At 45.8% G+C, this 115343-nt stretch carries 104 protein-coding genes, 1 pseudogene and 1 riboswitch (2 of these 106 running past the window's edge); of the genes and pseudogenes, 13 read left to right on the top strand and 92 right to left on the bottom strand.

Annotation, left to right across the window (positions count from 1 at the left end; genetic code table 11):
- The 3 genes from PUW25_RS10710 to PUW25_RS10700 form a co-directional block, all read left to right on the top strand.
- On the top strand, positions 1–1613 hold the 3' portion of the coding sequence (locus PUW25_RS10710; protein ID WP_274337001.1) for a DUF7507 domain-containing protein. Its footprint begins 5098 nt before the window's first position; 1613 of the gene's 6711 nt are visible here — the last part of the coding sequence; the start codon falls outside the window, past its left edge; the stop codon is at positions 1611–1613.
- Complete coding sequence (locus tag PUW25_RS10705; protein WP_274337000.1) at positions 1610–3304, top strand: DUF11 domain-containing protein; 1695 nt, start codon at positions 1610–1612, stop codon at positions 3302–3304. The genes PUW25_RS10710 and PUW25_RS10705 overlap by 4 nt, the downstream gene beginning before the upstream one ends.
- 340 nt (positions 3305–3644) lie before the next feature.
- Positions 3645–3782: riboswitch (cyclic di-AMP (ydaO/yuaA leader) on the top strand.
- Between the two features lie 6 nt (positions 3783–3788).
- Complete coding sequence (locus PUW25_RS10700; protein WP_047909527.1) at positions 3789–4250, top strand: C40 family peptidase; 462 nt, start codon at positions 3789–3791, stop codon at positions 4248–4250.
- A gap of 125 nt (positions 4251–4375) precedes the next feature.
- Here the strand turns inward: PUW25_RS10700 and glgD are convergent, their stop codons facing one another.
- Positions 4376–5476 (bottom strand): glucose-1-phosphate adenylyltransferase subunit GlgD, encoded by a 1101-nt coding sequence (glgD, locus tag PUW25_RS10695; protein WP_274336999.1) that lies wholly within the window; start codon positions 5474–5476, stop codon positions 4376–4378.
- Positions 5477–5501: 25 nt separating this feature from the next.
- Complete coding sequence (locus PUW25_RS10690) at positions 5502–6650, bottom strand: glucose-1-phosphate adenylyltransferase (protein WP_274336998.1); 1149 nt, start codon at positions 6648–6650, stop codon at positions 5502–5504.
- A 479-nt stretch (positions 6651–7129) separates the two neighbouring features.
- Here PUW25_RS10690 and PUW25_RS10685 point away from each other — a divergent pair, with 479 nt between their 5' ends.
- Positions 7130–7348, top strand: coding sequence for a cation:proton antiporter regulatory subunit (locus tag PUW25_RS10685; RefSeq protein ID WP_047910171.1), 219 nt, complete (start codon positions 7130–7132; stop codon positions 7346–7348).
- 110 nt (positions 7349–7458) lie between these two features.
- Here PUW25_RS10685 and PUW25_RS10680 read toward each other — a convergent pair whose 3' ends face one another.
- Positions 7459–8193, bottom strand: coding sequence for a DUF1836 domain-containing protein (locus tag PUW25_RS10680; RefSeq protein WP_274336997.1), 735 nt, complete (start codon positions 8191–8193; stop codon positions 7459–7461).
- A gap of 245 nt (positions 8194–8438) precedes the next feature.
- Here PUW25_RS10680 and PUW25_RS10675 point away from each other — a divergent pair, with 245 nt between their 5' ends.
- Positions 8439–9767, top strand: a complete 1329-nt coding sequence (locus PUW25_RS10675; RefSeq protein ID WP_274336996.1) for a hemolysin family protein — start codon at positions 8439–8441, stop codon at positions 9765–9767.
- 62 nt (positions 9768–9829) lie between these two features.
- Here PUW25_RS10675 and PUW25_RS10670 read toward each other — a convergent pair whose 3' ends face one another.
- A complete protein-coding gene (locus tag PUW25_RS10670; protein WP_476641289.1) occupies positions 9830–10642 on the bottom strand; it encodes a formylglycine-generating enzyme family protein in 813 nt (270 codons plus the stop codon).
- 334 nt (positions 10643–10976) lie between these two features.
- Between PUW25_RS10670 and PUW25_RS10665 the strand changes: the two genes are divergently transcribed.
- Entirely contained in the window at positions 10977–12176 is a 1200-nt protein-coding gene (locus PUW25_RS10665; RefSeq protein ID WP_274336994.1) for an ROK family transcriptional regulator, read from the top strand.
- 92 nt (positions 12177–12268) lie between these two features.
- Here the strand turns inward: PUW25_RS10665 and PUW25_RS10660 are convergent, their stop codons facing one another.
- The 18 genes from PUW25_RS10660 to PUW25_RS10575 all read right to left on the bottom strand — a co-directional run bounded on the left by PUW25_RS10660 (position 12269) and on the right by PUW25_RS10575 (position 36274).
- Positions 12269–13195 carry a manganese-dependent inorganic pyrophosphatase gene (locus PUW25_RS10660; RefSeq protein ID WP_047909533.1) on the bottom strand — a complete coding sequence of 309 codons (927 nt, stop codon included), beginning with the start codon at positions 13193–13195 and terminating at the stop codon, positions 12269–12271.
- A 132-nt stretch (positions 13196–13327) separates the two neighbouring features.
- Positions 13328–13798, bottom strand: a complete 471-nt coding sequence (gene infC / locus PUW25_RS10655; protein WP_274336993.1) for a translation initiation factor IF-3 — start codon at positions 13796–13798, stop codon at positions 13328–13330.
- 1 nt (position 13799) lies between these two features.
- Positions 13800–14810, bottom strand: a complete 1011-nt coding sequence (locus tag PUW25_RS10650) for an LLM class flavin-dependent oxidoreductase (RefSeq protein ID WP_274338287.1) — start codon at positions 14808–14810, stop codon at positions 13800–13802.
- Between the two features lie 92 nt (positions 14811–14902).
- A complete protein-coding gene (locus tag PUW25_RS10645; protein ID WP_337999934.1) occupies positions 14903–16792 on the bottom strand; it encodes an LTA synthase family protein in 1890 nt (629 codons plus the stop codon).
- A gap of 198 nt (positions 16793–16990) precedes the next feature.
- Positions 16991–17755 (bottom strand): DUF3891 family protein, encoded by a 765-nt coding sequence (locus PUW25_RS10640; protein WP_274336992.1) that lies wholly within the window; start codon positions 17753–17755, stop codon positions 16991–16993.
- Between the two features lie 190 nt (positions 17756–17945).
- Complete coding sequence (locus PUW25_RS10635) at positions 17946–18734, bottom strand: pyruvate, water dikinase regulatory protein (protein ID WP_047909537.1); 789 nt, start codon at positions 18732–18734, stop codon at positions 17946–17948.
- Between the two features lie 30 nt (positions 18735–18764).
- On the bottom strand, positions 18765–19400 hold the full coding sequence (locus PUW25_RS10630) for a helix-turn-helix transcriptional regulator (RefSeq protein WP_274336991.1): 636 nt from the start codon (positions 19398–19400) through the stop codon (positions 18765–18767).
- A gap of 70 nt (positions 19401–19470) precedes the next feature.
- A complete protein-coding gene (gene ppdK / locus PUW25_RS10625; RefSeq protein WP_274338605.1) occupies positions 19471–22164 on the bottom strand; it encodes a pyruvate, phosphate dikinase in 2694 nt (897 codons plus the stop codon).
- Between the two features lie 229 nt (positions 22165–22393).
- Positions 22394–22843, bottom strand: a complete 450-nt coding sequence (locus PUW25_RS10620) for a hypothetical protein (protein WP_274336990.1) — start codon at positions 22841–22843, stop codon at positions 22394–22396.
- 83 nt (positions 22844–22926) lie between these two features.
- Positions 22927–23904, bottom strand: a complete 978-nt coding sequence (locus tag PUW25_RS10615) for an aldo/keto reductase (RefSeq protein WP_274336989.1) — start codon at positions 23902–23904, stop codon at positions 22927–22929.
- Positions 23905–24049: 145 nt separating this feature from the next.
- Complete coding sequence (locus PUW25_RS10610) at positions 24050–27223, bottom strand: bifunctional cytochrome P450/NADPH--P450 reductase (RefSeq protein WP_274336988.1); 3174 nt, start codon at positions 27221–27223, stop codon at positions 24050–24052.
- Between the two features lie 382 nt (positions 27224–27605).
- Positions 27606–28328, bottom strand: a complete 723-nt coding sequence (locus PUW25_RS10605) for a LutC/YkgG family protein (RefSeq protein WP_274338604.1) — start codon at positions 28326–28328, stop codon at positions 27606–27608.
- Complete coding sequence (locus tag PUW25_RS10600) at positions 28325–29845, bottom strand: LutB/LldF family L-lactate oxidation iron-sulfur protein (RefSeq protein ID WP_274336987.1); 1521 nt, start codon at positions 29843–29845, stop codon at positions 28325–28327. The genes PUW25_RS10605 and PUW25_RS10600 overlap by 4 nt, the downstream gene beginning before the upstream one ends.
- Positions 29842–30570, bottom strand: a complete 729-nt coding sequence (locus PUW25_RS10595; protein WP_274336986.1) for a (Fe-S)-binding protein — start codon at positions 30568–30570, stop codon at positions 29842–29844. Before PUW25_RS10595 ends, PUW25_RS10600 begins: the two co-directional genes overlap by 4 nt.
- A 28-nt stretch (positions 30571–30598) precedes the next feature.
- On the bottom strand, positions 30599–31363 hold the full coding sequence (locus tag PUW25_RS10590) for a DeoR/GlpR family DNA-binding transcription regulator (protein ID WP_047909546.1): 765 nt from the start codon (positions 31361–31363) through the stop codon (positions 30599–30601).
- Positions 31364–31378: 15 nt separating this feature from the next.
- Complete coding sequence (locus tag PUW25_RS10585) at positions 31379–32857, bottom strand: rhamnulokinase (protein WP_047909547.1); 1479 nt, start codon at positions 32855–32857, stop codon at positions 31379–31381.
- Entirely contained in the window at positions 32854–34074 is a 1221-nt protein-coding gene (gene rhaI, locus PUW25_RS10580; RefSeq protein WP_047909548.1) for an L-rhamnose isomerase, read from the bottom strand. The genes PUW25_RS10585 and rhaI overlap by 4 nt, the downstream gene beginning before the upstream one ends.
- A 130-nt stretch (positions 34075–34204) precedes the next feature.
- Positions 34205–36274 carry a bifunctional aldolase/short-chain dehydrogenase gene (locus PUW25_RS10575; protein ID WP_274336985.1) on the bottom strand — a complete coding sequence of 690 codons (2070 nt, stop codon included), beginning with the start codon at positions 36272–36274 and terminating at the stop codon, positions 34205–34207.
- A 313-nt stretch (positions 36275–36587) separates the two neighbouring features.
- Here PUW25_RS10575 and PUW25_RS10570 point away from each other — a divergent pair, with 313 nt between their 5' ends.
- Both PUW25_RS10570 and PUW25_RS10565 read left to right on the top strand, forming a co-directional pair.
- Positions 36588–37412 carry an alpha/beta fold hydrolase gene (locus PUW25_RS10570; protein WP_047909550.1) on the top strand — a complete coding sequence of 275 codons (825 nt, stop codon included), beginning with the start codon at positions 36588–36590 and terminating at the stop codon, positions 37410–37412.
- A gap of 89 nt (positions 37413–37501) precedes the next feature.
- A complete protein-coding gene (locus PUW25_RS10565) occupies positions 37502–38362 on the top strand; it encodes an alpha/beta hydrolase family protein (RefSeq protein WP_047909551.1) in 861 nt (286 codons plus the stop codon).
- Between the two features lie 104 nt (positions 38363–38466).
- Here the strand turns inward: PUW25_RS10565 and PUW25_RS10560 are convergent, their stop codons facing one another.
- The 5 genes from PUW25_RS10560 to hxlA all read right to left on the bottom strand — a co-directional run bounded on the left by PUW25_RS10560 (position 38467) and on the right by hxlA (position 42611).
- Complete coding sequence (locus tag PUW25_RS10560) at positions 38467–38895, bottom strand: DUF2500 domain-containing protein (protein WP_081872126.1); 429 nt, start codon at positions 38893–38895, stop codon at positions 38467–38469.
- Positions 38896–38961: 66 nt separating this feature from the next.
- Positions 38962–40761, bottom strand: coding sequence for an oligoendopeptidase F (gene pepF, locus PUW25_RS10555; RefSeq protein WP_047909552.1), 1800 nt, complete (start codon positions 40759–40761; stop codon positions 38962–38964).
- A gap of 225 nt (positions 40762–40986) precedes the next feature.
- Positions 40987–41355, bottom strand: a complete 369-nt coding sequence (locus tag PUW25_RS10550; RefSeq protein ID WP_047909553.1) for a winged helix-turn-helix transcriptional regulator — start codon at positions 41353–41355, stop codon at positions 40987–40989.
- A 68-nt stretch (positions 41356–41423) separates the two neighbouring features.
- Positions 41424–41972: a 6-phospho-3-hexuloisomerase gene (gene hxlB, locus PUW25_RS10545; protein WP_047909554.1), complete on the bottom strand. Its 549-nt coding sequence runs from the start codon at positions 41970–41972 to the stop codon at positions 41424–41426.
- Between the two features lie 6 nt (positions 41973–41978).
- A complete protein-coding gene (hxlA, locus tag PUW25_RS10540) occupies positions 41979–42611 on the bottom strand; it encodes a 3-hexulose-6-phosphate synthase (protein ID WP_047909555.1) in 633 nt (210 codons plus the stop codon).
- Positions 42612–43049: 438 nt separating this feature from the next.
- Here hxlA and PUW25_RS10535 point away from each other — a divergent pair, with 438 nt between their 5' ends.
- Complete coding sequence (locus PUW25_RS10535) at positions 43050–44849, top strand: LTA synthase family protein (RefSeq protein ID WP_238546274.1); 1800 nt, start codon at positions 43050–43052, stop codon at positions 44847–44849.
- Between the two features lie 123 nt (positions 44850–44972).
- Here the strand turns inward: PUW25_RS10535 and PUW25_RS10530 are convergent, their stop codons facing one another.
- The 4 genes from PUW25_RS10530 to PUW25_RS10515 all read right to left on the bottom strand — a co-directional run bounded on the left by PUW25_RS10530 (position 44973) and on the right by PUW25_RS10515 (position 48763).
- Positions 44973–46052, bottom strand: coding sequence for a lactonase family protein (locus PUW25_RS10530; protein ID WP_047909556.1), 1080 nt, complete (start codon positions 46050–46052; stop codon positions 44973–44975).
- Between the two features lie 15 nt (positions 46053–46067).
- Positions 46068–46517 carry an OsmC family protein gene (locus PUW25_RS10525; RefSeq protein WP_047909557.1) on the bottom strand — a complete coding sequence of 150 codons (450 nt, stop codon included), beginning with the start codon at positions 46515–46517 and terminating at the stop codon, positions 46068–46070.
- A 147-nt stretch (positions 46518–46664) separates the two neighbouring features.
- Positions 46665–47792, bottom strand: a complete 1128-nt coding sequence (locus PUW25_RS10520) for an NADH-dependent flavin oxidoreductase (protein WP_047909558.1) — start codon at positions 47790–47792, stop codon at positions 46665–46667.
- Between the two features lie 296 nt (positions 47793–48088).
- Complete coding sequence (locus tag PUW25_RS10515) at positions 48089–48763, bottom strand: SOS response-associated peptidase (RefSeq protein WP_047909559.1); 675 nt, start codon at positions 48761–48763, stop codon at positions 48089–48091.
- A gap of 212 nt (positions 48764–48975) precedes the next feature.
- On the opposite strand from PUW25_RS10515, the gene PUW25_RS10510 reads away from it, so the two are divergent.
- Positions 48976–49641, top strand: a complete 666-nt coding sequence (locus tag PUW25_RS10510) for a hypothetical protein (RefSeq protein WP_047909560.1) — start codon at positions 48976–48978, stop codon at positions 49639–49641.
- A 125-nt stretch (positions 49642–49766) separates the two neighbouring features.
- Here PUW25_RS10510 and PUW25_RS10505 read toward each other — a convergent pair whose 3' ends face one another.
- The 7 genes from PUW25_RS10505 to PUW25_RS10475 form a co-directional block, all read right to left on the bottom strand.
- A complete protein-coding gene (locus PUW25_RS10505; RefSeq protein WP_047909561.1) occupies positions 49767–50231 on the bottom strand; it encodes a hypothetical protein in 465 nt (154 codons plus the stop codon).
- Between the two features lie 60 nt (positions 50232–50291).
- Positions 50292–50762, bottom strand: a complete 471-nt coding sequence (locus PUW25_RS10500) for a hypothetical protein (protein ID WP_047909562.1) — start codon at positions 50760–50762, stop codon at positions 50292–50294.
- Between the two features lie 164 nt (positions 50763–50926).
- Positions 50927–51364, bottom strand: coding sequence for a GNAT family N-acetyltransferase (locus PUW25_RS10495; protein WP_047909563.1), 438 nt, complete (start codon positions 51362–51364; stop codon positions 50927–50929).
- A 30-nt stretch (positions 51365–51394) separates the two neighbouring features.
- A complete protein-coding gene (locus PUW25_RS10490; protein ID WP_238546249.1) occupies positions 51395–51838 on the bottom strand; it encodes a GNAT family N-acetyltransferase in 444 nt (147 codons plus the stop codon).
- A gap of 155 nt (positions 51839–51993) precedes the next feature.
- Complete coding sequence (locus PUW25_RS10485) at positions 51994–52590, bottom strand: GNAT family N-acetyltransferase (RefSeq protein ID WP_047909564.1); 597 nt, start codon at positions 52588–52590, stop codon at positions 51994–51996.
- Positions 52591–52752: 162 nt separating this feature from the next.
- A complete protein-coding gene (gene pruA / locus PUW25_RS10480) occupies positions 52753–54321 on the bottom strand; it encodes an L-glutamate gamma-semialdehyde dehydrogenase (protein WP_047909565.1) in 1569 nt (522 codons plus the stop codon).
- A 144-nt stretch (positions 54322–54465) separates the two neighbouring features.
- Positions 54466–55785: an MFS transporter gene (locus PUW25_RS10475; protein WP_081872127.1), complete on the bottom strand. Its 1320-nt coding sequence runs from the start codon at positions 55783–55785 to the stop codon at positions 54466–54468.
- A gap of 153 nt (positions 55786–55938) precedes the next feature.
- Between PUW25_RS10475 and PUW25_RS10470 the strand changes: the two genes are divergently transcribed.
- The gene (locus PUW25_RS10470; protein WP_274336981.1) at positions 55939–57681 is read left to right on the top strand and encodes a sigma-54 interaction domain-containing protein; all 1743 of its coding nucleotides are present in this window, start codon (positions 55939–55941) and stop codon (positions 57679–57681) included.
- A gap of 137 nt (positions 57682–57818) precedes the next feature.
- Here the strand turns inward: PUW25_RS10470 and PUW25_RS10465 are convergent, their stop codons facing one another.
- The 34 genes and pseudogenes from PUW25_RS10465 to PUW25_RS10300 form a co-directional block, all read right to left on the bottom strand.
- Complete coding sequence (locus PUW25_RS10465; protein WP_047909567.1) at positions 57819–58733, bottom strand: proline dehydrogenase family protein; 915 nt, start codon at positions 58731–58733, stop codon at positions 57819–57821.
- 212 nt (positions 58734–58945) lie between these two features.
- On the bottom strand, positions 58946–60871 hold the full coding sequence (locus PUW25_RS10460) for a PTS fructose transporter subunit IIABC (protein WP_047909568.1): 1926 nt from the start codon (positions 60869–60871) through the stop codon (positions 58946–58948).
- Between the two features lie 64 nt (positions 60872–60935).
- On the bottom strand, positions 60936–61847 hold the full coding sequence (gene pfkB / locus PUW25_RS10455) for a 1-phosphofructokinase (protein WP_047909569.1): 912 nt from the start codon (positions 61845–61847) through the stop codon (positions 60936–60938).
- Complete coding sequence (locus tag PUW25_RS10450) at positions 61844–62596, bottom strand: DeoR/GlpR family DNA-binding transcription regulator (protein WP_047909570.1); 753 nt, start codon at positions 62594–62596, stop codon at positions 61844–61846. The genes pfkB and PUW25_RS10450 overlap by 4 nt, the downstream gene beginning before the upstream one ends.
- A gap of 179 nt (positions 62597–62775) precedes the next feature.
- Positions 62776–63141, bottom strand: coding sequence for an MmcQ/YjbR family DNA-binding protein (locus tag PUW25_RS10445; protein ID WP_047909571.1), 366 nt, complete (start codon positions 63139–63141; stop codon positions 62776–62778).
- A 98-nt stretch (positions 63142–63239) separates the two neighbouring features.
- Positions 63240–63830, bottom strand: a complete 591-nt coding sequence (locus PUW25_RS10440) for a histidine phosphatase family protein (RefSeq protein ID WP_238546250.1) — start codon at positions 63828–63830, stop codon at positions 63240–63242.
- Between the two features lie 46 nt (positions 63831–63876).
- On the bottom strand, positions 63877–64032 hold the full coding sequence (locus tag PUW25_RS10435) for a hypothetical protein (protein ID WP_193745963.1): 156 nt from the start codon (positions 64030–64032) through the stop codon (positions 63877–63879).
- A gap of 38 nt (positions 64033–64070) precedes the next feature.
- Positions 64071–64187, bottom strand: a pseudogene (locus PUW25_RS10430) (GNAT family N-acetyltransferase); the annotation flags it as partial.
- 18 nt (positions 64188–64205) lie between these two features.
- Positions 64206–64961, bottom strand: coding sequence for a class I SAM-dependent methyltransferase (locus tag PUW25_RS10425; RefSeq protein WP_274336980.1), 756 nt, complete (start codon positions 64959–64961; stop codon positions 64206–64208).
- A gap of 110 nt (positions 64962–65071) precedes the next feature.
- Positions 65072–65581, bottom strand: a complete 510-nt coding sequence (locus tag PUW25_RS10420; RefSeq protein ID WP_047909572.1) for a GNAT family N-acetyltransferase — start codon at positions 65579–65581, stop codon at positions 65072–65074.
- Positions 65582–65596: 15 nt separating this feature from the next.
- Entirely contained in the window at positions 65597–66313 is a 717-nt protein-coding gene (locus PUW25_RS10415) for an AAA family ATPase (RefSeq protein ID WP_047909573.1), read from the bottom strand.
- 128 nt (positions 66314–66441) lie between these two features.
- A complete protein-coding gene (locus PUW25_RS10410; RefSeq protein WP_047909574.1) occupies positions 66442–66972 on the bottom strand; it encodes a GNAT family N-acetyltransferase in 531 nt (176 codons plus the stop codon).
- Between the two features lie 130 nt (positions 66973–67102).
- Complete coding sequence (locus PUW25_RS10405) at positions 67103–67624, bottom strand: DEAD/DEAH box helicase family protein (protein ID WP_047909575.1); 522 nt, start codon at positions 67622–67624, stop codon at positions 67103–67105.
- Between the two features lie 184 nt (positions 67625–67808).
- Positions 67809–69236, bottom strand: a complete 1428-nt coding sequence (locus PUW25_RS10400; RefSeq protein ID WP_052511623.1) for a glycosyl hydrolase — start codon at positions 69234–69236, stop codon at positions 67809–67811.
- A gap of 150 nt (positions 69237–69386) precedes the next feature.
- Positions 69387–69842 (bottom strand): hypothetical protein, encoded by a 456-nt coding sequence (locus PUW25_RS10395; RefSeq protein ID WP_047909576.1) that lies wholly within the window; start codon positions 69840–69842, stop codon positions 69387–69389.
- 87 nt (positions 69843–69929) lie between these two features.
- Entirely contained in the window at positions 69930–71555 is a 1626-nt protein-coding gene (locus PUW25_RS10390; protein WP_047909577.1) for a glycoside hydrolase family 9 protein, read from the bottom strand.
- A gap of 118 nt (positions 71556–71673) precedes the next feature.
- Positions 71674–74241, bottom strand: a complete 2568-nt coding sequence (locus tag PUW25_RS10385; protein ID WP_047909578.1) for a beta-mannosidase — start codon at positions 74239–74241, stop codon at positions 71674–71676.
- Between the two features lie 255 nt (positions 74242–74496).
- On the bottom strand, positions 74497–75498 hold the full coding sequence (locus PUW25_RS10380; protein WP_047909579.1) for a carbohydrate ABC transporter permease: 1002 nt from the start codon (positions 75496–75498) through the stop codon (positions 74497–74499).
- A 28-nt stretch (positions 75499–75526) separates the two neighbouring features.
- On the bottom strand, positions 75527–76426 hold the full coding sequence (locus tag PUW25_RS10375; protein ID WP_047909580.1) for a carbohydrate ABC transporter permease: 900 nt from the start codon (positions 76424–76426) through the stop codon (positions 75527–75529).
- Positions 76423–78996, bottom strand: a complete 2574-nt coding sequence (locus tag PUW25_RS10370; protein WP_152557572.1) for a DUF5696 domain-containing protein — start codon at positions 78994–78996, stop codon at positions 76423–76425. Before PUW25_RS10370 ends, PUW25_RS10375 begins: the two co-directional genes overlap by 4 nt.
- Before the next feature lie 15 nt (positions 78997–79011).
- Positions 79012–79632, bottom strand: coding sequence for a Yip1 family protein (locus PUW25_RS10365; RefSeq protein ID WP_047909581.1), 621 nt, complete (start codon positions 79630–79632; stop codon positions 79012–79014).
- The gene (locus PUW25_RS10360; protein WP_274336979.1) at positions 79613–81094 is read right to left on the bottom strand and encodes an NHL repeat-containing protein; all 1482 of its coding nucleotides are present in this window, start codon (positions 81092–81094) and stop codon (positions 79613–79615) included. Before PUW25_RS10360 ends, PUW25_RS10365 begins: the two co-directional genes overlap by 20 nt.
- A 14-nt stretch (positions 81095–81108) precedes the next feature.
- Positions 81109–81987 (bottom strand): carbohydrate ABC transporter permease, encoded by an 879-nt coding sequence (locus PUW25_RS10355; protein WP_076312497.1) that lies wholly within the window; start codon positions 81985–81987, stop codon positions 81109–81111.
- A gap of 5 nt (positions 81988–81992) precedes the next feature.
- Positions 81993–82961, bottom strand: a complete 969-nt coding sequence (locus PUW25_RS10350; protein ID WP_205053294.1) for a carbohydrate ABC transporter permease — start codon at positions 82959–82961, stop codon at positions 81993–81995.
- Positions 82962–82978: 17 nt separating this feature from the next.
- Positions 82979–85921: an extracellular solute-binding protein gene (locus tag PUW25_RS10345; RefSeq protein ID WP_274336978.1), complete on the bottom strand. Its 2943-nt coding sequence runs from the start codon at positions 85919–85921 to the stop codon at positions 82979–82981.
- A gap of 137 nt (positions 85922–86058) precedes the next feature.
- Entirely contained in the window at positions 86059–87483 is a 1425-nt protein-coding gene (locus PUW25_RS10340) for an ABC transporter substrate-binding protein (protein WP_047909583.1), read from the bottom strand.
- Positions 87484–87859: 376 nt separating this feature from the next.
- Complete coding sequence (locus tag PUW25_RS10335) at positions 87860–88930, bottom strand: LacI family DNA-binding transcriptional regulator (RefSeq protein WP_205053296.1); 1071 nt, start codon at positions 88928–88930, stop codon at positions 87860–87862.
- 196 nt (positions 88931–89126) lie between these two features.
- Positions 89127–90167, bottom strand: a complete 1041-nt coding sequence (locus PUW25_RS10330) for a LacI family DNA-binding transcriptional regulator (protein ID WP_205053297.1) — start codon at positions 90165–90167, stop codon at positions 89127–89129.
- Positions 90168–90234: 67 nt separating this feature from the next.
- Complete coding sequence (locus PUW25_RS10325; protein ID WP_377782853.1) at positions 90235–90960, bottom strand: GntR family transcriptional regulator; 726 nt, start codon at positions 90958–90960, stop codon at positions 90235–90237.
- Entirely contained in the window at positions 90960–91982 is a 1023-nt protein-coding gene (locus tag PUW25_RS10320) for a sugar kinase (protein ID WP_274336977.1), read from the bottom strand. The genes PUW25_RS10325 and PUW25_RS10320 overlap by 1 nt, the downstream gene beginning before the upstream one ends.
- Positions 91969–92730: a 2-dehydro-3-deoxy-phosphogluconate aldolase gene (gene dagF / locus PUW25_RS10315; protein ID WP_274336976.1), complete on the bottom strand. Its 762-nt coding sequence runs from the start codon at positions 92728–92730 to the stop codon at positions 91969–91971. The genes PUW25_RS10320 and dagF overlap by 14 nt, the downstream gene beginning before the upstream one ends.
- A gap of 6 nt (positions 92731–92736) precedes the next feature.
- Entirely contained in the window at positions 92737–93840 is a 1104-nt protein-coding gene (locus PUW25_RS10310; protein WP_420799945.1) for a DgaE family pyridoxal phosphate-dependent ammonia lyase, read from the bottom strand.
- On the bottom strand, positions 93818–94921 hold the full coding sequence (locus tag PUW25_RS10305) for an amidohydrolase/deacetylase family metallohydrolase (RefSeq protein ID WP_274336975.1): 1104 nt from the start codon (positions 94919–94921) through the stop codon (positions 93818–93820). The genes PUW25_RS10310 and PUW25_RS10305 overlap by 23 nt, the downstream gene beginning before the upstream one ends.
- Before the next feature lie 235 nt (positions 94922–95156).
- On the bottom strand, positions 95157–96056 hold the full coding sequence (locus PUW25_RS10300; protein ID WP_274336974.1) for a DMT family transporter: 900 nt from the start codon (positions 96054–96056) through the stop codon (positions 95157–95159).
- A gap of 153 nt (positions 96057–96209) precedes the next feature.
- Here PUW25_RS10300 and PUW25_RS10295 point away from each other — a divergent pair, with 153 nt between their 5' ends.
- On the top strand, positions 96210–97121 hold the full coding sequence (locus tag PUW25_RS10295) for a LysR family transcriptional regulator (RefSeq protein WP_047909592.1): 912 nt from the start codon (positions 96210–96212) through the stop codon (positions 97119–97121).
- A gap of 262 nt (positions 97122–97383) precedes the next feature.
- Here PUW25_RS10295 and PUW25_RS10290 read toward each other — a convergent pair whose 3' ends face one another.
- From PUW25_RS10290 to PUW25_RS10220, 15 genes are all read right to left on the bottom strand, one after another.
- A complete protein-coding gene (locus PUW25_RS10290) occupies positions 97384–98280 on the bottom strand; it encodes an NAD(P)/FAD-dependent oxidoreductase (RefSeq protein ID WP_047909593.1) in 897 nt (298 codons plus the stop codon).
- A gap of 104 nt (positions 98281–98384) precedes the next feature.
- Positions 98385–98927 carry a hypothetical protein gene (locus tag PUW25_RS10285; RefSeq protein ID WP_052511626.1) on the bottom strand — a complete coding sequence of 181 codons (543 nt, stop codon included), beginning with the start codon at positions 98925–98927 and terminating at the stop codon, positions 98385–98387.
- Positions 98928–99123: 196 nt separating this feature from the next.
- Positions 99124–99462, bottom strand: a complete 339-nt coding sequence (locus PUW25_RS10280; RefSeq protein ID WP_047909594.1) for a DUF3243 domain-containing protein — start codon at positions 99460–99462, stop codon at positions 99124–99126.
- 101 nt (positions 99463–99563) lie between these two features.
- Positions 99564–100475: an NAD(P)/FAD-dependent oxidoreductase gene (locus PUW25_RS10275; protein ID WP_047909595.1), complete on the bottom strand. Its 912-nt coding sequence runs from the start codon at positions 100473–100475 to the stop codon at positions 99564–99566.
- 120 nt (positions 100476–100595) lie between these two features.
- On the bottom strand, positions 100596–102209 hold the full coding sequence (locus PUW25_RS10270; RefSeq protein WP_052511629.1) for an S-layer homology domain-containing protein: 1614 nt from the start codon (positions 102207–102209) through the stop codon (positions 100596–100598).
- 205 nt (positions 102210–102414) lie between these two features.
- On the bottom strand, positions 102415–103017 hold the full coding sequence (locus PUW25_RS10265) for a nitroreductase family protein (protein WP_047909596.1): 603 nt from the start codon (positions 103015–103017) through the stop codon (positions 102415–102417).
- Between the two features lie 175 nt (positions 103018–103192).
- The gene (locus tag PUW25_RS10260; RefSeq protein WP_047909597.1) at positions 103193–103420 is read right to left on the bottom strand and encodes a hypothetical protein; all 228 of its coding nucleotides are present in this window, start codon (positions 103418–103420) and stop codon (positions 103193–103195) included.
- Between the two features lie 155 nt (positions 103421–103575).
- Positions 103576–104322: an acyl-[acyl-carrier-protein] thioesterase gene (locus PUW25_RS10255; RefSeq protein WP_052511632.1), complete on the bottom strand. Its 747-nt coding sequence runs from the start codon at positions 104320–104322 to the stop codon at positions 103576–103578.
- A 94-nt stretch (positions 104323–104416) separates the two neighbouring features.
- Positions 104417–104887: a DUF6376 family protein gene (locus tag PUW25_RS10250; protein ID WP_052511635.1), complete on the bottom strand. Its 471-nt coding sequence runs from the start codon at positions 104885–104887 to the stop codon at positions 104417–104419.
- A gap of 69 nt (positions 104888–104956) precedes the next feature.
- Positions 104957–105823, bottom strand: coding sequence for an AraC family transcriptional regulator (locus PUW25_RS10245; protein ID WP_274336973.1), 867 nt, complete (start codon positions 105821–105823; stop codon positions 104957–104959).
- Between the two features lie 92 nt (positions 105824–105915).
- Positions 105916–107007, bottom strand: coding sequence for a Gfo/Idh/MocA family protein (locus PUW25_RS10240; RefSeq protein ID WP_047909598.1), 1092 nt, complete (start codon positions 107005–107007; stop codon positions 105916–105918).
- A gap of 40 nt (positions 107008–107047) precedes the next feature.
- Positions 107048–108220, bottom strand: a complete 1173-nt coding sequence (locus tag PUW25_RS10235) for a Gfo/Idh/MocA family protein (RefSeq protein ID WP_047909599.1) — start codon at positions 108218–108220, stop codon at positions 107048–107050.
- Complete coding sequence (locus PUW25_RS10230) at positions 108217–109098, bottom strand: sugar phosphate isomerase/epimerase family protein (RefSeq protein WP_047909600.1); 882 nt, start codon at positions 109096–109098, stop codon at positions 108217–108219. The genes PUW25_RS10235 and PUW25_RS10230 overlap by 4 nt, the downstream gene beginning before the upstream one ends.
- 255 nt (positions 109099–109353) lie before the next feature.
- Positions 109354–109851: a metallophosphoesterase family protein gene (locus PUW25_RS10225; protein WP_370510302.1), complete on the bottom strand. Its 498-nt coding sequence runs from the start codon at positions 109849–109851 to the stop codon at positions 109354–109356.
- Between the two features lie 32 nt (positions 109852–109883).
- On the bottom strand, positions 109884–110261 hold the full coding sequence (locus tag PUW25_RS10220; protein ID WP_047909601.1) for a DivIVA domain-containing protein: 378 nt from the start codon (positions 110259–110261) through the stop codon (positions 109884–109886).
- Between the two features lie 226 nt (positions 110262–110487).
- Between PUW25_RS10220 and PUW25_RS10215 the strand changes: the two genes are divergently transcribed.
- On the top strand, positions 110488–111069 hold the full coding sequence (locus PUW25_RS10215) for a TraR/DksA C4-type zinc finger protein (protein ID WP_047909602.1): 582 nt from the start codon (positions 110488–110490) through the stop codon (positions 111067–111069).
- A 77-nt stretch (positions 111070–111146) separates the two neighbouring features.
- Here the strand turns inward: PUW25_RS10215 and PUW25_RS10210 are convergent, their stop codons facing one another.
- The 5 genes from PUW25_RS10210 to hrpB all read right to left on the bottom strand — a co-directional run.
- Positions 111147–111713, bottom strand: coding sequence for an ArsR/SmtB family transcription factor (locus PUW25_RS10210; protein ID WP_047909603.1), 567 nt, complete (start codon positions 111711–111713; stop codon positions 111147–111149).
- A gap of 171 nt (positions 111714–111884) precedes the next feature.
- Complete coding sequence (locus PUW25_RS10205; protein WP_047909604.1) at positions 111885–112889, bottom strand: Gfo/Idh/MocA family protein; 1005 nt, start codon at positions 112887–112889, stop codon at positions 111885–111887.
- A 45-nt stretch (positions 112890–112934) separates the two neighbouring features.
- Positions 112935–113297, bottom strand: a complete 363-nt coding sequence (locus PUW25_RS10200) for a replication termination protein (protein ID WP_047909605.1) — start codon at positions 113295–113297, stop codon at positions 112935–112937.
- A gap of 471 nt (positions 113298–113768) precedes the next feature.
- Positions 113769–114374 (bottom strand): general stress protein, encoded by a 606-nt coding sequence (locus PUW25_RS10195; protein ID WP_047909606.1) that lies wholly within the window; start codon positions 114372–114374, stop codon positions 113769–113771.
- Between the two features lie 86 nt (positions 114375–114460).
- Positions 114461–115343 carry the 3' portion of an ATP-dependent helicase HrpB gene (hrpB, locus tag PUW25_RS10190; protein WP_047909607.1) on the bottom strand. Its footprint extends 1625 nt past the window's final position, so the window shows 883 of its 2508 coding nt (coding positions 1626–2508); its start codon lies off the right edge, out of view; it ends in the stop codon at positions 114461–114463.

The raw sequence follows: 115343 nt of genomic DNA, 5'->3' as shown, positions 1-115343 counted from the left end.
ACATTGGAAGCATTCCGCCGGGTGCCAGTGTCAATGTAACTTTTCAGGTGCAGGTGAACGCTCTGCCTCCGACAACACCTGCAGAGCTTACTAACCGAACGACTGTTACCTTTACTTCCGGTACCTTCTCCGGCAGTGCCTTCTCCAACACCGTGACGACTCCTGTATTCCAACCGATCCTAACAGCTGTAAAGTCCGCCAATACGGCTAATGCTACCGTCGGAGATACCGTCGTTTACAGCATCGTCTACTCCAATGCAGGTAACTATGGAGCCAATGTCATCCTAACGGATAACATTCCGGCCGGTACAACACTGGTTCCAAACAGTGTCATTGTGAATGGAGCTCCGATCGCAGGTGCTAATCCGGCAGCAGGCATTGACCTCGGGGTCATCTCGACAACAGCCACTGTTCTCTTCTCAGTAACGGTAGACAGCCTGCCTGTAAGCCAGCAGCTATCCAACCAGGCCAATTCAACCTTTACCTATACATTGCCAGACGGTCGTACGTTAAACGGATCCTTTGCTTCCAATCTGCTGCAGATTCCGGTCTCTTCACCGAACGTTACCTTAGTCAAGAGCGTCTCGGTTCCTACGGCAGTGGTAGGAGACACCATTACTTACAGCATAGTAATTACCAATAACGGGATTACGAACGTCACTAACGCGGTTCTATCTGATGTACTTCCGTCCCAGAGCAGCTTCGTTCCCGGCAGTGTGACAATCAATGGCGTTACTCAGCCGAATGCAAATCCTGCAGGAGGAATCAGCATCGGTACGCTTGCACCCGGGGCATCAGCAACCGTTACTTTTGCTGTCAGTATCAATGCGTTGCCCCCAGCGCCTTATACGATTGAGAACCAATCATCGATCAGCTTTACAACCGGAACCTTTACGGGAGCTTCCTATTCGAATACGGTTTCAACTGCGATCTATCAGCCAATCTTTAATCTCGTCAAAACGGCAAGCTCGTCTAACGCAACCGTTGGCGATACGATTGTATATTTCCTAAGCTTGACGAACAACGGCAACCTGCCGGGAGATATGGTCTTGTTTGATGACCTGCCAACAGGTACCGTGCTCGTTCCGAACAGCGTACTTATTAATGGAGTTCCTCAACCGGGAGCTAATCCGGGCACTGGCATCCCTGTCGGGCTGGTTCAGCCTGGAAGCAGTGTAGCCATTACCGTTACACTTCAAGTTGTCGTTGATACGCTGCCGAATCCTCAGCAGTTAGTCAATCAAGCAACCGGTAATTATACGTACTCACCGCCAGATGGACGTGTAATATACGGTACCGTCAGCTCCAATGTGCTGGTTATTCCCGTATCATCGCCAGATGTATCTGTAGTGAAGAGCTCCCCTGCAATTGATGCTGTCGTCGGAGATGTCATCACGTATACAGTCGTTATTACCAACAACGGAATCACTGAAGTGAACAATGTCATCATGGTTGACCCTGTACCGGTTGGCACGGTTTTTGTCACCGGCAGTGTTACCGTAGACGGAGTACCAAGACCTTCAGCCAATCCGAATTCGGGCATTAATGTTGGAACGATTGAAGAAGGTACCTCTGTCACGGTTACTTTCCAAGTGCAGGTTGTCATGATATGAGCCTTGATCCGAACCAGGGGCGCCGTCTTCAGAACCAAACGTCGGTTACCTTTATATCGGGAGCTTCAGATGGGGTAGCATATTCCAATCTGGTGAGCATTCCCTTAACAGGCCCGGTAATTACGCTTCAGAAATCAGCTTCCGTTACACAAGCAGCACTAGGCAGCATCATCACTTACGAGCTGAACATCGCTAACACGGGAAACGCCGATGCAGAGATAACTGTGAGAGATGCAATTCCGGAAGGGATGCAATTTATAGCTAATAGTGTGATTCGTAATGGGCAGCCTCTTCCGGGTGTAGACGTAACTTCCCCTCTAAATATAGGTATCGTTGCCAGCAGCTCAGGGGTAAATATCAGTTTTCAAGCCATTGTCACCAGCATTCCTCCTTCTAACGAGCTCTACAACGTGGCGAGCGCAGCATATACTTTTCAAACTTTAGATGGTCGAACCATCACGAGGGAGGTTACTTCTAACGGTGTACGAATCGCACTTGCGAATGCCCAGCTCACCATATCTCAGCGTGCAAACACATTGCAAACCTTTGTTGGAGATGTGATTACTTTTACAGTAACGATTCAAAATACAGGCTCCGTACCCGTGATCAATGCGAGATTGAGCGTAATGCTCTCTGCAGGATTGAGCTTTGTACCGGGGAGTGTGATACTTAACGGTATTATCTCCCCGGGTCTTGATCCTGTTCAAGGCTTTATACTTCCCGTCATTAATCCTGGGGAGGTTGTACAGCTGACATACCAAGTTCGTGTGCTCAGCGTTAGTCGTCCCTTATCCAGTGAAGTATTCGTCACTTACTCCTCTGACGGGCTGCCTGTTCAAACCGGTTCCAATGAGGTCATACTCTCCCCGGTTGAGCCCGTCGTGAACATGGTCGTAACGGTCATGCCGGAGCAAGTCACCTATGGAGGCGCTGTTCAGTTTACCGCTGAAATAAGGAATGAGGGAGATCTCCCGATTGAGGCCGTTTACTATATGAATTTTCCACAAGGTTTGATCTTCGAGGATTATTCGGTTCAAATTAACGGGGTCGAGGTTCACAATGCAAATCCAGTGCTAGGTATAAGACTGGGTACTTTGTTTCCTCGATCCAGAACGGTTATTTCGTACCGAGCCCTTGTATCCTTCACCCCCTATTCTCGAATTACGCAGATGAATCTGATCAATCAAGCAGCTCTCCAGTTTACGTATCGACTGACCGATAGCAGAACGGTCTCGCTTCGTGAGGAGACAGAGGTCCAGGTATTATTTCTTGCACCTGTTATTCAGGCGGAGCTCACTTCACAGCCTGTCCGGGTTGAGCGGGGTGATGATGTCACCATACGAATCTTGGTTCGCAATACGGGAAATCTTGCAGCAGCTCTATCGCTGCGAGGTCTCATTCCACCGGGTACAGCGCTTATGAGGGGAATCTTGCACTTCCAGGATGGGACCATAAAGCCCTTCTCAATACAAGATTTGATAGACGGGATACTCATCATAGGGGTTCTTGAGCCGGGACAATATGCAGAGATTGAATATATCGTTCGTGTGAATATCGAAGGACTTCTGCCATCCGATTTGTTAAAAGGGTACGTTACTGTATTATTTACTTATTTGTTTGAGAACAAGGAATATACGCTGGAAGTTCATACGAACGAATATATCATTGTAATCGAGCAGCATGATGAATAGAAATATCATATTCAATATATAAAAATCCCTCACTTCATTCCTGGAAGTGAGGGATTTTCTATTCTTGGATGATACTTAACTCTTCATTCTACTAAATTCGACAAAAACTAATGACAAGTTTGTTAGAAATTTATGAACGAATGAACACCTTCTAAAGTTCCTATACCTTCGGTTTAACGAGCACTTCACGATTTATTTTACACAACAACGAAAAAACTATGCCAAACTTCGGAAAAGAGAGTTGATAAATATACCAGTGAATGATAAAATCCAAAAGTAGATAAAGTAACAATTTCGTAATCATTAATGTCACTTTCGTTGTCGAAATCATTAGGTGTATGACTGATAACTGCCGAATTCTCGCACCAAGAAGCGGGGGACCCGACCATTTATGGGTGAATTGATCAATATTAAAGTGATCATAGGGAACCTTCAACCGAATCCTTAGCTAACCTCGCAGGCATTGGAAGGAGTATTATTTACTTTGAAAAAGACACTAACAGCAGCGGCACTAGGGTTCGCTCTATTATTCTCCGCAGGAGTTACAGAAGCATCCGCTTCTATTCTATCTAAAACAGTTAACAATACCGTAGGCATACCGTACCAATTTGGCGGTTCTACTCTATCAGGGTTCGATTGCTCTGGGTTTACTCGATATGTATATAAGCAGCTTGGCGTGAATCTGCCTCATAGCTCTAAACAGCAATTTCATAAAGGACAGGCTATCAAGAAATCCGAGCTTGTAAAGGGAGATCTTGTCTTCTTTAATACCAGCGGATCCGGTGTTTCTCATGTGGGAATTTACCTGGGCAACAATCAATTTGTGTCCGCTACCTCTTCCAAAGGAATTGCCATTACACCGATCAACAAAGGCTACTGGAGCTCCAAATATTACGGCGCCAAAAGAATGCTGAGCCCGGCCTCTGCTGAGAGAGCTGGATTATAATTACATTACCCGATTTATTATCGTTCAATCAAATAGTGTAATCCTATAAAATCAATAACAGAAGGTCCAGGAATAATTCCTGGACCTTCTGTTGTATTTGTCACAGCCGACTTGAAGCATTATGTTTAGATTTGGCTGCTCTTCGCAATGACATAAGGCTTCTTGGCATCACCAATCAGCCGGCGATCTACAGATAAGTGTACATCCTTATCCAATATCACGTTCTCAAGCACTGCATTCTCCTCAATTACACATTTCTGCATAATAATTGAGTTGTGGATCTGTGCCCCGTTATGTATCTTGACCCCTCTGAAAATGATACTGTTCTCCACCGTTCCCCCAATAACGCATCCATTCGCAATTAAGGAATTATGGACTTCCGCCTGTTCCAAATAACGCGTTGGCGGCTCATACTTAATCTTGGTATGCACCTCATGATATTTAAACAGCTTGTTGTACTGTTCCTGCTGAAGCAGCTCCAGGCTGTTGCGGTAATAGCTGTCTACGGAGTTAATCACGGCATGATATCCAGTATAGGCATAAGCTGCAATTTTGAGATTGGCCAGGTTGTTCTGTATTCCATCTCGGAAAAAATGATTATGGCCGTGAGCAATACAATGATCTATTAATTTCAGAAATAACTGCTTCTCTATAATAAATGCACCCAAATAAATATTAGGATGTCCACCTTCCCCATGCATCCCGGTGACCCAGCCGTTATCCACATCCATCCGGATGCTTGATTCATATTCGGGGAGGATTTCATCTGCTCTTTTATACAGTAATGTGATGTCAGCTTGTGTTTCCAAATGGTAATTAAACATCTCTCTGTAATCAACTGTGTAGAGATGCTGGCTGCCGGTATGAATAATATGTGTTCCAGACCCTCTTAGGAAAAAATCACGATTGTTATGAAAATGCTGCAAATCCCCTTTGGATCTGTCGGTGGGGTCATTCCAATCCGGCGGCAATATGAACAGTCCTCCATGCTTGCGATCCAAATCCCAAGGCGCACCTTCCCCTAAATGATCCATCAGGGATCGATATTTACGACGGACGAATAAAGCGATGTTATGAACTCCGGAATGCATCATATTGGACAGGACAAAATCAATTAAACGATACCTGCCTGCAAATGGAACGGCTGCGCCGCAGCGAAAATATGTTAATTCGTTCATTAAATCGAGTTCATGATCCAAATTCACTACACCCATGAGCTGTTGCATATATCGGCCACCGTCCCTGTTCATATTATTTCAAACCATAGGTATGAGGTCTGTAAGCTTCATCAACGAGCAATATTTCATCCTGATCCTCTCCACCTATTGTAGAGCCGTCTCTGATGATCATATTTTCGCTCACGATCGCTTTATGGATCTTGACGTTCTTCCCAATCTTCACCTTAGGCATGATCACCGAATCTGTAATTTCGCTTCCCTCTCCAACCTCAACGCCATAGAATAATACAGACCGGTTCACATTACCGTGCACTACACAGCCTTCATTCACGATACTGCTGCGCACTTTCGCATCCTTCGAGATGTAGCATGCAGGTTCATTAGGATTACGGGAAAATATCCGCCAGTTCGGATCATTCAAATTTAATGGTGGATCGTCAACCAAGAGGTCCATATTCGCCTCCCACAAACTTTGGACGGTACCTACATCCTTCCAATATCCGTCAAATGGGTATGCAAACAGCCTTTTCTCATTGCGGAGCAGAAGAGGAATAATATCTTTACCAAAATCATATGTAGAATTCGGATCCTGCTCGCTTTCGAGCAAATGCTGGCGGAGTACCGTCCATTTGAACAAGTACACCCCCATCGAAGCAAGCGTGCTGCGCGGCATAGCCGGTTTTTCTTCAAATTCGAAGATTTCGTAATTATCGTTCGTATTTAGCAGTCCAAATCGACTTGCCTCAGATAATGGAACGTCAATGACGGATATCGTACAATCCGAGTCCCGCTCCTTATGGTACTGCAGCATGGCATCGTAGTTCATCTTGTAGATATGATCACCTGACAATATAAGCACATGCTCAGGATCAAACTGATCAACAAAATGGATATTACGATAAATCGCATCGGCTGTTCCCCGATACCAGCTGTTACTCCCTTCACGTTCGTGCGGAGGAAGGACAAATACTCCACCTTTACGGCGGTTAAGGTCCCAATCACTCCCAATACCGACATAGGAATGAAGGATGAGCGGCTCATACTGAGTCAGTACACCGACAGTATCGATTCCGGAATTGGCACAATTACTAAGTGGAAAATCAATAATACGATAGGTTCCTCCAAAATAAACCGCAGGCTTGGCTAAAGTTTTGGTCAGACCCTTCAAACGTTTACCTTGTCCTCCGGCCAGCAACATGGCCACCACTTCTTTTTTGTTCATGGAAGAGCCTCCTCAGGATGGTATGAGTCATTGTAGCTGCTTCTTATGAAGTGAATATGCGGGTATGAAGTTGTAATGTATGTATGTCTGTTTGTGAAGAAGGTAAGAAATGATGTAAATACTGAAGAAGTGGTACATGGCGGTAAACACTTGGTGCAGGTGCATGAGGTTTAAATAAACGTGAGTGAAGAAGCTTAAGAATATTTACACATTTGATTCTATTTCATAACACATGAATAGGCATTACGAAATGAATTTATTTCTATTTTTATTATAAACAATTGCAATAGCTCTTGACAAACAGAGGTTTATGACGTTTTGCCCCTAATCTCCTCAGGATATGTCGACTTTAGACATATTTTTATTTTTACTAAAAATATTATGCGTTGGGCTTGCATTACATGTTCGCAGATAGTAAAATACGGCTTTGAGTGTATGAACTATAATAAGAATTAACGCTAAGAAAGGGGATTATTCCCATGGAACTTCTCAAATCTGAATTGCCCGGTGTAGGGATGAAGTATCAATTGGAGACGAAAGCAGGTTCCAATTTCATCATTGTCCATCATGAGGATGGACGCCGTGAAATTTACTGTTCCGATCCAGAGGATCACGAGAGCCTCATCTTTATTGCCGAGCTGGAGGATGAGGAGTGTATGCTGCTCTCGAGTATTATTGGCGGGTGGAATGAAAGGTAATTAACCCATAATCAAACGACCAAAAAATCAGACAGTCGTGTACAGAGCTGCGTCTTTTGTACGAGGACTGTCTTTTTTTGTATCCTTGGGGATTAATGAGTAATTCTTTCTTATAAAAATAAGGTGGCATTCAAATAACGTCTGGACAGAGAATACAGATAAGTCGTCTGGATCGATAATGTGGCAATGAACAAAATATTTCGAACGATCAGATGCTGTTTCTCAGACAAATGGGTAAATTGTCCCGCCATTCTGCTCGCTGCCGAACGTATTTCTTCCTCCACTGACTTACCCTTATGGAGCGTTTGTTCAAATTGACCATCTAGCTGTTCAAACAGTAGAGCATAGGTGCTGTACAGTTGCAGTGGACTAATCAGATCATCATCTTCCCGCTCCGGCTGGTTAAAAACCCCTTCAAACAAATGACGTATAGAATCAAAATCAAGCACGGATTTAAGATCATCAATCATGAATAATAATGAGGCTTGATTGATGGAATACTTTTTACCGATTTTTGGAGATGAGAGATATTCTTTGAAGTCTCGTTTCACCCAGTTTTGCATCGATGTAATAGAGACGTTGGAATATTCAACAAGCTGAGCGAGCGAAGCGATTTCCTGCAATGAGAATCCAGGGGCACGATTACCCTTAATGAGCTTCTCTAAGATCGGTGGTACAGAAGTGGATAGAAATGCGGGGAGTGTATTGCCCTTCTCCACATCTGACGGATGATGTTTATTCCATGCTTTTTGGAGCATGGCTAAGGGTGTTTCATGATGTTGTCCCTCGATGGACAGCAGCAATTGTGCCATTTCACAGCGAGTAAGAGAGAACAACTCTGTCATCTAACGGACCTCCCTTGTGTGTTAAATGTTTGTTAAAAATCACATGGATTTATATTACGCCCAACGTATGACCTTGTAAAGAGAGGTCTGATTAAGGAAATTTGGCGTCTAACTTCCTATTAGGGCCAAATTAAGCCTACACGGTCTATTATTAACCCTACAGACCATTGATAATCACAAGATAAGTTCGGTATATTAGTTCATATGAACCTAAAATTTATTATAAAGGATTGTGAAGAACTCTAATGGGTATAGGACCGAATTTATTAGTGTTTGCAATACTCATTGTACTAACCGCATTCTTCGTCGCTACGGAATTTGCGATTATTAAGCTCAGGCCGAGCCGTGTCGACCAGCTGGTGCTCGAAGGACGCAGAGGCGCCCTTGCCGTACAGAAGGTAACCACGAATCTGGATGGTTATTTATCCGCTTGTCAGCTTGGAATTACCATTACCGCATTAGGACTTGGATGGTTAGGTGAGCCAACCGTCGCGATTATGATTGAACCGTTGTTTGCACGCCTGGGTGCTCCCGATGAACTGGTCCATCTCTTCTCTTTCATTATTGCGTTTATGATCGTTACATTCTTACATGTTGTTGTCGGTGAGCTTGCGCCGAAGACGATGGCGATCCAAAAAGCCGAAGCGATCACGTTCATCGTTGCTGGACCGATTATGCTGTTTTATAAGATGATGTATCCGTTTATTTGGCTGCTTAACGGCTCTGCTAACAAGCTTGTTCAAATGTTTGGTCTACAGCCGGTGAAGGAACACGAGGATGCACACTCGGAGGAAGAAATACAAATTATATTATCCGAGAGCTACCAGAGCGGTAAAATTAACAATACGGAATATGGATATGTAAACCGTATATTTGCTTTTGACGAAAAGCTTGCCAAGGAGATCATGATTCCTCGTACCGACATGGTCTGCTTATATACGAACAATTCACTTGAAGAGAACATGAGTATTATCCGCAGAGAACAATATACACGCTTTCCTGTTGCCCACCAAGGGAAGGATCAGATCGTAGGCATGATTAATACGAAGCAAATGTTCCTGAATTATAGAGAGAATGAAGCGTTTGATCTGAAGCAGTTCATGCACCCTGTACTATCTGTTTCAGAAGCAACGCCTGTGAATGAGCTCTTAAAGAGAATGCAAAAAGAACAGGTTCACCTGGCCGTCATTGTTGATGAATTCGGCGGTACTGCTGGACTCATCACTATTGAGGATATTCTTGAAGAAATCGTCGGTGAAATTCGGGATGAATTTGACTCCGAGGAGCGTAAGGAGATCGAACAAATCGGAGAATTGCATTATATTGTGGACGGCAAAATTCAGCTGGATCAAATTGCCGACCTCACAGGCCTCCACTTCGATCTAGAAACCGCCGATACGATTGGCGGCTGGCTGTTCACGATCCTGATGAATCCCAAGGTCGGCCATACCCATTATCACGAAGGAATGATCTTCACTGTCAAAGAAGTAGGCCGCAACCGCGTCAAGAAGGTTGAATTCAAAAAAGCTCCCGAGGAGCTTGAGCTGGAATTGACCCCACAAGCGGTAGGCTAGAGTATATTCCAGAGATTACTCAAATACGGCAGCCCTATGAATACTTAGGGCTGCCGTATTTATTAGAGTTGGACAACGCGAAAACCTAAGTTTCCTGTTGAGCTGTCTGGCGTATTGCTGCTCCGGGCCGCGACCCGGTAACGGTTACAATATGACCGGTGACACAGATAGGAACCGCCGCGCATTGACTTTCTGCCCGTTTCCCTATGGTATAGCGGGTTATCCGCTGATGTTTCTCGATGATATCCCGGGCTGAACCAATCTGCACACCATTCCCACACATTACCTGCAACATTATATAATCCATATCCATTTGGCTCATAGGAGTCCACAGGAGCGGTGCCAATATGGCCGTCGCTTGCATTATTTTTGACGGGGAACTTTCCCTGCCAGATGTTACACATATGCCTTCCATCCTGCTTGAGCAAATCGCCCCAAGGATATGTCTTCCGCTTCAATCCGCCCCGTGCCGCATACTCCCATTCCGCTTCTGTTGGTAGTCTGGTTCCAGACCAGGCACAGTAAGCCACGGCATCATTCCAAGAGATATGTACAACCGGATGGTTAAGCCGGTCCACTATGCTTGAATCGGGTCCCTCTGGCCGTTTCCAATCTGCTCCTTCTACGACATACCACCATGGCACTTGTTGAGGTGTGCTTCGGACCTGCTGTCTGGTCTCCTCAGAGACAAAGAGATGGAATACGTAAGACCAGCCATATCTCTCGGACTCGGTTACATAACCCGTGGCTTCGATAAATTGTCGAAATTGTTCATTTGTTACAGTATAGGCTGACATACGAAAGGAATCCACGTATACCTCTCGAACAGGCCCTTCTCCATCACTTGGGAAACCTTCTGACGTATTCGTCCCCATATCAAAAGATCCTGCCGGAATATCCACCCAATTCTTATGAATGATGGCTGAAGAGGACGGATTCGTGTCCTGTTTGAACTGTGCTTGAATATCTGCTGCACTATGCAGCGGGTGTGAAGATCTACTGGCTGAACAGCAGCTATTATTCTGCATCGTTTCGTGTCACTTCTTTCTATTTAAAAATTCGTAATAATCTCCATACCGCCTCAATTTAATTATCATATCACTTTTTTCATTTTGGAGGTTAGTCAATGGTCTTTGGCTCAAGGCTGAGTTATAATCGTTATCATATCTGTAGTGAAAAATAATCTTATTCATTGGAGCAGCGACGTTCATGAACAAAAAAGAACCTGTATTACAATCAAACAAAAAATTAATTTATTCCTGGATTGCTGAGCATGGTCCTATTTCCAAGGCTGAACTATTAGATGCTTTTTCACTAACGAGTAGTACACTTACCCGCCTGCTTGAAGAGATGACAAGCGAAGGTCTTATTCAGGCGGCAAGCCTCGGCGTCTCCAGTGGAGGACGTCGCCCCATTCTCTATCAGATTGAACCTGATTACCAATACATATTTGGCCTTGAAATTTCCCGGTTCTCTTCCACACTCGGTCTGTTTGACATGGCAATGAATCCGAAATCGGTGATGCGCTGGCGGATGGATGAATCGATGACGCCTGAGCGGTTTGTAGAATTTGCTTCCGGTCACATGAGGAGCTTTCTCAAGGATCATCAGCTGGAGCCTTCACAAATATTAGGTATGGGTATTGGTGCAGTCGGACCTGTCGATCGAAACAGGGGGATTATTCTCGATCCATTATACTTTCCAGCACCTGGCTGGCGTAATATTCCCATATGTCAGCAGTTTGAGATTGCCACAGGCTGGAAGGCTTATCTTGAGAACGGAGTTAACGCTGCACTTATCGGAGAAGCCTGGGCGATGCGTGATCAAGGTATTCAGCATGCACTCTATGTTCATGCCGGAGTGAGCCTCAGATCTGCTATTATGTCTCAGGGCCAAATCGTGCATGGTACGGTGGATACAGAAGGCTCCATCGGTCAAATGATCGTGCAAATCGATGGTCAGCGGCTCGGTCCTATTGGCAATTATGGAGCACTAGAGGCATACGCCTCCATTCAAGCGCTTGAGAGGACGGCACGTTCACAGGCCAAGGCCGGTAGAGCCCTCGGTCCCGTACTCAGCTCATTGTCTCCCGATCGAATCCAGTTTGAGCATCTTCTCAAAGCACTGGACGCAGAAGATCCTTTTGCACGGGAAATATTTGAGCAGTCCGCCGTTTATTTTGGTATAGGGCTAGCCAATTTGATTAATATGTTTCATCCGGAGATCGTTATATTAGGTGGAACCTTGGTCAATTACAATGCACTATACTTCGATACAGCAACGCATATCGCTAAGAAGAATACCTTCTATCATCCAAGAGATGAGCCCTTATTCTCAAAAGGGAAGCTTAAGGAAGACGCAGTCATTACGGGATGCGCACTTAATGTGTGCAGAGCTTTCCAGCTGTAGAGATTACAGCAGAGCTCTTCATAAGATAAAAAGGGTTGTCCTAATGCAGTATAACTGCAATTAGAACAACCCTTTTGTATTGGAGCATATGATTATGACAATGCTTCTGTCAGTACAGGAACGATCTGAGATTTACGGGAAACAACGCCTTTCAGAAGTGCCTTGTTGTCCACGAGCTGAACATTGTATGCACGCTCAACTGCCTCAGCCTTGTGTCCAAGTGCAATCGCAGCAGAGTCATTGTTAAGAATGTCTGTAATTACGAATACGAACAGGTCGAGATTTTTCTCAGCAATGGTTTGATAAATGACAGCCTCAAGCTCCGCTTGTTTGACAAGCAGATCGTTGACATCCACCGTGTTGACTTGTGCAATTTCAACCTTGAACTCACCCATTGAGAATTCCTTCGCATCAAGCGTAAGGAGCTGAGGAACGGATTTTTTGCTAAGATCAGCACCTGCTTTGAGCATATCAAGACCGTACACGCTGGCATCGACACCTGCAATCTCAGCCAGTTCCTTGGCTGCAGCAATATCCTGCTCTGTGCATGTCGGTGATTTAAATAAGAGAGAATCTGAAATAATAGCAGACAGCATCAGACCCGCAATCGGTTTCGTAATCTCCACATTATTCTCTTTGTACAGCTTGTTAAGAATCGTTGCAGTGCAGCCCACTGGCTCTGCGCGATAGTACAGCGGCTGGCTTGTCTCGAAATTGGCAATTCTGTGGTGATCAATAACTTCTGTAATTTGAACCTGATCAATATCACTTACGCTTTGTTGACGCTCGTTATGGTCAACCAGAATAACGCTGTTTGTTTCATTTGCTACAGTCTCTACAAGACGCGGTGCATCCACGTTGAAGAAATCGAGAGCAAATTGTGTTTCACCATTTACTTCTCCAAGACGAACGGCTTCTGCTTCAAGACCCAGCTTAACCTTAAGATCAGCATAGGCAATTGCAGAACAGATCGTGTCCGTATCCGGATTTTTGTGTCCAAAAATCAATGTTTTCCCCATTTTATTGAGACCTCCGTTAATATGTTGTTGTCATCATGTGTGAGCATCCAGTTAGGATGTATTTCCCTATACGATTATATCGTTAAATGAATTGTATTCCAATGTTTATACCTTGTTTTAAAAAAATATTTTTTATGGCATTAATTCAACGACTGCCTGTTTGCCGCTAAGCTGAATTCCCGTCTTTGGCGTGCCGAATTCCTTCAAATCACGTATAAGGCCCTCAAGAAGTGATTTCGCCAGATCTCCTTCTTTCTTTTGAATCTTCACAACCAGCTTCACTATATCACCAGATTTAAGGATACGCTCCATTTGAGTCTTCTTCGTATCATAATCATGCTCCTCGATATGAGGAGTCAGACGGATCTCTTTGATCTTCGGCTCACGGCTCTTACGCTTCTCGGCCGCTGCTTCCTGCTTGGCAGCTCCCGCTCCAACTAGCCTGCATGGCGGAGGACTGCTCATGAGTGATGTGCATACCAGATCTACCTTTAGCTTCTTGGCTAGTGCGAGCGCTTCGGCGGTCTTCATCACACCGAGATCTTCCCCATCTATGCCGGTAACCTCTACTTCAGCTGCTTTAATTTTTTCGTTCTTGATCAATTTATTCTTCCCCTTCCCTCATCACTTCCGCAATCAGCTGAAATGATCTCTTCCTTGCTTCAAAATCGTGGATAGCAGATGCAATCATAATTTCGTCTACATTATAAAACTCGCTGATGCGGAGTATTCCTCTCTTCACCTGCTCTGGATCACCCACAATGCTGAGATGCCTCCTGCTGTTAATCTGCTCCTTCTCTACTGCGGTATAAGGATATTGAAGCGATGTCTCCACCGATGGGAAGCCGGATAGCTGTGCACCTCGCATCAACGCAAGAAAATAGAGCTGATTGCTTGAAGCAAGGCTCTTCGCTTCCTCCTCCGTATCTGCGCAAATCACACTAATGGTAATCATCGTTCGCGGGGTATCCCTCACGATGGAAGGCTCGAACCCGGCTTTATAATGATGAATCGCTTCTTCTCCTCCAGGTACACCAAAGAATTGAGCAAACGAGTAGGAAACGCCATGTCTTGCCGCGATCTTTCCTCCTTCACTGCTTGATCCGAGCACCCACAGCTCCGGGACACTGTCGATCAGCGGAATGGCCTTCAGGTTAGCATATCGGTGATCCTCCGGGAGATCCTCATATAAGTAACCGATCAGATCATCGATTTGGACCGGAAATTGCTGTGAATTCATCCGTTTCCCTTCGTTTAAAGCTGCTGTCGCGAGCGGCATGGCGCCTGTAGCTCTTCCGATTCCCAGATCAATCCGGCCCGGATATAAAGCCTCTAACAGACGGAAATTCTCAGCCACTTTATAGGCACTGTAGTGGGGCAGCATAATACCTCCCGAACCAACACGGATGCGTGAGCTGTGAGAAGCCAAGTGCGAGATCATCACTTCCGGACTGGAAAAAGAGAGTGCTGGCATGCCATGATGCTCTGAAACCCAAAATCGGTGATATCCCAGACTTTCGGTGAATTGAATCAGCTCTGTCGCTTCACTCAAGGCATCGCGAACCGTGAACCCTTCTTTTATGTAGCCATGCTCTAATACACTTAATTTGATCAATTTCATTCACCCTTCCTTACCGTAAAATGCCATTCTATTGCAGCTCCAAAATTAAAGGACACCGTTATTGTTAACGGTGTCCTTCTATCATATCAGAATCCTCGCTTCGGAAGCAGCTTCACATATTCATCCGAGAGCTTCATCAGCTTCATAATATAATCGTAATCGGCGCGATACTTCGAAATATCGGCGACGGGTTCCAGCGTCGTCAGCGAAATCGCCCGTCCATCCTCAAAACCGCTGCCCGGAACGAACATGACTTCATTATTGAAGAACGTACCTGTCGGCATGTAATATCTCATCCCGATGACATTCTGGTCAATATTAAGCAGATCCTGTCCTAGTGCAGTGAAATTCGAATCCTTCAAAGAAATTCCGAGAAGGTTCGAGACCGTAGGCAATATATCCATTTGTCCGCCAACCGTGTCAATCTGACTTCCTTCCATTCCGGGTACATGAATGACGAGCGGTATATTGAAGCGGCTGATCTGTTCATGATAAGGAACGCCTAGAGCAGCCTCAACCTGCTCTGGGGAAGTGCTCTGATTCTGCAAGCCAAAGTGATCACCGTAGACGACGAGAATGGTGTCCTCCCACAGTCCTTCTTCCTTCAACCCTTCAATAAGTGTTCCCAGAGCATAATCAGCATAATTCAGTGATGTCAGGTAATCACCCAAGGCAGTGCCTGCCAGTTGCTGTGGAACTTCCATTTGCATACGATCCTGCGGTACTTTGAAAGGCGCATGACTTGAAGTTGCGATAAAATGTGCGTAGAACGGCTTGTTCTGCGCATCCAGATCCACCAGCTTCTCAAGTCCGACACGATACATTTCTTCATCGGAAGCACCAAAATCGTTAAATTGATCATTTGTAAAATATGGCTTATCAAAATATTGATCAAAATGAAGGGCTGGATACATTTTGTTCCGATCCCAAAAGCTCACATTGTTAACGTGGAAGGTCTGTGCTGTATATCCTTCATTCTGTACAAGGCGCGGCAGACTTGGCAGCACACGGTCACCAAACCCGGTTGCCATCGCCATCGTCCCAATCGGATAGATTGATGTATTCGTAATAAATTCAGCATCCGAGGTATTGCCTTGTCCTATTTGCTGAAATACATGTGGAAAATACATGCTCTCCTCGATGAGATCATTGAGCACAGGAGTGACCTCTTGTCCCTCTACCTGCTGTCGAACCGGGAAGTTTTGAAATGATTCCAGCTGTACGATAATTAGATTCTTCCCTTTTGCTGCACCGAATCCTTCTGGCGTCGTTTCCTCACCATCTTGTTCGGGTTGCTGCTGATATGGGTAGGTGGCTTGGTGCTCGTTAATCTCCTTAACCGTCTCCTCAATATCACCGGCAGCAATTAATTTATTCTGCTGATTCGCAAGGATCGCCTGTGCCACCTGATAATTCAGGAACCCGAGCTCATCGGCACGAACGGTTTCATTTTCGATCGAACCATCCTTGGCAATCGTCAAACCAGACATGACCAGACCAATGACCGCGACCGATAAAATACCGATTCGGGACAGCTGTCGCGTATAAACGCTTCGTTTACCTTGTACTCTGTATATGAGCCATAAGATCGTCATCACCATGACGTCCGCAAAAAACCAAAAGTGCTTCGGCTCGATCAGTAAACCGATACTTGAGGCAACCTGCGGCACTTGATTCAGACTAAGCAGTGTCGTATATGTCGGTATGGAACCAAACTGAACGTTATAAATCGTTGCCGCAAACAGAATGATCGAGAACAGCGTGTTCAAGCTCCAATAAGCTGTTCCCTTCCATCTCCCTGAGAAGAGAAGCTCCCATAAGCATAGAACGACCAGAACAGCTATCGCATCTACAGCAATGCGGTCCCATGAGATGTCTCTGAATACAAAAAAGCGGAATAATGTCAGCTTTGCCATCATGAGCACAAACACAATAACAAATAAAGACCTACCCAGCCCTGTCTTTTTTTCTTTCAATTGAATTGACCCCATTCTAAATCTAAAATTTTATAATGTTTTTACGAAATATGTGATCCATTATAACATTTATATTGTTTTTGTTCTAATTTAATGAGCTGTGAGTTTGATTCACACAAAAAACAGGAGCTTCCTTTTAATGAAGGCACTCCTGTTCGGTGATATTTTTATTTTAATTGTTCATATCCTTACTTGCACTCATCGAAAAAGCAGTGTCTGCTTCATTTCCGGCGTTTGCTCGCAGGCATCACTCAATCCCTTTTCTTCAATCCATTGCTTGGATACTCTCTTATACGACAGCTCCGTCTGAAACGGTGCGACAAAAGGGGATGGTGTCACCTGTACCGTCTGGCTGTCCAGCCATTTTGCCTGAAGTGAAGGCGCATCAGAATCTGCTGTGCTGACTTGAGTCAATCCGTTCTTGAACCAGGGATGTTCCTCCTGCTTAGTGACTCCAGGTTCATTCATGCACACATAGAGGGAGAGATCATCACAGAACTCAAGAAGGCGGGAATGCTGGTCAACAACCTCGGCTTCCTGCGGCGCCGCCGCTCTACGCAAACGCTGCTGTCTATGCTCCTCCTCTTCACAAAAAGCGATGCTGAACTCATCTGTCCCGTTCTGTATATCGGGAAACTGGGTGAAATGATGACTGACCAGATAGGCCGCGTAGGGACTGTGCTCCTCTACTTCTTCAATTCCGGCCTGATACATTTTGAGCTTCACTGGATAAGGATAATTGACAAAATAATAAGGCTCCTTCTCCTTGTCATTCCATATCGGCACCTGATCTACCCGAATCCAAGCCCGGTCATGCTCATATATAGCATACAAAACGTCCTTTTTATATGTATCCTTGATAAACAATTCCGGTAAGAGTCTGGAGGCAATCTCTCCCGACAGTCTGGCATGCTCATGCTGTTCGATCATAATGAAGTGCTGTGCTTGTTCTCTTATAATCATGTTCGATTACATCTCCTTCTACATCCACTTGTGATTAAGTAACCCATCAAGGCACCGTTCTAAACTTTAAAAATGATATCGAACAAAGAACAAAGAAGCCCGGGCAGGCTCCTTTGGCTCCTATAACATCTGAATCTATTCCTCTATTACTAATCATTCGTACGGTCGCGCTATACCTTTTTCGTATCCACTAGAGATAACCCAATATTATGCCTGCTGTCTCTTCAATGGCTTTATCTGTTACGTCTATAACCGGACATCCCAGCCGATCAAACAGTTCATAAGCATATTCCAGCTCTGTAACGATCCTAGCCAGTGAAGCGTATTTTGACCCGTTGGGTAGTCCCATGACCTTAAGCCGTTCTGAGCGAATTTTCAGCAGATGCTCTGCATCCATAGTCAACCCGACAATTTGACCTTTGATTGGCTCGTTTAACGGTTCAGGTGGCTTGATCTCTGGTACGATGGGATAATTGACAACCTTATAGCCTTTATGCGCAAGAAATATACTCAGCGGTGTTTTTGAGGTCCGGGATACGCCAAGCAGAATAATATCTGCTTTGACAATGGCACTTGTGTCTTTGCCATCGTCACACTTTACTGCAAATTCGACTGCTTCCACGCGTCTAAAGTAGTCTTCATCCAATCGGTGCAGCACACCCGGACGCTGTGTTGGCGAATCATGGAACGTATCAATAAAGGCCTGCATCATTGGGCCCATGATGTCCACCGTTCGAATGCCTAGTCGAACCGATTCTTCTTTGATCGCTTCACGCAGCTCAGGCTGAACCAGTGTATAGGCGACAAAACCGGATTTACGGTGAACCTCTTCCATCAGCTCTCTAATCTCATCTTCACTGCGGATTTGGGGATAACGTCTCAGCTGAATGTTTAATGACTCAAATTGTCGCAGTGCGGCTCTTACAACAAGGTCAGCTGTTTCCCCTAGAGAATCTGAACAAACGGCGACGAAATGCATCCTCTTTTCCCCCTGCTGCTTTATTCATACTCAATCTTCGTGGTGTACCGAATCAAACGCCTCAAATAATACTCTTACGATCGTCGTCTTCGATATCCGGCCGACCAGCTCATTGTTCTCCCGTTTAATAACAGGCAAGCTGTCGATCTCATGAAACACCATTTTTCCAACAGCATCTATAATTCGATCCTCCGGTGACACCGATATCATATTCGGCTCTCTTGTCATCATCAGGCTGACCGGAATCTCTCGAATATCCTGATCTCCTAAGGTCACCTTAAGCAGATCCTTCCGAGAGACAATTCCGATCAGTGCGCCCTCTGAGTTAATCACCAGCAGTGTACCGACATCCTCCAAGAACAAGGTCACTACGGCCTCATGGATGGTGGTATGTCCATATACCACAACGGGTACACTCTGTACATCCTTCACTTTCATTTCGCCTATTTCCGTCAAGTACCTGTCTGATGCAGACATAACAGGGCCGAGAAAATATCCAACCTTGGGCTTCGCAGACAAGTAACCCGTCATTACAAGTAAGGAAAGATCGGCTCTAATTGTCGGCTTGGATAGTGACAAGCGGTCAGCAATTTGATCCCCCGTAATGGGAGCACTTTCCTGAACAATATCTACAACGCGTTGTTGTCTTCCTGTTAGTTCAATCACAATATGCCCCCATTACCAGTTACCGTACAAATAGATGATGAGCTTACATTATTGTTAGTCGTGTTCATGATTATGCGGTGCTTGTTACCTCTGAGCCAAACTGAGGCACTGACACATTTCGCTCCCGTATTTGTGCTTGCGCAGCAGCAATGCGGGCAAAAGGCACGCGATACGGTGAGCAGCTGACATAATCCAGTCCAATCTGATGACAGAAACGTATAGATTCTCGATCACCACCATGCTCCCCGCACAATCCTGCCACAAGCTGAGGCTTCCAGGAACGTCCTCTAGTCAGAGCCAGCTTCATCAGCTCACCGACGCCTTCCTCATCCAATACTTCGAAAGGGTTGGCTTCAACAATCTTCTGCTCCATATATTGGCTGAGGAATCTGCGTTCTGCATCATCTCTGCTGTAGCCGAGCGTCATTTGTGTCAGATCATTTGTGCCAAAGGAGAAAAAATCAGCATGCTTCGCGATCTCTGCGGCGGTCAAGGCTGCACGTGGTACTTCGATCATCGTGCCAACCCGATACGGACAATGTCTCAGATTTTCTCTCAGCACTTGTTCCGCCACTTCATCCACAAGCCTTCTCAGCGTGGACAGCTCATTGGCGTGGCCTACCAGAGGTATCATGATTTCAGGTACAACTGATATCCCCCGATCTATACAGTTCGCGGCTGCACGGAAGATTGCCTCTATTTGCATATCATAAATTTCGGGGAATACTATTCCAAGCCTTGCACCTCTCCAGCCAAGCATGGGATTCGTCTCTCTTAACTCCTGTACCTTGGATATAACTCGCTCCACTTTGTCCAGCTCATCGGTATCTCCATCCATCGTTATCATGCGAAGATGCTCTTTTCTGCCTTCAAGTACTTCAAGCTTCGGCAAAAATTCATGCAGAGGCGGGTCCAGCAAACGAATGGTAACAGGCAGCCCATCCATCTCCGTAAAGATCTGCTCAAAATCCGATTGCTGAATCGGCAATAAGCGATATAGTGCCTCTTGACGCTCCTGGGCATTTCCGGCGACAATGACCCGCTGAATCAGCGGCAGTCTGGAGGGTGACAGGAACATATGCTCTGTACGGCATAAGCCTATTCCTTCGGCTCCCCATTTGCGTGCATATTTTACATCACCAGGCTGGTCAATATTTGCATATACCTTCATCTGCTTGATCTCATCCGCCCAGCTTAGAACAAGAGACAATTCCTCCGAAATTTCGGGATCCTTCAGCTTGATCTCTCCTGCATACACCTGGCCCGTTGCCCCATCCAGCGAGATCAGATCTCCTTCACGGAAGGTATATTCCCCACAGATCAGCTCCTTCGCGTCCTCACGAAGCTCCATTTCTTCACAGCCGCACACACAGGGCGTTCCCATTCCTCTTGCGACCACCGCTGCATGGCTCGTCATGCCTCCCCGGAGTGTAAGCAGGCCTTCAGCAGCAATAACACCATGAATATCCTGAGGTGTTGTTTCTCTGCGCACCAAAATAACTCTTTTGCCCACAGAAGTCCATGCTTCTGCCGTTTCGGAATCAAACACAAGCGCACCGCTCACGGCACCGGGAGAAGCTGGAAGGCCTGTTGCCACAACTTTGTCCGCATCCTGCGCTTCAATCGATTGATGCAGCAGCTGATTCAGATGCTCAGGCTCAATTCGAAGCAAAGCTTCTTCCTTGGTAATAATGCCTTCTTTCGCATAATCGACTGCTGCTTTCATGGCTGCTTGGGCAGTCCGCCTTGCTCCACGAGTCTGCAGTATGTACAGCTTGCCTTGCTCAATCGTAAATTCAATGTCCTGTATATCTCCATACCAAGCTTCCAGCCTGGATGCTGCTTCGTGAAGCTCTTCATAAACGGCTGGCATCGTTTGGGCGAGATACGATATTCCGAACGGAGTACGGATACCCATGACCACTTCTTCTCCTTGGGCCGAAGGCAAATACTCCCCCAGAATTTCATGAACACCCGTGGATGGGTTTCGAGTAAAAAGCACACCCGTCCCACTGTACTCATCCAAATTGCCGAATACCATTTCCTGAATACTGACAGCTGTTCCCTGATCCTCTGGAATTTTATGAACCTTGCGATATACTTTGGCCCTCGGATTCGACCAGGAACGGAAGATCGCGCGTACAGCATCAATTAACTGCTCTCTTACATTTTGCGGGATTGGTTTCTTAGCACGCTGATGAATGAGTGATTTGTACTTATCGATCAGCTCCACAAGTTCTGTTTGTTCAAGCTGTCCAATATGTTCCGTCCCTTGAGCAGTATTAAGCTGACGCAGTAATTTCGAGAATGCATTATTCTCGATTCCCATCACCACATGTCCATACATTTGTATAAAACGGGCATAGCATTCCAGCGCATATTTGCGATTGCCGGTAATTGTCGCGAGACCTTCTGACGTCTCGTCATTCATGCCAAGGTTCAGGATGGTATCCATCATCCCCGGCATAGAAGTTACTGCACCAGAACGTACGGCAACGAATAACGGATTCGCTGGATCGCCGAATATTTTGCCAGTCTTCTGTTCCAAATTTGCGAGTGCGGCTTCAATCTCTTCAATAAGGGAGAGCGGAATATGTCCAAGATGCGTGTAATAATCCCGGCATGAAGCCGTTGTAATCGTAAAACCATAAGGTACGGGCAAGCCCGCTCTTGTCATTTCCGCCAAGTCCGCCCCTTTTCCACCCAAAAGCTCACGCATCGATGCATTACCTTCACTAAACATGAATACACGTTGGTCCGTCATCCGATCTCTCCTCATCTCATTGTTTTTCAAATGCATATTTTCCATTTTTTTCAAATCTAACTTAGCCAATATATTACGTCACGAATGAGGAATGGTCAATATATAATACGTCATATAAGAATGTTTTATAGGTGTAGATTACACATGATTTCGGATGTAGTGACCATAAATTCAACACAAAGAAGCTGTCACTACGGACAGCTTCTTTGTCTGTGTTACAGAAGAGATATCACCTTTGCTGCTCAGAAACACCGTTCATTTCCAGCACCGATTGGATCATACTGCTGCGGTATTCAATTTTGGGCTTGAGATAGATCCCTTTGGATTTACCTTCAATATATAATGTCACATCATTTGATCCGTCATAGGGTCTGAATCCTGTCACCTTATCATAAGGAATAAAATGGATGCCAAACTTAACACCGTTCTCCCCGACATAAAACTGACTGACCAAATAATAGACAACAAACGAGAGTAAGAAAATAACGTATTTTAGCCATCCTTCACTCGTTATCAAGTAAATACCGCCGAGTACATAGATCAGGACCAGCAGCAGTGTATTTTCTTTACCTAGTCCGCTAAATCTTACTTTTCCCGCTCTTCGCCGCTGCTGAATGCTAATAATCAAGGCAGCCAATGAGAGGATTAGAAATAGAACCAGACTTATATTGGATACCAAGTGCACTCCACTCTCCCTTGCAGCGACTACATCTGCTTATGCCGATTTGATAGCAGCGTCGCTGACCTGATGAAGCTCATTCTTTACGGCAGTCTAGGTCCTCTCGCTGTAACATACAGCTTGTACCATTCATCCCGTGTCATGAGCTGGCCTTGACGAACAGCGTCCCCCGTCGCTTTAATCCGCTCAGGATTGATCGTTCCAATGACCGGCTGAATCATCGCCGGATGTCTCATCAGCCAGCCGAGTACGATCGCTTCACGAGTGGTGTCCTTCTCTTCTGCCATATCCTGAACGAGCTTCGCTGCCGCCTGAATATGCTCCGGCTGATCCGAAACGTCCTTCCCTGTGAAGATTCCTTGCGACAGTGGACTCCAGGCTTGAAGCTGAATGTCCTGCATCTGACTGAACTCCAGCAGTCCTGCCCCAAAGTTCACCTTCGTTCCAGCCGCTTGATTGACAAAGACCACCTCATCAACAAAATGAAGGTGAGACAAGCTCATCTGCAGTTGGTTTACGATAATCGGATACGGAAGTGAACGCTGCAAGAATTCAATTTGACCCACATTCATATTGGAAACTCCAAAGTGACGAACCTTGCCAGCAGATTTGAGCAACGTTAAGGCTTCCGCAATTTCTTCCGGCTCCATAAGCGGATCTGGACGATGTAATAGCAAAATATCAATATATTCCGTACCCAAACGGCTCAATATGCCATCTACCGAATTTAAAATATGTTCTTTGGAGAAGTCATATCTTCCAGGAAGATCACCGTCTTGAAGTCTTATGCCGCATTTGGATTGTATAATGATCTCTTCCCTGAGAGAGGGCTGTGCCTGCAGGAGCTTGCCAAACGTTTCTTCCGCTTTGCCGAAAGTGTAAATGTCCGCATGATCGAACATATTAATCCCTGCTTCACGCGCAGCATCAACGGCTCTCTCTGCTTCAAGCACATGTTCCTGCGTGATCGGATTCGTGTTCCACCCACCACCCATGGACATGGAACCGAGCACCAGCTGACTAGCATCAATCCCTTTGTGACGCAATGGCATCATTTTCATATATATAACTCCTCCTTCAATCAAATATGTACTTAACACTACCCAATTCTACCAACATCATCTCAAAAATAAAAGGCTTGCCTGCGGCAGCAAGCACTTCTGCTGCGTCACAGACAAGCCTTTCAGAGCGGGCATCCTTAACCTTTTACCCTGCCCAAACATCCTTTACATACCTGCCGCTGGATTCCAGCCCTTGCAGCCACGATACGGCTTGCTCTTCACTGGACTGCGTATGACGCTGATAACTGGAGATAAGTGTCTTCTCCACATCAGGCGCCATCCGCACGCCATCTCCACAAATGAATATTTTGGCACCATTCTCTATCAATTTAAGCAAATGATCGGCATCTTGTCGAATCAGATGTTGAACATAGCATTTGTCCTGGCCTTCCACCCGGGAAAAAGCCGTATGCAGTGTAACAAGCCCCTCCTCCTGTGCCGAAATGAATTCTTCCTGATAGAGAAAGTCGTGTTCGGGATTACGGCAGCCAAAATACAAATGGGCCTCTCCCAGCTTCATCCCTTGTTTGTTCCATACATCTCTTGCCTGAATAAAGCCACGGAAAGGAGCAACCCCGGTTCCTGGTCCGATCATGATGATCGGAGTCTCTGGTGAGTCAGGCAGCTGGAATCCAGATTCAGGAGTTTGTACAAACACAGATATATTCGCGCCAGGCTCAAGCTCTGCCAAGTAATTTGACGCAACTCCCCTGTATTCTGTTCTGCCGTTCCATGCCGGTCCGCGGACCACACTTACAGTGATGCTTGCCGTATGTGGTCGAAGCTTTGGAGAGCTGGATATGGAATAATATCGCGGCACAAGCGCAGGCAGCAGCTCAAGAAATCTCTCAAAGGGAAGCTCGCATGCCTCGTACTTCTCGAGCAGATCAAGCATGGTTATTCGCTTGGCCCTTATTTCATTCTGATACATGTCATCCTCCAGAAGAGCATAGAGCTCCTTGGCATGAGGCGGACACACCGTGTGCGAAGCAAGCTCTCTAAGCTGTGCTCTCGTGGCAGGTGCCTGAAGCTCGACACTATGTGTGAGCAGATCATCAAGCCTTACCGTCGATCCTACCGGAAGGTGAGCACTGCTGCGTCCTTCGGCATGAAGAACAAGATGACTTGAGCCCGTTAATCCAAACCGTTTCAGTACCCTGCTTACCTGCTGCTCTGAATTTTGTGCCAGTACCCCCAGATGATCACCTTCCTGATAGGTTATCCCTTCCGGCAGCTCGATCTCGATATGCTGGGTTATTCTCCCACTGTCTTGATGCTGCAAGTTCCTGCTTCCTGTAATCATTGCCGGATAAGCCTGATAGGTCTCCGCAAGCGGTACAGCAGCCACACCGTCTACATTTGAAATAGATAGACTGCTCCTTCTCTTCGTCATGGATTCTTCGACCGTGATCTGCAGCTTCTGCATTAGATCGGGCCATAGCGATTCCGTAAAGTCATCCACTTCCCGTTCAAAATCACCGCTTGCATCGCTCTCACCCCGATCTAATAAGCGGATGGCCCCTTTTGCATGCAGCGTTTCATCAATGAACCTCGGTACGCGCTGATAAGTGCTAGCCCAGTTATGGTCGCCGCACCCGAACACGATATAGCTAACTCCCTGAAATTCGGAAGCCGGTGCCTGCTCCAGCCAGTCTACAAAATGCTTAGCGTTCGATGGAGGCTGACCATTGTACGATGCCGTTACAATAAACACAATTCCTTCCGTCGGAAGACGAGATGTGTATTCATCAAGAGTTGCTATATTTACATCAAACCCTTGATATTTAGCTGTATCCGCGACCTCTCTTGCAATCCCTTCGGCTGTACCGAGATTTGAACCGTATAGTACTAGCATCGGTGTGTTATGAGTCGGTACGTGGCTCGCTTCTGCCGGCTTGCTCACTCTGTCTGCTTGATCTGCAGGAGAAGATCCAGATCCCATCATGATATAGTTCATGCCACGGCTGCGAAGTTTGACCCTGAAATCCTCTGGTTTCAGCGTCAAGGTTTCTTTCACCTTCAATTGATAATCCGCGTAATCAAACAGATCAAAGTGCTTCAGCACCATGCCGAGCACCAAGGTAGCTTCCTGCATGGCAAACTGCTGTCCTATGCAGGCCCTTTGACCATTTCCAAAAGGCTTATAGGCATCATGAGGCACCTTGCTTGGATCCTCAAAACGCTCTGGGATGAATTTATCGACATCCACTCCCCATACACGCTCGTCACGATGCAATTTGGGAATGAGCACCGTTACACTGTCCCCTTTTTTCATCGGATATTTTCCGCCAATTTCCGTATCTTCCTTGGCATATAATGAGAAGGCGGGGGCTGTCGGCCATAATCTCAGTGCTTCGTTAAGCACCATACGAATATATTTTAAATCGCGAACCTGATTGTAGGTTGGAAGGGAATCCTTGAATATGCGATCCACTTCTTCCCGTGCCTTCTTCAGCTTATCAGGATGCTTCAGTAAATAATAAATGGCGAAGGACAGCAGTCCGCTTGTTGTTTCATGTCCAGCGATCAAGAACGTGATCATTTGATACCGGATATTCTCCAGATCCAGCGATTCACCAGTCTCTGGGTCGATTCCCTCCAGCATATGAGACAATAGATCCCCTGCATTACCTCCGTGTGCCTTGCGTTCCCCGATCAGATTATCAACCAGCTCAAACATGCCCTGTATATCTTCATTAAATTGCTTCTTCTTCTGTACCATGAACAGATCCTGAATACCCAATCGGTGGAGCTGACTCATTCCTTCATCCAGAGCTCTTACCATACGATCAATGAAGGGATGATGATCCTCACGGTAGAAGCTGTTGAATCGATAGTCAAAACCACATAATCCAATCGTATCCAGGGTCAGCCTGGTCATGTCTGCGGGGATATCAACCGTTTCATCGGGATTGAGTCGTGCCCATTTTTGAATCAGCTGTACGGCAATATCCAGCATTTTGCTATGGTAGCCCTGCATGGCGCGCTGACTGAAGCTCGATAGCAAAATATTGTGAGCCTTCTTCCAGTTCGGCTCATCTGTAGCACTCGTAAATAAGCCATCGCCGGCAAATGGGCGCACATTTCGGAGCGGGGCCCAGATCTTCTTGTCAAACCGCTTCTCATCACAAGCGTCCTTGACATATTCATGACCCGAGATATAAATTTCTTTGCGGCCCGGATATTGTATTTGAAAAATCGGACCTTGCTCATAAGCAATTTTGACGAGAGACTGCACTGGAGCATGCACATCTAGCAGAGGCAGATTCCCCAGCGGACCGTAAGTTTTGGGCTGAGGTATTTTTACAGACACAGACATCCACATTCCCTCCAAGTATATACGTTTTCTTTTTAGCCTTGCTAAGTAGACACTAGTCACATTCTTCGAGCTCTGAAACCGATTGACCATTCTGGTTAAACGGTCAATTTAGTGTAAAAAAAAGCGAAACCCATCCTCCCTTTTTCAAAAAATTTTTGCTCCTGATGATAAGTTCCATGCTTATAGCTACCCTATCACGCTCTTCAACAGGGTTACAACAGGTATAAGGTCATATTTGACTAAGTCTAATTATTCATCTTGTATTTACATTAAGAAGCTTAGTTCGAAGAATATCTTGCGCCAGACAGAACTAAAAAACCTGTCAATGACTAGAGCATTGAACAGGCTTTGTCTTATGAGCTTACATGAGCTCCTTCGTTCCTTATCTCATCAGGATCGCATAAACGATTCCCGGTCCATGAACACCGATGGTCAGTTCATTCTCGATATCGGAGGATCGGCTTGGTCCAGAAATAAAATGTACACCTGCCGGCAGCTGCTCCCGTCCCAGCTCATCCAGCGGGGCGAGCAGCTCACCAAGTCTTGTCTTCAGACGCTCCACAGGGATAATAATGAAACAGACCGTGGGCAGAAGGCTCACGGATCGGCCTTTGTCACTGGCAGATTTCACGAGAATGGATCCGGTGTAAGCAGCCGCTCCATCGGCAATGACAACCCCGAAATCCGCTTCTGCCGCTGCGGCCTTCCAGTTCACGTTATCCTCTGAATTCCAGGTCGAGATATCTAAGGCAGGCAGCCTCTCGTCCAAACCCAAGCCGCTCAGCTCCGCTTGTCCCTGTGTAATGACACGCTTGGCTCCAAGCTCCTCGGCTTTGTCAGCAATAAATTGTCCGGCTTCCACGTAGCTCGTCACCTGGATAACATGTCCGCCTACACTCTCGAAATGACTAGTGAATTTCTCCATGCGTTCCTGCTCATCCCACTCCATCTCATACCAGAAGTCCGGTGCGCCGCGAAATGGCTGAACAGGCGTCGTCGTTTGTCTCGGTCGCTTCAGACGGGAAGCGATATTGTTCATGAAGCGCTCTTGCTTCTTCATGGACTGCTCTGTAAGCTCTCGCAGCCAGGACTCATCCGTGCTCATCCTTTACGACCTCCCTTTTCCTGTCTGGCATCAAGAATCGCCTGCAGTCTTGCTACAAGAGTCGGCTCCATCTCAGCTGCTTCATGCTCGATCTCGGACTCGATCCGTTCCCAGGATTGCCTGAAACTGTTCTTAGCCAAGGACGGTGTCACACGATAGGAATTCCAGCCTTTTAGCGGTCCTGCTTTTAATGTAATTTCTCCATTCTTAACTACCAGCTTCTGCCCGATTTGTCCCGTCTTGATCGCCGCGCCGAACCGGCTCGATTTGGATACAACGGCTGCATATGCCTTCATCCCTGCGGTTTCGACCTTGTTGCCGTGTCCGCCCTCTACTTTGCGTCGTCGCAGCGATACCAGCATATCATGCAGAGGAATTTTGACCGGACAAGCCTCATAACAGGCACCACATAGACTTGATGCATTGGCGATGTCATCCCATTCAGCCACATTCTTGTTCAGTGCAGGGGTGAGCACCGCACCAATCGGTCCACTGTATGTACTTCCATAAGCATGCCCGCCGATGTGCCGGTATACAGGACATGCATTCAGACATGCACCGCAGCGGATACAGTTGAGGAGCTCCTGAAATTCGGGATCACCAAGCTGAAGCGAACGTCCATTATCCACAATAATGATATGCATTTGCTCTGGACCGTCTGCATCTGCATTCCGCTTCGGTCCTGTAATACCGGACATATACATTGTAATCCGCTGCCCCGTCGCTGATCTGGGAAGTAATGTGGCCATGACCTCCAGATCCGTCCATGATGGGATAATTCGCTCCATTCCCATCAGCGTAATCTGGGTCTTCGGCAGCGTGCTGACCATTCGGGCATTACCTTCATTCTCGAACAGCACCATGGAACCGGTCTCGGCGATTGCAAAATTGCAGCCTGTCATGCCGATATCTGCATCAAGGAAGCGCTCCCGCAATATTTTTCGAACAAAACCGGCAAGCACCGTCGTATCCGGAGGAAGTGTTTCTCCTGCAACTTCGGACAACAGCTCGGCAATCTGATATCTGTTCTTGTGAATCGCGGGAATTACGATGTGCGAAGGCATCTCACCGGCCAGCTGAATAATGTATTCACCTAGATCGGTCTCAATCGCTTCGATTCCTGCCTGTTCCAGGGCATGATTAAGATGGAGCTCCTCCGACACCATGGATTTGGACTTGACGACGGACTTGGCACCACGGTGCTCTGCAATTTGCAGCGCAATACGGACGGCTTCTTCTCCCGTGTCGGCAAAATGAACATGAACCCCGTTCGCACGGGCATTCTCCACGAATAGATTCAAGTAATAATCCAAATGGGCGATCGTATGCAGCCGGATCTGCCTCCCCTGCTCACGCCATTCTTCCCATCGCCCATGCTCCTCGGAGGCCAGCTTCTTCCCGCCCCGGAGACGCTCTGTCGTAAATTTGACAGCTTTACGCAGGAACTCATCATTGAGCGCAAGACCGGCACGCTCCTTCACCTGAATCTTGGGACCTGCTGAACCCGGACTAATCATGACGATTTCACCCCCTCATACAACAGCTCAGCTAAATGCATGACTCGTACCGGTTTGTTTCGATAACGCAGCTGACCTGCAATGTTCATTAGACAAGCCATATCCAGTCCGACAAGCACCTCAGCCTCTGTCTCAACGACATGCTCCGCCTTCTCTGTAACCATTGCGCCGGAAATGTCCGGCATTTTCACCGCGAAAGTGCCTCCGAAACCGCAGCAGTCCTCGGCAAAAGGCAAGGGCACAAAATCAATGCCTCTCACTTCCTGAAGCAGATCCATCGGTTCACTCTTTACTCCAAGCAGCCGGCTGCCGTGGCAAGAGGGGTGATAGGTCACCTTGTGTGGGAAAACAGCTCCTATATCCTTGATCCCCATCACATGGACGAGAAACTGTGTGAACTCATAGGTTTTCGCTTCCAGCCTTTTTGCTTTTTCCAGCATTAGCGGCTCATCTTGGAACAAATTTGAATAATGATGAACCATATAAGTACAAGAACCGGATGGAGATACCACAAAGTCGCTATCCTCAAAAGCATCCAGTATCGTTCTTGCTGCCGCTCTGGCCTCATCGAAATATCCGCTGTTATAAGCAGGCTGGCCACAGCAGGTCTGGACTTTGGGAAAATCCAGCTTGATACCGTATCGGGCCAGTATGCGTACCATTGCTTCTCCTACCCTCGGATAGATCGCATCGCTGAGGCACGTAATAAATAAAGAGACCTTCATTTGGAATACACCTCTTATCTACTCAAGACTAAACTAGGGTGACATGTATTGAACGCTCTACAAGTGTTCTAGAAATCTCTTCTGGCAAATCATGACTTGTAATGATCTGCTGTACTCGATCAAGCCCGGAGACATGAGTAAGCGCCTGGACACCGAATTTGCTGGAATCTGCAAGTAAGAATACTTGATCTGACATTCCAATCATTCTCTGCTTCACTCTAGCCTGAAGTTCATTCATTTCACTGATGCCTCTCTCTAGATGAACACCTTGGCAGGATAAAAAAAGCTTATCCACGTGATAGGTTTCCAGAGAGCGCTCTGCCAGCGGTCCTACAAAGGACATCGATTCAGGCAGAAGCTGACCGCCAGCAGCAATAACTTCAATATGCTTTTTGCTGGACAATTCAGTCACCACCCGAATGGAATTCGTGAGGACCGTAAGCGGGATATTCGGTAAGCTCCGGGCTGTGTACCAGGCGGTCGTACTGGCATCAAGGAGAATCCGTTCATGAGGCTCTATAAATTTCAGCGCTTCAAGCGCAATGCGCCGTTTCTCCCCCATACGAGTGACTTCGCGTTCACTGTACGGTGTTTCGATATGTTCATCGATATGCTTTATACGTACAGCGCCGCCATGTGAACGTCTCAGCTTCCCCTCTTTTTCAAGCCGATCCAAATCCCGCCGAATCGTCTCCTCTGTTACTTGGCATAAGCTGCTCAGCTCAGATACTCGAATACTCCCTCGATCATTAACAAGCCGAGTGATCGCCGCATAACGCTCAGCAACTAACATAGGCTTCCTCCCAGATTAAGCATAGGCAGCGAGACCTGTATATTTGGCAAAACTGCTGTACGCCTCTCTCCAGGCTTCCGCATGCTCCGGCTCATAGGTAAGGACAGGAAAAGAATCGCGTATAACGGCCCGCGCCTCCGCCGCACTCTTGAATATGCCCTGGTTCATCCACTGCACAACCAGATTACCAATTGCACTTGCCTCTACAGGACCTGCATAGACGGGTTTACCAATCGCGCTTGCAGTCCAAGCACACAGCAGCTTATTATTGATGCCTCCGCCCACCATATGAAGACCATCAAATTGCTGTCCGGATACCTGCTCTGTCATATCAAGCACATGCCTATATTTCAAGGCGAGGCTCTCAAGAATACATCGAACGATCTCCCCGTCAGATTGCGGTAACCCTTGACCGGTTCTGATCAGGTAGTCTTCCAAGCGGTCCGTCATAGTGCCTGCTGGCAAGAATGACGGATCGTCCGGATCTATAAAATGTTGGAAAGGCTTAGCTTCTTGAGCAAGTGTTAAGATTTCATCATAGCTGTACGCTTTACCCGCACGTTTAAATTCTCGCAGCGTCTCCTGAAAGATCCAGAGTCCCATAATATTTTTGAGTAAACGATAAGTATGATTAGCTCCGCCCTCATTCGTGAAATTCAGCTGCTGAGAGGTTTCATTAATGACAGGGGCTTCCACCTCTGTTCCCATCAGTGACCAGGTTCCGCAGCTAAGATATGCGAATGATCGTGTTGTTGCCGGCACGGCAGCCACTGCAGAACCGGTATCATGCTCAGCTACTGCTACAAAGCGAACACTAGGGATACCCAGCTCCTGCATTATGGAAGGTCTCAGCTCACCTGCATCCGATCCCGGAGTCAGCACCTTACCGAACCATTCTTCCGGTACACCAATCCGGTATAGCAGCTCCGTATCCCAGTCCCCTGTTCGAGGGTTAAACAGCTGGGTTGTTGTGGCATTTGTAAATTCGTTGAATTTCTCTCCCGTCAGGAAAAACCGCAGCAGATCCGGAATCATCAGAAAGTGGGCGGCTTCCTTCAGCATATAGGAGTTCTGCCGCTTAAGAGCGGCAAGCTGATATATCGTATTAAAGGGCAAGAATTGAATTCCTGTCTTTCGAAAAATGTGCTCTGCAGGAATCTTGGCGGTCACTTCCTCCATTACACCATCCGTCCGTTTGTCGCGGTAATGATACGGATTTCCGAGCAGTTCCCCGTTCTGATTGAGGAGTCCGTAATCGACCGCCCAAGAATCAATGCCTATGCTGGTAATCTTCTCCCCCTGCAGCTTCACTTTGAGCATACCCTGCTTAAGCTCATGAAGAAGCCTAAGTATATCCCAGTGCAAGTGCTCTCCTGCCATAACCGGATCATTAGAGAAGCGGTGGATCTCCTTGATATGGATACGAGAGTCACTCAGCAGTCCAAGGACTGCTCGACCGCTTGAAGCTCCTAAATCATAGGCGAGAATGTTCACCAACTCGCCCCTCCCTTACCCCGTGCCTTAATTTCCTCCGGATAGCTGCTTGTCAAATAAGCCTCCATCGGATCAATCGGTAAGCCTTCTTCCTCTCTTACCGCATGCAGCAGCGGGGTCACATCAAATTCAGATGCCTTGCGAATCGCATGTTCAGCTGCCAGTACATCATTCTTCTCTTGTGCTGCCGCCACCTCTCTATGATCGATGAGAAGTGCTTTGGCATAGGCAGACTGAACATTCAGCACCGAACGAATCATCGCCGGTATTTTCTGCTCAATGTTATGGGATTGATCCAGCATGTATGCAATGGAGCCTACTCCTCGTCTGATGCCTTCTTCTGAATCCGCAGCCCCGTTCAGAATTTGATAGAAGATAAGGAACAGCTCATAAGGATTGACAGTTCCCACGATTAAGTCATCGTCCGCATATTTACGGCTGTTGAAATGGAATCCGCCTAATCGCTTCTCATCTATGAGATAGGCGACAATGTGTTCAATATTCGCTCCGGGCAGATGATGACCTGTGTCAACGAGCACCTGTGCCTGATCCCCCAGCTTCAAGGCCATATTGTATGCCATGCCCCAGTCCGCCAGATCCGTATGATAGAATCCAGGCTCGAAGCATTTATATTCGATCAGCATCCGCATATCCTTCGTAAGCGCTTTATACATTTCGGATAAAGCTTCCTGCATCCAGTTTTTTCGCTGCCGGATGTCACCCTGCCCCGGATAGTTGGTCCCATCTGCAAACCAAAGGCTAAGATCACGAGAGCCTGTTTCCTTCGCAATGTCAACGCATTCAAGAAGATGGTCCGTTGCCTTACGGCGCACAGCCGCATCACTGTTCGTTACACTTCCGAGCATATAGTCGTCTTCTTGAAAAAGATTCGGGTTCACTGCTCCGATCTGAAGTCCCAGGCTCTCCGCATGGGAACGAAGCTTGCCGTAATCCCCCACCTTATCCCAAGGAATATGAATGGCTACGGTTGGAGCAAGGCCAGTCAGGCGATGAACAATCGCCGCATCCTCCATTTTCTCGAATGGATCTCTCGGCACACCTTCCTTCTGAAATACTTTGAAGCGTGTTCCCGAATCACCATAACCCCAAGATGGTGTTTCAATCTTGAACTGCTTGATTTTGCGCTTGACTGCCTCTACATCAATTCCCCTTGCCGTTTGCTGCTCCTCAAACAATGCATAAGCTTTATCCGTCATCAGGACCTCTCCTTTGATCATATGTGATAAAAGAAAATGTATCGCGCACTCGGAAGAAGTATGAGTTAGTTCAAACCGTATATTTTGCCTCCTCCGAGGTGCGCGGTGTATCGAACATCAAACTGAAGATTTAACGTGTAAATGCAGCCGGGACTCCACCGTCAATGGTGAGCATGCAGCCTGTTGTTTTCTCGGCCTTCGATGAGGCAAAGAAAGCAACACCTTCGGCTATATCCCTAGGGTAAATGTTGACGAGCAGTGTGGTACGCTTGCGATAATGCTCCTCCAGCTGATCTGGCTCAATACCATAAGCCGCCGCTCGCTCATTGCGCCAGTTGGAATTCCAGATTGCAGACCCCTGCAGAATGGCATCCGGCAAAATCGTATTGACACGAATACCATATTCTCCGCCTTCGGCTGCGATGCAGCGGGCGAGATGAGCTTCAAGTGCTTTGGCTGAGCTGTAGGCCGTGACATTCTTACCGGCATAGATGGAATTTTTGGAGCCGATAAACACCATGCTTCCTCCAATGCCCTGTTCCTTCATTAGCTTAAAGGCTTCGCGTGCGACCAGAAAATATCCTGTTCCGAGCACATTGATATTGAGGTTCCATTCCTTAAGAGATGTTTCATCAAATGGACTGGACGTGGCCAGACCGGCATTATTCACAATAATATCAACTCCGCCGTAGGTCAGTGCAGTTTCAGCATATGCTCTCTGAATCTGCTCTTCACTGGTTACATCCATCTGAACTGGAATTGCCCGCTGTTCGCCGTACTGGCTGTTTAGTTCGTCAGCTACCTTCTGAGCACCTTCCAAATTCAGATCGGCAAGTACAACGTGGGCACCTTCAGATACAAGCAGTCTTGCGGTTTCACTGCCGATGCCTCCAGCTCCACCTGTAATAAGAGCTACTTTCCTAGAGAACTCGGTCTCTGCCGGCGCAAGCGACAATTTGTACAGCTCCAGCGGCCAGTATTCCACATTGTAGGATTCGTTCTCACTAAGCGACACGAACTGGCCTAGCGTAGTAGCTACTCTCATAACAGCTATCGCACGATGATACAGGGCACCGCTTACTTTGGAATTAGTCCAGCTCTTTCCTGTGTTAATCATTCCGATACCAGGAATAAGAATGACCCGCGGCGCGGCTTCGAACATGATGTCCCCTTCATGCTTATTACGTTCGAAGTACTGTTCATAATACGCTTTATAATCCTTGATGGCTGAGCCTAACAGCTCCTTAAGTCCTTCAACATCCCCTTCATCTGGAGTCCAGTTCACGAAGAGGGGAACAACCTTGGTATGTACTAAATGATCCGGACAGGCGGCACCAATCTGAGACAGCTCGGCAGAATCTCTGCCATTTACGAACTGCAGCACATCTTCTGCATCGTCATAGGTCAAGATCATCTTCTTCTCGTCGCTGACAGCTCCGCGAATGAGCGGCATCATCTGTGCTGCAATATCCTTTCTGACCTGTTGAGGCAGTGCGTCATGTTGGGCTCCTCCGAACAGACTAGTCTCATCTATTTTGGACTCAATATAGCTCTCTGCTTCATTAATGACGCTGATGGTCTTCGCATAAGCTTCCTCTGAAGTGCTTCCCCATGTAACCAGTCCATGCTTCTCCATAAGAACAAGTTCAGCCTGCGGGTTATTAATGACGCCTTCAACAATCATCTTGGATAACGTAAATCCTGGACGAACATAGGAAACCCATACAAACCGGTCTCCGAAGATTTCCTTCGCTATTTCACGGCCGTTATCCGCACAGCAGATGCTGATGATGGAATCCGGGTGTGTATGATCAACATGAGGATGTGGTATAAAGGCATGCAGCAGCGTTTCAATGGAGGCACGCGGATGCTTCGCATCAATCATACAGTTGGCCAGATAAGCAACCATATCCTCGTCCGTCATTTCCTCTCTCTCCATCAGCGGTCTAATATCGTCGAGCCGAAGACCGGTGAAATGACCCGCCTTCATCGTTGCCAGATCCGATCCGCTGCCCTTAACATACATAACCTCAACATCTCTGCCACGAAAATCTTGGATAACCGTCTTGCTGGAAGTGTTGCCGCCTCCCCAGTTGCACACCCTCCGATCCGAACCAATCAGATTCGAACGATAAACTAACCTTTCGAGCCCTTCCTTTAATTGTCCTGCATTGGATTCATCCCACAGATTCTGAACCATGATCGATCCTCCCAAAATGTTGTTTTTGTACTGTTGTAAACGCTTAATTGGAGTATATCACTTTTATTTTGGTTTGAATATGATTATTTTTAAGAAAATTTATTATACAAACAAATAAAAACAACATATTTTATGTTTGTTTCGAAGAATAAATCTATTTTTTTATCGGAGCACATGTATCGCACGAACATCCGACATACACGATAAAGAAGGTACCAGCTGCAACTCTCCCGCATTGTCCATTTACACTGCGCATAAATTAGGAATAGAGTAAGCTGAGTTTACTATTTTGATTAGAAGGAGTGAGTACAGCATGTTCATTGAAGTGGAATCCGGTGTAAATCTGTATGTTGAAGACCTGCGTCCACAGGATGGCGGAAATGGACATACCCTCATGTTCCTGCACGGGTGGCCGGGCAATCATCGTGTCTTTGACTATGCTTATCAGATCCTCCCTCATCACCGGTTCCGCTGTATCGGCCTCGATTTTAGAGGTTTTGGCAAATCCGATAAGCCTTGGCATGGTTATCATTATGATCGAATGGCAGAAGACCTGTCCGTCGTTATTGATATGCTGGATCTGAAGAATGTAACCCTCGTCGGATACTCACTGGGTGGTTCGATCGCGATTCGATATATGTCCAAATATCATCATGGCTCAAAAATTGATAAGCTTATACTGGTGTCCGCAGCGGCCCCTGCCTTTGCCAAAAGAGAAGAGTCATCAACCTACGGCATTCCGCTTCCAATGCTTGATCAGCTGATTGATCAGCTCCATCAAGATCTGCCGCAAGCGATCACTGATTTCTCAGGAACACTATTTCATCGTTATGTCAGTCCAGAGTATCGGAATTGGTTTTTGCACAATTGTATGGAGAGCGCGTCGTACGCACTTATTCAAACCGCAGTCGCACTCCGAGATGAAGATTTATTAGAGGATATGACATATATCGAGGTGCCTACAGGCATATTCCACGGTATTCATGATCAAATCGTTCCCTTCACAGCGGCCGTAGCCATCCAGCAGGAAATTCCGGGCTCACTGATCTACCGATTTGAGCAAAGCGGACATCATCTTATATATGACGAAAAGGAAAGATTTCTATCTACCCTGCTGTCTTTTTTGAAAAATCGCTGAAGAGATCATCGTTCTTTCGTTTAATCACCATGAGAACAAGGGTATAATATACAAGCTAAACAACTAGACCAAAGGTGATGAGACAAGCGATGATCTATCATGTTACATATCCGTCCCAGGGACTTCAGGTCAAAGGATATCTCAGCCTGCCCTTGGGATATCAGTTATCGGAATCAGCGGCAAGAGATTTGCTGCACGGCAGATTTAGTTCGAATGAGCAGCCTGCCATTCAATTGACGAGTACCTTGCATCAAGAAACCAATACAGAGCTTACATCAAAAAAGTGGCCGGTATTTATCTATTGCCGCGGCGGAATCGGCAACTTCGGCAAGGTGAGAACCCATTGGGTTGAGGAATTCTCGAAGCACGATCACATCGTATTTGCTCCTTCTTATCGTGGGACAGAAGGCGGTGAGGGCCGGGATTTATTTGGCGGAGAGGATAAACATGATGTATACGCTGCAGTGCGGCTATTGTCTGAGCTCCCCTTCGTTGATCCCGAACAGATCAGTATTATGGGCTTCTCTAGAGGGGCGATTAATGCAGCCTATACTGCTGTAGAGATGCCGAGTATACATAAGCTTGTCTTGTGGAGCGGAGTATCTGACATGACGCAGACCTATGAGGATCGAGTTGACCTCAGACGAACATTCAAACGGGTCATTGGAGGTCCTCCCTGGAAGAATCCCGATGCTTACCTGGAGCGCTCTCCTCTCGCAATCGCGGAACAGATCCCTTGTCCGATTCTGATCGTGCATGGAACAGATGACGTACAGGTCTCTTTTAGTCAGGGAGAAAAAATGTTCGAACGATTAAACCATTCACGAGATGATGTGGATTTTCATCGATATGAAGGACTTGGTCATCATTTTCCTCAGGAGCTGCATCAGGCTGCCATAGCACGCATGTTTGACTGGATCGGAGCAGAGCCACACGAGGCTGTACTTTGATCGTCAAATAAGTCTCGCACATGATTTTTGACAGCAATTTAGGCAAAAAAATATAGAAAAAAAGAGGAGCTTCCCTTAACGGGCTGCTTCCTCTTCGACTTCTATTAGATCTGCTCTGAGCTTGTGGGACGGAGTCTCTCAAATCCAAGAAATCTGGTTCCTTGGTAGCTCAATATGCCGCGGTCACCCTCGACAATCAATCCGTAATCCTCAGCCCTCAGCTGCAGCTCAGTACGCTGTCCATCTGCATGCTCAAAGGTTATATAATAACTCGTTCTTGCGCTTGAATCGCCTGATCCTCCGCTCACATACGTTCTTCTCGCCAGCACCCGTGCTTCTTCTGTCATTCGCTCTGCGGCGTTATTCTTACTCCACACACGGATTCCGTTAATGATCGCATATAGTATGGTCCCTCCAATGACTAATACAATCACTGTGAAGAAAATAGAGAACAATGGCGGCGCTCCACCCAGGAAACCACCGGAGAATCCATCACCATGTATATCTGGAAACTCATTAAATAATGTCCTCATATGGACTGGCTCTACATTTATAATCTGTCTAGAACTAAACACCTTCTCGACGACCTCTCTCTATGATTAATACAGGCTCTCTAATTCATCGATCAGTGAGCCGACGTACGCTGCCGCACTTCGAATCGGATCGGGACGCGTCATATCAACTCCTGCCAGCTTCATCAGCTCCAGCGGGCTCATGGAACCACCTGCTTTGAGAACCTCTAACCAGCGATCAACAGCCGGCTGTCCTTCTTCACGGATCAACTGGGCTACAGCCGTTGAAGCCGTTAAGCCTGCAGCATAGGTATAAGGGTACAAGCTCATGTAGTAATGCGGCTGGCGCATCCAAGTCAATTTTGCATGATCATCAATGACAACCCCTTCTCCCCAGAAGCTGGACAGAATATTTCCTTTGAGCTCGCACAGCTTAACAGCCGTCAGCGGTACATTACTCATCGCGAGGTCATAAACCTGGCGCTGGAGCTCTCCTTCGAGCAGATGCGTTACAAAGTTATGGAAATAAGTGCCTAGCAGCTGTGATATAACCCAGCGGCGCATTCTTGGATCTTGAGAACGCTGCAGCAAGTGATCTGCCAGGAGCAGCTCGTTCATAGTCGAAGGCGCTTCGATGAAATAAAGTGAAGGCCTGGAGTTGGTCGGACGCTGATACTTGTTCGCGAGCATCAGGTGTCCCGCATGCCCTACTTCATGAGCAAGCGTAAATGCACCTCGCATATTATCTGCCCAGCTGATCAAGATATAGGAATGCACACCGGGGATCGACATACAGAAGGCACCCGTTCGTTTTCCTGCATTGTCTGCATAATCCACCCATCGGTTTGCGAATGCATCCGCTACGATCTCTCCGTACTCAGGCCCTAGAATAGACAAGGCTTCCTTAATGAGATCCCCGGCTTCCTGAAAAGTAATACCTGGACTGAAATCAGGATCGAGCGGAGCTTTCAGATCAGCAAACGTCATCTCATCTAAATTCAGCACCTTTTTCTTAAGCGCGGCGTATCTTCGCATATGAGGGGCAAGCTCTTCCTGCAAGATATCAAGAATGTTGTGATACATCTCCGTTGTCACTTGCTGGGGCGTTAATAGCATCTCGGTAACTGAATCATACCCGCGCAGACGTGATTCAATTACCTGACGCTTCACTTCTGTACCATATGCCTCAGCGAAGGTGTTACGGTATTTGTGGAGCGTTTCACTGAATGCACGAAATGCATTACGGCGCAAATCCGTGTCTGCGGATTCTACATACTTATTCTCATACAGGGCAAATGATACCGGTACTTCCTCTCCTCGTCCGTCTTCTGCTGTACGGAAAGTCATATCCGCCAATTTGCTTCGTTCATATATGCGATAAGGCGCTCCCAATACTTCTCCAAATGAGGTAAGCACTTTTTCTGTTTCTGCACTGAGTCGATGCGGCTTGGTCTTCAGAAGCAGCCCCAGACTGCGTTCAAAATCTTTCAGTTCAGGTTGTTTCTCTATGTATTCCCCGATGATTCCATCTGGAAGAGACAGAATTTCGGACTTAACAAAGGATAGCGCTGAGCTCATTGACGAAGCAGCATCCCGGGCTCTAGCTGCGCTGATCTGATTATCGGGATTAATGCTGTCTCCTGCCAAATCCAGCTGGGCATAAGCACCAACTCTGCTCATTCTACCCTGGAGTTCCTCTTGTGCGATCAGGCAGGCAAGAAGCACATCCGGGCCTTCTTTCAATCTTCCTTCGTATTGTGTGACAGAGGCAATGTCTTGCTGGACATCGTTTAGTTCCTTCTCCCAAGCTTCCTTCGTCTCAAAGATATCTTTCAAATTCCATGTTGCTTCAAGTTCTACTTCTTGGCGAGTTAAAATTTTGGACATCAATTAAATACACCTCTCCTCAGCCTATTTATTGACCATTGTATGGCACCAATAAATGACATTGTATCATATAATAACCTGTATTTTCTTCAGTTTTTGCTATAAAAAATGGATTCTCTCAATAGCAAAATTGAGAGAATCCATCCTATTAATAAACTATCGTTCAATTAAGTTTACTTAAACAGCTAGATGCTTACCCGTTAGAATACAGTAATTTATAAACCATTATTCCGGTTTGCCGTCCTTCCAGATCACGGTTTCCCCATAATGCTTGCCCCAATCATACATCAATCGCAGGACAGGCATTAGACTCTGACCGTGATCTGTGAGCGTATATTCTACACGTGGGGGAACCTCTGCGTACACCTTACGGTGTATCAGCAGATCCTCTTCCAGCTCACGGAGCTGGTTGGTCAACATCTTCTGCGTGATATGCGGAATCAGCTTCTTCAGCTCACTGAATCGCTTCGTTCCTTCAAGCCCTAGATGCCAGAGGATAATAAGCTTCCACTTGCCCCCTATGACTGCGAGCGTCAGTTCCTTCTCACAATTAATTTCCTTTAGATTAATTCTCTCTTTTACTTCCGATGCCACGTGCATACCCCCTTCCTAAGCATTGTACTACAACCTTACATTACTCAGCAAAAGAGGTGCATAAGGCGCTATTCTAGATTCGCATGCCGATGAAACATTTGCTCGGCGCTCATGTCCAGCCGATTCATCAGTGTAAGAATCATCCCATCCAGACTGATCAGTAAGGATTGCTCAAAGAGTGAGCCCATCGGCTGTAATGATTCGGCATTTCCTTGTTCTTCCTTCGCCTTGGCTTGAATATGAATAACTCCATCTGCAAGCTCACCGCAGGTTGAATTCGGATTCGTTGTAAGCACAAGCAGTGATGAACCGAGCAGCTTCGCCTTCTCGCCCATAGCTGCAAGACTTCTCGTTTCCCCTGAGCCTGTGCATAATACGAGCAGGTCATTCTGATCTATACTTGGAGTCGTAGTTTCTCCAACCACATAAGCTGTAATCCCAAGATGAGCTAACCGCATGGCAAAGGCTCTGCCCATCAGGCCAGAACGTCCTGCTCCTGCAACGAAGACGCGTTTCGACTGCAGAATCAGAGCTACAGCTTGTTCCATTTCTGTAACATCCAGAAGAGAAATGACTTGCTTCAGCTCATTAAGGATTCGCTGTGTACTTGTTGTCATTTGCGCCTATCCTTGCTTGATCAACTGCTGCATTTCAGCTGCAACTGCTTTTTTATCTTCCTGACCTGTAATGCCGCCGCCCACGATTACAAGGTCGGGACCTGCTGCAATGACTTCTGGCAGGCTTTCCAGCTTGATTCCGCCGGCAACCGCTGTTTTAGCACGAGTCACTGCTTTTTTGATCGTTTGAAGATCCTCGAAGGAGTTCTTGCCTACAGCCTGGAGGTCATATCCTGTATGCACGCAGATATAATCTACACCGAGCTCATCGATTTCTTTGGCACGTGTTTCGATATCCTTAACGTTGATCATATCAACTAAGATTTGTTTTCCTTGCTTCTTCGCTTCCTCTACTGCACCTTTAATCGTCATATCATCTGTTGCACCCAAGACAGTTATAATGTCAGCGCCTGCTTCGGATGCCTTCATGATTTCATATCCGCCTGCATCCATAATTTTGAGATCTGCAAGTACATCCAGGTTAGGGTATGCCGCCTTCATTTCTTTAACGGCGCGAAGACCTTCATTGATGACAACAGGTGTGCCGATTTCTACAATATCAATATAAGGCTCCACTTCTCTAACGACTTCAATCGCCTGAGGAATATCTACCAAATCAAGTGCCAGCTGTAATTTCATATCGAACATCTCTCCTTATTATTGATTACAAACCCTATCTTATAATCGTTGATTACGATTTAGGAAGTACGCACTTTGAAGTGGTGTAGTTACCTGGAAGTAACTAATGTGTTATGTCAAGCATTTAATAGCATTCCATCTCTGGAAAAATGTCAGATTTGATAAAAAAGAATCAGCTGTACTATAATTGCATTACTGTCTTATCTTTGTCCGATTTTAATAGATTCATAGAATGTAATGGGGAGGGGAAACACTTGCCATCCGTTTTTGATGCGCCTTGGCAAGGTCATATTCATGAAACCACCTGTCGAAGAAGCACAGGCTCTTAAGGAGCCCTCTGCACATGATCCGCTTGAGGAGAAATCCTCAATTTATCAGCGAACAGCCGCCGTGATCCGATTGGTCTGTTCACGCTCACTTCTGTTCTTCTCTCTTATTATGCTGCTCAAGAGCTATATTGCTTGGTTCGGTGTATTTGAGAATGGGCCTTCCTGGACTACCATGCTGAAGGAGCTTCCCTTTGTACTTATCATCTTCTGTTTAATTGAATGGTTTGCCACCAAGCGAAAATTGATGGTATACACGATTTTCAACCTGCTGCTTACCGCGATCTTTTTTGCCGTCATTATTTATTACAAATACTATGGTGTGATCGCTACGTATAAAGCACTTGAACAGGTCAATCAGGTTACCGCTGTCAGCAATAGCGTATTCTCTCTTATTGATCCACAATACCTGCTGATCTTCACGGATATCATTGTGTTCGGTATTCTGCTCATTCGCAGCAAGGCCGCTGTGGATTGGAAGCAGGCGATCCTTAGACCTGTGAACAAGAAGCTGATTGCTTCGTTATTCTGTATTTCGCTCATCATTTCTTCCCTCAATATTTATGTCAATCGGGGAGGATTTAATGAGGTTGTCAAGGCAGAGAACATGGGCATATTCAATTACGAAGCCTACACTCTCCTTGATCAGGAAGAACCTGAACTGGAGCCTGTCTCCCGTATCACCCAAGAGAGAATTAATGAATTAAAAGGAATTGACGGGGCTGCTGCACCATCTAGTCTAGAAGGCATGGCCAAGGACAAGAACGTCATTATCATTCAGCTGGAATCGTTTCAGGATTTCCTCATTAATCTTCATATCGGCGGCACTGAAATTACACCTAACCTGAATGGATTGGTCAAAAGCAATACGTACTTCCCGAATTTCTATCAGCAAGTCGGTCAAGGCAACACATCGGATGCCGAATTTGTCGTCAATACTTCCTATTACATCCCTCCTGATGGAGCGGCTGTACAACGGTATGTCGATCAAGAATTACCGAGTCTTCCGAGACTGCTCAAAGAGCACGGATATACGACGACGACATTCCATACGAATGTGGTCGAGTTCTGGAACCGCGGTGAGCTGTACAGCTCTCTCGGATTTGACCGCTACTATGATAAATCCTTCTTCGGAGAAGAAGATACGGTATATTTCGGGGCATCCGACGATGTTCTATATCGCAAAACAGCGGAAGAGCTCGAGAAAATGGATCAGGCGGATAACCCGTTTTATGCGCACGTCATCTCGATGACGGCTCATCACCCATTTACTTTGCCTGAGGAGAAAGTCGGCATCACCCTGCCTGAACGTTATGACGATACGCTGGTTGGTGACTATATTCGTTCTCAGAACTATGCGGATCGTGAACTTGGTAAATTTATCGAGGATTTGAAGAATCGTGGAGTCTGGGATAATAGTATCGTCCTGTTATACGGAGATCATTTGGGACTCCCTACCACATCGCTTAAAGAGGAAGATTTGGTATTGCTGGAGGAGCTGCTCGGACATCCATACGACTATCCCGACATGATCAATATTCCGTTCATCATTACTTCTTCAGATGATATGCCAGCTGGAGAACAGAAGCAGGTTGGCGGCCAGGCAGACATTATGCCTACACTGGCTGGTCTTCTCGGCATCTCCTTAGATGAACATCTGCACTTTGGTCAGGATCTATTCGTGAATAAAGATTACAATCTGCTGCCGCAGCGTTATTACCTGCCAACGGGTTCCTTTGTCAACAATAGTGAAGTCTTCATCTCCGGAAGCGGGTTTGAGGACGGCTGGCATCACAAGCTGAAGGGAACGACCGGCAGTAAGTCACAAGCAACCGAGGAAGAATTCTATAATGCACTAGAGCTGATGAACTTATCCAACAGCTACATTCTGCAGCTTCCTTTAAAAGAATAGAATAGGACAAAAAGGCATCTGATCCCCTCCATCTGCAGGAGGAAGGATCAGATGCCTTTTTAATAGAAAGTCTTTCGTTACATCATGGTTTGCTTGTACCGTACGTATTGCCAGCAGAACAGATTATAGATAAACCGGCCATACACAAACCGGCTTCGGAGATGTGATCTGTTTGCCTGTGTAACTCAATTGCCCCTTCTCCGTGTCTACCTGGAAGAGTACAATATTGTTGCTGTCACGATTTGCTGCAAGCAGCTGATCACCCGCAGGTGTCAAGGCAAAGTGACGAGGATGCCCGCCCTCAGTTGAAATATGCTGCACCGTGCTCAGAGTACCGTCCTCAGAGATCGCATATACTACGATACTGTCATGTCCGCGATTGGAGCCGTACAGGAATCGTCCATCCTTGGAAACCGTAATTTCCGCGCAAGTGTTCTCCCCAGCGAAGCCTTCTTCAGGCAGTGTGGACAACGTCTGTTGTTCGGTCAATGCGCCTGCTTCTGCCTCATATGTAAAGAAAGTAACGGTAGAATCCACTTCATTAATTACATAAGCAAACTTTGCATTCGGATGGAAGACGAAATGTCTTGGACCCGCTCCCGCATGTGTGCTTACTTCACGATGCAGTACCAGCTTATGCTGATCACGGTCAATCGTGTAGACATATATTTTATCTAGTCCAAGGTCCTGAACCATAATATACTTACCATCCGGTGAGAAAAATGCGGAATGCACATGCGGCCGATCTTGACGCTCTGGATGAGCTCCCTTACCGGAGTGCTGTTTGGAATCTACCATCTGTCCTACACTGCCATCATCATTCAGCGATACAAGACTTACTGCTCCGCCGTGGTAACTAGATATGAGCAAATACTGATACTCAGGGTCTATTTGCACATGACAGGTTGGAGCAATAGCGGATGGAGTACGGTTAATAAGCGTAAGCTCGCCTTGCTCTGGGTGTATTGCATAGGCCAGCACTTCCCCGGCCTTCGTTCCTTCTGCCGTCGTTATTTCTCCAATCGCATACACACGCTGATGTTCGGTATCGACTTGAAGAAAAGTCGGATTCTTCACTCCGGATGTCTCAGATAACAGAGTAAGCTCGCCTGCTTGTTCATTGAATGCATAAACATGGATACCAGGGTCGCTTGCTTCCGAATAAGAACCCGTAAATACGAGAAGTCGAGATTGTGCTGTCATTTTGTAACTTCCTCCTTAATTGTCTGCTATTTGTACAATAGGCTCTGTCTGTATAAGTACGTTCCCAGCTACAGCTCTTGAGATCATACAGGAGCTTTCTGCCTTGTGTGCAATACGAATCGCTTTATCCATATCGTCCTGCGTCGCTGTTGACGTTAAAGTCACCACAGGAGCATGCTTAATCGCTTCGTAGGTAAAGATGTTATTGGTTACATCCACTGTCGCTTCAGATGTCAAAGTAAGACTCTCTGTTTCCAGGGACGAACGCTCCAGCATAGCTGCGAGTGTAATAAGATAGCAAGTTGCTGCAGCGCCAAGCAGCATTTCATCTGGATTGGTCCCAACTCCAGGTCCGCCCATTTCCTTCGGGATGGAGATCTGTGTCTTTAACTGACCCGCTTCAATGGTACCATCGCTGTTCCTTCCGCCATTCCAGACGGCATTAAGTATAAAGGGATGCTTCATAATCTGTAACCTCCAATCCTTCCTATCATACCATAGCCTGTCTATAGAAGATCAATAACGAGACTGAACACATGAACAGCCGGGAGGACTCGTGCAAGAGTCTTTCCCGGCAGTTCATAAGCCACTTCTTAAGTATTAACTATACGATTACTCTGAGTCCACGACAGGGAACCATCCAGGTACATTCATGATCATATTCCATAGTGGGTCAGGAATAACCAGTCTTTCCTGGTCCAATTTCGTTAAGTTAACCGCTATATGCTCTTCATTGCCTGATTCAATCTTCTCCACCCAATCAGGTTCAATGATCAGCTCACGTCCGAGTGCGAGCAGCGGAACTCCCGTCTCAAGAGCTGCCAAGGCTTCATCTGGAGTGTGAATTTGTCCAACCCCAATTACCGGAGCTTTGCCGCCAACACGTTCCAGAATCCATTCCATTCTAGATTTCGAATCATCTGCTCCTCTTCTCGGCTTCGACCAGAAGTCATTCAAGGATACATGGATATAATCCAAGTTCTTCTCTTTAATTGCATCTAGCAAAATAAAGGTCTCCTCCATCGTCAAACCCGGAGTTTCCGGCTCCTCAGGAGAGAAACGGTATCCAACCATAAACGGAGTTTTGGCATGCTCTCGAACGGCTGCCTGCACGCTGTCTATTACTTCTAGCGGAAAAGTAAGCCGTTGATGTGCATCTCCTCCGAAGCGATCTTCTCTTCGATTGGAATGTGGGGACACAAATTGTTGAATGAGGTATCCGTTAGCCCCGTGAATTTCCACACCGTCAAATCCGGCAGCAATCGCACGGCGTGTCGCTTCACCAAAATCTTGAATGATGCTCTCGATCTCGGATTCAGCAAGTTCTCTAGGCATCGGTGAGCCTGGTCTTTCACTTGCGACCGCACTTGGTGCTACAACATCTCCACCGACAGCATCTGGAGGGCATAAACGACCACCATGGAAAATTTGCAGTACTGCTTTGGCACCTTGTTCCTTAATGGAATTTGCCAGCTTGGTCAGACTCGGTATAAAGGAATCATCTGTTGATGAGAATTGGCCTACGAACCCTTTTCCATTCTCGGTCACGTAAGTAACTGCTGTGACCACCATTCCGGCTCCTCCAGAACGACGTGCATAGTATGCAAGCTCTGCATCGGATACGGTGCCATCTTCATTCGAGGACGAATGCGTCATTGGTGCCAGGACAATTTTATTTTTCAGAATAATGCCATTCGGTAAAGTCACTTTCTCAAAAATCGGACTATATTTGGGATTCATTCTATTCCACTCCTTTAATCTATATATATTTATATTCGTAAGATATAAAGAGCTAATAAACTACAAGTACCTTACTGAAACAATTATAGTAACTTGAATATATTCTTTCAAGCTGCTTCGGTCCTGCACTGAGGTAACTTGAAACCATCTAATGGACTATGCCTTCGACAATTTACTTAATATTTGTTGATCTATGCTTCTCTTACCCTCAATAAGGATATTTAAAAAGACGAAAGTCCGACCCACATCACAAATGCAGACCGGACTCTTTAGGTTCAGTGTATCGGCGAAAAGTATTAATTCTTAACCAGCGCTCTCTGCATGTCCACTTCCTTGACACATTCCAGTGAATCATGATTATCATTGAAGGCAAGCGGAGTCACAGGATATACATCCATTAACGTTTCTTGAAATGATCTGATCATCGGCAGCATTCGATGCATTTCGGTCATCTTCGGATCGAGCCATGCATCGATCTGATCTGGCGTAAGTATGGCCGGCATGCGGTGATCAAATTCACGAATGGTCATGTTTGCATCCGACATCAGCATCGTACAAGTTCGGAGCGGCTGCTTCCTAGTATCCTTCCATACCTCGTACAATCCGGCAATGCCGAACATGGAGCGATCTGGCATAACCACCCGTACCGCATACCTGCGCTTGCCATCCTGACGCCAATAATAAAAACCATTGCAAGGTATGACACAGCGTCTTTGTTCCACCATCTTGCGGTAAGTCACATTCTCACTAACGGACATTAAGTCGGCATTAACAGCATCCTTGCCCCAAAAAGGAATAAATCCCCAGCGATACTCATCCATGATACGTTCTCCATCCTCATAGAGAATAATCGGAGCATGCTGTGTCGGACTGATGTTATAACGGTTCTTGTAATAGTACATAACTCGTTGTATCCCAAAGTGATCACGCACCTCATCTAGATCTGCGGCCAGTGAATAACGTTTACACATCTCTGTCTTCCCTCCCTGTATTTTCCTATATCATTTGTGGCGTTAGGGAAATTTATACATGAAATTTACAGAAAATGATCATCATTTGAAGTATGCTGTAGAAATGGATATGCAGCCATGGTATTAAAGGGTTTCAGGATGAACAGATCATGGTAAATAGGAAATGTTAAGCAAACCTACCAATACATAATTTTAGTAAGGAGCGAAGCGGATTGGATTTTTGGATATACTCGATCATCAGCATGATTTATATCATCCTCTTCTTATGGATGGCGATCGATCTCTCACGAACGAGGAGGTGGTTTCGCTACCCATTGTTTCTTCTCCTCGTTACATTCAGCCTTGCTTACGATAACGGCATCATAGCTGCAGGAGAGGCAATAGGCGAAGGAGATCTGCTAATGACGCTGAGCAGTCTTCGTTTTTGGCTGCATGCTTTTGTTACGCCTACACTTGTCTTGATTGGGTATTATATTCTGCAGCGCTCAGGTGTAAGATGGGGACGAAGCATGGCTACACAGATCAGTGCCTGGCTGATTACAGCCGGCCTCATTATTTATCAGATCATAGTCTCAACGCTGGCCGAAGTGCAGCATCTTACTCTCACGGAAGAGTATGGTGTTATGAGATATAGCGCAGAGGGCCAGGCAGGTCCGCCTATAATGGTTATCATTGTGGGCATGATTCTGCTCGTCATAGGTATCCTTGTCCTCGTGAAGCAAAAATGGGCTTGGCTCCTTGTTGGGACGGCTCTGCTGTTTATCGGGCAGCTAATTCCTATTCCCATCGAAAGCTCGGCGGCAACCAACATATTTGAATTGATTCTAATTCTGTCCATTTGGCTCACCCTTCGGCATCAGGATCGAAATCCAGCATAGTTCATGTCATGAACTATTCAGCGAGTAAATTATGACATGTTATATTTAGAATTAAATGTGCACAAAAAAACTCTAAATCTGCATTCAGCCGATTTAGAGTTTTTTCGATTGGATATTCGAGAAGATCACAGTGTCCATATTCGCTTCGTAAGTACAGGGACGCTAAACTTATCTCCCCACTCATGAATCGTTTCGAACGCATCCTCTGCATCCGTGCCATCCGATATTCGGTAAACATTCATGACAGGTACAATCCGGCGTCCTTTTGGTTTAATTGCGATAGAAGGACCATAGAATTCTTCAATAATAATGGATTTAATATCCTCCGGTTGATATATACGATCACCGATCTGCAGCTTATGATTAACGAGCTTAAATAGTTTGGGCTTCTTGGACAGCTGTAGAAGAAGGATTATAATTTCAAATGCAAGAACGGCGCTATACAGAATAAACGGGATCGTAAGCAATTCTCCGTCCTCTGACAGATTAACTAGGCCCAATAAGAGCGTAGCGACTCCAAATATCACTAAAGTTCGGAATCTTTTTCGATGGCTGACCATGAACTCGGGTGTGGGTTTGAATAGCTGCATGAACTTTCCCCTCTCATTATCGGTAACCTTATAAGTAATCATAATCGATCTTAGATCAATCTAATATCTGAAATTCCCTCTCTTCACCGGGATTTGATGCCGCTCAGCCATCGCCTTGATCTCTTTCATAATCATATCTTCCTGCTTCTGATCCTGGAATTTAATTCGCATGTACATAGGCGTTCTCTTCTTGTTAAACAACTGTAATCCAACACATGGATTAAAGTAACCTCTAACAATAATGAACTGAATCTCAGTAGCAGTGAATTGATGCGGCCCGACTCGATAAGAGTCTGGAAGCACTTCGAATGCGACTGGCTTCCATGGCTTGTATTTAATGAAATACCAAGCCATCATGATAAGGTAGTATAAACATAACAATATGTAAAAAGAGAATATCCAAAAAATTTCCGATTCTCTACGTAAGCTAGAGACAAATACCTGAGTTTGGAGCGCTATTAAAATAAGAACGAATATAACTCCTGATGTATCCTTAGGACGATGAACCATGTGGACTTTGCCTGATTCCATGAGCTTCAGCCCTCCTTCAGTTAACTATTGATCCGCGGATAAATACAAACTGAACATTCCATAATATGACATTCCTGCTCTATATCGTAACTGAGATACTTTTGTACTGTCAATGCACACAAAAAAAAGAGCACCCTTATAAAGGTGCTCCGCCTTACCTGACTTCATTTCAGAAATTTTCTGAAGCCTTCCACATGCTCTTCACGATAGCCCATTGATTCATACATTCGGTGAGCCTCGACTCTTTGTCCGCCGGATACGAGAATGATATAGCTGCAGTTCTGCTGTCTCGCGATCATTTCAATCTCATTCATCAGCTTTCGGCCGATGCCTTGTCTTCGAATTTTGGAGGATACTACGACATTTTCGATCACCATGAACGGCTCACACTCGCCAATCAGATCTTTACACAGGATTCCCATCAACGACCCTGCAAGCTCATTCTCATAAAAAGCACCCAGCACATAATAGCTCTTATCTTCAAGCAGCGTTTGATAAGTCTCTTCCATCTTCGCCAGGTTTGTACTGACACCGATCAGTTCTTCGTACAGCTCTGCCAGCTGCGGCAGATGCTTCATTTCAATTTGCTCAATATAGACCATGCTACTCCCTCTCTCTTGTTCATGTGCCTTTTATAATTTTTTCTTCAAAAAATATTGCTTGATTTCCCCGGGAAATAAATCGTTAATGCCGTATACCTCATATCCATGCTTCTCATAGAACGAAGGCGCTTGATACGAGAAGGTCGACGTATGTGCAAACAAGCAGCCTAACTCTCTGCCTCTGCGCTCCGCTTCATGCAGCATCTGATGCCCGAATCCCTTGCTCCGATAGGCTTCAGCAATCCAAAATACATCAATGTATAGTCCATATAACCACGTCTCGCAAAATATTCCCCCGACCACTTCTGACGCTTCGTTTTTCAAATAGAGATGAATACTGTCACCAGGCTCTTTCAGCAATCCACCAGTTGCTCGCATATTATATCCATGCAGCTTACGGCAAATGTCTTCATAGTCCGTAACAACCTCTCTATCCGTAGATAAACACATATTGTCAAAATAAATGTCTGCCACAAGCGCTATCCTCTCTCAGCTAAGTTTTATTTCTCGGGTAATCGCAGAATCAGCATAAGTTTGACAAATACTTGTCTGTTTTTTGTCAAAAGCTATAGCTTACTGTAGATTGGTTGATCTATTCGTCTGTTTTCAAGTTTCCGTCTTCCAGCTTATTAATCTCGGCCTTCGAGATCACGTGCATAGGCGGTCGACTTCGTACGCTGTACTAATGTATCATATTCGCTCTTTAGAATACTCATGTGAATGATATCATTGTATTTCCCATTTCGATAAATCTTCTGCCTCGCTCTACCTTCTTCTACAAAGCCGCATTTCTTATAGCAATGAATTGCCGCATGATTGAAATCATACACTTGGAGCTCCAGCCGATTTAAATTCATCTCATTAAATACTAGATTTTGCAGCAATCGTATCGCTTCAGAGCCGAAACCTCTTCCTTGATCTTTCTTCGAACCAATAACAATCGCAAGCGAGGCCGTTCGGTTCTTCCAGGAGATATTTAGCACGTCAATCTGACCTATATAGTCGAGTGTATTCTGATGTGCAATGACAAAGCTCTTGTGTGTATCTGACCTGCCGTCCATCATCATATGTATGAAGTCTTCCGTCTTCTTTATACTTTGCGGATACCTAAATAAATCACTCAGAGTAGACGTAATATCCGGATCGTTAACCCAGCTTCGTATTGCAGATGAATCCTCCATTCGATATTCTCTTAGTACAATTCGTTCGCCAATAATGTGCCCCATCGCTAACACCCCTTTTCGTTTCTCTAACCTGCGTGTCCAGCCCTTCTAACACAGAAATCGTTCATGGGATTAAGGACCTGCACTACATCTATCCTTTATAACGGTCATTGTACTAAAAAAAAGATGACTTCGGAATATCCGAAGCCATCTTCATTCATTTAGCTACAGCTTCCTGGAGGTCAGCTTAGCTTGTGTGAACAAGAGCAGATAATCGTATCCTCCGGCCTTGGAATCCGTACCCGACATATTGAAGCCGCCGAACGGATGAGCTCCAACCAGAGCCCCGGTACACTTTCGGTTTATATACAGGTTTCCACAGTGCATCGTCTCCAGCGCCTCCTCAATGCGATCCTGGTCTGAGGAGAAATAGGAGCCTGTCAATCCAAACTCTGTATCATTATATATTTCAATTGCCTCCTTATAATCTGAAGCCTTGCATATAGCAAGAACGGGACCAAAAATTTCTTCCTTCATAATTCTCGCATCTGGTTTCACATCCGCGAATACAGTAGGCTGGATATAGTAGCCATTCCCTTCGGCCGGACTTCCTCCCGTTAGTAACGTTCCTTCGCCCTTGCCAATTTGGATGTAATTCAAGATTTTATCATAAGAAGCCTTATCAATGACCGGTCCTGCTGGATAATTCAGTTCTGGTAACCCGGCAGCAAGCTTCTCCGTCAGCTCCTTAACCTTCTCCACAACTTCATCATACACAGCTTCTACAATGATCGCTCTCGACCCGGCGGAACACTTCTGTCCCTGGAAACCAAAGGCAGAAGCAACAATGGCCTGCGCCGCTGCATCAAGATTCGCGGTCTCATCTACGACGATCCCATCCTTGCCGCCCATTTCGGCAATAAGCCGCTTGATCCAAATTTGGCCTTCTGACGTATCCGCTGCCTGCTTACTTATATGAAGTCCGACTTCCTTCGAGCCGGTGAAGCTGATAAATCGGGTCTTCGGATGAGAAGTTAAATAATCTCCTACTTCCGCTCCGCTGCCAGGTATAAAATTGATAACACCAGCTGGAAGACCCACCTCTTCCATAAGCGCAACAAATTTATGAGCTATTGCAGGCGTCGTCGAAGCAGGCTTGAGCAATACCGTATTTCCTGACACAACCGCTGCAGTTGTCATACCTACGCATATCGCCAGCGGGAAATTCCATGGAGGTATGATGACGCCAACCCCTAGAGGAATATATGTTAAGCGATTGTCTTCACCTTGCACCTTGGTTAGAGGCTGTATTTCATTAATTTGATCAATACGTAATATTTCACGTGCATAAAATTCAATAAAATCAATAGCTTCGGCTGTGTCTGCATCAGCCTCGGCATAGTTTTTACCAGATTCAAGAATCATAAGTGCCGAGAATTCATGCTTACGTTCCCGCATAAGAGTCGCTGCCTTGAATAGATATTCCGCTCGCTCTCTTGGAGGTACCCTCTTCCACGTTTCGAATGTGCTTACGGCAATCTGCATGGCTTCTTCTGCCAGTGGCTGATTCGCTTTACTCACATATCCGATGACTTCCCCTAAATTCCCCGGGTTGACCGAAGTAATTACCTCTTCAGTGAACACCTTCTTCTCACCGATATGGAGAGGGATATTTTGACCTAATTCAGACTTTACTTTGCTAATCGCTTTTTCCATCGCCTGCTTGTTCTCTTCCAAACTGAAGTTCACGAAAGGCTCATTGACAAAGGGACTGATATTCGCTGTCTTATTCACGTTACATATCTCCTCTCAATTTAAAACAATTATGTTATTTATTAACACTGTATCCATTTGGATTATACACTCAGCCTTACGATTTGTACACATCAAACAACTATATTGTTTAATGTGTACAAATTTAGACAACCCTTAAGCCTTCTAAATATCCAGCTCTGTATTCTTCTTCTCACGAGTTGCACTTACAGCAATTAGAGAAATTACACCTGTGAGAATGATATATAGCGCGACAGGCACCCAAGAATTGTTGAATTCACTTAACAGCCATGTAGCAATAAGTGGTGCGGTTCCTCCCGCAACAGCTGCACCGATCTGATATCCGAGGCTGACACCTGTATAACGCACCTTGGTACTGAATATTTCAGAAAACATTGTTCCCAGCACCGCTGTAACTGGAACCCAAACAATTCCTAGACCCAGAATTGTAGCCAAGATCATGAGAGCTATAGAGCCTTGAGACAACAGATAAAAGTATGGGAATGCATAGAGAATAATTGCAATTGTACCACCGACAAACAGCGGTTTTCTGCCTATTTTGTCAGACAACTTCCCTGCAAGCGGGATTAGGGCAGTTGCCACAAGAGCTGCAAGCAATACGGCATTGAGCACCGGTGAACGTTCATAGCCTAGATATGTTGTGCAATAGGCAACAACGAAGGTTCCAAATATATAGAATGGACCTGTCTCTACTACCTTGGCACCGACAGCAATTAGAACCGATTTCCAGTGGTAACGCAGCGTATCAAGAAGAGGTACACGGGAGGTTTCACCTGATTTTTGTGATTCTTTAAATGCAGGAGTTTCATCCAGACCGTTACGAATCCATAGACCGATGAAGACAAGGACAGCACTCATGATAAAAGGTACTCTCCAGCCCCAGGACATAAAGGCATCATCCGGAAGCAGGCTCATCAGGGACAACGCCAAAGTACCCATCACCATTCCAATCGTTACACCCATTTGAGGAATACTGCCGTAGAAGCCGCGATTGTTTTTACCAGAGTATTCAACAGCCAGCAAAAGGGCTCCGCCCCACTCTCCTCCGATGCCAAGTCCTTGGATACATCGCATCAGAATCAAGAGAATGGGTGCCCATACGCCAATCGCATTATAATCAGGCAAACAGCCAATCAGTACCGTAGATCCTCCCATTAAAGAAAGGGTCATAACTAATGTCTTCTTTCTCCCTACCTTGTCTCCGATATGACTGAATATGATGCCCCCAAGCGGCCGAATAAAGAACGGAAGCGCAAAGGTAAGATATGATAACAGCAGGCTGACTACTGCATCCTCGGCTGGAAAGAATAACTGGTTAAAAACAAGTGAAGCAGCCGTTCCATACAAAAAATAATCGAACCATTCGATAGAGCTGCCAATCAAGCTTGCAATTAATGCTCTGACAGATGTTTTTTTGCCCAATGCCGGATTCGTTCCTACAGGCTGTGTTTGTACATTCGCCATAGAGATATTCCCCCATTTTCATTTAATTGAACAGCAACATGTCTAACTCTAAACATCGTTTTATTTTGAACATACTATATTCTAATATCAAGTTGAAATATAAGTGATTCCCATGTAATATTTATACTAAATTACACAAAGTGAGAGGTTCTTATGTTCAATAATGAACAGATTGAATTAAATACCGATTATGTTGCAATGAATTTTGATCAAAACGTCAGCCAACTAATCCAGAATCTTGAGAATTCCAAAGCAGTTCATATTGAATGGAATGACCGTCATTATTTGTTTACAGCAAGTGATATAAGCCGTTTTTTAGTTAAGGAAGGACATCTCCAGGATTTACTATCTGAATGGTCCCCGTCACCGATCATCGACTTGGACAATCCACATTTCTCCAGAGGAGAATGGATATCTGATCTGCCTGATGATCTTGACCGTCCCATCCTATTTGTGAGTGAGTCAAATCAGATTACTGGATTCCTTTCCCTCTTTAACTTATTAAAGCAAATAGCTGCACAAAAGCACAAAGCAGAAGCTTATTTAAACTCTTTATTAGATACAGTAACCGATGCCGTTACAGCTGTTGATCGGAAAGGGACTGTAATTTGCTGGAATGAGACAGCTGTGAGTATTTATGATATTCCATACGAGCGAATAATGGGCAGAACGATCGGTGAACACTTTGATCCCGACTCTTTGATGCTGCTGCGGAGCATAGACGAAGGACGCATCATACGCAACATGTACCACAAATCTCGTGAAGGAACCCACGTCCTTATCAATGCTTCACCTGTTAAGGATTATAATGGTCAGATTATCGGCGGTCTCGCCTCTGAACAGGACATTACTCATCTAGTTAGGCTGAATGAAGAGCTCACTTCCGCTCAGGCGAGTATATTAGATACGCTTCCTCGCAAAGACGATCCCTTCAGTCATATCGATGGTCAGAGTCATAGCATTAGCAAAGTGGTCCGAATTGGCAAAAAGATGGCTGAATCCGATACACCTGTCATTCTGTATGGGGAGTCGGGTGTCGGGAAGGAACAGCTGGCAAAAGTCATTCATCTGGCAAGCCCGCGTGCTGAGCATCCATTCTTGTCCATTAATTGCGGTGCAGTACCTGTCGGCATGCTGGAGAGTGAACTATTTGGATTTGAAGGCGGTACGTTTTCCGGCAATAACCATTATGATCCTGGCAAGCTGGAGCTAGCTGATAAAGGAACGCTGCTCTTAAATGAGATTGACAAGCTTCCGATGGATGTCCAGGATAAACTGTATCATGCTTTGAAGAACCAGTCTTTCCGGCGTTATGGAGGACATACCGATATTCCGCTGAATACGCGTATTATCGGTGCATCGAAGCATAATCTGGAGGAGCTTGCTGCGAGCCAGAATTTCAGCTCCGAGCTATATTACACGCTCAGTATTGTGTCGATCTCTGTTCCACCTCTGCGTGACAGAATCGAGGACATTTCAATTTTGAGCACCATGTACTTACGCGAATTTTCAGCACAGTATCAAAAACCGATTCCTGTACTTACACCAGAGGTCATATTGGCTTTTTCTAACTATGCGTGGCCTGGAAATATCGCAGAACTTCGGGCTGTTCTTGAGCGGTGTGTTATTCTTGGAGAAGGTGATCAAATCAAGCTGGAGCATCTCCCCGATTCTTTTCTGGAACATTTCGGGGCCATAAGTGATGGGGAGCAAGTTCTGATAGAACATATACATTATGACAACCGGCTGAAAGCAAAAGTGTCTGAGACAGAAGAGAAGGCACTTATTGAAGAAGCTCTACATAAGGCCGCTGGTAACAAGAGTGTTGCTGCGAAATTGCTTGGCATATCACGAGGAACCTTATACAACAAAATGAAGAAACATTATTTAGAGTGAAAAATGATGGATTGGGGCAAACCGATGTTGTTATTCTCCGGGTTGCCCTGAATGATTTCACTTCATCGTATTAAACCTTTTCCGATCTACAACTCTTGATTGAAACATCCTAGGGCCAGGGTGTTATGAACATTAATTTACTTGAATAAATTTTTGAGTACAAACCACACATTTGCTGGCCGCTCTGCCAATCGTCTCATATTGTAGCCAAACCAGTCTCGTCCGTAAGGTACATATACACGAACCTTATACCCTTCCTTGACCAAACTCTTCTGTAAGTCCTCAGCAATCCCGTATAACATCTGAAATTCAAATCGATCAAGGGCATAGCCCTTCTGTGCCGCCTCTTCTTTCACATACTGAATGATGGCCTCATCATGAGTTGCAACAGCAGTATAATTTCCATTCGAAAGATGCTGGGAAATAAGCTTCTTATAGTTGTCGTCAACATCCTTCTTGTTAGGATAAGCCACCTTGGGCGACTCTTTATAGGCCCCCTTCACCAGTCTTAAATTGGCATCATATGGATTGAGGTCCTCCACATCTTGCTCCGTTCGATACAAATAAGCCTGGAGTACAATTCCTACATTATCAAATTTCTTCCGGAGATCTCGGTAGATGTCGATAGATACCTCGCAGTGAGCATAATCCTCCATGTCAATCCGTACAAAATTGTTATAACGCTGTGCGCATTCGAGAATTTGATTCATGTTATCCATGCATAGCTGCTTGTCAATATCAAGTCCAAGTGAGGTCATTTTTAAAGACAAGTTGGACTTAATACCACTGTCTGCAATGGCTTCCAAAGTCTCTATACACATCTTGGCTGATTCAAGCGCTTCTTCCCTCGTCGAGATAAATTCTCCTAAATGATCCAACGTAGCAACACGTCCATCACGATTCAAGCTTCTTACAGACTGAACGGCATCATGAATCGTAATTCCCGCAACAAACCGACTTGCTCCAAATCTTAAACCATACTTCTTCGCCATCTGATTAGCTGTTGGATTCTTGGCTAAGGCCTGAAAAAAATTTTTAAGCACGATTTCCATCCTACACCTCCGTTCTATCCATATAATGGTTATATCTTCTATCATTCTACATAAATGAATAAAATTTGTACATAGAAATGTGTATATTTAAACAAAAAATGTTTTAATTATCATTGAAATGATGATTTTGTTCAAAATTGAACACTCTACTGACATAAAAAACCGCCTCTGCACTTTCGTTCAGAGACGGCAATTCAAACTGATTTAATTTACTAAACTTTTAAAGGTTTCTTCCATAATCCCAAGATGATTCCGGAAATAACAGCACCAATCACAACTGCCAGCAAGAACATCAAGGCATTGCTCGCAAGTGCAGCGACGAAGATTCCTCCATGGGGAGCAGGCAGGTTAATCGCCCACAATTGAGTCAGTCCTCCGGCGACTGCCGATCCAACGATACACGAGGTCAATACCCGGAGCGGATCAGCCGCTGCAAATGGAATGGCCCCTTCTGTAATAAAGGATAAGCCTAGTACATAATTCGTAATCCCGGATTTGCGCTCCTCTTCCGTAAACTTATTCTTAAAGAAGGTTGTTGCTAATGCTATTGCTAATGGAGGAACCATACCTCCCGCCATAACAGCTGCCATCATCAGCCCGTTCTCATTTCCGCTTGACGTAAACACGCCAATTGCAAATGTGTATGCAGCTTTGTTAAACGGTCCGCCCATATCAATTGACATCATACCGCCGAGAATGATTCCGAGCAGAACCATATTCCCTGTACCCAGATTGTTAAGTACATCAATTAACCCCGTATTGATCCAGCTGAAAATGGGTGACAAAATATAGAACATCAGTGAGCCGGTAATCAGCAGTCCGAACACTGGATATAGCAGAATGGCTTTTAATCCGTCAATGGCTTTGGGCAAATGCTTAAACACCCGGCGAAGTCCAATGACAACGTAACCTGCCAGAAATCCGGCTGCAAGTCCGCCGAGAAATCCTGCATTGGCATTAACCGCCATTAAACCACCTACCATACCCGGCATAAGTGCCGGACGATCAGCAATACTCATTGCAATGAATCCCGCCAAAATAGGAATCAGAAAATGAAACGCACCTTCACCGCCGCCTATCGTTTGCAGCAGCTGGAAGATTGGGTTATCCTCACCAGCCACTTGTTCAATGAGGAACGAAATGGCGAGCAGAATCCCGCCGCCGACAACAAACGGAAGCATATGAGATATACCGTTCATTAAGTTCTTATACAAGGTACTGCCGACACTTTTCTTCTCATCCGCAGCTGGTGAAGCGGCTCCACCTTCTGCCTGGTAGATCGGGGCATCTCCTTTTACAGCTTTGGATATCAGCTCTTCCGATTTACGAATACCATCGCTGACAGGACGCTGCAATACCGGTTTACCTGCAAATCGTGCCATCTCGACATTTTTATCTGCCGCCACGATAATTCCCTTCGCCCGGCGGATTTCATCTTCGGTCAAGACATTACTCGCTCCTTCAGATCCGTTGGTTTCCACCCGGATTTGAACGCCCATCTCTTGAGCCTTCTTCTTGAGTGCATCTTCAGCCATAAAGGTGTGGGCAATTCCCGTAGGGCAAGCGGTTACTGCAACAACAAATGGAATTTCTTCAGCTTGGTCTGCTGGTTTCAGAGTCTCATTTGTCGATGAGTCCGCCGAGTTCGTCTTATGCTCCGACTTCTCCGAACCCTCCGCTTCCTCAGCCTGCTTCTCATTGAATAGAGCGGTTACCTCATTCGGTGTCTTTGTTTGCAGCAATCGTTCAATGAAAACGTTGTCAATCAATAGCCGGGAAAGGGCAGCGAGCGTACGAAGATGTGTACTTCCTGCTCCTTCCGGTGCCGCAATCATGAAGAACACATGTGCAGGCTCACCGTCTAATGATTCAAAATCGACACCGGCTTCGCTTTTTGCAAATACAACAGTTGGCTCATTCACAGCTGCAGTCTTCGCATGAGGCATTGCGATCCCGCCGCCGATTCCTGTGCTGGATTCTGCCTCACGTTTATATATCATTTCTTTGAATAGAACAGGATCATTGATACGCCCGCTGCTAGCGAGACTAGCTATCAATTCATCCATTGCGCCATCCTTCGAAGTGGATTTCAAATTCATGATCATCGTTTCTTCAATCATCAAATCCGTAATTCTCATGTCTAACAACTCCCCTGAATGATCAGGCGTGCATTTTCACGCCTATTAGGTCTTACTTTTGTATTTATAATTTGGTGATTTGGACTTCAGGAATCAATTTATCAATTTCTTTTCGCTGAGCAAGATCGTCTGAAAATGCCGTTGCACTGCCTGAAGCTACACCTGCACGAAATGCCTCTAACGGGTCTTTTGTTTGAGTAAGCGTTCCGACAAAGCCAGCAATCATCGAATCTCCGGCACCGACTGAATTTCTTACGGTTCCCGCAGGAACCGTGGCGTGATAAACGGCCTCACTTGTAATCAACAGTGCTCCTTCACCAGCCATAGAAATAATGACGTGCTGTGCGCCTTCATCCAGCAGCTTCCTGCCATAGGTAATGAGATCGTCCTGAGACTCGATCGTAACTCCAAACAACTCAGCTAATTCGTGATGATTCGGTTTCACCAGCAGCGGTTTATAGTACAAAGCTTCGAGCAAGGCCTCACCTGTCGTATCGATGACAAATTCAGCCCCTGCTTTCTGGCAGGCTTTGATTAATCGAAGATAGAAATCACCGCCAAGTGAAGGAGGAATACTGCCTGACAGCACCAGAATATCTCCTTCTGCAAGCTGATTAAGCTTCTGAAGCAGAGCCACCGCCTCTTCCTCTGTGACTACAGGACCAAGACCATTGATCTCGGTCTCCTGGTCATGCTTCAATTTGACGTTAATTCGTGTATCATCCTGAATGAAAACAAAATCCGATCTAATTCCTTCCTTGTTCAGATAGGCGTCTATAAAATTCCCCGTAAATCCGCCAATAAAACCAAGCGCTGCATGTTCTGCATTCAGCTGGTTAAGCACCCTGGATACATTGATTCCTTTTCCACCAGGGAGCTTTAAATCCCGCTTCATTCGGTTCAAGCTGCCAAGCTCCAGCTGTTCAACTTCCACGATGTAATCGATGGATGGATTGAGTGTTACCGTATATATCATTTTAATCCCTCAATTGCTTTAAATTTCGGTCCAAGCCATTTCCTATATTCGCCAGGAACCCTGTCTGTTATTAACGTCGCTTCTTCCAGATTAAACAGCTTGGCAAAAGCGATTTCCCCAAACTTACTGGAATCTGCCAGCACGTAGGTCTGTCCAGATAACTGATGGGCCCTGCGTTTAATTAATGCCTCTTCCGGATCCGGAGTCGTATAGCCCATCGCCATATCCAATCCATTGGTACCCAGGAAGCTCTTGTCGAAGCGGAAGTTATCCATATTTTGAAGTGCTATGCTGCCAATGACCGCCTTCGTATGCGGTTTCATCATGCCACCGAGCAAATAGCTGCGTATCTTTTTACTTACCAGCGCTTCTACGTGGGAGAGTCCGTTGGTAACAACGGTAATATCCTGTGCTTCAATATAAGGAATCATGGCAAGCGTGGTCGTGCCCGCATCCAGATAAATACATTCACCATCATGGAGCTGTTTGGCCGCTAAGATCGCTGCTGCTGTCTTTTCTTGAACGTTTTTGAACGTTTTCTCATCCATGCCAAGCTCGATGCTCTTATGACTTACAAGTGAAGCCCCTCCATGAACTCTTTTGAGCAGGTTCTTCGCCTCTAAATCCACCAAGTCTCTTCGAATCGTGGATTCAGAAGCCTGGAGTAATTCAACCAGCTCCTGAAGTTTAACCACTCCACGCTGCTGTAAGCGTTCTAAAATCATCCGATATCGTTCTTCTGTCAGCATCTTTTCTTCCTCCTGACTGATTCTATAGTACCACATATCTGAATAAAAACAATCATTTTCTATCAAAAACATTCAATTTTCGTCAAATTAAGGCTATTACATTAAAAAAGGCTCCAAGCAGGCTTGCCTTCATGCAAGAACTCCCGCCAGAGCCAGATCGCTTGTCTAATCTATGAAAATTAATTACCCAACCGACATTGGATTGATTCACGCTGCTTCTTCGTCAAGCCCTTGAATACCAAGTCGTAGGAATGATCGATCATCGGCCGAATATCCTCTACTCTAAGGTCTTGCCCCAGATATACCGTGTTCCAGTGCTTTTTGTTAAGATGATAACCCGGCACGACCGCCTGATGCTGTTCACGCAGATTCACGGCTATGAGCGGATCGCATTTGAGTGATATGCTGAGCGGTTCCTTATCCTTATTCAGGGAAATCAAGGCAAACATTTTCCCCTCAATTTTGGCCACAAGGGTATCCGCCCCGAACGGATAGTCCTCCTTGGCAGCCTTTTTGGCCAAACAATAGGAAACGATTGAATTCACTTCAGAACTCTCCTTCGTACGTATTCAGAAATGATATGTATTACATCAAAGGTATTGCAAACACCATAACGATTCTCACTCTGTCCACTTGTCTCGTATCATCCTGTTACTTTCTCCCATAAGCACTCTACCTGAACAAGCCGTTTGCTTTCAAATTCTAACCGATAGATGTCCGGCTTCGAGGTTCCTGCCCAGAAATCATAACCATACTGTGAATCATAATAATTCATGATTGCCACCATGATATTGCCATGTGTACCGAGAATAATACTCTTCTCTGAATATTCCTCTAGTATTCGTTCAATGATCGGGATTGCACGTTGCTGCATTTGCCGAGTAGATTCTCCACCGTCAAGTGCATAATCCAGATCTTCAAACGAAGCTTTTATCGCTCTCTCCAGCACTTCCCAGTCTGATCTATGATCTGGTCCTTCTATCCTTCTTTCCTTAAGCTCCTCATGGAGTACGACCTCTAAACCCTTGGATTTCGCAATAGGATTAACCGTCTCAACGGCACGAGTGTAAGGACTGGATATAACCAGGTGCACCGGTATGGAAGCAAATATATGAGCCAGCTCCTGTGCATGTGCAGCTCCTTTGTCAGACAAGCCTCTTGTACGCTCTTCTCCAAAGATAAACGGGGATTCCGCGTGCCTTACCATATATAACTCCGTTCTACCTGAACTCACTGATATTATTCCCCCTGATCTATAGAATATATCGTATAGCCATGTCTTATTTCTTACTCCATACGACAATAATCAGCGTCGCAAGCGGTCCTAGTAACAATGAGAGCAAGAACCAATTCAAACCACTTCGATTCTTGCCTTGTGCCAGGCCTGCATTAATGAGGGCGAGCGTTCCCCATCCGATGTAATAACCATTGTCCATAAGATTGCCCTCCACACGAAAAGGTGTTTCTACTCAAGTCATTTACTTGTGTATTCAATAAGCCAGCAGTCCCTGTAGGAACCTTCGTGCCATTCGTGATTTGGAAGAAGCTTCACTTGACGAAAGCCGCATTTCTCATAGACTCTCAATATCCGATATCTATATTTGCCCCCCTATACTTCTCCCCAGAAGATTTGTGTCGTATATTCAAAATACACTTGTCCTTCCTGTTGATAGGAATCAAACAGTTTCCGCAGCTCGTTCATCATAGGCTCATAATTAGGGTGGTCTGGCGGTGGGCTGTAGGAAGAAGATTGTAATCTGCCGCTTAACCCTTCATAGTCAAAGATTTGCCGATTAGGGAATTCCGCCTCATGCAGCTCTCCATTCTTAAAAAAGGAACGCAGCATGTCCGAAGTAATATTAGTATGTTTTACTTCATTGTAATCCGTTCCATAGGTATGAAGCAGCTCATCATATTTGACCAGGAAAGGCGTACCTTCGGTAAGTCTTGAATTCCATATCAGAACTGCCTTCCCTTCCGGCTTCAGAATCCGCTTAAACTCCTCTTTGGCCAAGCGCTGATCAAACCAATGAAATGACTGGGCACAAACGATATAATCAACCGACTGATCTTGCAGGCCCGTCTCTTCCGCAGGGCTTGACTGCACTCTGAATTGAGCGTTGCCCGAGAGCCTCGCTTCAGCTGCCAGCCGCATTTCCATGTTTGGCTCGACCGCAATCACTGTACTCCCTCTAGCCAGCAGCAGCTCTGACATAATCCCTGTCCCTGCACCGATATCGGCAATCGTACTTGCCGGCTTCATTCCTATTGTTCCATACATGTAATCGATGGCTTCTACCGGATAGCTTGGACGATATTTCACATAAGAATCGACCCGATCTGAGAAACGTTCTTTATTATTCATTGGATCAGCCACTTCCCTTCCTATTTAATAAGTAGAACTGCCTCTTTCTTATACCGAGGCTGTACATTCTATTATAGCTTCCATATCTGGAAGATGATAGATTACCAGTATCAGACCATTTTGGCCATATACAATTCATCTACATACTGTCCATCCACGATCAATGAATGACGCTTCTTGCCCTCCATTTCAAATCCCATCTTGTGATACAAGGCGATCGCAGCTTCATTATGAGCCATCACCGTCAGCTCAATCCGGTGAATCCTGCGCAGCCTGCACCATTCCTCCATCGCCCGAAACAGCCTCGCACCGACACCTTGGCCGGTATAGTGCTGTAATATGCCAATGATCATGTACACAACGTGCTTCTTGCGCTGCAGCTCAGAGCCAATGATACCCAGCTGCCCGATCACATTACCTTCTGCATTCACAGCTAATAGCAATGTAGAGTGCCCTGATTCCAGCATCCCCTTAATTCGCTTCGTCTGGGATTCGATCGTTGCATTTCTTTCCCCCGGTTCATACAGCATAAACTTTGTCTCCCGGTCCAGCTCCTGATTCAGCCTGAGCAGCTGCTCGGCATCTTGTACCTGTACCTCTCTGATCTGTATATTCTCCATATGTAGTCCCCCCCTCTAATCATCACTGAACAACTCATTCAATATCTGTTTTTTATTCTCCAAAAATCTTCTTGTCACCTGATAATGCTCCGTATCTTCATATGCAATCGGACGAATCGGCGTTTGATCAAAGCTGAAAATATCAGCATCTGGATATCCCAGCAATATCGGTGAATGCGTTGCAATGATGAACTGAGCATGCTCTCTTAAGTCATAGATCAATCTAAGCAATGACAGCTGTCTAGTTGGAGACAAAGCAGCCTCGGGCTCATCCAGCAAATATACAGCCCTCTGGCTTCCGAATCGATGAACAAATAAGCTGAGGAAGGATTCCCCATGAGACTGATGATGCAGTGATTTACCTCCATAATATGGCAAGTGCTCAGGATCAGAATCGATGTGGGAGGCAAATTGATAGAAGGACTCTGCCCGCAGGAAGAATCCCTTCGTAATTTTGGGCATCCAGGACAGTCTAATGTAGTCACCTAAGGCAGATTCCGAGGCTTCAACATCATACAGATTGTTTCTCCCTCCTCCAGCTGTATGAAATCCGCATTGATAAGCAATGGCTTCAAGCAGCGTTGATTTACCAGAACCATTTTCACCCACAAAAAATGAGACTGGCTTACGAAATTGAATTTCCTCCATACTATGAATGGAAGGTATCGAAAAAGGATACGCTTCTCTGTTCTGGATTTTGTCCTGAAGCAGTAGAACGCTTTTTAAATACATCTTTATCCTCCTCAGAAAGCGAATTCGGTGATATATTTCGCAACGAGTCCTTCGGATTACTGATAAAATAAAAAAGACCGTAACCTAAACTGCTAATACGGTCCTGACAATTATGTAATTCAATTCTATCATTTAGGAGCAGCATTACCCAATTCTTTTACGAAATAGAGCAGTAGATCATCATTGACCTCTACCTGGTCACCTAGAGCCACTTCCCGATTATGATTCATCAGACCATTGCCATCTGGAATATAACCTCTCTTGCAATAGATGCGCTGAGCAGCACCAAAGTCCTTGTAAAGCCCCATACCAATTCCAATACTGTCATAGGAGTTATAGGCAGCAATACTTTCAAATTCTTCGATCAGCTGATTACCGATCCCTCTTCTCCGGAATTCAGGAAAAATGTTCACATCATTAATTTCCGGTATACCTTGTGCTCTAAAATACAAATAGTCTGATTCAAACTTCAAATGTGCACAGCCAGCAAGGATTTGCTCGTCCAGGTACACAAGAAGTGTGACCCTAAGGCCGATTTTGTTCTCATGCAGACATTGTTCATAGAATGAGTCAGCACGTACGATTTTGTGGCGCTCAAAAGCTTTTTTCCATTGCTCGAGTGTTTTCTCTGAATCAAGTCTCTCAAGAATCATTGACATAATCAACCTCACAATCAGAATTTAAAGCTGTACAGAAGCTGTCATTATTATAGATTATATGCCTTTTTTAATAGGGTTGCTATACTAAAAAAACAAACGATAGCGAATCGCTACCGTTTGCTTCTCTTTATTAAGTGTATGCGCGAATTTCTAACGGATAACGTGAGCTCCAGTAATTTCTTACCCACTTGCGAATCAGCTTGCCAGCTTCTTCGGGAGAGTAAGCGGTAATGTCTATTGTTGATATGGGAGGACTGAACGAGAAATTGTCACTGTCGAGCAGCCGATGTGCGAGTCTCGTGTTGCTCCATATTATCTCCGGCGTCGCTCCACGATCCCTAAGTCTATGGTCTCTCACTTCATCACTGCAATGCAGATTCATAAAATAAACCTGGCTGAACAGTTCTCTGTATCCACTCTCAATAACATCTTCCGGGGTCAGGGTGCCAACAAGCACCGTGCCACGATCACTCATTGAAATTTGATGAGCCATTTGCAGCACAGGTCCTAATGAGATAGAAGAATCCAAGCTCTCATCCGGATGCAGGTCAAGAACTACAAACTCAGGAAGTAAACCTCGAAGATAAGGAACAACCGATGATTTCCCCACACAGCTTGCGCCTGTCACGATAAATAAGGGTGTCTTAGGCATATATCGCATCTCCTCTACTTTGAAATGAAACCGTTTGCCAAAAATAATGAGAGGGCTTACAAAAATCCTATACCTAAGGTTACCATAATTACGGCCAGGATAGAAACGGTAAAGTTCATCATTTTGTAACGAAAATACACTTTTTATCCATGGTTTTGTGATTTTTCTCGCTGTTTGAGCCGAACTAGTAATCATTTTTCCAATCTGGCAGTTCATCCAGTGTGATTACATATGGACTGTTATACACCTTTGTCAAATGCTGTGTACTATTCTGAATACCATCTCGTATGAACTCTCCAGACCAAGTCACGAACCAGCTCCAATCCGCATGATAGGCCTGCAGCAGATCCGGATCGGGAATAGGCCCATTCTCAGTCAATGCAATGATCTTCTGATCGTTCACCAGTGTCTTCAGATTCTCATAACGGCTGCTTACCGGTCCATAATTTCCAGCACCTGGATAGCTGTCAACACTGATGATATCTACATATTGATCTCCTGGATACCAGGCCGCATTCTCCGAATTCCATACCCATATCAGATTATCGAGCCCATGGAAATTCGTGAATCGGTCATACATCAGCCGGTACAGCTCTTTGGCAGGCTCCGGACCCTTGGCGCCCCACCAGAACCATCCTCCTTCCGCCTCATGCAGCGGTCTCCACAGTACCGGTATATTTTCCTGCTGCAGTCTTTTGAGCTGTACAGCAATCGCATCCATATCACGAATGAGCAGCTGGTAATCCTGGGAATCTGGGTGTGACATGGCATATTCAATATCAAAAGTAGTTGCTTCCGTATAGAAGCCTCTCCACCACTCCTTTCCAGGTTGATCGATCAGATCTTTTGGCGCATTCCAATGCCACGCAAAGGTTACGATACCGCCACCGGCATCCCACTCGATCGCATGCTCAATATCCGAGGATACCGTTCCCCGCTCTGTTCTGGAAGGTGAATAATCCATCAGATCAAGACCTAGTACAGCCGGCTTCTTGCCAAGTGTGCTATGGATCCAATTCGCGTCGGCCAGCGTTTGCTGTCCTGACAGAATATGCTGTCCATACTCTGATTTCAAATAATTATAGAGCGATTCAGCCTCACTGCTGGCATCTGGATTAACAAGTGCTGCATTGATTTGATGCGGAGGAGGATCCGGAGCTCTCTCCAGCCGCACATAGTCGATATAATACCAGCCCCAATTACTAATGAAGCTGATCTCTGTTGTACCTGCCTGCAACATAATTTTACCTGCATCCACTTCACCGAAATTCGTTGTTTCATGAAGTGTGATCTCGCCTTGTGATATTCCTCCCAAGACAAGACTCGTATTCTTCGTTCCGTGTGGTGCCTGATAACCAATACCTAGATTGTAAAGACCTGTATACGGTACACTCACTTGTATACTCAGCTTATCGTTCTGCGCATCAAATCCCCCTACATACCCGGTACCGGAATAGCCTTGAAATTGCGTCATTACATCAACACCTGTTAATACTCCATTCTCCGCTTCAAATATAATGGGAGCCGCCTCCATTTTCTTCATATTAGAAGGTATCATACTGCTAATCAGCAAAATACAAAGAAATACTGCCCAGCTATTCTTACCACGCATTGCTTGATCCTCCTTCCAAATGGTGATGCTTTCTGTCACATAACAATCAATCCTATCCATTAAGCAACTTAAGCGTTTACATTTTCGTTACGCTGATCACCTCCTTATAGAGATGTGGCCGGTAAGGAGTCCGAGTAATGGACTCCTTGATTAAGTCATGATTTTCTTCAATAAGGCCTGTTCAAGTCGTGGATTAACGGACAGATTCATATAGGATTGAGGAGGATTAAACGCATAGCCGCCCTTAAGCAGCTCGAGCGATATGGGTGCAAATTCGGTGCATGACAGGATGGGAATGGCATATCCATAAGACACGCCGCTGAAATATGCACGAAGCTCCACCCCTGACCCTCGCTCATGTTCTTCTGCAATGGATACGAGTGTCTCGATATCCTCTTGAATCGGCATTCCAAATTCAATAAAAGCTTTGATTTGTTTTATAGGAGAGGACACATATACAAATGCCGCTGCTGGCTCTTTGATAAACCTCCGGCGAAATTCAATGGTTTTCTTACCTTCTTTGATTTGCTGATAAGGCTCAGGCTGTAAACTCAATATAATCTGACGCTTTGGCAGATCCAATAACAGCTGTAATTGTTCATTCATATCGTCAGCACGCTCCTTTGTCTGTTTCCAACTCCATATTTTCGCTGAAAACAGACTAAACCCTGCTTCAATCCATTAGAAATGAACTTAAGCGTAATTCCAATGTGAGAAGACAAATACAGCTGGTGAGTTCCAGTAAATCGTGATTTCGTTCCCCGCATAACTATCCTCATCGTCGATATAGCAAGCAGCAGCAGGCTTGCCTTGAAGATGAGCTCTCATGCATTCATCGTTTAAATGTTTGTTTGGTCCACCAGCCAGCATGCCTGGTACTGGTGCATCTACACCATCACCTACGGATGGCCGATGATGAGGATGCATAACGGAACGCTCTCCAAACCCTGTTACATAAGACAGATCAAGTACGTTAAGTCCTAATATATAATGAACATGACCAAGTGCAGCCTGTTCGTACTCCACATTTCCACATAATTTATGAGACAAGAGAAGTAGCATCGCTCTGTTCATGACAACCATATTACTCCCCCAGATATAATCGTCTTCCATAAGGGAGATACCATAGCCATCTTGCTTCGCGATCTCCAGCAAGCGATCTGCTTCATTCATGAGATGGCCCTTGAGGTCAGTGTATAGGGCAGTATCTTTCTCTTGCTCATCTGCCAGCAAATATCGAACGGTTCCATATCCGCCCATATCCGCCCAGCCCAATTCACATTTAGGGAAATCCCCCTGCACGTACCCTTTGACCGCATCATGGTATACCGATTCACCGGTGGAAAAATACAGCTCGGTCGCAGCCCAATACCGCTCATCGAGATCACACCCATCCCCATATTCACCCGTGTAAATATCCGGGGGGTTTTTAAATCCTGGCTCATCCGGATGTGCCTCAAGCCAAGTCCAGGAACGTTTGGCTGATGTGAGACATCTGCCAGCAAACTCTGGATCATAGGTATCGTATATTCTTGCAGCTGCAGCCATCACTGCACAGCTGGCCGCTGTTGCCGTCGCAGAAATGGGGGCAAATACAAGATCGTCCTCGTCCTCCTCCGGCATGACATCAAGCCCGGGAAATTGCTTGGTTGTGAGCTTGTGATAGGACCCGCCGGTGACCGTATCCTGCATCTTAAGCAAGAAGTCCAGCTCTACCCTGCATTCATGCAGCACATCAGGCAGTATGTCATTCGATTCGGGCAGAGGAATGGAATAATCAAAGGCTTCCGGATACAATTCCCAGCTAAGCATCAGATCGGCCAGCGCTTTTGCTCCTGCTACAACATATTTCCCGTAATCGCCTGCATCGTGCCAGCCTCCATTGCCGTCAAGCCGCTGATCTGGATTCGTATGAACATAGCCCGGAGAAGTATGACATGCCTTATGCTTCCACACTCCCGCATACTCTTCGTCCAAGTCTTCACCACAGCGCAAATAATAGAAGGCCTTCAATAGTCCGGCATGAACCTCATTATAAGGCTGTTCGGATATCATAAATGGAGCAGATTTATTCCCTTCCTCATCTTCAATCCTGTATTGTCCAGGCTCTTCAAATGATGAAAAATCACCTTGAAATAAATGATCACCCGAGCACAGATCCTCCACTCCATCCTGTGCATGAGCAGAGTAAACAATCTCTGAAGTCACTGTATCCCGAATGTGAAATACAGCGCTGCTTCCTCTCAGTATAACGAGCTTGTTCCCCCTCAAGGGGTAGCCGATCTGATTAACAAGAATTTTACGATTCGAATTACGCACTTTTCGCCCTCCTGATCTTTTATTCGATAGAAGAAGCCATCCCTATGCATGATACTTACATGTCTTTAGGAATGGCCTTCATTAATAACAAATGGACTGCAATTAAATTATCTGTACCTTATTTATTCAATAAATGAGTGGCTTTAATGAAATCTGACATGGAGCGAACGACCACTTTACCTGGTGATGCCGCTGCAAACGCTTGATCTCCATAAGTACGGGAAGCAAACGATATTTCTTTGACTTCACCTGGAAGCAAATCGAAGAAATTATCACTGAATACCCCTTCCGCTTCACTATCCACCCATACCTGCTTCGCCAGCATATTGGATTCCAAGACAAAGCGAGTTCCACTCGAGCCTTCGACTTCAGTTATCTTCACTTCGGCAGCGCCCAGCTTCAAATCCTTGAACGGAGCAAAATAGTGACGCTGTACATCAACGACTTGACCGTTAACCAACAGCTCAGCAACGGCCGTTGTACGTTCCGGATCATGACCTTGAAGCAGCTCCGCAAGTGAGAGAGACAGAACAAGATTCGTGGTATTCCCCGGATTACTAACCGCATGTGTCTCGGTATGATGAATCGTACCGTCAAAATCGACAACTCGAATTTGCAGTTCACCTTCTATTGGACGGAGCAGATCAGACAGCAAGTAGAAGTCAACTTGGTTATCCTTGGTTCCGTCAATGGAGATCATTTCGTCGGCAAAGCTGCGTTTAGCGTAATATTGCAGTGCTTTCCAGTTGCCGTAATAGTCCATTCCTGCCCAAGAAGCGACAGGCCATGTATCATTCATTTGCCAATATAAAGTTCCCATAACAAATGGTCTGTTTCTGCGGTGTGCCTCAATGGCCATCTTCATTGCATCCGCTTGGAGCACCTGGCTCATATAGAGGAAGGAAGGAAAATCCTTCGGCTCCGTCATATACATATCCATATATTCTTTAATGAGGCGGTTTCCATCCCCATTCTTCTGATGAGCGCGCATCACTTCGGAAGTCAGCTCAAGATCCGACTCTGTTGCATAACGAAGAACAGATTTGTGCTCAGGGAAGGATTGGAATCCGTATTCGCTCATGAAACGGCCCAATTTGATATTGTAATTCTCGAAAGGCTCCGTGTTATGCCATACTCCCCAATAATGGACATCCCCTTCGATTGAGCTCGTAGAAGCATGCTGGTTAATATCGTTGGTAACCGAAACAATCGGTGATGATGGCCAATAATCTGTACCTGGAACGAGTTCTGACAATACTTCTGGAAGCAGTTTATGGAAGACAGCTTCATAATCGGCCCAGATTTTCTCACGCTGCTCGTGCGTATAATCCTTTTTCCAGCCCCAGCCAGCATCTTCATTGTAGTGCGCCCAAGCCGAGTCAATCTCGTTATTACCGCACCAGAGTGCGATACTTGGATGATTGCGTAAACGTTTGACATTGTCGATCGCTTCATGACGAACACTCGTAAGGAATGCTTCATCACCCGGGTACATACTGCAGGCAAACATAAAGTCCTGCCATACCAGGATTCCATATTCATCACATAGCTCATAGAATACGTCCTGCTCATAAATACCGCCGCCCCATACACGAAGCATGTTCATATTGGAAGCTGCTGCAGATTCAATCTCATGTCTGTAGCGCTCACGGGTTACCTCGGTAACGAAGCTGTCGTTAGGAATATGGTTAGCCCCTTTAGCAAACACCGGAATCCCATTGAGCTCAAAATAGAAGGATCTGCCGTATTCATCCTTATCACGGACGAGACGAATGCTGCGCAGCCCCGTTTTGACAGAAGCTTCAGCTAGTGCTGTTCCTGCATCCTGATCCAGCACCTGAGCGGTAAACGTGTACAAGTGAGCTTCCCCAAGACCTCTGGACCACCATAATTTAGGATTGTTAATATTCAGTGCAATTTCCACTTTCTGAAGTCCAGGTACCAGCGATACCTTCTCACTCCACTCACCTTGCTCTGTAGCAATGCGAATGACTCTGTCTCCTGGCTGATCTGCCTTGATCTCCACAATGGCTGTCAGAGCAGCGGCTTCCTTCGTCACTTCGTGCTGGTGAATGTACAGGTCTGCTACCCGTACACCCGTCCAGGCTCTCAGCTCAACCTCGCGCCATATGCCGCTCGTTACAAATCTCGGGCCCCAGTCCCAGCCATAGTGATAAGGCGCTTTTCTAGCAAAAATACTAACCCTCTTATTGCCCAGCTCTCCTACCTCTGACTGATCATTAGAAGCTGGCAGTGGATATCCCAGTGCTTCAAGCTTCGGCAAATCCTCATTGATCGGAGATCGGAATACGATTCTCAGTTTATTACCTTCTGATTTGGCGTAAGGCTTAATATCTGCTTCCCAAGTGCGGAACATATTGTCTGCGGACAATACATGGTTATCATTAATAAACACTTCCGCATATGTATCAAGTCCGTTGAACACGAGCTCGATATGCTCCTTCTCTAGCAGTTCATTCGGTATATCAAACAGCGTTTTATATTCCCAATCTTTTTTATCAATCCATTGAACAAGCTTTTCATTTGTGCCATAGAACGGGTCAGGAATCTGGCCATTTCGCAGCAGATCCGTATGAACACATCCCGGAACGACGGCTGGCAGCCATTCTTCTCCTTCACACGATTTAAATGTCCAGTCATTTAACAGCAGCTTCGATTCATGCATGGTTTAGGAACCCTCCAAATGTGTTATATTCGAATCCATTTCATAGTACTCTTCGTCATGAGTTATAAAATAGATCCATTTCTGAAACCTATTGTCTCATGGAATCGACAACACTTCAATTGTTTTGTTATCCTAACAAGATATTTTTTAGATAACAAAAGAAAACATCAGATAAGCTGGGGCTGCCAACATACAGAGTTGCGACTGAAATATTACATGAGCGGCATAGGTGGGTTGTTCTGACGCTTAACGATCTTAACCAACTACACCCGTACGCTCCACACTTTCGACAAAGTAGCGCTGTACGAATAGATATAAAATGATCAGTGGGGCAATCGCCAGCAGAATACCGGTATCCACAATCATTGCTACATGGTTTGGATCCGCCTTAATGTCTGTCCCCGACAATCCCATCAGCTGTGGAATAATCAGATTGACCTGCGAAGGAAGCGAAGCCACCTTCAGCGACATCAGACTGCTGTCGCTCATGAACAAGGATGGATAGAAGGTATCATTGTACGTCCATACAAATGAGAACAGCATGACAGTGATCATCGGAGGAATGGCGTTTGGCAGCATGATTCGGATAAAGGTCTTGATTCCTCCTGCTCCATCAATCAAGGCCGCTTCTTCGATCTCCTTCGGCAGACCCTTAAAGAATTGACGAAAAATATAGATGAACAGCCCTGCCTTGAGTCCGGTCGCAGTTGCAGCCGTAATCATCGATGGCCAGTACGTATTGAGGAGATTAACCCCTTCCCTACCCGTTAACAAAGTAATGATTCCCATGATGTCGAAATTTCTGAAATGAAGATACATCGGCACCATTAGTGTGCTGGAAGGCACCAGAATGGTCAGAATCACCGCTCCAAACAAAATTTTACTCCCCGGGAACTCAAATCTGGCAAATCCGTAACCGGCAAGAGCCGTGGATAATGTCGTCAGCAGCATGATTACGACCACATAAACCAGCGTGCTCCCAAGCAGAGGGAAATAGTTCATTACCTCAGCTGCAAGCTTAATATTATCTAGTGTAAAGTTCACCGGTATCATATAGATCGTCGGATTATATATATCTACTTTATCTTTAAAAGCCGTAGATACCTTCATCATGATGGGATAGAGGATGACAAAGGAAATGCCGATAATGAGCAAATAACGAAAAATGTCCCAGAGCACGTTCATCACTTTGTTTTTTGTACGCTGCATTCGAAATACGACCGCTTCGCTGCGTCCGATTCTTTTGATTTCCTGCATTGAATACCTCACCACCTAACTAGAGGAATTAATTGTAATGAACGCGCTTCGATATGAAGAACCCAATCAAGAATAGCAATAGGCCAACGACGACCGTATAGATCCATGACATCGACGCGCTCAGTCCAAAATTCTGCGTCTGAAATGCCGTCGTGTAGATCGTTTGTGTAATTGGACTTGTTGTGAAGGAATCGATCACCGTATAAATGACATTCGTCAAAATCAAGGGACTGACCATCGGGAACGTAATTTTCCAGAAGGATTCATAGCCTGTTGCGCCTTCAATTTTGGCTACTTCATACATTGAGCTTGGCACAGATTGCAGGGCAGCAAGGAAGATAAGGATCTGTACCCCCGAGCTGCGAATAATTTCGTAGATTCTCATTACGGCATCCACAATATACTCGGTAATAACAAGAGGAACCCCCGCCTCATTCAACAAACGGACCATGGATAGTGTATTGAACTGAGAAGAGGCTCCCGCCGTTTCTTCCGCCACGGTTGCATTACCGATCAGGTTAATTAGCCCTGAAGCTTCCGCAGATGCGACTGCACCCGAGGCCAGAATAACAGGCAGGAAGAAGATCGCTCTCGCCAGTCCTCTTCCTCTAAACTTTTGATTGAGCAGCACTGCCGAAAACAGGCTGAAAAACAGAATAAGCGGAACATTAACGATCATTTGCAATACAGATTCCGTCAGAATACGGTTGTAATTTGCATCGATCAGCAGTGCTTCTTTGAAGTTGCTCCAGCCAACATACGCCAGCTCATAGCCTTGAGATACCACCGTCAGCTCACTAAGACTGAACCGAATCGACTGTATCATAGGTGTAAGAAATAGAAAGATAAAGCCGAGCAGCCATGGCGAAATGAAGAGTATGCCGAGAAGTGATCTCTTCTGAGACAAGGTTATACGGCGTGTTCTCATGATGGGTCACCGCCTATTACATAGTCCTGTGCTGGGATGCTGACTCCGCGAGCCACCACAGTCTCCGAATTATAATTAATCAATATGGAAGCTCCGTTACTGTATTTCACCTCAACGACACCAGGCTGATGAACAATCCGATCCTGCATTTTCTCGGTCCGGAGCGGACTCAGCACCTGATTCACTTCGTCGTACATGGATACGGCATCTTCTATCCAGTTGGAGTACTGGGCTGAGTACATATAATCATACCGGGTGTATTTCAGCTCTGAAGAAGTGTTCGCTGTCCATAGAAAATGTGGAGCTGAGCCTAGCTCCAGGCTGTGCAGAAGCTGTTGCCTCATATTGGCCGCGGTCGTCAGATTAACCGGTTCTCCTGCATAATCGATATATCCGTGAATGACCATCTGGTAGAAAGGCACCGATTCATCTGTCAGATTAAATCGGCTGGAGGATTCCGGAATGTTGACAAGATGCTGGGCATATTGCAATGCATAGGCGTTCCCTCCACTGATCATCAGATTCGGATATTCTTCTGCCAATAGGCCGATTTGCTCTTCGACTATCGCTCTCGCTGTATTTCGAAAGATTAAGCTGTTATTACGATAATCGGAGTGCAGTATACTTCCCAAATCACGGAGCGCAAGGGATGGCATATCCTTCTTGCGGTACTGCTCCATAAACTGAGCGGTGACATCCGGAAGCTTGGCAGGAGACAGCAGATAATATTCATCCTGCAGAAGAGACATCCGGTTGAGCGACCTGTCATAAGGTGAGAGCTCTGCGGCTTCTTTTGTTATAAAGCGGGCAGCATCGCTTGCTGAATTAAAGCCTTTGCCATTGTCATAGACCTGTTGAAAGGCTACGTCTGGATACAGCTCACCTCCCGTACGATTCAGCTGCTCCCGCAGAGCAGTCAGCTCCCGGTCTTTGCCTAACTCAGACGTGTTCAATTTGACAGGAAGCTCGTGCTCAAGCCCCGCTCCGAACCATCCCAAATACTGCATTTGAATATTTGAGATGCTCTGTGCCTGCAATTCTGCTGCAATGCCTTGTGCTTCCTTGAAAGTAGTCATCGGTACGGTTGCATCATAAGGTACACCCAGAAAGGATTGCTGTTTATCAATCGCACCCACAATATCCACATAGAATGGGATGTCCTCTTGAGCGGCTAGAGGCTGAAGAACACCTTGTTCTACCAGCTTCGTTTGATAAGCTTGAGCCATTCCAGAGTAGCTTGCACCGTCACCTGACAAAAAGCTGTATTTCACACGAATATCACCATTATATTTTTCGCTCGACAGCAGCTGGATTTCTTGAACCTTACTGCCTGTGTACAGCTCCAGCTCATCATCTCCACGCACAGCATGTCGGCTGAACACGTGGTTGAAGGAATTTTGTTTGCCGCTGATATCGGCAGCAATGCTGGCATTCCCTTCCCCTTCCTCAATGACGGCGAAGAATGCACGATCCCCTGATTTCAAGCCAAACACCGGTAATCGGGCGGGTTCAGCAATTTGAGCTCTTGTTCTGCTGTTATCATTCGGGTCCTGTCCATAGACCGGCTGGACATACTGCGGCTCTTTTACTTTACCGTTATCAAAATGGATGAGGCTCCCTGAACCATCAGGCACGAGCATATAGCCATCCTGCCCGGAGATCGCTGCCCCGAAGTAACCTAACAGGTCCAGCGTTTGAATCTGATGCCCTTCACTCTCCTCAAGCTGAGACAGCGGCACAGTTACCGAGAGGGCATTCCCTTCCAAACGGTATTCCACAGGAATAAGAAACTTTGGTTTATCCGCTGTCCCGCCAGGCCCGCCGATCCCGTTCTCTTCATTGTCATATGCCAAATCTTCAGGTGTATATCCTGCCTGCTCGAAGGCGGCCAGCATCTTGCGAAGCACGAGCGGCCGCTCAACCTGCGTATCCGCCCTTTCCACAACTTCAGGATTAGCATCCTGAACCAGGTAGCGGGTCTCGACATAGCTTGCTGTCACCTCATCCAGTTTGCTCAGTACTTTTTCCTGCAGCCTTTGTTTACTAATGAATTTAGGGAGTGCATCGATCCCAAGCTCTGCATCACCAAGGGTATATTCAATTCGGACACCGTCCTTAATGCCTTGTAATTCGAACTGCCCATTGGAGATGCTGTACTTGTAATTCGTATACGTATCTAGAACGCCCAGTGTATTGCGAAATGAGACTGTAACCTGTGAGGCGATGGATTCTTTTTCAAAGGCAGTCGCGATACCATCCTCTTCCATCTCCGGCGGATTACTGTACCAGATCTCTCCTGAACGATGATCCTTCACTGCAATCACGGTCGTATCTTCATTAATGTACAAGCTTAAGCTGTCATTCTTGGCTGCAAGAGCCATTCCAGCTATACCCTCCGTCGAATCCTGAAGCGGTGTGAAGGCTTCTGCTCCAGGATCAGGGGATGCTGACACATATGACCCAGGGTTAACCCCCGATAATCTTCCACTAAGCACGATGAAGCAGAGAATACTGACCAGCATGAGTGCGCAAGCCAGCACGGCTGTATATTTCCATTTACGAGATGACACCAGACTTACGCCTCCTTAAGATCGGAATATAAGCTCACGGTATATATTGATTACAAATTCAATGATCTGTTGGACCAGACTCATCACCAGCGTGCCCAGAAATACGATAATCGCCATAACAACGATGGTCAGCAGAATGGTTACAATCGTCTTCGTTGCTGTGTATTGATGCACCGTCATGATGCCCACAAACAGCAGGTAGATGAACCAGATCGCCGCAACGGTATTCAGCAAATAATAAAAAGCGGTCTCCTCCTGCGTCATAAATCGGCTGATCAAGGTCATGGGCAAATACACCAGGATCATCGGGATGAGCGCATAAGCGGTGGCGTTAACAATCTCGCTAAACTTCCCTTCCCCTTCCATGAGTGTCGTAATGGACCAGTTGGATACACACCACAGGATAAAAGGAAGCACCACATACTGGAGCTCAGCCAGGCTGTTCAACGTTCTAGGATCATTAAAATTGACCAGGAATCCGGCAAATTGACGCTGAATAACCATGGTTATAAATAGAAGAAATAGTATGGTGATTGCAACTCTAAGCTTTCCTTTCCCCTCATACTTTAGATCCCAATACCCATCAAAAGGATGGATGATAAGATGGAGAGGAAACTTAATAAAATCCTGCTTCATGCTGCTCTTTCCTCCTTTTACGCCAGGATTTCGACCATCTGTACCCGGCAAAAACGATGACGGCTGTTGTGCTGATCGTCAATAAGGTACCGAAATGCTCCTGCAGTACTTCCTTCCTGTACCTCTTGAAAGCGACCGAGTAATTTTTACGATCCATTCCCAGCTTGAAATGCTCCATCGCTTCTTTATTCTCCTTCGCATATAGAAGAGATTTCCCTATCCCGATGTAAGCGATATCATAATTGGCATTCAATCTCAGCACTTCTCTCCACATGGCTACTGAAGCCTCATCATCCCCGTTGTAATGCGCGGTGACCGCATCGCTAATGGCAATTCCGTAGCTGGTCGGAGAGAAGAGTGTGATGGTTTCTTTTCCTTGATCAAGGACAATATGCTGATTCCCCAGCTTCTCTATAGCGACTGGTGTACTAAAGGTTCCGACCTGTGTTCCTATTCCGCCGTAAATATATAGCAGATTGCCTTCATGGTCATAAGTGAAGATACGCCCTCTGAGAGAATCCAGCACACTATACATGCCGCTTCCCTGATATTTGATATCTACTAATTTGGAGGGTCCTCCATTGACTCCCATGGACCGATATCGGATATCTCCTTTCACATCAAAATACCCATACCTTTTGAGCACATCCTCACCTGAAGGATTCAGACGCTTAATCGGGGTGCTCGAGCCAGGATCAATATTCGTTGCATATACGAAACCTTTCTCCCCCATATCAATATTGGAGAATTCTGTCGGAATGTATAATGCCATTTGATTCTTCTGTGCATCGGTAGCGATGAGACGCCATAAATAGTCAACAAAATTGCGGCGTACCTGTATCGTTCCGACGTAACCAATGAATTCACCCGACTCATCAAACTGCAGAATCCCCTCGTACGCTCCCCGGGATGTGACAAATACCCGTCCGGCATCATCCACCGCCAGCTTTAACGGAACGAAGGAGAAGCTGGCTCCGAGCACCTCGGACTGTGGGTTCTCAATCGTTTTGATCCATTCTCCTTCTGGGGACAAAACAACGATTCGCTTGTTCTCCGTATCTGCAATATATAGGTCTCCTGCTTTATTCACAGTGATGCCACTAGGCATATTAAAGGTCTGCTCCGCTCCGTCCATGCTGTAATTGGAGAAGATTCGATCTACTGTCCAATCCTCATTTAGAACGATAATGCGATGATTCCCTGTATCCGCAATATAGATCTTGCCTTCACTGCTTACAAAGATGTCCTGCGGAGACACGAAGCCTCCAATGCCGAGATCAACTCCCGATATGCTTCTGTCCGGCAGAAATGCATCGGGAGCCGGTACAGCTTCTTCATAATAATTATAGGTATAGCTTTCGTATGGAGCCTTGGCCGCTACCGCTGAAGGAGCGGAACAGAGCAGCGCTGCTGATATTAAGGCAATGCAATATCGCTTCAACCTTCGCTTATAAGCATGCAAGTTCTTATCCCCTCCTATTCCTTCATTCCGGAAGTTGCCATGGTTTCAATGATACGGCTCTGAGAAAAGACAAAGATCGTAATCGGAACACTCATCATAATGAGTGCAACAGCTGCACCAACACCGGCTCTCGCTATTCCCCCTTGAATAATATTCGTTGTCGCAGAGGTCAGCGTCTTCAGGTTCTCACTATAGATAAATCCATTACCGTCGGTTCCCCACAGGATCTGAAACAGCAGAATGATAAGTGTGAGCCAAGCGGGCTTCACATTCGGCATAACAACCGACCAGAAGATTCGATACTCACTCGCCCCATCCATCTTCGCGGCTTCGATCAGTGCGTCCGGAATCTGCTCCATGAACTGCTTCATCAGATATAGTCCGAGCGGATAAGAAAAGGCCGGAATGATGACAGCCCAGTACGTGTCCACCCACCCCAGCCAGGACATGATCATATAGGTTGGGATGGCCGTAACTGCAGGGGTGAACATCAACGACAGTACGATCATTTGGAACATGATTTTGTTTCCAGGAAATTGATGCTTGGCAAGTGGGTAAGCAGCAGCGGAAGCCAGCAGAACGTGACCCACGATCCCCATCCCGGTAATAAATACCGTGTTAAAAATGTACCTTGTGAACGGCACCCATGAAGCACCCAGCAAATTGATCAGATCTGCAAAATTATCCATCGTTGGATTTTTGACAAACAACGTCGGCGGAAAAATAAAGATCTCATCCAATGGCTTGAAGGCGGCATTTATGGCATACACCAGCGGCAGCACCATGAAGGCGCCTACAACTCCCAAGACAAGAAACAACGACAAGCTTCCCAGAAAGGAGCGATTGACTCTCTTAACTCTTTTTCTCCGGAATAGGCGATAGGGTATATTCATCATCTTTATTCACCTACTCTACGCAATAATTTTTGGACAATGATGTTGGAGCCAATCATGATAATGAACAATACCGTTGCAATTGCCGATGCAAATCCCATCTCGAAGCGGATCGTGCCAAAATCCATCAAATGAGTCACAATCGTCTCTGCTGCATAATTGACGCTTGGGAATCCCGCTAGCTGAATGGACACATCCGACACGGCAAGTGAAGTTGTAATCTGAATAACGGCACCGAACATCAGCTGGGGCTTCATTGAAGGCAGGGTAATATACCACAGCTCCTGCCATCGATTCTTAATACCGTCAACGGCTCCTGCCTCATATAACGTCTTGTCAACGGTTTGAAGACCCGCAATAAAAGCTAGGAATCCCGTCCCAAGACTAAGCCACAGCTGAACCAAGATAATGATCGGCAGCACATAGGCTTCGGTTTTGAGCCATTGAATAGGCTCGAGCAGTATTCCAATTTCAATGAGCAATCCGTTAATGATCCCATAACGGTCCCCGGAGAAGATCAGCAGCCATATGAAGAAGACATTCCCTGAGATGGAAGGAGCATAGAAGATCAGGGTCATGAAGGCTCGCCATTTTGGACTCAGCTCATTGATGATCCAGGCGAAGATAAAGCATGCAAAATAACTGACTGGTCCTGTAATGGCAGCAAATAGTAGTGTGTTCTTCAAGGCAATCAAGAAAATATCATCTTCAAGGAACAGTCGAGTATAATTCTGCCATCCTACAAACTTTGGCATTTCGAGCATGTTGAAGTACGTGAAGCTGATAATAATGGAGAGAACAACCGGCAATACAGTGAACATCAGGAACAAAATCATATAAGGTGCCATCAGTATATAGAGATGCTTCTTTACTTTTATCTCCTTGATTAATCTGCTGGTTTTGCTATCTCGAAGCGCCCGTTCGCCCTGTGGAGGGACTGTGCGAGTCTTGTTTTCAATCTGAATATTGGACATACACTCGTATCCCCCCTCTATTCCGTCAGGCCAAATTCACTGCGCTTGGCACGAATTTCATCCTGAATATATTGAACGTAATCCATCAGCGCCTCGCGCGGTTCAATCTGTCCATCAACCGTACGATAAAAAGCATTAATGAGATGTCGTCCTGTAAAGTAACCGCCTGGGACTTCCGGAATACCCTCTACCCATTCGAATCCGGCCTGCAGCTGATCAAAATCCTCAACTGGCCATGGCAGCTTCTCAAGTGCATTAATATTCGCTGTTGGATATCTGGCAGCCGCGCCCATTAATCCTTCCATCTCACGTCCGAATTTGACCTGTGTTTCCTCGCTGGTCCACCATTTCATATACTCCCAAGCCGCTTCTTTATCTTCAGCACCTTCCAGCATGAGTACACCGCTTCCTCCGCTGGCTACAGAACGATTGATGGAACCATTATCCTGCTCCGTTCCCGGAATCACTGTAAATCCCCACATGCCGCGAATTTCTGGCGCAAAGACGGTCAATTGGTTATAGGTCGTGTAATCCGCAATGCCAATCGGCATTTCTCCCGTCCGAAAACGGTTCGCAAAGTCATATTCTCGTTCCAGCTTGTAATCTGTATAGAACTCCGTCCATTGTTTAAAGGCATCAATGCCGATCTGGGAATCGAGGTCCGACTCCTTGCCTCCATCCCGGTAGAACTCTCCTTCCGTCTGGAAGAGCAGCATCGAATATACAGAGTTCGGAGGTACGTTCTCTCCTGGATAGCTTGGCTGTACGACCAGCGGCAGACCAAAATCCATATGGTTCTTATCCAGAACAGAGAGAAGACTCCATACTTCATCCCACGTCTGAGGTACATCGAGTCCCAATTCATTCAAGACATCCTTGCGATAGAACAGCATGTTGAACGTCTGTGTTTCAGGAAGTGCATATACGCCATCCTCATAGGTGTATGGAACTAGAGCACTGTCACGAAATCTTGCGGCTACTTCATCGTAATCCGAAAATACAGATATATCAGCAGCTGCATTACGCATCGCATAATTGACCGGAATGTCATTTCCCATTTGCATAGCAACATCAGGACCCTGACCGGATAAGGTCGCAGGCAGCAAGGAACCCATCGGAACCAGCTTCAGATTAACCTGGATTCCTGTCTCTGGAGTGAAGGTCTCATCAATCATGGATTTAATCGTATTCGCCTGGTCTCGACCACTTCCGATCCATACCGTGACCGTTCTGCCCTCCTCTGATTCACTTGCCACACTCCCGATGGAATCGTAATCAATGAAGAAGGAATAGAAGAAGGTCACGATTTCATGCCACATTTCTGCAAACCAGCTGCTTCCCTTATTAGAAATCGTTTGATCTGATGAAGCTATGTAGATAGAATCGATCTCAAGCGGCTGTTCTCTTATTTGCTGGAGCCATGTACCGAGGCCTCCTGTATTGGTCTTGTAGGCCTGGAGTCGTCTAGGAATCGTATCCGGATCATCGACCATTTCATCGAGCTGCAATGACATCGTTTTCAAAAGTGCATCCTGGTCACCGCTGCCTTGAGACAATGCTCTTAGCTGTGCTCCGACTCGCTTCAATCGCTCGCTCTCATCGCTGAACACTTCGAGCAGATCAGGAATCCGTTCATCGACTCGGTAATCGCGTACTTCATCAGGGGCCGTACCTGTTATCATCAAAATTTTGCGGTACATGGAGTTCAGTTCGATAAGGCTATCCTCTACCTCGCGTATAAGTGGTGCAAACTCGCCAAGTGTAACCTCCATACGAATGGTGTTCGTGCCGGCCTTCAAATGATACAAATAAGGCTCGCTCGATTCATTTTCCATGATTCGCATTTCGTAGCCATTCTCGTATCGAAAAGGAATTCTGCTCATTTCTTCGAATGGGATTTCACCATTAATTGTCAGCTTTCTCGTCGAATAGATTCCTCTTACAAAATTCTGCTTCGTGTTAAATGCAAGCTTATATAATCCTTCCTTCGGCACCTCGACCTCCCATTCAATCCACTGACCTGGGATCCGCCAGTTATAGCCGCCGATTGTGTTCACTTTTGACAGCTTCGGACTGTATGGATAGGTCGCCGGGCTGGATCGATCCATCAGCGGATAGAGGGTTGGGGAAGATTTCGCTGCAGCGTCCTCTGCCTGAAGCTCAATGAGCACGCCGGCTGGTGAATCCACTCCTTCAGATGTCTTCAGGCTTGCATATTGTTCATAAGAGGCCGGCTCCTCATACTTGTGAAGCGTAAGCTCCTTGATGATCACCGGCTCACGTTGTGCAATGAATGATAAGGTGTGAGTGCCTTGGCTGAAATAAAAGGCAAACGGCTCCTCATAATAACCGTTAGAATCCTTAAGCATCGTCGTTTGCCAAGCCGGGGTCTCATGCTGCTGAGGACGAAGATCATTGCCTCGATTATCCTGTTGTACCTCAGGCTTCAGATTGTCCCATACCCGGTCCATCTGAATGAAGGCCGCCTCACGAAATGGAAGCTTCCCATCAATAAGCAGACTTCGTTCGATGGCTGAGCTCTTGCCCTCGATTGGGTAATAAGTGGATGAAATATAGTAAAGGCCAGCTGTTTCGACCTTAAAAGTCCATTCCAAAGTGCTGTCTTCCCCTGTTATTATCGATTGTCCCGAGCTTCCCTCCGCATTTGAAACGATTTCTGAACCTTCCCCCTCAAGAGAGCTTACCTTCGCTGCATCCAGTATGATGGATTCGTCAGGGTAAGATGCCTGCTCATACTTCTCCATATATTCGCTGTATGATTCATCATTGGTCAGAATCAGATCTTGTGACTGGGGGGCTTGTTCCGTAGATTGAAGCATCGAAGCATTCTCATCGGCAGCGACAGTTCCTGTGCCTGAAGCAGAGAACATCACACTGGAGCCGACCGCAAATACCAGTATCATTTTTAACCATGTTTGCACACGCATCAGCGGATTCAATTCGCACGCCTCCCTACTACCATAGGCAGCATAGTTCATTTCCTTAACATTCGAAGCTTGATAAAGAGAGGGCCAGGGCATTGTGTATCCTATATCCCTGCCCCTCTCCATCTTCAAGCTGCTAATGGATAAACCAATTATTTATTTTGTGCTTCCAGCTTATCAATCGAAGCCTGAGCCTGCTGCTTATATTTCTCCGCAGCCGAAGCCACGGAAGCGTTCTCAACAAGAACATCAGCAACGAAGCTGTAATATGGATACTCTGGATAAGCCTCGTCAAGAGATACCAAGCCAGTTCCTGTAATGTTCTCTCTTATAATGCGGATGTCATCTTCGTAGGAGTAGAGGCTTTCTAAGTAGTTCTGGGAAGGATACTCCTCGAGCTGTGGAACATCGTACAATTCCTCGAAGATCTGATATACAAGTGCCGGATCCTTCACACCTTTCGGGATGAAGTAAGCATTCAGAGCCGTATCTCCATAGGTAACTTCAGGATTACCTTGTGGTCCGATTGGATAAGGAACGACACCGATTTCAAAATTAATATCACCGATTTGCCATTGTGCAGCGTGGAACATGGCAATATCGCCGTCCTTGAATGTGTCTGTTTCTTCCCACAGAGACTTGTCTCCTGATTTCACTTTGACCACGTTATTGTTGTATAGTGACGCCAAATATTCTATCGCCTCAATCGTACGAGGGTCGGTGAGACCTTCCGTTGCCTTCGTCTCGTCTCCTTCTGGATCGAGCACCGTATTGCCGCCATTTGCCACGATCAGATTACGTCCGACCTGAGCGGACCAGCCGGAGAAGCCCCAAGTGTCCATTTTTCCATCATTGTTTGTATCCTTTGTGGCCTGCTTCGCGATCTCAAGCATCTTATCCCAGGTCCATTCACCTTTGTCATATAATTCTTGAAGATCGGGCAGTCCCAGTTCTTCGAATAAATCTCTGTTGTAGTGGATTCCTACGCCGCCGTTACTTGGCATGCCGCCGTAGAACCCGTATTGCTCACCCAGTAATGCGGGGCCCGCATTCGCTAAGCGCTGATCTGTGTTAATGCTGGATTCTGGTGTTGTAAATTCCGAAATTTTGTGAAGCTGGCCTTTCTGAATGGCAGGAAGTGCTGCTTTGTATTCGAGGTAAGTGATATCAGCGAGAGGCTCTCCCGCCAATACAGAGGCTGTGAATTTTTCCATGTATTCTTCATAAGGTATGTTAACGAATTCAAACTTGACGTTGTACTTCTCTTCTGTCTTCTTCAGCTGTTCTACCAAAGCCTTGCCTTGTGCATCTGTATCTGTCGGAGTGAGATCCCACCAAGACGACAGCTTAATGACTCTTCCGCCTAAATCGGGAACGTCTTCGGCAACTGCCTCTTCCGTATTTTCGGTTTCCGTCTCGGCAGCTGGTTCCGTATCATTACCACCTGAAGCTTCGGTATTCGTTTCTGGAGTTGTCTCTGGAGCAGCTGCTGGTGTGTCAGCACCTCCAGAACACGCTGCCAAAAAGATGAACGTAAACACCATCAACAAACTTAAAAGCGCTTTCATTTTTCTCATTGAAAATTACCCTCCCCTTTGGATTCAACAAGTTTGCTGTCTGCATGCGCTGTCTGACGTGTCTGCTGTGTCATGCTATAAATGACCACCACCCGTTATGTTAATGCAATCAATTTACAAAACAACAATAACACTATCTGGTAATTTCAGTCAAACTTTTTTTATTTTATTCAATTTTTGTTATTTTTAAGTTATTTTATTTTGGATGATTGTTTTTTATATTTTATGCTGAATATGATGGATATATGAGTTGCTTCTTTGCTGTTGCAAAACGAGGTGCACCCGCCTGAACAGAACCAAAAAAAGCCGTCCTAATGGAAGTTCCATCAGTACAGCTTATGTATTCATTCATTTCAAGTTTTAGCATCATTTGCTGCTAGTTATTGCTGATTGCTGCTTCTTCGTTCCCTCTTGTTGGTACGCTTAGCTGATTCCGTATAACCAATTCTGCAGCCAGCTGCTTCTTCTCCATCGGCGCCTCCGGATTGGCAATTCGCCACAGCATTTGATCTACTGCTCTCATGCCGAGCATTTTCTTATTCACATGCACGGTTACAGAAATGCTATGAAGATCATTGATATGATCAAATCCCGTAACCAAGCACTCATCCGGAGTCTTGATCCCATGTCTGCTAAGCTGTTCAATCAGATCCAGCGCTGTTGCATCATTCATACACACGAACACTTCAGGCAGTGTACCTTGCATGTCTGTCAAAGCCTGCCCTATATCCTCGAAAGTTCCCTTGAGGAGCATTTCATTCTGATTACATGCAATACCAAATTGTTCAAGCACGAGCCGAAATACGGTCCAGCGTTCAAAAAAGCTGTAAGCCTCTGTCTTATTGCCTACAAACTGAAAGCTTCTAAATCCCTTAGTTACTAGAAGCTGCATCAATTCTCGCATACTTGTCTGATTATCCGTGAATATCATATCACAGCATAACGACGCATCCATGTGATCAATCATGACAACCGGAATACCCAGCTTGTGCAGATCAAATAAACTTGCGGATGAGACCGCTCCCACCGTTATTGTGCCTCTTATTGCCTCTGGATTAAGGAGCGAGAATAAATTATCATGGGACGGCTCGGTAACCGTCAGGATGTCGAGTCCGTATTCATTAAGCTGGGTTGTTACTCCCTCCAGAATGGGTCCCCAGTAGGCTGAATCATAATTTTGAAACCTAACATTCGGAAAAAGAACGAGAATCGTACCTCGGTTTCTCGTTTCTTTATTGATCTGGCCAGCGTCTCCTGATCTAGCTGCGGAACTGTCGGAAACAGAGATTGGCATGTGATTGTAATAACCAAGCTGTTCTGCCACATGTACGATTAACTCACGTGTCCGCTCGCTGACACCTGGTTTGCCAGTCAAAGTACGTGAAACCGAAAATTTGGATACACCTGCCTGGTTGGCAATTTGCTGAATGGTAACCTTTTTACGCATGCTATCACCTATGCTTCCGTCTGCAGTATCTACTTCTGCTCTATATTAGCATAATATCGACCTAAACCAAACAAAAAAGTTATTCAATTTTCATAACAAACCATAACAAAACAAAATTCCAAATAAATATCTATGAAAAAAAGCATATCTCTCTCAACCAAAAAAGGTTAACGCAGGGATATGCCAAATATCATCTTTATCTTGTTACTGCATAATGGTCTCTATAGATAAGATCAGCCTGGATCAAGAGCCTCTCATATGGGGATTCGGGATGAGCCAGCCTCCATATCAACTGATCAACCGCTCTCTTGCCTAGAAGAGCTTTGTTTACATCGACGGTTGCCAGTATCGGCTGATCAGATTCCACATTATCGAAACCCGTCACCGAACAGCGATCCGGTACAGAACGTCCTGACTTATGTAACTCCTCAATGACAAAACGTGCAGTAATATCATTCACACATACAAATACTTCAGGTAATTCCTCCGATGGGATCTCATGGATCGATTGGATCATGTCCATATCCTCCTGATATCCGAGCAGTGACTCCTTCTGCGGACATTCAATCCCGTGCTCGTCCAGTGCCATACGATAGGCAGTCCACCGGTCCATGAAGCTCGGGGCTTCCTTGATATTACCAACAAATTGGAATTCTCGATAGCCTCTGCCGATCAGGCCATTCATCATTTCCCGCATCAGTGTAATATTATCGCTGAATATCGTATCACAGTGGAATACCGGTTCAATATGATCTACCATCACGACAGGAATTTGAAGTCTTTGAAATTCCAGCAGCAGAGAGACTGACACGGTTCCTACGGTAATAATCCCTTGAATTGCATCCGGATTCAGCAAGGAAAAAATCTTCTCTGAAGAAGGTTCTGTCAGTGTCAAGATATCATGACCCATCTCATTTAGCCGCGCTGAGATCCCTTCAAATACAGGTCCCCAATAGAGTGAATCCATGTTCTGATATCGGATGTTCGGAAAAAGTACAACGATCGTTCCGATTCCTTTACGGTTATCGGTTATAAATTGTTCTTTGAGTGATTCACCATTTGCTGACTTGCTAAGTCCCGCAGCATTCTTGAAGTAACCAAGCTGTCCAGCTGTGCGTATAATCATTTCCCGTGTTGTCTCACTTACTCCGCTCTTACCAGTCAAAGCTCTGGAGACGGCAAACTTGGAGACGCCTGCTGCATCAGCAATTTGCTGCATCGTAACTTTGTTCCGCATTTTTTCACCTGTTTTCTAGTGTAAAGATATACGTCATCTTATCATAAACCGGATGAAAAATACCATGTTAGAGTTGATAATTCACGATGTAGGGACTTAGCATCGTGTTGTAATATCCGATACTCCACTCCACAGCACGGCCATCTTCCGTGTACGCGAACCGTTGTCGTCTAAGCACAACGTCTCCTTCGGACATGCCCAGTTCACTGGCGATGCGTGCAGATAACGGCGCTACCGTGAATTGATCACGGTACTGCTCGGCTACTAAATGATGATCCTCTAACCATTCGTATAAAGAAAATTCATCTCCAACATTCCAGTCCTCTGCCTCAGCAAGACCAAGCGGCAATCTATGCTCGTAATAGATAAAGGGCTGGTCATTTAACAGGTACAAGCGCTCGAGGCACAAGCAGTGATCCCCAAACAGCGCATGAGCTTTGCTGTCCGGACTATTCTGCTCCATCTTCTTGCCAACCAGCCGTTTATATATCGTTTCCCCTTGCTCAACCAAGATCTCCGTAAACTGCTTGCCCTTCGATAGTTGAGGCGCAACGCTGTTTCGTTGAACCGTTGTCCCTACACCGCTCTGCTTTAACACGTATCCTTCCTGCTGCAGCTCCTTAATTGCATTTCTCACGGTCATTTTGCTTACCGCAAATTCCTGCTCCAGCTGGGGCTCTGAAGGGATCAAGGTACCAACCGGGTATTGGCCATGCACAATCCGATCTCGGATGATCTTTTTCAGCTGCAAATAGAGCGGTCCTTTCTTTCTTGACAAGGACACAAATATCACTACCTTTCAATATCTGATGCAAGCTCATTCATTGCCTTTACGATATCCTGCTCGGATATAGCCGCTGTATCGCCCGGCACGGTATGAGCCAGAATAGACGCTGCTGTGGCGAACTGAACCGCGTACTCAGCATCATAGCCATTAATATCACCATGTATAATACCCGCTGTGTATGCATCACCTGCACCGACCCGGTCCAGAACAGCAGTATTCATCGTTCTTCCCAGCTTCATCATATCATCCTTATACATAAATCCCGTAATCGAATGATGATGATCTGGACGAACCACCCGCTGCGTGCCTGCTATCATGTTTATTGCATATTTGGACGCGATCATAGGAATAAGCTCCTGAAGCTGCTCGGTGCGCCCCTCATTGCTGGACTTATATCCCAGCAGATATATGGCATCCCGCTCATTCATCATGACAATATCTGCAAGATGCAGCATTTCCTCGTAATACGATTTGGCATGCCTGCGTTCTTCTTCATCCCACAGTGTGCTCCTGTAATTACAGTCAAACACAATTTTCCCGCCTGCCGATTTGACCTGTTCTGCAAGTGACTTCATTTGATATCGTACATTCGCATTCATGGCCAGACCAATACCGCATAAATGCAAGTAATCCGTATTTTGAGCGATCGGCATTGTGTTATAAGCCTCTTTGGCTGTGCTGTTAAAGCTGCTGTTCTTCCGGCTCCCATAGGTTACTCTCGTTGGTCTGGCCCCATATCCGGATTCCAGAAAATAGCTTCCAAGGATGCTGCCCTCTGCACGTACAAAGCGTGTATTCAGTTCTAAGGCCCGAAGCGAAGCTGCAGCCGCATCTCCTAGGGAATTGTCCGGGACGGTGGTAGCTATGGAGGCTTCATGCCCTAAGCGAGCCATTGCTGTTGCGATGTTAACGCCTGTTCCTGTAAAGGCATAAGTCAGTGACCTGGATTGTGACAATGTCTCGTAATTCGGGACGGAGAGCCGCATCATCACTTCACCAAAAGCAGTAATTCGCTTATGTGCCTTCATGGGCATCCACCTCGTACTTCAGAATTTGAGTCAATTCAAGTACGTCTTGGATATTAGTTAAGCCTGTTTCCTTATCAATAATAGAGGAGTACACATGCGGTATGACTTGCGGAACTCCTGCATCCAGAGCAAGCCGAAGGATATCTCTGAAATTGTCCTTGTCGATGCCTCCGGTTGGTTCGAGAGCAAAGTTCGCCTTGGCACAGGCCTTAGCGACTGCTAGGAATTCTTCTCTTGTCTCAAGGCCGTTCATCGGAAAATACTTCAGCGCGTTCCCTCCCATATCTGCCACAAGCGCGATTGCCGCTTCAACGGGCACGATAGCTTTTTCAGCCAGCATAGAACTGGATGGTCCGGTAGACATATTCACGAAGCCAGGCTTGCCGCATGGAGAAACGAGGCTGTTAATCCAGCTGTCCTTACCGCTTAGATTGGCACGAGTCGCTCCAACTCCAGTAAACACCTGATTAATGTGGGAACCTGCATAATGTTTTGCAATTTCGCTAACGACCTCTGACTGTCTTGGATCTCCTGCTCCAAGTCCGATCGATATGGCATCCGCACAACCCTCGCCATAGCTCTGCATTGCTTCTGCAGCTGACACGGCATCCGGATAATTCTTGGATAATACACCGATCAGCACATAACCTTCCGCCGCTTCAAATATGTCCTTTGCATTGCTTACACTCCCGGCCAGGACGTTCAGTGCTGCACGGCCTTTATATAATCGCTCCGCCATTTTGCTCATTTCTATTCAGCCTCCCTTAATGATTTCCGTAATTCGATCAATAATAACCGTCATATCGTCTGCCTTAAGTGACCGTGGATCAATATCAAAATATCCCTGCTTCACACCGTAATCACGGGTATAGATGGCAATATCTCCTGTACGGAGCTTCTCTGCCATTTGTACGGCATTGATTCCGGCTTCTTCCGCATTCACCTTGATTCGCCCCCGATAAATAAGCCTTCCAGCCTCATCCTGTACGATGCTCATTTCGATGCCTGCGAGTTCAGATAATGCGGCAAGCTCCATTAAGGATTGTTTCTCTTCTTCACTTCGATCCTGTTTGACCCCATATTCATCCAGCGCCTGCAGCAGCCCGAATGAGGATTCCTTGCCTACTTTCATACTTCTGCCGATTCCGTGCAGCTGTACTTTAAGCCATTCAATATATTTACTTTTGCCCGCCACGATACCGGAAGTAGGGCCCTCAATTGCTTTGGAGCCGCTATAAATTACGAGGTCAGAAATGGATATATAGCTCTTTAGATCCTCCTCCGCTGCCGCATCTATTATAAGAGGGACCTGGTGCTCTCTTGCTACCTCCCATGCTTCCGCAGCAGAGATCATATTCTTCTGAACACTATGGTGTGATTTCACATAGAGAATTGCCGCCGTTCGCTCTGTAATCGCATCCGCCAGATGCTCCTGCTTGCCTTCGTTTGCATATCCGGCCTCTACCAGCTTGCCTCCGCCCAAATAGATCATCGTCTCTACAGGTGCTCCATATTGAACGTTGTGGCCCTTCAGCATCACGATTTCATTTTTGCTGATCGTCTCTTGATGGAGCTTGAGACTTAACCCCCGATTCCCCTGCGTTACCATAGCTGCCACCGACAGCGCGATACCGCTTGAAGCCGAATTGACGATAGCGGCCGCCTCAGCACCGAGCAGGCTTGCAATATGCTCTCCTGCCTTGTTCGTTAGATCGCTGATTTCAACGTACTGCTGTCCACCTTGCTTCATCGCTTCCATAACGGAGTCCGTCGGTGCGGATACACCCAGAATGCTCATTCTGCCGCTTGCATTAATCACTCTTTTTAAACCGTACTTATGAAGAATAGAAGTATTCACCTATAATTGCTCCTCTCGATTGAATAATGGACTCGGCAAGACGTGTGTCTCCATTCGAATCGGTCATCGTTCTTGACTCAGGCACCACTTCAAACAACGTAAGATTCGCTTCATCCCCAACCTGAATTCGTCCCAGCTCCGGCCGTCCAAGCCAGTCTGCTGCCCGCTTTGTCACCCGATCTATAACCTCAGCAAGAGAGTAACCGATAATCATAAATTTGGTCATCACATCGGCCAGGCTGTACACCGGACCATGCACGCGATTACCTCTGTATATGTCTGTACTGATCGTATCCGGATGAACCCCTCTATCTTTGGCAGTCTCAGCAACATGAAAGGAGAAGCTGGCCGTACCATGTCCGACATCCAGATGCAAGCCGCGACGGATCGCCGCGTTCAGCTCGGGGATGAGCTCATTATGGTTATCCAGAATGTTATTGGCCTTCCCATGCAGATAATGAGTGACAATATCTCGTGCTCTCAGGCTGTTCAGCACTTCATGAATACCGGGAGGACCGGAACCAATATGGACCATAAGCGGCAGTTTGGCTTGTTCCGATATAAGAAGGGCTGCACTTAATGGGCTTATTCCTTCTTCCTTGACTACACTCCTGCTAATTCTCGCTTTGAGTCCGACGATAAAATCACGGTACTTGGTTATGGTCTCCGCAGCTAATTGCGGGTCTATCCACTCCGCTCTACTCAGCTCATCCTGCCTTAAGCCCAGCCCAATCCGGGATATATTTAAGAAGGCCAGCACTCTCGTCTTTGCTGTCCTGCTGCGTTGATACAGCTCCTCTAAATGATCCGCACCACAGCTCCCTGCATCGACAATGGTGGTAACGCCCTGACCTACACCGATCTTGTCAGCGTCATCACCATAAGGCTGGTAGCTGTCCATAGCATGGACATGCATATCAATCCAACCGCTCGATACGTATTGTCCTGAACAATCTATAATTTCATCACCTGTTGCGGATCCTGATTGCTCTATGGCAGTGATTTGTCCCTGCCTGATCACCAGATCAAACCTCTCCTCCGAATGAACGGTCCTCACTGCACGAAGTACTCGGGTATGCATTACAACCTCCTCCATCTCCATGTTCTTCCGCTTTTCACTTGTACCTTAACACAGAATTAGCATCAGGTAAATATAACGTTATAATGTTTAATGGATTTACTAACATACAAAAAAGACGTTTTCTCTGTTGAAAACGCCTTGATCGTGGTTAGACACAGGGTTGATCCCTGGTCGAGCCTTCTTGAATTTTGTTTTCCTATAGCTAACTTTGTTCAAGAGAGCTGCGCAGCACCTACTATATCCCGAACCGTTGAGACGGGTTTCGTTTTTTGAAATGAAACAGCTTAGCCCATTTGACCTCGGTAAGAATAACGCCTCCCAAGATGAGAGCCGCTCCCATATAACCGTTCAAGCTCAGCTGTTCTCCATATAAAGCATAGGCAAAGCCGGCAGCAAATACAGGCTCCAGAGAAAAAATAAGTCCGGCACGTGTAGAGGAAATATGCTTCTGCGCCATGATTTGCAGCGTGTAGGCGACTGCACTGCATAATACAGCCAGACCCAGAATGGATATCCAGGCTCCTTCTGAAGCCGGAAGCTTCGGTTCCTCAAATAGGATACTGAACAGAAGAGCGAGTCCTCCTGCAAAGCCGAGCTGCAGTATACTGAGTGCCTTACCATCTCCTTGCTGAACCATACGCCCTGATAGAAGAATATACAATGCATAACTTAAGGCTCCCATCATACATAACAGATCTCCTGTTTTGAGCTGCATGCTGTTCTCAAGCGTCAGAAGACCGATACCCGCTATAGCTAACACAATACTGCATACGATCTTTGCCTCGGGCCACCGTTTTTGAACAATGGATACGAGGATGGGTACAAATACGACAGATAGGCTGATCAGAAATCCGGCCTGCGAAGTGGTTGTTTGTTTGACTCCATAAGTAATGAATACAAAGGCAACAAACAGGACAGCTCCTAACACAAAACCCTGCCTTAGTGTCCGGAATGTCATTGTGGACCAGGTTCTGTAGAAAATGATGCCCATAAGAATAAAGGCCAAACCGAAGCGAAGAGCAATCATATTCAGCTCCTGAATCGATGTCAGACCTTCCTTCATAAATAAATAAGAGGAACCCCACAACAGGGTCACAAGCAGCATCTGTAGATCTGCCTTACGTTCTACTTTCACGATCGTTCTTCCCTTCAATTTCTCGCTTATATGTATAAGTTGAATACCGTAACTCCAACAGCAAGATTCAGTATATCTTAAGTCTTTTCATAAGAAAAATGAATGTTTATAATTGAATACATGAATTTATTTCATGCAAAAGGAAGATGATCGATGTCACTTGCAAAATACGAAATTATAACGACCGTGGTAGAGCTCCAAAGCTTGACGAAAGCAGCAGAAAGCTTGAATCTGACTCAATCCGCAGTTAGTCATGCGATTTCAAGTCTGGAAGCAAGCTGCGGTTTTTCATTACTTATTCGCTCCAAATCCGGTATTCAGCTTACTTCAAACGGAGAGCGCATACTGCCCTACATGAGAGAAATATTGAAGTGGAACGAAATGATGCATCAAGAAATCCAGTTACTGAGCGGCATTCAAACAGGTACAGTCCGAATCGGAACGTTCACGAGTGTGTCCTCACAGTGGCTTCCTGGTGTTATTAAGTCATTCCAGCATGAATATCCAGCTATTCACATTAAGCTTAAGGAAGGAGATTACGGTGAAATCAAGGGATGGATTGCCTCAGGCGCGGTTGATTTTGGATTTTTGTCACTGCAGGGCAGTTCGATTTTTGATACAATCCCGCTGAAGAAGGATCGCTTAGTATGTATCCTGCCTGAAGGACATGCTCTTGCATCGGCACCCGCCATTCATCTGGATCAGCTGCGAGAGGAGCCTTTCATTATGCCGAAATGGGGCGGAGATGATGAGATCGAATCCATGATTCGGACTCACAAGGTAAAGCTCAGCATTCGGTTTGAGGTTGCTGAAGAGCAAGCCATAATAGGAATGGTTCAGCACGGGCTCGGCATCAGCATTCTGCCGGAAATGGTCCTAGGCAATCTGCCGGATACGATACAGGTTGTCCCATTAGCAGAGGAGCCTTATCGCATGATCGGGATGGCTGCATTGTCCTTGTCCGAATTGTCGCCCGCAGCTCATACATTTATTAACTCGGTTCAGGATTGGTTAACCCTTCAGCATCTAATGGATGATCTTGGGCACCATCCTACTTCGCCATAAATGATGATATCGCCCAATCAGCATAAGCCCTCATCTCATATATTACTGTAGTTAAATGATGAGGAGGTAAATGTCATGGGAGAAGCAAAGCGTGGCTATGGTGAAGGTGGATACGGTGGTTACTCTTCTATAGGTGCAATTTTGGTACTATTCATTCTGCTCGTAATCATCGTTAGTACATTTCAATATTAATCTTTTCTAAAGATACCGGCACAAAGTATGGCGATCTCCATTGGAGATCGCCTCTTCTTGTCTATCGCGACTAGAAATCTTCATAAACTAGATCCATATTGATTCCTATAGCCGCTTTGCTGCCTTCCGCTGCTGCAATAACCAGCTGTGTAGGCGAAGTGACCGTACTATCCCCGGCTGCATAAATCCCTCGAATATTTGTCCTCCCATAGGGATCTGTTATCAAAGCCCCTCGGTCGTTCATATGACACCCCAGTCTAGGTCCAATATGGCTTGCTTGACTTAGCTGAGGTATTACAAACCCGCCTTCTCGCTCGATGGTTTGACCATTACTGAATCTAATAGCCTCAAGCTTTCCGTCACTTCCAGTTAATTGGGAAATAGGCAGCTCTGCAATTCTTATCCCTTTATTCACAAGTCTTCTTTGTTGTTCTACATTAAGGATCCTCTTCCCATCTGTACATATAACCAGATCCTTGCTCCAGTGATAAATCATCTGAGCCGTACTGAATACATTCGTTGTCTCCGCTAGAAGAACAATGCGCTTCCCTCTTAACTCGTAACCATCGCAATAGGGACAGCTAAAGAGACTTTGTCCGTAATATTCCTGGAGTCCTGGCAGCGTGGGAAGAATCTCACGCAGACCCGTGCTTAGCAGAACTTTTCTACCGGCTACTTCTTTACCACTGGACATACGGGCAATAAATCCGCCATATACAGGCTGAACATCAACGACCTCCTCTTGCATTATACTTATGAAAGGATACTCAGATAGCTCTTGATGAGCAATCTGTCTGAATTCAGCAGGACTAGCCCCATCCCTGGTCAAATAACCATGAGATTGTCTGGTTCGTGCATGCCGAGGTCTGCCGTGATCTAAGATGACCGTTCTGCGTAGAGAACGACCCAGCACCAATCCAGCACTCAGTCCTGCAGGACCGCCGCCTATAATGATGCAATCAAGCATGCCAATCCCCCTTCGATAGCTCAAAATTTCGGATATTCGATATTATGATGGCGGGCATAGAAATAGCCCCCTTGCTATCGCAAGAGGGCTGAATGTCATCCTTCTTAAGGAATATATTGTTGTACGATTTGTGTAACTTCACCGTTCTCAATCGTTAGATGATAAGGAAATACACTCATATCCATATTCGTTGTATCTCCGTAGAGTTCAGCAAATTTGTCCAAGCTGATCTCTTCATTCCACTCGATGTCGATATCCTTGACATCTCCCGTACGATCATAAATTTGAACCGTAACCGTTGCATCATCTGCGATTTTTAAAGTTTCAGATGCTTCCTGCTCATTCACAATATAATAGCCATCCGGAGCATAGTCAATTCCAGCGTCAGGCTCTTGCTCCACGAAGACGGTGTTTGCTTCCTCACCTTCATACCACTGAATCTCATCTGCCTTGATGTGGAGCTCTCCGTTAAGATCAGTAAGATCATTGATATATACCGTTTCGTTCTGTACCTGTCCTGTCTTATCTTGAACGTCCTCTGACTTCGCAAGTACCGTTGAACTATTTCCAATATTAAAGTTACCATATAATAAAGTTCCCGAAAGAATTACACCAAGCGCAACAAATGTAAATAACCGATTCTTCATTTTGCATCTCTCCTTCTGGTGCGGCTATAAAGCCTGCATGTGCTATGTATTAAATCTTCTAAGCTGTTCTTAGTACCTAGTATAAACGTTTATTATTAACGAAGAGTTTCAATCTTGTTAATAATAATATAAAATTTATTCATTTCATGGGATAAGGGCCCCGAGAAGGGACCCGAACCTGTCTTCATTTCCAGCACTAATTTTTAACGAATTTGACCAACACATGTGCTAATGCATGCTGTTGTTCGTTATTAGCTGCATTCCACAATTCCTGTAGCAGCTTCTCCTCTCTGTTTCTCGGCTCTTCATTCTTGGATAACATCTCTGCAACCTTTTCTGCAACCAGCGCCAGCTGTTCTTCATTTAATCCAAGTGATTCTCCCAAGGATACACGCTTCTTCAAGTATTGTTTGAATGTTTCGAATTGTTCCAAAATATCATCTTTTTGTTCCGGAGCCATTCGATCCATCACTTCATCCACCTGATTCAGCTCTACTTTTCTATCCTTATTAATCATATGTGTTTGTTCTGACATCGTATTCTCCTCCAGTTATACAGATATTTTGAACGCTTGCACACTTCCTATTAACCTTACCGTCTAGAATGAAACAATATAGAATCGATTTCGTTTTGACTTTAGCTGCTTCGCATCTGATGCAAGGCTTTATTAATCCAAATCGCTGAGAGGAGGCCATCTCCCATCGCCACAGCAGCTTGCTCGGAATGCAGTCCGATGTCACCCGCAATCCATAGGTTTGGAACAGATGACATTCGCGAACGCCCGTCCGCCTCAACATGCTTGTTATCCTCTATCTGAGCACCGAGCTGCCCCGCCAATGCCGAATGAACCTTGTTGCCTCCAAAAGCGATAAACCCTCGTTCAGCTTCGACAACCGCACCACTTGCCAGTTTAACAGCTGTTATCATGCCCTTATCATCACTCTCTACTTCAGTAATCGCTTCCTCAATATATTGAACACCCTTTCGGCTCAATTTATCTCTCAATTCTGAGGTGACTTCAGCTTGATCATGATTAATGTAGATCATCTCGGAGGCCCGTTTAGCCAAGATGTTCGCCATACCGGCGCCAGTAACACCAGAGCCCATAATAACAGTGCGCTTGTTCTCAATCTCGTATCCATCACAATCAGGACATATATACACTGACATTCCCAGCGCATCTCGGAGGCCTGGGATATTCGGGTACCGATCTGTAATACCTGTAGCGAGCAGAAGTGTTCTTGCTTGATACAACTGATCATGATCTCCGCTCAGTTTGAAGAGCTCATCTTCCTTTTTGGCAGAAGTAATGCGATCTGTACAAAATTCAATGCCCGTCGCTTCAGCATGCGCTCTCCCTCGTCTGCGGATCTCCTCTCCCGATATACCCTCTGGAAACCCCAGTATATTATGATAATTACGGCATATGGTCGAACGACCTTCCCCCGCATCAATAACAAGCACCTTGTGTATAGAATACCTTCCCAGCTGTATGGCTGCCTGCAGCCCGGCAATACCTCCGCCGACAATTATGCAATCATATATCATCCTATCCCTGCCTTCTTCTATATATCTTCTCTCTTTTATCCTTAAACAATATGTATCTTTTTAAACGAAGAGCCAGAAATGATGAAAAAAGGACCATGCTAAGCATGATCCTCTTAAGAGTTATAACCCAAATGAATATGAGGCATATTGTCTGGCATTATTCATCGCTGTCCATACATCGCTAGTTTCAGAGCCCATGTACCAAAATGCATAACCAGCAACATCATAGGCTTCAAATAGAGTCGTCTTGGCTGACAATGAACGGCTGTCTTCCGCCCATATCCCGCGAGATTTCCCTTGTGAAGTATAGGTTAAAGTGTATTGCGCAATCTCAGAATCCCATTTCATAGCAGTTGAATAATTGCGATAGATTTCTCCCTGCGTCTTCAGTGAAATATCATATGAACCAAGCTGAGGAGATGACAAGGACCAATTCCGAGTATAGGTTGGCAGAGCTGCGATAATCTTGTCCTTGGGCACATTCTGCTGTAATTTCTGTACCGCATTTTCCAGCCATGGGAGCGAAGCAACCGAGCCTGCCGCAGTTGAGCCGTTCCAATGCTCCTCATATCCCATTAACACGACATAGTCGGCCAGCTCGCCAAGTGCCTTGTAATCAAATGCAGCCGTCCAGCTTGTACCTAGATCAGGTGATACATCAATAGATAGGGTCACACCTATGCTGCTGAGCTTGGAATTCAGCGAAGCCATGAACAATATCAGATACTCGCGATCCTCTGGCGACACATTTTCAAAATCAATATTCAAGCCGGCTAACCCGTACTTCTGCGCATAATCCATCAATTTCGTGACGGCAGCTTCCCTCATAGCTGCATTCGATAATACACGGTGTGTCAGCTCTGCATTCGCCCGGTTACCTACCATCCCCCATATATTCAGCTTGTTTCTCTCGGCAAAGGTTAATAGTCTCTGATCCGTATGATCCTGCACAACTTCTGTCGCATCGAGAAAATACCAGCGCGGAGAGAGCGTATTGATACCCGCTTCCAGCACCTGCTTCTCGTATTCAGCAGTTGTAGAATCGTATTGCCAGCCAAGGAGAATCGGATCCGCTTCCCTGTTATTAAGCTCAGATCGAATTCTTGGTGATTGCAGTATACGGTCCAGCAGAACCGCTGCTTCTGCACGGGTTAACGAATCATTCGGTCTGAACACTCCGCTGTCTCCCTGCATGAATCCGAGCTGAGTTACTTGACTTATGTAGCCCCATGCCCACTTAGAAGTATGTTTATGATCTGTGTAAGGCAGCTCTGATGATGCTTCGATCGGATCAGGAGCGGTCTTCAGCATACGAACCATAAGTGCTGCAGCTTCCTGTCGAGTAACATTTGATTTGGGTGCAAAATAGCTCTCAGATCTTCCCTGAACAATCCCCAGGTTGACAAGTGCACTAATGTCACCGTAATACCAGTCTGTCTCTTTCAGGTCTTTGAAGGGAGACAGATCGTTCATCGTTGGATTAACCTTGAGAGCTGCGCTCATCATTTTAGCAAGCTCTGCTCTTGTAACCTTCTTTCCGGGCTCAAACGTCGTCAAGGTAGTTCCGCGAACAATGCCTTGATTGTACAACCTGCCGATTGCTTCTTTGGCATAACTGTTCGCAATGTCTCTAAAAGGGAGCTCCGAAGAAGATGCATCTGCATGATGCGGAACGATATAAACTGACAATAATGAAACAATAATGCCAAGGATCATGCTTTTTTTTACAATCATGCTCCATTTATTCCTTTGTAATCTCAAAACTAGCGCCTCACTTGCCTTACAGGATAAATCTATCCTATCAAAGTGCTGTGAGCGGTGTATGTACTTAAATATTGGATATGTTTCTATATTTATCACATCGTCTTTAACGGAACGACAAAAAAAGAGTATCACTTCATTAGAAGCAATACTCTGTCTGTATTCGTTATTTCAGCACTTATTTTAACACTTTAAGACGGGTATCCAGTGGTGCAAAATCTTTGTCTCCCGGATCTGCCGCAGGCGCTCCAAAAGGCATCTGTGCAATCAGCTTCCATGTTGCAGGAACATCGAATACTTCCTTCACTTCGTCGTCAATCAGCGGATTGTAGTGCTGGAGGGATGCTCCAAGTCCTTCTTGCTTCAGCGCTGTCCATACGACCAATTGCAGCATGCCGCTAGATTGGTTGGCCCAGACGGGGAAGTTGTCCGCATAAAGAGCAAACTGCTTCTGCAGGTTCTCAATCACTTCCTGATCCTCGAAGAACAGCACGGTTCCATATCCTGCACGGAAGCTCGCCATTTTGTCTGCAGTCGATTTAAATTTCTCCTCGTCATTTACCGTTTTGCGAAGTGTTTCTTCCGTAATATTCCAGAGCTTATCATGCTTCTCACCCAGTAATACGACAACGCGGGCCGATTGGGAGTTAAAAGAAGACGGAGTATACTTGACTGCTTCACCAATGATCTCCTCAATTCTTGCATCCGAAACATGGGATTCTTTAGAAATCGCGTAATATGATCTTCTTTCCTTGAGAGCTTCCATAAATTCTTTAGCCATTAGAAAAAAACCTCCTGGTATATTTTGTAGGTCGACAACACTAAAGATAGTATACTCGCTTACATTAGTCAAGTAGATCTATAAAAGTTTGAGTAAATGTCGTCCATATCTAACCGTCTTTTATTATTTATGATCCGCGTTGATTTCATTCACGAGCTTTGAAGTTATTCTTCAATTAATCCCGATAATCGGCACGGTATTTTTCTTCTGTTGAAGAATTTTGCTTGGTCGCCTCTTTATCCTTCTCTTCTTGCTTCTCCATATTCAGATCCTGAACCGGAATGGGGTCTACATGCAGTTCTTCTTCATATTGATCGAACAAGCTTTCCTTCTCTGTCGGGTATTGCTCGGGATGATCCATCTGAGTGCGATCTTTTTTATCATGATTCTTCATATCAGCCATTGTTCATTTACCTCCTTGTTCTGGAACGATATTTATCATTACCATGCTCAACCGATGACTAAACATGCACAAGAGAACCATCGATTGACACTAGACAGACATAAAAAAACACCGTCAACTTCGATTCATCGAAATTAACAGTGCTATTTCACCATCTATTGGGGCAGCTTATGCTCATAAACCATCTGAGCTTCAAAGATGCTGAAGCCTTCGGAGTTCATTCCACGAAACCAGATGCTTGATCCATCTCCATCCGAGCGTTGAAGAATGAATGTCTCGTTCAATCTTACCTCTCGATGATAAGTAATTCTAAATCTTCTCCATACGAGGTGTTCTAGTTCCTCAGCTGTCAGAGCATCATAACAGAGGTCTGCATATCTTGCATTGTTCAAATGTCCATTGCTATCTGTTGTACTATACCCGGCTTTGAACTCATAAGCGGTCTTAAGCTCAATTTCTTCGGGAATAGACACTTTATCCGGAATATCGCTGGAGGTCTGACTGGTTACCGTCGGAATGTCATAAGGCAATGCGGACGGACGCAATATCTTGCGCTTGTGAATATCAACCAAGGTCCAGGTTGACCTTGCATAACCCGTTGCTCCCTCAGAGCCCTCGAATCGATAATCTCTTAGCCACACAACACCTTTGTACCCTCTGGACCATGTCGATATCGTCCATTCTTCCTCAAGCACCGGAATCTGATCACAATCGATCTCGATCGTCATGAGCATCCAGCCGTAATGATTCTTCAGCATCTCGCTTATCGTAATTCCTAACTCCTGCAAATGTCGGTCAGCTGCATCCTGAAGCCGTTCAAGAATGGACGAGAGCTTAATGCGCGAATGCAGATCGGACTGGCTGGAGCTCACAATAAAGGTTTCTTTAGCTATCTCTGTCACGTTTACACTTCCTTTGCCTGCGATCTACTCCTCCTGCCCTTCATTTTAGTAGATAAGACCAGGCAAGGCAAACCGAGCAATTACAGCAAAGTTGTTAGCCGCCTAATTCATTCAGCTGCTGGCTCAAATTATTAATGTTCGTTATCAGATCCGGAATACCGGTCTGCTCCCAGTTCTCCAGTGTGAAGCCCTGCTCCTGTATTCGCTGACTGAACTGATCCACCATGCCGGTGAGCTGCTCATTATATTCTACAAGTCTGGCGTGGATGGATTCTCCGATAGCAGGAGGTGTAAGCTGAGCAAACTCGCTGGCTTCTGTCCGGATTTGTTCCAACTGTTCCTGAAACTGAGCTGCTGCATCAGGGTTGTTGACAGCCTCCTGAGCCAGGTTTTGAAGCTCCGAGCCCGCCGTTGATACTTGATTGATATATTCTGTAGCCTCATTTACATAGTTAAGAGATTGATTCACACTCTCTACGGCAGAACAAGCGGATAACATCACAGCCGAAGCAAGCATCGTCGCCATCATTACAGCCTGCTGTTTTCTCTTCCTCTGTCTTCTCATATAGCTGGTCTCCCTTCAAAAAAAAAGCGTTCACATAAACGTTTATACGAACTGCCTTTTGTTCAGGTTTCATATAAGATGATGGGTGCGAAAAACCTCCGGTGTGCAGCCCACCGTCTGTTTAAACATGCGGCTGAAATGCGAAACCCGCTTGAAGCCCGATTTCTTGCTTGCTTCCGTGACGGACATATCCGGATGGAAACGAAACAACAGCTTGGCTTGATTGATTCGTCGCATGTATAAATATTTGAATATCGTTGTACCTGTCATCTCTTTGAAGAGTGCTGCCATATAAGGCTTGGATAGATGCAGCTCTCTGGCGATCTCATCCAGGCCAATCTCGTTCATATAATTTGTCTCCAAATAAGTAATGATGCCCTGGATATGTTCTTCTTTATCCGTACGTGTTCTTTGCTCCAGCAGCTTATTGTCGGTGAACTGCTGTGCCATGATCAAGAAGTCACACAGCTTCAAAACGAAGCGATCACTCATCTGCTCCCGCCCCTTCATCTCATAGAGCTGGTTCAGCTGAGCTAGACTCGTCTCCGTTTCCTGCTGCTGCTCAGCTGTAAGATGAAATACATGATTCTTCAGTTTCTCGAATGGTGCGAGCAGGGCATGCGCGCGTTCAGCGACAAGATACTCCTCCAGCATTGTTGGATAGAAATGCAAGGTCGTTCTTACATAAGGAACGCTTGGATCGGGGTGTGGTCTGTGCAAGGTCATGCCATGCATTAAGATTAAATCACCAGGGACAAGAGTATAGATCTTGTCGCCAATAACATAAGTGCATTTGCCTTCGTGGAAATAGTACAGCTCATAAAAAGGATGGGAATGAAACCCGTCATCCTGACCGTGCTTCACCGAATGGTTATTCCGGTAATTAAAGGCGAGCGGATCAATCATGTTGAACGTATTTGCCACAATTGAAGTCACTCCTTCACTCCTTTGCATCGTTCGTTACTCATGCAAAGAATCTCATCGTGACTTCATTGTATCATGCAATGGGCTGCTGACGACAACATGGATTACCGTGCGGTTTGAAACGTTCCCGCCGCGGCCAATTCCTGAGCAGTAAGACACAGCTCCGCTGCTTTAAAAGCATGCGCCTGGGACATGGCATCCTCTGTTCTATTCATACAGTCCTTAATCAATTGACTGAAAAAAGGATAGCCTACTTTACCTTTTACGTTAAACCGGTATTCTCCTTCATGATTGACCAAATATACTTGATCACCTATTGATTCCCGGGCAATGTCCGTATATTTACGCAGTTCAATGTAACCGTCCGTCCCCAGTATAATCGTACGCCCATCTCCCCATGTAGACAGGCCGTTCGGTGTAAACCAGTCCACCCGGAAATATCCTGATGCACCGTTATCACCCACGAGCGCAGCTTCTCCGAAATCTTCCAGCTCCGGATACTCTGGATGCGCCATATTAACTGCACGACTATACTTCACTTCCGCATTTTTGCAGGATGCAAAATATAGAAATTGTTCAATTTGATGGCTGCCAATATCGCAAATAATACCACCGTATTTAGCTTTCTCAAAGAACCATTCCGGCCGGCTGCCGGCATTTAATCGATGCGGCCCTGTACCCATGACTTGAAGTACCTTGCCAATCGCCCCTTGAGATATCAGCTGACCTGCATAAACAGCGCTCTCAACATGAAGGCGTTCACTGTAGTAGACCATATACTTTTGGCCTGTTTCCTTCACCTTCTGACGAGCAGCCTCTAGCTGCCCGAGGGAAGTAAAAGGAGCTTTATCCGTAAAATAATCCTTGCCTGCGTCCATGACGGCAAGACCCAGCGACCCTCGTTCCGAAGGAACAGCCGCTCCAGCCACGAGACGAACCTCAGCATCATTTAAGATTTCATCTAGTGATCTGGCTGCCTTGGCTTCAGGGAAACGTTCCTGAAAAGCCCTTACTTTATCGGGGTCAGGATCGTATACCCATTTTAGAGTAGCTCCTGCGCGTACGAGTTCACCACACATCCCATAGATATGCCCATGATCCAGAGCTGCTGCAGCGATGACAAATTCTCCGGGTCCTGCAACAACTTCATTCACTGCACTCTCAGGCGCATAGAACATTCCATCTCGATTACTCATTGTCAGCACCTCTTTCCAGCATATTCTTTACAACTACTATCTATTGAAAGGTACCACTTAGATCAGCGGGTGTTTGAGTATCTCTCACGGGTGTCGTATTCATCTTGGAATTCCGAATACGTTCCTGAAGATGCTCGTTAAACAGCTCCTCATCCATCGGCAGCTCGACCCAATGATCAGTCCAAGTGGATAAATACATCGCATTCGATAAAGTTAGTCCATGAATTCCTTCTTCCCCTGGAGCAATAAGCGGTGAGCCATGCAAAATGGCATCTACGAAGTTCTGCATAATACCAGGGTGTCCTGTCTCTCTGCCCTCAATGGGAATATCAATCTTCCAGCATTCTGGCTGTCCAAATCCGCCGGTATAGCGCTGATTAAACTCACTTTCGGGTTCACGCAGCCGCCAAAAGGTCATCTTCCCATCCTCAACAACGATTTTTCCGCGATCACCCGTTACTTCAAATCGATTCGTTCCCGGAGTTTCTCCTGTCGTTGTAATAAAGACACCCGTGGCTCCATTCTCATATTCCACGTATGCAGTCACATCATCCTCGACTTCAATGCTGCGATATTTGCCAAACGCACAGAAAGCACGTACCCGCTTCGGCATCAGCCCTACTGTCCACTGCCATAGATCCAGCTGATGCGGAGACTGATTCAGCAGTACGCCTCCGCCTTCACCCGCCCAAGTCGCACGCCAGCTGCCAGAATCATAATAGCTCTGAGAGCGGTACCAGCTTGTAATAATCCAGTTGGTCCGCCGAATCTCACCAAGTTCCCCGGAAGCAATCAAATCCTTTAATTTGATGTACAGTGGATTGGTTCGCTGATTGTACATGATCGAGAACACCTTTCCGCTCTGACTGGCGGCTTCGTTCATCTCTCTCACTTGACTTGTAAATACTCCAGCCGGTTTTTCAATAAGAACATGAAGTCCGTGATTAAATGCCAGTATGGCAAGCTCCGAATGCTGATAATGAGGTGTAGCAATAAGGACTGCATCAACTTCCCCTGAGAGCATCATCGCCTTCGGATCCTGGAAATAGGGAACAGCCCCTTGCAGGTTATCTGCTGCCCACGCTTTGGTGCTCTCTCTCATGTCACTGATTGCCGTAAGCACTGCTCCTTTAATCTTGCCTTGATCCAGCGTTTTGGCATGAGCAGAGCCCATATTACCAATGCCTATTATTCCTACTCTTACTACAGTCATCCTGCTGCACCTCCGATATGTAACTGATTGTTCAGCGAATGCATACTTTGCGTGAAGTTCTTGAGCATTTCTGCAGAGGAATAGCTCTGACTAAAGTCTTCAATTCCCAGATAACCCATATATCCAACGGCAGCAAGATCCTCTAGAACGGTGCTCCAACGTACGACTCCGTTAAGTAATGGTGACCATTTGGCTTGATAATAAGTTTCTAACTCGCTGTCTTGCTGCGCAAGCGGAACCCAGCTGGCGTTCTTTACATGAACATGGGCTAGATAAGGTCCAAGCAGCTCTAGGCCCATCCGGTAGTTTTCATAGCCTTCATGCACCATATTCCCTGGATCATACAATACACCGATATGTTGCGGATCGAACGAGGAAACAAGCCGAAGGGCAAGTCCCGCACTCGGCGCAATGGTGCCATGATGGGTTTCGACCAACGCCTTTACCCCATATTGACGAGACATTTCCTGAACCTCACTTAAGTAAGCAATTGCCTCTTTGTAGAGCTCGTTATAATTCGCTGAGCGATGATATCCGGGAACACCGACCCGCATCATCGATGCGTCCAGCTTATGCGCGGATTGGAAGGCTTGCTCTGTAGCAGGCAAATCTCCAGAAGTAAGATAAGGAACAAGGGCGATCGATTTAAGCCCATATTGCTCAGTGAGTGCAGCTGCCTTCGCGATCTCCTCCTCCGCATTCTCAGGATCAATAGAAGCGAGATTTCTTCTCCAGAAAGAAGGCTCTTCCTGGCTTGCGTCCTTCGGGACCCCTTTATACCGCCACTCTATGCCTTGAATCCCGGCATCCGACGCAGCTTTAAGCATTTGTTCAGGCAATAGATCCGGGGTGGCCACCGTAAATAAAGATAGCAACATTCCTTATCACTCCTTTTTAAAATAAAGCGTATTCACAAGTTCATCCTATCATCGTATTTCAATGACAGATACGGCTATTCCACAAGAGATGAACCACAGATAACAAAACAGGCGAGGAAGACACTCAGAGGTAAATCATCTGCAAACGCAAAAAAACACCTGCTGATTCGTTACTCGTACGATCAACAGGTGTTTATCACCATTCGGTATAAAATTAGACTTCATTATCGTAACCCACGATATGCTGAAACGGATTTATTTACTGTCATAATAAACATGCTGAATATCGATCTCCTGATCAACCTTGATCACACCATGCGAATACTGCGGCTGTCTTCTCTTATCCGTAGGTGATCCCGGATTAAATAAGATGATTCCATCCACTTCTTTAAGTACAGGGATGTGCGAGTGTCCAAAGATGATACAATCCACTTGCTCAGCCTTGAAGGCTTGAAGTGCATTGTCTTCTGTGCTTCCTCTTCCCATGTGTCCGTGTACGATACCAAAGCGCTTGCCCCCGGCTTCGACAACCGTTTGCTCTGGTAATATGCCTCGTATAATGGCAAGATCGGTATTTCCATATACTGCGTGCAGCTTCCCCATCGATTGAAGTTCCTCGTAAAGTGAAATATCCGTCCAGTCACCTGCATGAAATATGTAATCCGCATCCTGAAGATCCTGAAGCAGAGGTGCAGGCAGCTGCTTGGACATTCGAGGCATATGGGTATCAGACAATACGGTGATTTTGATCATAAGACGTAACCTCCTTGGTATTCCCTATTCGGTTATTCCATGTATGGGTCTTTATCCGGACGGGCCTTGGCTTTCAGCTGCCGAACACTGTACTCCAGCTGTTTAATTACATCTTCAATCTGTTTACGATCGATCAGGTTCGGATCCGCTTGAGGTTTAGGCACATTTTTCAGATTCCGAATCATGTACTGCTGTTCCTGCCATTTGTCCATCAAATCTGATATATGCGCATAAAAACGCTCATAATCTTTGATGATGACATCGAGAAATTCATCCACTTCATCCGGATCGTAACCCCGAAGCTTGTAGTTGAATTGTTTCTCATGAATGGATAGTGCATCCATCTGAATGCCGAGCTGTTTAAAGAGCTGCTTCTGCTTATCCAGCCGGCGTTTCATATGTTCATCCATATCTAACTAACCTCCATTAATCGATTTCCCTTATTTTTTTATATCATAAACTGACCCCTGATGAAAACGAATCAGCATAAACTTTCCCTTACATTAACCAATAACTAACTCATTATCCAGCGTCTTCCCTGTTATTTCCGAAATATATGCTTTTCCATCGAGAATGGTTGTGATGTTCTTCGATAGGGTAATAACATACAAGAATGAGACAAAGGAGCTGCTAGACATGAATACAATTGAACTTACAAATGAAGAACTAAAAACATTAAAAAACCGTTTGTTGGAAGAAAAAGAAAACATTCAGGCTCATTTTCAAATAAATCAAGACGGAATCAATTCAGAAGACAACTCTCTGCTTGACGCTACGGGAGAATTATCCTCCGCAGATAATCACCCTGCTGATATCGGGACCGAGACCTATGAACGAGCCAGAGACCAGGCAATTGATGAACAGCAGTCTGAGAAGCTGGAACAAATCGAACAAGCCCTTGGCAAGATGCAAGAGAAGAGCTATGGGCTGTGCGAGGAATGCGGCAAACCGATTCCATACGAGAGACTTGAAATTATCCCCTACACTTCATACTGTATTGAGCATGCTGAACAAGAGCAACAAGGCGATCTCAACGAATATCGTCCTGTAGAGGAGCAAGTGATGACTAAACCGCCAAGAGGGGCTGGTGAGATCAGCCAACGGAATGCTGGTAAATTTGATGATGCAGAAGCCTGGGAAGCTGTGAAAAAATATGGAACAGCAGATTCTCCTGCCACGTCCACGAAACGGGATGTAGAGGATTATGAGGAGCTATAAATCTATATATGGGGCCGCTCAGCGGCCCTTTTGTTATGAATGTATGATTATGAAAGCATAGCTATGAAAGGATGAGATCATGATTTCATAGTTTTCATTTGTTCTACCACCGTTGCAAACACTTCGTAAGTATTCATGCCTTTCTCTCTGCGCTTCATGAAATAGGGTTCGCACAGCTTCACAATCTGGGCATACAGCTCTTTGGCTTCTTCCTCGGTCGCATAGATGGAACGGTTCAACAAATGCGCGGAGGAAGGATCTCCTGCATCCAGGCGCTGAACAAAGCTCTGCTTGTTCTGTTCAAACAAAGCCGTTATATGGGATGCATTCTCGGAAGCGACAACTTGTCTCATCGGCTCATCTTCCTTCGTCCCCCGGCTGACAATGATCTCACCGGGAAACACCTCATAGTATTTTGCTATGATCCCATTGATTTCTCTTGTCTCCACGAGCGTGAGCAGACCTACCTTTTCCAGCTTCTTGACATGATAATAAACTTTTGCCGGCAGTTCACCCAGCTCGTCTGCTACTTCTTTTACCGTGGCTGGTTTACCCAATCTATGAAATACGTTTAATATTTGAAGTCGGTAAGGATCGGAGTACGTTTTGACTTCCTCCATCGTAGTTAGCACTTTATTATTCATTTAAGATCCCACCTTTAATAAGTGTTGCATTCTATTATATGGTGATGTTCCGAGCAGGTCAAAATTCCAAAAAAATAACGCCTCTATGGATCGTTTGATCGTTTGCTACCAAACAGAGACGTTATTTTTCTATGCTATTGTCATCTTCAGTCATTAGGATCATAGGATCATTCACAGCAGCGCAATACGTTCCCGTCTCTGTGCAGACTGAATGCAGGCTTCCACCACCCGAATATTCAGAAGTGCATCCTCTGGTGTGAAGGGGAGCGGTGTTCCATCCAAGATCGCATCAGCAAATGCATCCGCTTGAAGCACAAAGGAGTTAGATACTGAGATTCGCTCTTCTCTCGACACATCATCGGTATGTATGATGATTTGCGGAGGAATATCGCTGTTCTCCCATCCAAACACCTTTGGAAGCTCGATTCTGCCCTCTGTTCCCAGTATTTCAAGCTCTGCTCTGGAGCAAGCCCACATCCCGCAATCAAAAGTAAGCGCAACCTTCTCCGGAAATTCCACAAGTCCTGAAGCCATCATATCTACATTGTCATGATCTGAAGAGAATAAGGCATGAACGGTGACCGCTTCTGGTTCTTGTCCGAGATACATTCTTGCCGCTGAGATCGGATATACACCGACATCATACAAGGAGCCGCCGCCCATTTCCTTCTTGAAACGCACATTTTCAGTATCGTAGCAGTTGTTGTAAGTGAAATTGGCATGAATCGCTCTTACCTGTCCGATTTCGCCGCTCTCAATAATTTCTTTGACCCTTGCATGCTTGGGATGATATCTATACATAAATGCTTCTGCAAAGACGACCTGCTCCTGATTACAGATTTCGATCATCTGACTTACCTGCTCCTCATTCAGTGCCGCTGGTTTCTCACACAACACATGCTTGCCGGCTCTCGCAGCTTTGATCGTCCACTCCATATGCATATGGTTCGGGACAGAGATGTAGACAGCATCGATCTCCTCATCCGCAAGCAGAGCATCATAGCTTCCGTAGGCTTTGGAAATATCCAGTTCGGCAGCAACCTCTGCTGCTCTGCTCTCATTGCGGCTGGCAATGGCTACAACCTCACCCCGGTTGGAGTTCTGTATGGCAGGAATAACCGCTGTTCTGGCTATCTTTGCAGTACTCATAACTCCCCATCGGATTTTTTCGCTCATCAATGATCTCTCCTTCCCTGCTTACTGATGTGATTTATTCAAATGTTATTTATAATTATCCTGTTCTGCCTTCCTCAGCATACCTAAACAACGGTCCAGATCTGTCTTGACTTGCTTCTTATATAATCTCGCCTTCTCTTCTCCGTCGTCGGTAAAATGATATAGAACGATTTCCTGAAAATCGATTCTCGGATCATTTCCTTTCAGTCGCTTCGTACGATAAAAAACTCCTTCTTGCACAAGCTCATGCAGCGCACGGTATACTTCACTCTGAGGCGGGACATATCCAAATCCTTTAAATTCTTCCTTCATGGCCTCAAGCATTTCATAACCATATCCTCTATGCTGCTCTACCATCGTGATCAAGTAGAGTTTAATGAACGCCCGCTGGGATATCATAAAAGCCATGCAAGTGTCCTCCCCTCATTTATTTCAAATAACCAACTTTCTCTCATTATAAACGTCTTTTTTCATCTTGACATCCTTCTATTTTTTCATATATCCATTTTAAGACAGAATATATGACATAAGTACGTAATAAATCACCTAAGTTAAATCTAAAGAAACCAAGTTCAGTTGAAATGTTCCATTAATTCGAATTTTTCATATGTTGAATTATTTATCTCAATGAGATCTTATCATTGCTTTATTCGGTCTGAGATTTATCTCCGAATTTGAGTACATCTGGTTGATTCAATCAGCTCGAATTTTAATTTATGCTTAGTTATTATGAATTTTTCAGGTGTTGATTATAGGGTTACAGGGAGGTGCGAGATCTCGAAGACAATCCAAGCACAAAAAAACCGCTTTGATCCCAAAGCGGTTTCCAAGTAAATCAGATGATACATGCCATCCGTTTTTATGGGTGAAGCGGTAACTTTAGCGCGTTGTTCTATCAATTCTTGTTCCCATCGCTTCCTGCTCCACCCGATCCTCTGGCACTCTGTCTGGACCCGGCATATTGTCTGTACGCTCATTATATCGATCATCGTAACGATCCGCATTTAACGAACGGTTGTCTCTGAATACGCCATATACATCCGTATCCGCGTATTTTTGATCAACTAGCACAAGAATTTTACCTTCATCAATATTTTTCTCGTATTCTTTTGCTTCATCTTCAGGAATACCAAGTCCAACTAAACCACCGACCAGTCCGCCTGCTCCGGCACCGACGGCTGCTCCTGTTAACGTCGCAGCAATAGGGCCTGCCGCTAGAATCGGACCAATCCCTGGAATGGCAAGTGCACCGATTCCTGCAAACAGTCCAGCCAGTCCGCCGAGAACGCCGCCCGTAGCAGCACCGGCTGCAATTCCTTCAGGCGCTTTTGTTCCTGTCTCGCTCTCAATCGCTCTCTGATCTTCCTTACTTCTCGTAATTACCGAAATTTCTTCATTTGTGTAGCCTTTACTTATCAACTGTTCTATCGCACGAGATGCAGCCTCATCTGTCTCGAACACACCAACTACTTTTTGCTTCGCCATTGTTCATTCCTCCTTGAGTTAAGTACTTGTTTCTTACTTACCCTTCTCTCGGAGAGCTAAACAGACCTAATATTGACAGCATGCTCCTATTTGGGCCTGACTCTGCTGGTAGGCACTGCTTCCAGCGGATTATCCGGCCAGTAGTGCTTCGGATAGCGGCCCTTCAGATCCTTTTTCACTTCAAAATACCCTTCACGCCAAAAGCTTTCCAGATCTTTCGTCACTTGAACCGGACGCTGTGCCGGAGACAACAGATGAACCGTTAAGGGAATCCTTCCGTTACCAATAGCCGGTGTACGCTCGAGACCAAACATCTCCTGGAGTCTTATCGCAATGTAAGGGGCTCCCTGCCCACTATATTCAATCTTCACGCGTGACCCGCTGGGTGCAGTGAAATGAGTCGGCGCTTCTCGATCCAGCAGCTGCCGTTCCTCCCAGGTCAGACTGTCCGTGAGGACAGAAGCGATAGATACCTTCTGAAGCTGGCCCGCTGTCCTTATTCCGCTCAGATAAGGAGCCATCCGTTCAGCCATATAATCAACGAGCTCCGTTTCATTCGTAAGCTCCGGCCACTCCGGATATGCACGATGCATGAATTTGATCCTTTCAATAAGCTGAAGCTCCACTTTACTTAAGGTCAGCAGACGAAGTCCCTCTGCCTTTATTCCCTCAAGCAGAGCGGATATAACGCTCTCCTCAGGAGGGTCTGGATAAGCCATCTCCTTCAATATAAGGGCATCCAGACGCTGCAGCTTTTTGGCTCGTACACTTTGCGTTCTGTAATCCCATTTCACCTCGTGCTCAAGCTGGATCCATTCAGGCTTATATGTCATGAGTTCAGTAATAGACAGTGGAGCTGCAAGCCGAATCAATCCGTCTGCCCCTTGATCATCAGCTTCAGCTACGACGATGTAAGCTCCTTCGTTTCCCGTGAAGCCTCCTGCTCCGGGGAAACGTGTCCCGCGGCCG

This window comes from Paenibacillus urinalis (genome assembly GCF_028747985.1).
Taxonomy (GTDB): domain Bacteria; phylum Bacillota; class Bacilli; order Paenibacillales; family Paenibacillaceae; genus Paenibacillus; species Paenibacillus urinalis.
This window is presented reverse-complemented; position numbering and strand designations above follow the sequence as displayed.

Coding starts and splice junctions, on each gene's coding strand:
- PUW25_RS10210 (WP_047909603.1), bottom strand. CDS start 111,713: ATGAATAATAAAGTGCTAACTACGATGGAGGAAGTCAAAACGTACTCC.
- PUW25_RS10635 (WP_047909537.1), bottom strand. CDS start 18,734: ATGCATTTCGTCGCCGTTTGTTCAGATTCTCTAGGGGAAACAGCTGAC.
- PUW25_RS10470 (WP_274336981.1), top strand. CDS start 55,939: ATGTTCAATAATGAACAGATTGAATTAAATACCGATTATGTTGCAATG.
- PUW25_RS10660 (WP_047909533.1), bottom strand. CDS start 13,195: ATGGGGAAAACATTGATTTTTGGACACAAAAATCCGGATACGGACACG.
- PUW25_RS10400 (WP_052511623.1), bottom strand. CDS start 69,236: ATGCGTGGTAAGAATAGCTGGGCAGTATTTCTTTGTATTTTGCTGATT.
- PUW25_RS10685 (WP_047910171.1), top strand. CDS start 7,130: ATGGAACTTCTCAAATCTGAATTGCCCGGTGTAGGGATGAAGTATCAA.
- PUW25_RS10495 (WP_047909563.1), bottom strand. CDS start 51,364: ATGGTCTATATTGAGCAAATTGAAATGAAGCATCTGCCGCAGCTGGCA.
- PUW25_RS10705 (WP_274337000.1), top strand. CDS start 1,610: ATGAGCCTTGATCCGAACCAGGGGCGCCGTCTTCAGAACCAAACGTCG.
- PUW25_RS10575 (WP_274336985.1), bottom strand. CDS start 36,274: ATGGTTCAGAATCTGTGGGATGAATCCAATGCAGGACAATTAAAGGAA.
- PUW25_RS10640 (WP_274336992.1), bottom strand. CDS start 17,755: ATGATTATAAGAGAACAAGCACAGCACTTCATTATGATCGAACAGCAT.
- hxlA (WP_047909555.1), bottom strand. CDS start 42,611: ATGAAATTACAGCTGGCACTTGATTTGGTAGATATTCCTCAGGCGATT.
- PUW25_RS10405 (WP_047909575.1), bottom strand. CDS start 67,624: ATGCCTAAGACACCCTTATTTATCGTGACAGGCGCAAGCTGTGTGGGG.
- PUW25_RS10365 (WP_047909581.1), bottom strand. CDS start 79,632: ATGAAGCAGGATTTTATTAAGTTTCCTCTCCATCTTATCATCCATCCT.
- PUW25_RS10350 (WP_205053294.1), bottom strand. CDS start 82,961: ATGTCCAATATTCAGATTGAAAACAAGACTCGCACAGTCCCTCCACAG.
- PUW25_RS10305 (WP_274336975.1), bottom strand. CDS start 94,921: ATGCATACCCGAGTACTTCGTGCAGTGAGGACCGTTCATTCGGAGGAG.
- PUW25_RS10335 (WP_205053296.1), bottom strand. CDS start 88,930: ATGCGTAAAAAGGTTACCATTCAGCAAATTGCCAACCAGGCAGGTGTA.
- PUW25_RS10320 (WP_274336977.1), bottom strand. CDS start 91,982: ATGAAGGCACATAAGCGAATTACTGCTTTTGGTGAAGTGATGATGCGG.
- PUW25_RS10250 (WP_052511635.1), bottom strand. CDS start 104,887: ATGAGAAGACAGAGGAAGAGAAAACAGCAGGCTGTAATGATGGCGACG.
- PUW25_RS10690 (WP_274336998.1), bottom strand. CDS start 6,650: ATGAACAAAAAAGAAGTGGTGGCCATGTTGCTGGCCGGAGGACAAGGT.
- PUW25_RS10670 (WP_476641289.1), bottom strand. CDS start 10,642: ATGGGGACGAATACGTCAGAAGGTTTCCCAAGTGATGGAGAAGGGCCT.
- PUW25_RS10675 (WP_274336996.1), top strand. CDS start 8,439: ATGGGTATAGGACCGAATTTATTAGTGTTTGCAATACTCATTGTACTA.
- PUW25_RS10270 (WP_052511629.1), bottom strand. CDS start 102,209: ATGATTGTAAAAAAAAGCATGATCCTTGGCATTATTGTTTCATTATTG.
- PUW25_RS10425 (WP_274336980.1), bottom strand. CDS start 64,961: ATGAATAATAAAGAACGTTTCTCAGATCGGGTCGATTCTTATGTGAAA.
- PUW25_RS10285 (WP_052511626.1), bottom strand. CDS start 98,927: ATGAAGAATCGGTTATTTACATTTGTTGCGCTTGGTGTAATTCTTTCG.
- hxlB (WP_047909554.1), bottom strand. CDS start 41,972: ATGACAACAAGTACACAGCGAATCCTTAATGAGCTGAAGCAAGTCATT.
- PUW25_RS10535 (WP_238546274.1), top strand. CDS start 43,050: ATGCTGCTCAAGAGCTATATTGCTTGGTTCGGTGTATTTGAGAATGGG.
- PUW25_RS10290 (WP_047909593.1), bottom strand. CDS start 98,280: ATGCTTGATTGCATCATTATAGGCGGCGGTCCTGCAGGACTGAGTGCT.
- PUW25_RS10205 (WP_047909604.1), bottom strand. CDS start 112,889: ATGAGCGAAAAAATCCGATGGGGAGTTATGAGTACTGCAAAGATAGCC.
- PUW25_RS10240 (WP_047909598.1), bottom strand. CDS start 107,007: ATGAGTAATCGAGATGGAATGTTCTATGCGCCTGAGAGTGCAGTGAAT.
- PUW25_RS10340 (WP_047909583.1), bottom strand. CDS start 87,483: ATGAGAAAAATGAAAGCGCTTTTAAGTTTGTTGATGGTGTTTACGTTC.
- PUW25_RS10565 (WP_047909551.1), top strand. CDS start 37,502: ATGATCTATCATGTTACATATCCGTCCCAGGGACTTCAGGTCAAAGGA.
- PUW25_RS10375 (WP_047909580.1), bottom strand. CDS start 76,426: ATGAGAACACGCCGTATAACCTTGTCTCAGAAGAGATCACTTCTCGGC.
- PUW25_RS10605 (WP_274338604.1), bottom strand. CDS start 28,328: ATGAGCACGGATGAGTCCTGGCTGCGAGAGCTTACAGAGCAGTCCATG.
- PUW25_RS10505 (WP_047909561.1), bottom strand. CDS start 50,231: ATGCAGCTATTCAAACCCACACCCGAGTTCATGGTCAGCCATCGAAAA.
- ppdK (WP_274338605.1), bottom strand. CDS start 22,164: ATGACGGACCAACGTGTATTCATGTTTAGTGAAGGTAATGCATCGATG.
- PUW25_RS10275 (WP_047909595.1), bottom strand. CDS start 100,475: ATGATATATGATTGCATAATTGTCGGCGGAGGTATTGCCGGGCTGCAG.
- PUW25_RS10560 (WP_081872126.1), bottom strand. CDS start 38,895: ATGAGGACATTATTTAATGAGTTTCCAGATATACATGGTGATGGATTC.
- PUW25_RS10485 (WP_047909564.1), bottom strand. CDS start 52,590: ATGGGGCACATTATTGGCGAACGAATTGTACTAAGAGAATATCGAATG.
- PUW25_RS10595 (WP_274336986.1), bottom strand. CDS start 30,570: ATGAAGGTCTCTTTATTTATTACGTGCCTCAGCGATGCGATCTATCCG.
- PUW25_RS10265 (WP_047909596.1), bottom strand. CDS start 103,017: ATGGCTAAAGAATTTATGGAAGCTCTCAAGGAAAGAAGATCATATTAC.
- PUW25_RS10230 (WP_047909600.1), bottom strand. CDS start 109,098: ATGTTGCTATCTTTATTTACGGTGGCCACCCCGGATCTATTGCCTGAA.
- PUW25_RS10355 (WP_076312497.1), bottom strand. CDS start 81,987: ATGAATATACCCTATCGCCTATTCCGGAGAAAAAGAGTTAAGAGAGTC.
- PUW25_RS10225 (WP_370510302.1), bottom strand. CDS start 109,851: ATGATCAAAATCACCGTATTGTCTGATACCCATATGCCTCGAATGTCC.
- PUW25_RS10195 (WP_047909606.1), bottom strand. CDS start 114,374: ATGGCGAAGCAAAAAGTAGTTGGTGTGTTCGAGACAGATGAGGCTGCA.
- PUW25_RS10680 (WP_274336997.1), bottom strand. CDS start 8,193: ATGACAGAGTTGTTCTCTCTTACTCGCTGTGAAATGGCACAATTGCTG.
- PUW25_RS10200 (WP_047909605.1), bottom strand. CDS start 113,297: ATGGCTTTTATGATATCCCAGCGGGCGTTCATTAAACTCTACTTGATC.
- PUW25_RS10600 (WP_274336987.1), bottom strand. CDS start 29,845: ATGATTAGTCCGGGTTCAGCAGGTCCCAAGATTCAGGTGAAGGAGCGT.
- PUW25_RS10295 (WP_047909592.1), top strand. CDS start 96,210: ATGTCACTTGCAAAATACGAAATTATAACGACCGTGGTAGAGCTCCAA.
- PUW25_RS10280 (WP_047909594.1), bottom strand. CDS start 99,462: ATGTCAGAACAAACACATATGATTAATAAGGATAGAAAAGTAGAGCTG.
- PUW25_RS10530 (WP_047909556.1), bottom strand. CDS start 46,052: ATGACAGCACAATCTCGACTTCTCGTATTTACGGGTTCTTATTCGGAA.
- PUW25_RS10460 (WP_047909568.1), bottom strand. CDS start 60,871: ATGAGAATTACGGATTTGATGATTGAAGAAACGATGATCATGAATTTG.
- PUW25_RS10380 (WP_047909579.1), bottom strand. CDS start 75,498: ATGCAGGAAATCAAAAGAATCGGACGCAGCGAAGCGGTCGTATTTCGA.
- PUW25_RS10570 (WP_047909550.1), top strand. CDS start 36,588: ATGTTCATTGAAGTGGAATCCGGTGTAAATCTGTATGTTGAAGACCTG.
- PUW25_RS10525 (WP_047909557.1), bottom strand. CDS start 46,517: ATGAAGCATCCCTTTATACTTAATGCCGTCTGGAATGGCGGAAGGAAC.
- PUW25_RS10415 (WP_047909573.1), bottom strand. CDS start 66,313: ATGTATTTAAAAAGCGTTCTACTGCTTCAGGACAAAATCCAGAACAGA.
- rhaI (WP_047909548.1), bottom strand. CDS start 34,074: ATGACGGATAAAGCTTATGCATTGTTTGAGGAGCAGCAAACGGCAAGG.
- PUW25_RS10385 (WP_047909578.1), bottom strand. CDS start 74,241: ATGCATGAATCGAAGCTGCTGTTAAATGACTGGACATTTAAATCGTGT.
- PUW25_RS10220 (WP_047909601.1), bottom strand. CDS start 110,261: ATGGATGAACATATGAAACGCCGGCTGGATAAGCAGAAGCAGCTCTTT.
- PUW25_RS10590 (WP_047909546.1), bottom strand. CDS start 31,363: ATGTTAGTTGCTGAGCGTTATGCGGCGATCACTCGGCTTGTTAATGAT.
- pepF (WP_047909552.1), bottom strand. CDS start 40,761: ATGTCCAAAATTTTAACTCGCCAAGAAGTAGAACTTGAAGCAACATGG.
- pfkB (WP_047909569.1), bottom strand. CDS start 61,847: ATGATATATACGGTAACACTCAATCCATCCATCGATTACATCGTGGAA.
- PUW25_RS10500 (WP_047909562.1), bottom strand. CDS start 50,762: ATGGAATCAGGCAAAGTCCACATGGTTCATCGTCCTAAGGATACATCA.
- PUW25_RS10410 (WP_047909574.1), bottom strand. CDS start 66,972: ATGTCAATGATTCTTGAGAGACTTGATTCAGAGAAAACACTCGAGCAA.
- PUW25_RS10615 (WP_274336989.1), bottom strand. CDS start 23,904: ATGAAAATGATGCCATTGCGTCACAAAGGGATTGATGCTAGTCAGCTG.
- PUW25_RS10610 (WP_274336988.1), bottom strand. CDS start 27,223: ATGTCTGTGTCTGTAAAAATACCTCAGCCCAAAACTTACGGTCCGCTG.
- PUW25_RS10475 (WP_081872127.1), bottom strand. CDS start 55,785: ATGGCGAATGTACAAACACAGCCTGTAGGAACGAATCCGGCATTGGGC.
- PUW25_RS10260 (WP_047909597.1), bottom strand. CDS start 103,420: ATGGCTGATATGAAGAATCATGATAAAAAAGATCGCACTCAGATGGAT.
- PUW25_RS10395 (WP_047909576.1), bottom strand. CDS start 69,842: ATGAATGAACAATTACAGCTGTTATTGGATCTGCCAAAGCGTCAGATT.
- dagF (WP_274336976.1), bottom strand. CDS start 92,730: ATGAGCAAAATGGCGGAGCGATTATATAAAGGCCGTGCAGCACTGAAC.
- PUW25_RS10215 (WP_047909602.1), top strand. CDS start 110,488: ATGAATACAATTGAACTTACAAATGAAGAACTAAAAACATTAAAAAAC.
- PUW25_RS10235 (WP_047909599.1), bottom strand. CDS start 108,220: ATGACTGTAGTAAGAGTAGGAATAATAGGCATTGGTAATATGGGCTCT.
- PUW25_RS10420 (WP_047909572.1), bottom strand. CDS start 65,581: ATGGAGAATATACAGATCAGAGAGGTACAGGTACAAGATGCCGAGCAG.
- PUW25_RS10465 (WP_047909567.1), bottom strand. CDS start 58,733: ATGGAAATCGTGCTTAAAAATTTTTTTCAGGCCTTAGCCAAGAATCCA.
- glgD (WP_274336999.1), bottom strand. CDS start 5,476: ATGCAACAGCTCATGGGTGTAGTGAATTTGGATCATGAACTCGATTTA.
- PUW25_RS10450 (WP_047909570.1), bottom strand. CDS start 62,596: ATGCTGACAGAAGAACGATATCGGATGATTTTAGAACGCTTACAGCAG.
- PUW25_RS10520 (WP_047909558.1), bottom strand. CDS start 47,792: ATGAATCCCAAATATAGTCCGATTTTTGAGAAAGTGACTTTACCGAAT.
- PUW25_RS10330 (WP_205053297.1), bottom strand. CDS start 90,167: ATGCGGAACAAAGTTACGATGCAGCAAATTGCTGATGCAGCAGGCGTC.
- PUW25_RS10515 (WP_047909559.1), bottom strand. CDS start 48,763: ATGTGTAAACGTTATTCACTGGCCGCAGATCTAGATGAGGTGCGTGAT.
- PUW25_RS10665 (WP_274336994.1), top strand. CDS start 10,977: ATGAACAAAAAAGAACCTGTATTACAATCAAACAAAAAATTAATTTAT.
- PUW25_RS10435 (WP_193745963.1), bottom strand. CDS start 64,032: ATGGACAATGGTTATTACATCGGATGGGGAACGCTCGCCCTCATTAAT.